Origin of the sequence: Veillonella sp. oral taxon 780 str. F0422, from assembly GCF_000221605.1 — a bacterium.
Taxonomy (GTDB): domain Bacteria; phylum Bacillota; class Negativicutes; order Veillonellales; family Veillonellaceae; genus F0422.
The window spans coordinates 1-115,343 of the sequence record NZ_AFUJ01000055.1; the positions used below are offsets into that span (position 1 = coordinate 1).

104 protein-coding genes, 6 tRNA genes and 4 pseudogenes (1 of these 114 running past the window's edge) are annotated in these 115,343 nt (G+C 39.4%); 9 read left to right on the forward strand and 105 right to left on the reverse strand.

Annotated features, from left to right (window positions below; genetic code table 11):
* Positions 1-207 precede the first annotated feature (207 nt).
* The 5 genes from nhaA to HMPREF9200_RS06400 form a co-directional block, all read right to left on the reverse strand.
* Entirely contained in the window at positions 208-1,392 is a 1,185-nt protein-coding gene (gene nhaA, locus HMPREF9200_RS06380; protein ID WP_009372174.1) for a Na+/H+ antiporter NhaA, read from the reverse strand.
* 67 nt (positions 1,393-1,459) lie between these two features.
* The gene (gene purD / locus HMPREF9200_RS06385) at positions 1,460-2,761 is read right to left on the reverse strand and encodes a phosphoribosylamine--glycine ligase (RefSeq protein ID WP_009372219.1); all 1,302 of its coding nucleotides are present in this window, start codon (positions 2,759-2,761) and stop codon (positions 1,460-1,462) included.
* A gap of 24 nt (positions 2,762-2,785) precedes the next feature.
* Positions 2,786-3,403 (reverse strand): phosphoribosylglycinamide formyltransferase, encoded by a 618-nt coding sequence (purN, locus tag HMPREF9200_RS06390; protein WP_009372146.1) that lies wholly within the window; start codon positions 3,401-3,403, stop codon positions 2,786-2,788.
* Complete coding sequence (gene purM / locus HMPREF9200_RS06395) at positions 3,396-4,457, reverse strand: phosphoribosylformylglycinamidine cyclo-ligase (RefSeq protein ID WP_009372182.1); 1,062 nt, start codon at positions 4,455-4,457, stop codon at positions 3,396-3,398. The genes purN and purM overlap by 8 nt, the downstream gene beginning before the upstream one ends.
* On the reverse strand, positions 4,447-6,003 hold the full coding sequence (locus HMPREF9200_RS06400) for an amidophosphoribosyltransferase (RefSeq protein WP_009372154.1): 1,557 nt from the start codon (positions 6,001-6,003) through the stop codon (positions 4,447-4,449). Before HMPREF9200_RS06400 ends, purM begins: the two co-directional genes overlap by 11 nt.
* A 234-nt stretch (positions 6,004-6,237) precedes the next feature.
* Here HMPREF9200_RS06400 and HMPREF9200_RS06405 point away from each other — a divergent pair, with 234 nt between their 5' ends.
* Positions 6,238-9,360, forward strand: coding sequence for a phosphoribosylformylglycinamidine synthase (locus tag HMPREF9200_RS06405; RefSeq protein WP_009372153.1), 3,123 nt, complete (start codon positions 6,238-6,240; stop codon positions 9,358-9,360).
* Positions 9,354-10,145: a phosphoribosylformylglycinamidine synthase subunit PurQ gene (locus HMPREF9200_RS08335; RefSeq protein WP_009372230.1), complete on the forward strand. Its 792-nt coding sequence runs from the start codon at positions 9,354-9,356 to the stop codon at positions 10,143-10,145. The genes HMPREF9200_RS06405 and HMPREF9200_RS08335 overlap by 7 nt, the downstream gene beginning before the upstream one ends.
* A 184-nt stretch (positions 10,146-10,329) precedes the next feature.
* On the opposite strand, the gene raiA is transcribed toward HMPREF9200_RS08335, so the two are convergent.
* The 5 genes from raiA to HMPREF9200_RS06430 all read right to left on the reverse strand — a co-directional run bounded on the left by raiA (position 10,330) and on the right by HMPREF9200_RS06430 (position 14,143).
* Positions 10,330-10,863: a ribosome hibernation-promoting factor, HPF/YfiA family gene (gene raiA / locus HMPREF9200_RS06410; RefSeq protein ID WP_009372200.1), complete on the reverse strand. Its 534-nt coding sequence runs from the start codon at positions 10,861-10,863 to the stop codon at positions 10,330-10,332.
* A 161-nt stretch (positions 10,864-11,024) separates the two neighbouring features.
* Positions 11,025-11,228 (reverse strand): cold shock domain-containing protein, encoded by a 204-nt coding sequence (locus tag HMPREF9200_RS06415; protein ID WP_303733730.1) that lies wholly within the window; start codon positions 11,226-11,228, stop codon positions 11,025-11,027.
* A gap of 635 nt (positions 11,229-11,863) precedes the next feature.
* On the reverse strand, positions 11,864-12,586 hold the full coding sequence (locus tag HMPREF9200_RS06420; RefSeq protein ID WP_009372145.1) for an amino acid ABC transporter ATP-binding protein: 723 nt from the start codon (positions 12,584-12,586) through the stop codon (positions 11,864-11,866).
* A complete protein-coding gene (locus tag HMPREF9200_RS06425; protein WP_009372151.1) occupies positions 12,583-13,266 on the reverse strand; it encodes an amino acid ABC transporter permease in 684 nt (227 codons plus the stop codon). The genes HMPREF9200_RS06420 and HMPREF9200_RS06425 overlap by 4 nt, the downstream gene beginning before the upstream one ends.
* 64 nt (positions 13,267-13,330) lie before the next feature.
* A complete protein-coding gene (locus HMPREF9200_RS06430) occupies positions 13,331-14,143 on the reverse strand; it encodes a basic amino acid ABC transporter substrate-binding protein (RefSeq protein ID WP_009372218.1) in 813 nt (270 codons plus the stop codon).
* Positions 14,144-14,885: 742 nt separating this feature from the next.
* On the opposite strand from HMPREF9200_RS06430, the gene HMPREF9200_RS06435 reads away from it, so the two are divergent.
* Positions 14,886-15,488, forward strand: coding sequence for an HD-GYP domain-containing protein (locus HMPREF9200_RS06435; RefSeq protein WP_009372171.1), 603 nt, complete (start codon positions 14,886-14,888; stop codon positions 15,486-15,488).
* A gap of 3 nt (positions 15,489-15,491) precedes the next feature.
* On the opposite strand, the gene HMPREF9200_RS06440 is transcribed toward HMPREF9200_RS06435, so the two are convergent.
* The 25 genes from HMPREF9200_RS06440 to HMPREF9200_RS06560 all read right to left on the reverse strand — a co-directional run bounded on the left by HMPREF9200_RS06440 (position 15,492) and on the right by HMPREF9200_RS06560 (position 39,591).
* The gene (locus HMPREF9200_RS06440) at positions 15,492-16,145 is read right to left on the reverse strand and encodes a ComF family protein (protein ID WP_009372181.1); all 654 of its coding nucleotides are present in this window, start codon (positions 16,143-16,145) and stop codon (positions 15,492-15,494) included.
* Entirely contained in the window at positions 16,145-18,292 is a 2,148-nt protein-coding gene (locus tag HMPREF9200_RS06445) for an ATP-dependent RecD-like DNA helicase (protein ID WP_009372250.1), read from the reverse strand. Before HMPREF9200_RS06445 ends, HMPREF9200_RS06440 begins: the two co-directional genes overlap by 1 nt.
* The gene (locus tag HMPREF9200_RS06450; protein ID WP_009372233.1) at positions 18,289-19,056 is read right to left on the reverse strand and encodes a shikimate kinase; all 768 of its coding nucleotides are present in this window, start codon (positions 19,054-19,056) and stop codon (positions 18,289-18,291) included. Before HMPREF9200_RS06450 ends, HMPREF9200_RS06445 begins: the two co-directional genes overlap by 4 nt.
* A gap of 11 nt (positions 19,057-19,067) precedes the next feature.
* The gene (locus HMPREF9200_RS06455) at positions 19,068-20,009 is read right to left on the reverse strand and encodes a bifunctional riboflavin kinase/FAD synthetase (RefSeq protein ID WP_009354001.1); all 942 of its coding nucleotides are present in this window, start codon (positions 20,007-20,009) and stop codon (positions 19,068-19,070) included.
* 210 nt (positions 20,010-20,219) lie between these two features.
* Complete coding sequence (gene truB / locus HMPREF9200_RS06460) at positions 20,220-21,158, reverse strand: tRNA pseudouridine(55) synthase TruB (protein ID WP_009372191.1); 939 nt, start codon at positions 21,156-21,158, stop codon at positions 20,220-20,222.
* Positions 21,158-22,099: a bifunctional oligoribonuclease/PAP phosphatase NrnA gene (locus HMPREF9200_RS06465; RefSeq protein WP_009372204.1), complete on the reverse strand. Its 942-nt coding sequence runs from the start codon at positions 22,097-22,099 to the stop codon at positions 21,158-21,160. Before HMPREF9200_RS06465 ends, truB begins: the two co-directional genes overlap by 1 nt.
* Positions 22,099-22,449 (reverse strand): 30S ribosome-binding factor RbfA, encoded by a 351-nt coding sequence (gene rbfA / locus HMPREF9200_RS06470; protein ID WP_009372220.1) that lies wholly within the window; start codon positions 22,447-22,449, stop codon positions 22,099-22,101. Before rbfA ends, HMPREF9200_RS06465 begins: the two co-directional genes overlap by 1 nt.
* 9 nt (positions 22,450-22,458) lie before the next feature.
* Complete coding sequence (gene infB / locus HMPREF9200_RS06475) at positions 22,459-25,125, reverse strand: translation initiation factor IF-2 (protein WP_009372157.1); 2,667 nt, start codon at positions 25,123-25,125, stop codon at positions 22,459-22,461.
* A gap of 13 nt (positions 25,126-25,138) precedes the next feature.
* Complete coding sequence (locus HMPREF9200_RS06480; protein WP_009372159.1) at positions 25,139-25,450, reverse strand: ribosomal L7Ae/L30e/S12e/Gadd45 family protein; 312 nt, start codon at positions 25,448-25,450, stop codon at positions 25,139-25,141.
* Positions 25,443-25,709: an RNase P modulator RnpM gene (gene rnpM / locus HMPREF9200_RS06485; RefSeq protein ID WP_038145077.1), complete on the reverse strand. Its 267-nt coding sequence runs from the start codon at positions 25,707-25,709 to the stop codon at positions 25,443-25,445. Before rnpM ends, HMPREF9200_RS06480 begins: the two co-directional genes overlap by 8 nt.
* A gap of 1 nt (position 25,710) precedes the next feature.
* The gene (nusA, locus tag HMPREF9200_RS06490; protein ID WP_009372179.1) at positions 25,711-26,808 is read right to left on the reverse strand and encodes a transcription termination factor NusA; all 1,098 of its coding nucleotides are present in this window, start codon (positions 26,806-26,808) and stop codon (positions 25,711-25,713) included.
* A 12-nt stretch (positions 26,809-26,820) separates the two neighbouring features.
* Positions 26,821-27,279: a ribosome maturation factor RimP gene (gene rimP / locus HMPREF9200_RS06495; RefSeq protein ID WP_009372209.1), complete on the reverse strand. Its 459-nt coding sequence runs from the start codon at positions 27,277-27,279 to the stop codon at positions 26,821-26,823.
* Between the two features lie 107 nt (positions 27,280-27,386).
* Entirely contained in the window at positions 27,387-27,755 is a 369-nt protein-coding gene (locus HMPREF9200_RS06500) for an arsenate reductase family protein (RefSeq protein WP_009372193.1), read from the reverse strand.
* Between the two features lie 19 nt (positions 27,756-27,774).
* On the reverse strand, positions 27,775-28,149 hold the full coding sequence (locus HMPREF9200_RS06505; RefSeq protein ID WP_009372166.1) for a hypothetical protein: 375 nt from the start codon (positions 28,147-28,149) through the stop codon (positions 27,775-27,777).
* Positions 28,150-28,153: 4 nt separating this feature from the next.
* On the reverse strand, positions 28,154-29,539 hold the full coding sequence (locus tag HMPREF9200_RS06510; protein ID WP_038145056.1) for an aminopeptidase: 1,386 nt from the start codon (positions 29,537-29,539) through the stop codon (positions 28,154-28,156).
* Positions 29,540-29,570: 31 nt separating this feature from the next.
* The gene (locus tag HMPREF9200_RS06515; protein ID WP_009372227.1) at positions 29,571-30,482 is read right to left on the reverse strand and encodes a 3'-5' exonuclease; all 912 of its coding nucleotides are present in this window, start codon (positions 30,480-30,482) and stop codon (positions 29,571-29,573) included.
* A gap of 2 nt (positions 30,483-30,484) precedes the next feature.
* Positions 30,485-31,528 (reverse strand): glycosyltransferase family 9 protein, encoded by a 1,044-nt coding sequence (locus HMPREF9200_RS06520; RefSeq protein WP_083818433.1) that lies wholly within the window; start codon positions 31,526-31,528, stop codon positions 30,485-30,487.
* The gene (gene waaF / locus HMPREF9200_RS06525; protein WP_009372232.1) at positions 31,528-32,547 is read right to left on the reverse strand and encodes a lipopolysaccharide heptosyltransferase II; all 1,020 of its coding nucleotides are present in this window, start codon (positions 32,545-32,547) and stop codon (positions 31,528-31,530) included. The genes HMPREF9200_RS06520 and waaF overlap by 1 nt, the downstream gene beginning before the upstream one ends.
* A gap of 210 nt (positions 32,548-32,757) precedes the next feature.
* On the reverse strand, positions 32,758-33,603 hold the full coding sequence (locus HMPREF9200_RS06530; protein WP_141558211.1) for a hypothetical protein: 846 nt from the start codon (positions 33,601-33,603) through the stop codon (positions 32,758-32,760).
* A 1-nt stretch (position 33,604) separates the two neighbouring features.
* Positions 33,605-34,000, reverse strand: a complete 396-nt coding sequence (locus tag HMPREF9200_RS06535; RefSeq protein WP_009372228.1) for a hypothetical protein — start codon at positions 33,998-34,000, stop codon at positions 33,605-33,607.
* Positions 34,001-34,123: 123 nt separating this feature from the next.
* On the reverse strand, positions 34,124-36,253 hold the full coding sequence (locus tag HMPREF9200_RS06540) for a heavy metal translocating P-type ATPase (RefSeq protein ID WP_009372170.1): 2,130 nt from the start codon (positions 36,251-36,253) through the stop codon (positions 34,124-34,126).
* A gap of 3 nt (positions 36,254-36,256) precedes the next feature.
* On the reverse strand, positions 36,257-36,517 hold the full coding sequence (locus HMPREF9200_RS06545) for a DUF6110 family protein (RefSeq protein ID WP_009372239.1): 261 nt from the start codon (positions 36,515-36,517) through the stop codon (positions 36,257-36,259).
* 126 nt (positions 36,518-36,643) lie between these two features.
* Positions 36,644-36,823, reverse strand: a complete 180-nt coding sequence (locus HMPREF9200_RS06550; protein ID WP_127061402.1) for a FeoB-associated Cys-rich membrane protein — start codon at positions 36,821-36,823, stop codon at positions 36,644-36,646.
* Between the two features lie 141 nt (positions 36,824-36,964).
* Positions 36,965-39,346, reverse strand: a complete 2,382-nt coding sequence (gene feoB, locus HMPREF9200_RS06555) for a ferrous iron transport protein B (RefSeq protein ID WP_009372253.1) — start codon at positions 39,344-39,346, stop codon at positions 36,965-36,967.
* Positions 39,347-39,360: 14 nt separating this feature from the next.
* Complete coding sequence (locus HMPREF9200_RS06560) at positions 39,361-39,591, reverse strand: FeoA family protein (RefSeq protein WP_009372241.1); 231 nt, start codon at positions 39,589-39,591, stop codon at positions 39,361-39,363.
* Positions 39,592-40,045: 454 nt separating this feature from the next.
* Here HMPREF9200_RS06560 and HMPREF9200_RS06565 point away from each other — a divergent pair, with 454 nt between their 5' ends.
* Positions 40,046-41,344, forward strand: a complete 1,299-nt coding sequence (locus HMPREF9200_RS06565; protein WP_009372221.1) for a DEAD/DEAH box helicase — start codon at positions 40,046-40,048, stop codon at positions 41,342-41,344.
* A 233-nt stretch (positions 41,345-41,577) separates the two neighbouring features.
* On the opposite strand, the gene HMPREF9200_RS06570 is transcribed toward HMPREF9200_RS06565, so the two are convergent.
* Positions 41,578-43,944, reverse strand: a complete 2,367-nt coding sequence (locus HMPREF9200_RS06570; RefSeq protein WP_009372245.1) for a DNA topoisomerase 3 — start codon at positions 43,942-43,944, stop codon at positions 41,578-41,580.
* A 357-nt stretch (positions 43,945-44,301) separates the two neighbouring features.
* Between HMPREF9200_RS06570 and HMPREF9200_RS06575 the strand changes: the two genes are divergently transcribed.
* The gene (locus HMPREF9200_RS06575) at positions 44,302-45,891 is read left to right on the forward strand and encodes a peptide chain release factor 3 (protein ID WP_009372208.1); all 1,590 of its coding nucleotides are present in this window, start codon (positions 44,302-44,304) and stop codon (positions 45,889-45,891) included.
* A 191-nt stretch (positions 45,892-46,082) separates the two neighbouring features.
* On the opposite strand, the gene HMPREF9200_RS06580 is transcribed toward HMPREF9200_RS06575, so the two are convergent.
* Positions 46,083-46,919 carry a polysaccharide deacetylase family protein gene (locus HMPREF9200_RS06580; RefSeq protein ID WP_009372212.1) on the reverse strand — a complete coding sequence of 279 codons (837 nt, stop codon included), beginning with the start codon at positions 46,917-46,919 and terminating at the stop codon, positions 46,083-46,085.
* 449 nt (positions 46,920-47,368) lie between these two features.
* Here HMPREF9200_RS06580 and HMPREF9200_RS06585 point away from each other — a divergent pair, with 449 nt between their 5' ends.
* Positions 47,369-48,613, forward strand: a complete 1,245-nt coding sequence (locus HMPREF9200_RS06585; protein WP_009372238.1) for a sodium/glutamate symporter — start codon at positions 47,369-47,371, stop codon at positions 48,611-48,613.
* A gap of 77 nt (positions 48,614-48,690) precedes the next feature.
* Here the strand turns inward: HMPREF9200_RS06585 and rsmA are convergent, their stop codons facing one another.
* The 28 genes and pseudogenes from rsmA to HMPREF9200_RS06715 all read right to left on the reverse strand — a co-directional run bounded on the left by rsmA (position 48,691) and on the right by HMPREF9200_RS06715 (position 77,716).
* On the reverse strand, positions 48,691-49,554 hold the full coding sequence (gene rsmA / locus HMPREF9200_RS06590; protein WP_009372210.1) for a 16S rRNA (adenine(1518)-N(6)/adenine(1519)-N(6))-dimethyltransferase RsmA: 864 nt from the start codon (positions 49,552-49,554) through the stop codon (positions 48,691-48,693).
* A gap of 8 nt (positions 49,555-49,562) precedes the next feature.
* Entirely contained in the window at positions 49,563-50,102 is a 540-nt protein-coding gene (gene rnmV, locus HMPREF9200_RS06595) for a ribonuclease M5 (protein WP_009372195.1), read from the reverse strand.
* Between the two features lie 579 nt (positions 50,103-50,681).
* Positions 50,682-51,332 (reverse strand): G5 and 3D domain-containing protein, encoded by a 651-nt coding sequence (locus HMPREF9200_RS06600; protein ID WP_009372246.1) that lies wholly within the window; start codon positions 51,330-51,332, stop codon positions 50,682-50,684.
* Positions 51,333-51,962: 630 nt separating this feature from the next.
* Positions 51,963-52,544 (reverse strand): hypothetical protein, encoded by a 582-nt coding sequence (locus tag HMPREF9200_RS09045; protein WP_369688083.1) that lies wholly within the window; start codon positions 52,542-52,544, stop codon positions 51,963-51,965.
* 114 nt (positions 52,545-52,658) lie between these two features.
* Positions 52,659-54,082, reverse strand: a pseudogene (ppk1, locus tag HMPREF9200_RS09050) (polyphosphate kinase 1); the annotation flags it as partial.
* Between the two features lie 10 nt (positions 54,083-54,092).
* Positions 54,093-55,655, reverse strand: a complete 1,563-nt coding sequence (locus HMPREF9200_RS06610; protein ID WP_009372160.1) for a Ppx/GppA phosphatase family protein — start codon at positions 55,653-55,655, stop codon at positions 54,093-54,095.
* A gap of 69 nt (positions 55,656-55,724) precedes the next feature.
* Positions 55,725-56,492 carry a TatD family hydrolase gene (locus HMPREF9200_RS06615; RefSeq protein ID WP_009372192.1) on the reverse strand — a complete coding sequence of 256 codons (768 nt, stop codon included), beginning with the start codon at positions 56,490-56,492 and terminating at the stop codon, positions 55,725-55,727.
* A complete protein-coding gene (metG, locus tag HMPREF9200_RS06620) occupies positions 56,492-58,441 on the reverse strand; it encodes a methionine--tRNA ligase (RefSeq protein ID WP_009372178.1) in 1,950 nt (649 codons plus the stop codon). Before metG ends, HMPREF9200_RS06615 begins: the two co-directional genes overlap by 1 nt.
* Positions 58,434-59,300 carry a 16S rRNA (cytidine(1402)-2'-O)-methyltransferase gene (rsmI, locus tag HMPREF9200_RS06625; RefSeq protein WP_009354007.1) on the reverse strand — a complete coding sequence of 289 codons (867 nt, stop codon included), beginning with the start codon at positions 59,298-59,300 and terminating at the stop codon, positions 58,434-58,436. The genes metG and rsmI overlap by 8 nt, the downstream gene beginning before the upstream one ends.
* The gene (locus tag HMPREF9200_RS06630; protein ID WP_009354000.1) at positions 59,293-60,012 is read right to left on the reverse strand and encodes a tRNA1(Val) (adenine(37)-N6)-methyltransferase; all 720 of its coding nucleotides are present in this window, start codon (positions 60,010-60,012) and stop codon (positions 59,293-59,295) included. The genes rsmI and HMPREF9200_RS06630 overlap by 8 nt, the downstream gene beginning before the upstream one ends.
* On the reverse strand, positions 60,002-60,847 hold the full coding sequence (locus HMPREF9200_RS06635; RefSeq protein ID WP_009372216.1) for a stage 0 sporulation family protein: 846 nt from the start codon (positions 60,845-60,847) through the stop codon (positions 60,002-60,004). The genes HMPREF9200_RS06630 and HMPREF9200_RS06635 overlap by 11 nt, the downstream gene beginning before the upstream one ends.
* Positions 60,847-61,890 carry a hypothetical protein gene (locus HMPREF9200_RS06640; protein WP_009354006.1) on the reverse strand — a complete coding sequence of 348 codons (1,044 nt, stop codon included), beginning with the start codon at positions 61,888-61,890 and terminating at the stop codon, positions 60,847-60,849. Before HMPREF9200_RS06640 ends, HMPREF9200_RS06635 begins: the two co-directional genes overlap by 1 nt.
* Positions 61,891-62,112: 222 nt before the next feature.
* Positions 62,113-62,793, reverse strand: a complete 681-nt coding sequence (locus HMPREF9200_RS06645) for a thymidylate kinase (protein WP_009372148.1) — start codon at positions 62,791-62,793, stop codon at positions 62,113-62,115.
* Between the two features lie 42 nt (positions 62,794-62,835).
* Positions 62,836-64,332 (reverse strand): aminotransferase class I/II-fold pyridoxal phosphate-dependent enzyme, encoded by a 1,497-nt coding sequence (locus HMPREF9200_RS06650; protein ID WP_009372158.1) that lies wholly within the window; start codon positions 64,330-64,332, stop codon positions 62,836-62,838.
* Between the two features lie 253 nt (positions 64,333-64,585).
* Positions 64,586-64,783 (reverse strand): hypothetical protein, encoded by a 198-nt coding sequence (locus tag HMPREF9200_RS06655; protein WP_009372177.1) that lies wholly within the window; start codon positions 64,781-64,783, stop codon positions 64,586-64,588.
* Between the two features lie 319 nt (positions 64,784-65,102).
* The gene (locus HMPREF9200_RS06660) at positions 65,103-65,291 is read right to left on the reverse strand and encodes a hypothetical protein (protein ID WP_009372189.1); all 189 of its coding nucleotides are present in this window, start codon (positions 65,289-65,291) and stop codon (positions 65,103-65,105) included.
* Positions 65,292-65,549: 258 nt separating this feature from the next.
* Positions 65,550-66,128: an aminoacyl-tRNA hydrolase gene (pth, locus tag HMPREF9200_RS06665; RefSeq protein WP_009372201.1), complete on the reverse strand. Its 579-nt coding sequence runs from the start codon at positions 66,126-66,128 to the stop codon at positions 65,550-65,552.
* Between the two features lies 1 nt (position 66,129).
* Complete coding sequence (locus tag HMPREF9200_RS06670) at positions 66,130-67,083, reverse strand: ribose-phosphate pyrophosphokinase (protein ID WP_009372162.1); 954 nt, start codon at positions 67,081-67,083, stop codon at positions 66,130-66,132.
* A gap of 114 nt (positions 67,084-67,197) precedes the next feature.
* The gene (gene glmU / locus HMPREF9200_RS06675) at positions 67,198-68,571 is read right to left on the reverse strand and encodes a bifunctional UDP-N-acetylglucosamine diphosphorylase/glucosamine-1-phosphate N-acetyltransferase GlmU (protein ID WP_009372196.1); all 1,374 of its coding nucleotides are present in this window, start codon (positions 68,569-68,571) and stop codon (positions 67,198-67,200) included.
* Between the two features lie 472 nt (positions 68,572-69,043).
* Positions 69,044-70,366: an MFS transporter gene (locus tag HMPREF9200_RS06680; protein ID WP_009372184.1), complete on the reverse strand. Its 1,323-nt coding sequence runs from the start codon at positions 70,364-70,366 to the stop codon at positions 69,044-69,046.
* A 221-nt stretch (positions 70,367-70,587) separates the two neighbouring features.
* Positions 70,588-71,304 carry an energy transducer TonB gene (locus HMPREF9200_RS08160; RefSeq protein ID WP_009372217.1) on the reverse strand — a complete coding sequence of 239 codons (717 nt, stop codon included), beginning with the start codon at positions 71,302-71,304 and terminating at the stop codon, positions 70,588-70,590.
* A 9-nt stretch (positions 71,305-71,313) separates the two neighbouring features.
* Positions 71,314-71,718, reverse strand: coding sequence for a biopolymer transporter ExbD (locus HMPREF9200_RS06690; RefSeq protein ID WP_009372226.1), 405 nt, complete (start codon positions 71,716-71,718; stop codon positions 71,314-71,316).
* Entirely contained in the window at positions 71,708-72,322 is a 615-nt protein-coding gene (locus tag HMPREF9200_RS06695) for a MotA/TolQ/ExbB proton channel family protein (protein WP_009372251.1), read from the reverse strand. Before HMPREF9200_RS06695 ends, HMPREF9200_RS06690 begins: the two co-directional genes overlap by 11 nt.
* 25 nt (positions 72,323-72,347) lie before the next feature.
* Positions 72,348-73,118, reverse strand: a complete 771-nt coding sequence (locus tag HMPREF9200_RS06700; protein ID WP_009372207.1) for an ABC transporter ATP-binding protein — start codon at positions 73,116-73,118, stop codon at positions 72,348-72,350.
* A complete protein-coding gene (locus HMPREF9200_RS06705) occupies positions 73,118-74,173 on the reverse strand; it encodes an iron ABC transporter permease (protein WP_009372180.1) in 1,056 nt (351 codons plus the stop codon). The genes HMPREF9200_RS06700 and HMPREF9200_RS06705 overlap by 1 nt, the downstream gene beginning before the upstream one ends.
* Positions 74,166-75,197, reverse strand: a complete 1,032-nt coding sequence (locus HMPREF9200_RS06710; RefSeq protein ID WP_009372244.1) for an ABC transporter substrate-binding protein — start codon at positions 75,195-75,197, stop codon at positions 74,166-74,168. Before HMPREF9200_RS06710 ends, HMPREF9200_RS06705 begins: the two co-directional genes overlap by 8 nt.
* A 51-nt stretch (positions 75,198-75,248) precedes the next feature.
* Positions 75,249-75,785 (reverse strand): TonB-dependent receptor, encoded by a 537-nt coding sequence (locus tag HMPREF9200_RS09055; RefSeq protein WP_009372149.1) that lies wholly within the window; start codon positions 75,783-75,785, stop codon positions 75,249-75,251.
* 23 nt (positions 75,786-75,808) lie between these two features.
* Positions 75,809-77,716: a TonB-dependent siderophore receptor gene (locus HMPREF9200_RS06715; RefSeq protein ID WP_009372231.1), complete on the reverse strand. Its 1,908-nt coding sequence runs from the start codon at positions 77,714-77,716 to the stop codon at positions 75,809-75,811.
* A 277-nt stretch (positions 77,717-77,993) separates the two neighbouring features.
* Between HMPREF9200_RS06715 and rarD the strand changes: the two genes are divergently transcribed.
* On the forward strand, positions 77,994-78,869 hold the full coding sequence (gene rarD / locus HMPREF9200_RS06720; protein WP_009372202.1) for an EamA family transporter RarD: 876 nt from the start codon (positions 77,994-77,996) through the stop codon (positions 78,867-78,869).
* A gap of 436 nt (positions 78,870-79,305) precedes the next feature.
* Positions 79,306-80,994 (forward strand): DUF438 domain-containing protein, encoded by a 1,689-nt coding sequence (locus HMPREF9200_RS06725; RefSeq protein ID WP_009372169.1) that lies wholly within the window; start codon positions 79,306-79,308, stop codon positions 80,992-80,994.
* Positions 80,995-81,145: 151 nt separating this feature from the next.
* Here the strand turns inward: HMPREF9200_RS06725 and HMPREF9200_RS06730 are convergent, their stop codons facing one another.
* Complete coding sequence (locus tag HMPREF9200_RS06730) at positions 81,146-82,357, reverse strand: pyridoxal phosphate-dependent aminotransferase (RefSeq protein WP_240629052.1); 1,212 nt, start codon at positions 82,355-82,357, stop codon at positions 81,146-81,148.
* Positions 82,326-82,835, reverse strand: a complete 510-nt coding sequence (locus tag HMPREF9200_RS06735) for an Lrp/AsnC family transcriptional regulator (protein ID WP_009372185.1) — start codon at positions 82,833-82,835, stop codon at positions 82,326-82,328. Before HMPREF9200_RS06735 ends, HMPREF9200_RS06730 begins: the two co-directional genes overlap by 32 nt.
* Before the next feature lie 481 nt (positions 82,836-83,316).
* Here HMPREF9200_RS06735 and HMPREF9200_RS06740 point away from each other — a divergent pair, with 481 nt between their 5' ends.
* On the forward strand, positions 83,317-84,543 hold the full coding sequence (locus tag HMPREF9200_RS06740) for an MFS transporter (RefSeq protein ID WP_009372240.1): 1,227 nt from the start codon (positions 83,317-83,319) through the stop codon (positions 84,541-84,543).
* A 75-nt stretch (positions 84,544-84,618) separates the two neighbouring features.
* Here HMPREF9200_RS06740 and HMPREF9200_RS06745 read toward each other — a convergent pair whose 3' ends face one another.
* The 38 genes and pseudogenes from HMPREF9200_RS06745 to HMPREF9200_RS06915 form a co-directional block, all read right to left on the reverse strand.
* The gene (locus HMPREF9200_RS06745) at positions 84,619-84,963 is read right to left on the reverse strand and encodes a hypothetical protein (RefSeq protein ID WP_009372234.1); all 345 of its coding nucleotides are present in this window, start codon (positions 84,961-84,963) and stop codon (positions 84,619-84,621) included.
* Between the two features lie 88 nt (positions 84,964-85,051).
* A tRNA-Leu gene (locus tag HMPREF9200_RS06750) sits at positions 85,052-85,140 on the reverse strand.
* A gap of 14 nt (positions 85,141-85,154) precedes the next feature.
* Positions 85,155-85,229, reverse strand: a tRNA-Cys gene (locus HMPREF9200_RS06755).
* Positions 85,230-85,236: 7 nt separating this feature from the next.
* Positions 85,237-85,311: transfer RNA gene (locus tag HMPREF9200_RS06760), tRNA-Gly, on the reverse strand.
* Positions 85,312-85,314: 3 nt separating this feature from the next.
* Positions 85,315-85,390 (reverse strand) — tRNA-Phe (locus HMPREF9200_RS06765).
* A gap of 6 nt (positions 85,391-85,396) precedes the next feature.
* Positions 85,397-85,472 (reverse strand) — tRNA-Asp (locus tag HMPREF9200_RS06770).
* A gap of 126 nt (positions 85,473-85,598) precedes the next feature.
* Entirely contained in the window at positions 85,599-86,189 is a 591-nt protein-coding gene (locus tag HMPREF9200_RS06775) for an MBL fold metallo-hydrolase (RefSeq protein ID WP_009372223.1), read from the reverse strand.
* Positions 86,155-87,669, reverse strand: coding sequence for a TrkH family potassium uptake protein (locus HMPREF9200_RS06780; RefSeq protein WP_009372168.1), 1,515 nt, complete (start codon positions 87,667-87,669; stop codon positions 86,155-86,157). The genes HMPREF9200_RS06775 and HMPREF9200_RS06780 overlap by 35 nt, the downstream gene beginning before the upstream one ends.
* Positions 87,670-87,698: 29 nt before the next feature.
* Positions 87,699-89,039 carry a Trk system potassium transporter TrkA gene (gene trkA, locus HMPREF9200_RS06785; RefSeq protein ID WP_009372249.1) on the reverse strand — a complete coding sequence of 447 codons (1,341 nt, stop codon included), beginning with the start codon at positions 89,037-89,039 and terminating at the stop codon, positions 87,699-87,701.
* A gap of 11 nt (positions 89,040-89,050) precedes the next feature.
* Positions 89,051-89,968: a S1 RNA-binding domain-containing protein gene (locus HMPREF9200_RS06790; protein ID WP_009372243.1), complete on the reverse strand. Its 918-nt coding sequence runs from the start codon at positions 89,966-89,968 to the stop codon at positions 89,051-89,053.
* Between the two features lies 1 nt (position 89,969).
* The gene (rsfS, locus tag HMPREF9200_RS06795) at positions 89,970-90,329 is read right to left on the reverse strand and encodes a ribosome silencing factor (RefSeq protein ID WP_009372156.1); all 360 of its coding nucleotides are present in this window, start codon (positions 90,327-90,329) and stop codon (positions 89,970-89,972) included.
* A 9-nt stretch (positions 90,330-90,338) separates the two neighbouring features.
* Positions 90,339-91,451, reverse strand: a complete 1,113-nt coding sequence (locus HMPREF9200_RS06800; RefSeq protein WP_009372225.1) for an LCP family protein — start codon at positions 91,449-91,451, stop codon at positions 90,339-90,341.
* Positions 91,452-91,610, reverse strand: a complete 159-nt coding sequence (locus HMPREF9200_RS09060; RefSeq protein WP_009354003.1) for a hypothetical protein — start codon at positions 91,608-91,610, stop codon at positions 91,452-91,454.
* Between the two features lie 35 nt (positions 91,611-91,645).
* Positions 91,646-92,035, reverse strand: a complete 390-nt coding sequence (gene yqeK, locus HMPREF9200_RS09065; RefSeq protein ID WP_009372229.1) for a bis(5'-nucleosyl)-tetraphosphatase (symmetrical) YqeK — start codon at positions 92,033-92,035, stop codon at positions 91,646-91,648.
* Between the two features lie 59 nt (positions 92,036-92,094).
* On the reverse strand, positions 92,095-92,706 hold the full coding sequence (gene nadD, locus HMPREF9200_RS06810; protein ID WP_009372176.1) for a nicotinate-nucleotide adenylyltransferase: 612 nt from the start codon (positions 92,704-92,706) through the stop codon (positions 92,095-92,097).
* Entirely contained in the window at positions 92,696-92,839 is a 144-nt protein-coding gene (locus tag HMPREF9200_RS08750) for a hypothetical protein (protein WP_009372194.1), read from the reverse strand. Before HMPREF9200_RS08750 ends, nadD begins: the two co-directional genes overlap by 11 nt.
* Positions 92,836-94,092, reverse strand: a complete 1,257-nt coding sequence (locus tag HMPREF9200_RS06815) for a glutamate-5-semialdehyde dehydrogenase (protein WP_009372183.1) — start codon at positions 94,090-94,092, stop codon at positions 92,836-92,838. Before HMPREF9200_RS06815 ends, HMPREF9200_RS08750 begins: the two co-directional genes overlap by 4 nt.
* A 3-nt stretch (positions 94,093-94,095) precedes the next feature.
* On the reverse strand, positions 94,096-95,223 hold the full coding sequence (proB, locus tag HMPREF9200_RS06820) for a glutamate 5-kinase (RefSeq protein ID WP_009372242.1): 1,128 nt from the start codon (positions 95,221-95,223) through the stop codon (positions 94,096-94,098).
* 22 nt (positions 95,224-95,245) lie between these two features.
* The gene (yhbY, locus tag HMPREF9200_RS06825; RefSeq protein ID WP_009372199.1) at positions 95,246-95,533 is read right to left on the reverse strand and encodes a ribosome assembly RNA-binding protein YhbY; all 288 of its coding nucleotides are present in this window, start codon (positions 95,531-95,533) and stop codon (positions 95,246-95,248) included.
* 8 nt (positions 95,534-95,541) lie between these two features.
* Positions 95,542-96,812, reverse strand: a pseudogene (obgE, locus tag HMPREF9200_RS06830) (GTPase ObgE).
* A gap of 46 nt (positions 96,813-96,858) precedes the next feature.
* Complete coding sequence (locus tag HMPREF9200_RS06835) at positions 96,859-98,037, reverse strand: S41 family peptidase (protein WP_009372237.1); 1,179 nt, start codon at positions 98,035-98,037, stop codon at positions 96,859-96,861.
* A gap of 94 nt (positions 98,038-98,131) precedes the next feature.
* Positions 98,132-99,313, reverse strand: a complete 1,182-nt coding sequence (locus tag HMPREF9200_RS06840; RefSeq protein ID WP_052847083.1) for a murein hydrolase activator EnvC — start codon at positions 99,311-99,313, stop codon at positions 98,132-98,134.
* A 5-nt stretch (positions 99,314-99,318) separates the two neighbouring features.
* The gene (gene ftsX, locus HMPREF9200_RS06845; protein WP_009372198.1) at positions 99,319-100,206 is read right to left on the reverse strand and encodes a permease-like cell division protein FtsX; all 888 of its coding nucleotides are present in this window, start codon (positions 100,204-100,206) and stop codon (positions 99,319-99,321) included.
* Positions 100,196-100,882 (reverse strand): cell division ATP-binding protein FtsE, encoded by a 687-nt coding sequence (gene ftsE / locus HMPREF9200_RS06850; protein WP_009372248.1) that lies wholly within the window; start codon positions 100,880-100,882, stop codon positions 100,196-100,198. Before ftsE ends, ftsX begins: the two co-directional genes overlap by 11 nt.
* A 15-nt stretch (positions 100,883-100,897) precedes the next feature.
* Positions 100,898-101,830, reverse strand: coding sequence for a transketolase family protein (locus HMPREF9200_RS06855; protein WP_009372224.1), 933 nt, complete (start codon positions 101,828-101,830; stop codon positions 100,898-100,900).
* A gap of 2 nt (positions 101,831-101,832) precedes the next feature.
* Positions 101,833-102,660, reverse strand: a complete 828-nt coding sequence (locus HMPREF9200_RS06860; protein WP_009372190.1) for a transketolase — start codon at positions 102,658-102,660, stop codon at positions 101,833-101,835.
* Positions 102,661-102,698: 38 nt separating this feature from the next.
* Complete coding sequence (csaB, locus tag HMPREF9200_RS06865; protein WP_009372213.1) at positions 102,699-103,790, reverse strand: polysaccharide pyruvyl transferase CsaB; 1,092 nt, start codon at positions 103,788-103,790, stop codon at positions 102,699-102,701.
* Positions 103,783-105,807, reverse strand: a complete 2,025-nt coding sequence (locus HMPREF9200_RS06870; protein WP_009372164.1) for a DUF5693 family protein — start codon at positions 105,805-105,807, stop codon at positions 103,783-103,785. The genes csaB and HMPREF9200_RS06870 overlap by 8 nt, the downstream gene beginning before the upstream one ends.
* 8 nt (positions 105,808-105,815) lie before the next feature.
* Positions 105,816-106,535: a DUF2993 domain-containing protein gene (locus HMPREF9200_RS06875; protein ID WP_009372211.1), complete on the reverse strand. Its 720-nt coding sequence runs from the start codon at positions 106,533-106,535 to the stop codon at positions 105,816-105,818.
* 10 nt (positions 106,536-106,545) lie between these two features.
* A protein-coding gene (prfB, locus tag HMPREF9200_RS06880) for a peptide chain release factor 2 (RefSeq protein ID WP_240629050.1) occupies positions 106,546-107,653 on the reverse strand; the annotation gives its coding sequence in 2 pieces (ribosomal slippage) (positions 106,546-107,595 and positions 107,597-107,653; 1,107 coding nt in all).
* A gap of 80 nt (positions 107,654-107,733) precedes the next feature.
* Positions 107,734-108,963 (reverse strand): Preprotein translocase subunit SecA, encoded by a 1,230-nt coding sequence (locus tag HMPREF9200_RS09245; RefSeq protein WP_369688084.1) that lies wholly within the window; start codon positions 108,961-108,963, stop codon positions 107,734-107,736.
* Between the two features lie 98 nt (positions 108,964-109,061).
* A pseudogene (locus HMPREF9200_RS09250) lies at positions 109,062-110,180 on the reverse strand (hypothetical protein); the annotation flags it as partial.
* 179 nt (positions 110,181-110,359) lie between these two features.
* On the reverse strand, positions 110,360-110,797 hold the full coding sequence (locus HMPREF9200_RS06890) for a hypothetical protein (protein WP_009372147.1): 438 nt from the start codon (positions 110,795-110,797) through the stop codon (positions 110,360-110,362).
* A 419-nt stretch (positions 110,798-111,216) separates the two neighbouring features.
* Positions 111,217-111,300: transfer RNA gene (locus HMPREF9200_RS06895), tRNA-Leu, on the reverse strand.
* Between the two features lie 112 nt (positions 111,301-111,412).
* A complete protein-coding gene (locus HMPREF9200_RS06900; protein ID WP_009372152.1) occupies positions 111,413-112,792 on the reverse strand; it encodes a cobyrinate a,c-diamide synthase in 1,380 nt (459 codons plus the stop codon).
* Between the two features lie 10 nt (positions 112,793-112,802).
* Positions 112,803-113,509, reverse strand: a pseudogene (gene cobI, locus HMPREF9200_RS06905) (precorrin-2 C(20)-methyltransferase).
* A gap of 161 nt (positions 113,510-113,670) precedes the next feature.
* Complete coding sequence (locus HMPREF9200_RS06910; RefSeq protein WP_009372214.1) at positions 113,671-114,495, reverse strand: sirohydrochlorin cobaltochelatase; 825 nt, start codon at positions 114,493-114,495, stop codon at positions 113,671-113,673.
* Between the two features lie 143 nt (positions 114,496-114,638).
* Positions 114,639-115,343, reverse strand: partial view of an ATP-dependent Clp protease ATP-binding subunit gene (locus HMPREF9200_RS06915; protein ID WP_009372252.1) — the 3' end only. Its footprint extends 1,722 nt past the window's final position; the window shows 705 of its 2,427 coding nt (coding positions 1,723-2,427); its start codon lies beyond the right edge, outside the window; the stop codon is at positions 114,639-114,641.

The following is a 115,343-nucleotide window of genomic DNA, read 5'->3' on the forward strand; positions in this document are numbered from 1 at the left end:
AGATGATATAAGAAGGGCTCTCCTTTGAAATAATGATTCGCTTTAGCAACTTTCATTATAATAGAGAGCCTTCTTATTTTTTTGTCACAAATGCATTATACCCTTACATTTTTTACATATTGAAACCTTTCATAATAAAAAAGCTGTAATGAAAGTTTCCTTTCACTACAGCTTATATAGAGCCTCTACTCTCTATGAATTATGCAATTAAATATACTGTCCTTTGATCATATCGTATTCAGATACATTTACTTGTTGTTTCCGCCCTGCAATCCGTAATACTATATATCCCAAAATACCAGATACGATAGAGCCTACGAAGATACCAACTTTTGCCATTTCTTGTGCTTCTCCTGGAGGGAATGCTAACAAAGATACGAACAAGCTCATGGTAAATCCGATACCACAACATAGAGCGATACCATACACATGAGTCCAATTGGTTTGAGCTGGCATTTCCACTAGTTTAGATTTTACTAGTAAGAACAATGTGCCAAATACTCCTACTTGTTTACCTAATACTAAACCTACTGCAACACCTAATACAACTGGATGGGCAAAGCTTTCTAAAGTAAATCCGTGGAAAGATACCCCTGCATTGGCAAAACCAAAGATTGGAATAATTAAGTAGGTAACCCAGTTACTTAAGGTGTGTTCCCATTCAGATAATGGAGATACATGACGACCATCACGTATGCCATGGTATGGAATAAACGCCGCTAAAATTACACCTGCTAAGGTAGCATGCAATCCTGACTTAAACACACAGAACCAAAGGCCAAATCCTAATGCTAAATACGGAATTGGTCTCGTATAGTTCATACGGTTTACGTATTGTAACATGAACACGATGATTGCTGCTACGAATAAGTAAAAGAAGTTTAACTCCGCTGTATAGAAAAAAGCAATGATAACAATAGCCATCAAGTCATCCATAACAGCCAAGGTAGTTAAAAATACTTTCATTGCAATGGGTACTCGATCACCTAAGAGTGAAACGATACCGATGGCAAAGGCAATGTCTGTAGCTGTTGGAATCCCCCAACCATGAATAAAGTCTGGATGATAACCGACAATGAAATAATAGATTAAAGCCGGCATTAAAAGGCCAAAAAATGCTGCAATACCAGGCAAAAATCGTTTTGCATTGGTATTCAATTCCCCTGCAATCATTTCCCGTTTTACTTCAAGGCCTACAAATAAAAAGAAGACCGCCATGGCCACGTCATTAATCCATAATTCAATGGACAATGGTCCTAATTTAGCATGAAGCAAAGAGTGGTACAAACTTTCTACTGGAGAGTTTGCCAATAGCACTCCTACCACAGCAGCTACAAAGAGTAGTACACCCCCTGCTGATGGTGATGTAAAAAAAGATACAATTCGATTCATACAATTACCCCTCTACTATGTAATATATATCATTAAATAACTAACATATTCTTTTGTTATTATATCACTAATTATATTCTTTATCTATCGAATTTTTTCTATATTGCGTATGTATACAAAATCCAATACTCGATTCACCGATGTCCTTACGATACTGTCGTCCCTCAAAGTCAATCATGGATACACGTTCATAAGCATGTTCTAAGGATTGTTCCAATGTATTCCCCAACCCTACAACACCTAATACACGACCACCTTGCGTTACATAGTGATCTGTTTCATATGTTGTACCAGAGTGAAATACCATCGATACAGTATCTATAGTATGAATATCTCCTGTGATTCTTTGACCTGTCACGGGCTGCTGTGGATATCCTTCGGATGCTAAGATAACACAGGAAGCGTATTGTTTCGACCACTCTAAGGACATCCCCTCTAACTGCCCCATAGCCGTGGCATGCATGATGACTCCTAGATCACTCTGTACTAATGGCAATAGCACTTGTGTCTCTGGATCTCCGAACCGAGCATTAAACTCTACTACTTTCGGTCCTTCCTCGGTAAGCATAAGACCTGTATACAAGCAACCCACATAAGGATGACCTTCTTCTGCCATGGCTTTCACGATAGGTTTTACTATGGTGTCTACTATGGTTTGTTCCAAAGTGCCATCCAGTTCTGGCACCGGTGCATAGGCGCCCATGCCTCCTGTATTAGGACCTTCATCATGGTCTAACAATCGTTTATGATCTCTTGCTCCTATCATAGGTAAGACGTGAGTACCGTCCACAAAGGACAACAAGGATACCTCCTGTCCTCGCATATATTCCTCAATCACAACGCTTTCTTCCGAACTACTCAGCATCTCTTTCAACACTCGCTCTGCGTCTGTGAAAGTCTCACAAATAGTGACACCTTTGCCGCCCCAGAGACCATCCCTCTTTAATACAATCGGTACGCCCCATTGATGAATAATGCCTTTTCCTGTTTCTACATCTTGGCAAACCTCATACTTAGCCGTAGGAATCACATATCGACGCATTATATCTTTCGCAAACGACTTAGACCCTTCTAATCGAGAAGCCTGCTGGGATGGTCCAAATACAGGAATCCCTACGGATCGGATTGCATCACTAAGTCCCTCTACCAGAGGCAATTCAGGTCCTATCACAACCAAATCAATCTTATAGTCCAATAACCAAGCTAGTAAGGTGTCTCGGTTCTTCCAATCTAGGTTGACTACAGTGGCTATCGAAGTCATTCCTGCATTGCCTGGCACTACATAAACATCTGTTACAGATGGGCTATGATGCAATTTCCAAGCTAATGCATGTTCACGACCACCATTGCCAATAATACATACTTTCATAGATACCTCTCAATATAAACTATTTTATAATAGCTTGTTTTTTATAACAACACGATATCCCAGTATATTCAAAGCATCCTCGCAAAATAAGCGCACCGCCTCTGGGTAGATGCGATGCTCTTCATGCAAGATTCGTGTTGATAAAGTATCCACCGTGTCATCTTCATAGACAGGTACCACCGCCTGCGCAATGATAGGACCTGTATCCATGCCTTCATCCACAAAATGAACGGTACATCCTGTGTATTTTACGCCTTTTAGTAAGGCTTGCTTCTGTGCCTGTAAGCCTGTAAAAGCTGGCAATAAGGAGGGATGTATATTCAAGATGTTTCCTCTGTACGCTTGCACAAATGTAGGTGGTAATATACGCGTATACCCAGCTAACAAGATGCCTTCCACTTCATATTCTTGTAACAAATCTAGCATAGCTTGTGTCCAGGCTGCTTCAGTACCATAGTTAGCAGGATCTACTATGTATACAGGAATGTGCCAAGCACATCCTTTCTCCACAATGCCCACATTGGATCTATCACTAATGATAAGAACTATTTCACCATTTATATGCCCCGCTTCTATGACCTTATAGATGGCTTCTCCATTAGACCCTCTGCCACTGCCAAATAGAGCCAATCGTTTACGCATGGAATGCCTCACCAAGAATCGTCACATCTCCCTGCCCTTCTGTAACAAGTCCAATGGAGTACACTACTTCTCCCTGTTCTTGTAACACTTCTACCACACGTTCTACTAATTCTGGTTTCACCACAAGTACCATGCCTATGCCCATATTGAAAGTATGATACATTTCTCTCGTTTCTACATGACCCCATTCTTGTAATAGCTTAAAAATAGGTGGTACTGGCCAGGCATCACTATGAATGGTGACAGACAACCCTTTGGGTAATATACGAGGAATATTGTCGTAGAAAGATCCTCCTGTTATATGAGCCATCCCTTTCACTAACTGTTCTTTCAGTAGTGGTAGAATGGGTTTTACATACAGTTTTGTTGGTGTCAACACTTCTTCTCCAATAGTACGACCCAACTCATCCACATAGGTGTCCAATGGCATTTGTTGTTTTTCTAAGATAATGTGGCGCACTAAGGAAAACCCATTGGAGTGTAAACCTGATGAAGGTAAACCTAGCACCAAATCTCCTGCCTCGATAGAGGCTCCCGTAATGCATCGGTCCTTATCTACAATCCCCACTGCAAAGCCAGCTAAATCATAATTGCCATCGCCGTAGAAACTAGACATTTCCGATGTTTCTCCACCGATTAAAGCACACCCACATTCTTCACAAGCCTCACCAATACCATCGATGATACTTTCAATATGATTATGTTCCAATTTACCGACTGCAATGTAGTCTAGGAAAAATAAAGGAGTCGCCCCCTGTGCTACCACATCGTTCACACTCATAGCCACACAATCTTGACCAATCTGGCGATGCTTATTCATGAGGACGGCAAAGCGAATTTTCGTACCCACCCCATCCGTACTCGATACAAGAATGGGTTCTTTCATGGTGTACTGTGCCAAAGAATAGAGCCCACTAAAACCACCTAGAGATCCTAGTACACCCGGTGTATAGGTGCGTTCCACACGGTGTTTAATCTTTTGAATGAGCTGGTTGCCCGCTTCTACATCCACGCCAGCATCTAAATAAGTAACAGGTGTATTATCAACAGACATAAGTACCTCCCTTGGTATACTCATCCCCTACAGGGCTTGGATACTCTCCAGTAAAACAAGCCACACACAAATGCGGTGCTTCTAGTTGTTTCATAGACTGCACCAATCCTTCATGAGACAAATAATATAAACGATCAACGCCAATGTATTGACGGATTTCTTCTATGGAATATCGATGAGCTAACAACACTTCTGCATCAGATGTATCGATACCAAAATAGCAAGGATACCGAATAGGTTCAGAAGTTAAACACAAATAGATTTCTTTCGCTCCCGCTTGTCGTAACATGGAAACGATATATCGACTTGTGGTGCCTCGTACAATAGAATCATCAATGAGAACAATACGCTTTCCTTGTACCATATCAGGAACAATACTAAACTTGTTACGCACCGCTTCCTCTCGACTAATTTGGTTGGGTTCTATGAAAGTCCGCAATACCTTCGGATTCCTCACTAACCCTTCCCTATAGGGTATACCAGATTCCTCTGCATATCCCTGAGCAGACAAAGTCCCTGAATTAGGTATGGGCATAACAATATCCGCTTCATATTGTGTTTCTTTTGCCAGCTGACATCCCATAGCTACCCTTGCTTCTGATACACCTTGCCCATCGATAACACTGGTAGGATGTGCAAAATAAATATATTCAAACACGCAAGTATGTTGTTCCACTACCTCCTGTTGTTCTACGCCTGCACTTCCTACATGTAATTGTTTTGTTTTTTCTTTATTTTCTAATCCCTCAACCCCACCTCGAGAAATAGTTCTACTCTGTATACCACCCTCAGTATTTTGGTAGTCCGAGACTTCATATCTTATACTGGAGTGATACGGTACACTGCGAAAATCTGTTCCATCAATAAGAATTATTTCACCAGGCCTTACATCACGAATGAAAGTCCCCTCTATAGCGTCTATAGCGCAACTTTCAGAGGCAAGTACATACCCATGGGCCGTACGACCTACGCAAAGAGGACGATACCCATGAGGATCTCGTACACCTATCAGCATCTCATTAGCAACAATCGTCAACGAAAAGGCACCTTCTAATCGCGCACAAGCTTGCTGAATAGCACCTAGGATGGTCAATTCATTGGAGCATTTAATCAAATGGACGATGACTTCTGAATCCATTGTGGTCGTAAATACACAGCCTTGGGTTTCCAACTCACGACGTAACACTTGGGCATTCGTCAAATTCCCATTATGAGCCACTGCAAATGTACCCCACGGTGATGTTTCTACAATAGGTTGTACATCACAAGGATTCTCTATACCTGTGGTGGAATACCGCACATGTCCAATTCCTATGTGACCTTCTAAACTAGAAATATCCTGTAAGACCTCTTTCACGAGCCCAGGTCCTTTCACCATATCTATCTGTGATTCATGAACCACAGCAATACCCGCTCCTTCTTGCCCTCGGTGCTGTAACGCCACAAGGCCTTCATATATAGTTGTCCCGATGGTAGAGGACTTGTCATAGACTCCAAAGACTCCGCATTCCTCATGCCATGTATCTAACACACCATCATATTTCATTATGCCCCCTAGAGTCATACTCTACTCATATTGTGCACACGGACAAATCATCAAATGTCAAACTATCTCTATTATAACTTGCTACACAGCTATCTTCAATACAAACTCAGGGAATCAACAAAAAACGTGGTATACTTAAGATATAAGAAGTCATGTATGGAACGCTAATAAACATACTATAGGATGTAGTGAGAACTCCACCACCATCCTATTAACATATAAAGGAGGCTATGTATGCACATATTCCGTCTATTTGTCACTCCTCGCACAACTACTTCACAGGAACCCGAACAATTACGTAGGACCTTTCAACAAGACTTACAGATTCCTCTCACCGACCTCAGGGTCTACGAACGATACGACATCTCTGGAATCACAGAATCAGAGTTTGAACGTGCTAAAACCCTCATTTTTTCTGAACCTCCCATAGAAACTACCTGTACTACATTAAACCTGTCCTCCCTAGACCATCCCATTGCTATTGCACCTATACTAGGTCAATATGACCAGCGTGCTGATGCTGCAGAGCTATGCCTCTCCATCCTCACTGGTCATGATCATAGTACTGTACGTACTGCACGAATCTATGTCTTAAGGGGCCCCCTAACGAAAACACATGTAGATACTGCTCGACAATACCTCTTGCAATCTATCGATACTTGTGAAAGTTCCATGGATCTTCCTACAACGCTAGACATAGTAACCCCGGTAGTTCCAGAAACTCCGCACATAGAGGAGTTCACCACCCTGACGAAAATAAAGCTAGAAGAACTCCTTCACTATATGCAATTGTCCATGACTCTAGAAGACCTACTATGTATTCAAAGGTATTTTCAAAAAAAGCATCGCAATCCAACAGTAACTGAAATTCGTGTATTAGACACCTATTGGTCAGATCATTGTCGCCACACTACATTCAATACCCAATTAACGGAGATTACCTTTGATGAGTCTGCCCTTACCAAGCCGATTCGAAAAACGTATCAAACCTATCTTGAAACAAAACAACAACTGAATCCATCGAGCAATGTAGTACCCACATTAATGGACATGGCCACAATGGCTATGCAAGAACTTCGTCATCAAGGCAAACTAAATCAATTAGATGTGTCGGACGAAATCAATGCGTGCACCATCATTGTTCCGGTGCAGGTGGATGGCAAAAAAGAAGAATGGCTATTATTGTTCAAAAACGAAACCCATAATCATCCTACTGAAATAGAACCTTTCGGTGGTGCTGCCACTTGTTTAGGTGGCTGTATTCGAGATCCTCTCAGTGGTCGTGCTTATGTATACCAAGCCATGCGTATCACTGGCTCTGGTAACCCTTTAGTCTCAAAAGAGCATACTTTGCTCGGTAAATTACCACAATCCTATATCACAACCACAGCTGCCAAAGGTTTTTCTTCCTACGGCAACCAAATTGGCGTTCCTACAGGGGAAGTACGAGAATATTATCATGATTCCTATCGAGCTAAACGTTTAGAAGTAGGTGCTGTCATCGGTGCTGTGCCGCGATCTCATGTACATCATGAAAACCCTGTCCCTGGTGATCTCATTATATTGCTAGGTGGTAAGACCGGCCGTGATGGCTGTGGCGGTGCTACGGGCTCTTCTAAAATACATACGAAAGACTCTCTCTCTATCTGTGGTGCAGAAGTGCAAAAAGGAAATCCTGTGACAGAACGAAAAATTCAACGCCTATTCCGCAATCCAGAGGTGACACAATCTATCAAGAGATGTAACGACTTTGGAGCAGGCGGTGTAGCCGTTGCTATTGGAGAACTCGCAGATAGCATTCATATATACCTAGATACGATACCTACAAAATACACTGGGCTCACTGGAACAGAGCTAGCCATCTCAGAATCCCAAGAAAGAATGGCTTGCATTATTGATCCTAGCCAATGGAAACGAATCCAATCCTATTGTGCAGAGGAAAATTTGGAGGCTACTATTGTAGGAGAAGTGACAAATACTGGACGCCTAGTGATGGACTTTCAAGGAGAAATTATCGTCAACCTACATCGTCAGTTCTTAGCTACAAATGGAGCTACACAAAGTACTACAGCTCATATCGTGTCTCCAAGAACAACTCCCTCTCCTTCGTTTTTTACGAATCTATCTTTTCTCTCTACAACAACCAAAGCTTCCATAGAAACACGCTTTCATCAAGCTTTGCAAGATTTGAACAGTACCTCCCAAGAAGGATTACGAGCTATGTTTGACTCTACCGTCGGTGCGAATACTGTGCTCTTTCCTTTCAGTGGAACCTATCTGAAAACTCCGGTCCAAGGGATGGTAGCAAAACTTCCTGTATTACAGGGAACTACCACGACTGCAAGCATCATGACTCATGGTTTTGATCCATATCTATCAGAATGGAGTCCCTACCATGGCGCTCAATATGCGGTACTCCTTAGCTTAGCAAAATTAGCCGCTTTAGGAGGAGATATCTCTAAAGCTTATCTAAGTTTTCAAGAATATTTTGAAAAACTCAACACTCCTATGTCCTGGGGTAAAGTGATATCTGCTCTGTTGGGCGCCTATGAGGCGCAACGCCAATTAGGTGTAGCCGCCATTGGTGGTAAAGATTCTATGAGCGGTACATTCCAAGATCTCCATGTGCCCCCTTCTCTCATTTCTTTTGCTGTCACCACCGAGGATATCCATCGCATACTCTCTCCTCACTTTCATGAGGCACACCATCACATCCTATTTCTGTATGTACCAGAGCTCTCTGATGGTACACCTAACTGGGCCGCCTTTAAAGCACATTGTAAAACCTTGCGTTCCTTCAATATCACGCAACAAGTGTATAGTGCGTATGTCGTAGAACAGGATGGCATCGGACCCGCTACGGTGAAAGCTTGTCTAGGCAATGCCATTGGCTGTGTCTACCATAAAGACGAACTGCAAAGACTAGTTATGGCTGTATCTTCTACGCATAAAAAACGAGAACTAGACCAAACAAGCATAACTCAATCCTGTGCCAATACATCAGAGAATGATAGTCTCCTTGCTTCTCTAACTCCTGAAGATATATTGTTCTATCCCTTCCGTGGTTCCTTCCTCATAGAGGTGGATACTGTGACAGCTCAGGCATTAAGGGACTTACCTCACATGTACCATATTGGCACTACACAAGAAGACCCTTCTATTGTGATGGGGGATACCTCTATCTCATTAGATGACTTAACCAATTCCTATGAAAGCTCCTTAGCATCTATCTTTCCTATCTACGCAAAAGAAAAAACTTCGGTGATACCAGTACCTCTGCTAACAGCAAACTACTACACACTACACAAAGCAAACCATGTAGTAAGTATACTTCTCTATCTCATCCTAAAGTGCTGATTCCTGTATTCCCTGGCACCAATTGTGAATATGAATCTGCACGGGCTTTCACAGAGCATGGTGCCAAGATAGAAACTCTTGTCATTCGCAATCGAAGCAGTCAAGAATTACAAGAATCTATTCAAGCCTTAAAACGCAGTATAAACAGTGCTCAAATTGTATGTTTCCCTGGTGGTTTTAGTAGCGGTGATGAACCAGCTGGATCAGGCAAATTTATAGCTACCCTGTTTCACAATCCATACTTGCAAGAATCTTTAGAGAATCTATTATACAAGCGTGATGGTTTAGTGCTTGGTATATGCAATGGATTTCAAGCACTAATTAAGCTTGGATTAGTCCCAACAGGCCATATCCAACCATTGGAGCAAACCAGTCCTACCTTAACGTACAATACAATAGGACGTCACATTTCTACGATAGTCCATACAAAGGTTGTATCCACAAATTCACCATGGCTCAGTGCTTGTCAAATAGGCGACATCTACACAGTCCCTATTTCTCATGGAGAAGGTCGTTTCCTTGCTACAACAGAACAAGTAGAAGAACTCTATGCTCAGGGGCAAGTTGCCACACAATATGTAGACCTTGTGGGTAATACTACCTATGATCCACGATGGAATCCTAACCAATCTATAGGTGCTGTAGAAGGATTATTAAGCCCTGATGGTAGAATATTAGGGAAAATGGCTCATATAGAACGCCTGGGCCATGGTATACATAAAAATATCAATGGTAACCTTGTAATGCCTATTTTTGCATCAGGCGTGCACTACTTTATAGATTAGTACTCTCGCTCGGTAACCTAAGCCCCAACTATAAAAAAGACTGAAAAACACAAATAGAGGAAGATGGAGTAAAAGCCTCCATCTTCCTCTATCGTTATATGGCTTTACAAAAAAGAGGCTATGACAACATGTAACACATGGTATCATAGCCCTTTATATATGATATATGATGTATGAATTATAATTAACCCACTTCTGGTTCTAACAAACCATATTTGCCATCATGACGACGATATACAACGTTCATGATTTCAGTATCTTCATTGAAGAACATAAAGAAGTCATGTTCCAATAGATTCATTTGTAAAATTGCTTCTTCCACGCTCATAGGACGTACGGTAAAGTTTTTGCGACGTACTACTTCTAATTCCTTTTCTTCTGGAATCGCTTCCACAGGTGTCACATCTACATGGAATCCAGTTTCTTTACGGAATCGTTTTGCTAACCGTGTTTTATGTTTATGGATTTGACGAACAATTTTATCCACCACTAAATCGATAGCAGCATACATATCTAAATGACTTTCTACACCACGCAATACTACGCTTTCTACAAAACATGTCACTTCTACTTTGCGCTCTTCTTTTTCTAGAGATAACACAACTTGAACCGTAACTGGTGTTTCAAAATAACGGGATAACTTTTCCAACCGTTTTTCAATATATTCACGCAAGGCAGCTGTCACTTCAAGATTTTTTCCTCTTACAGATACTTTCATAGTTGTCACCCTTTCTGTGTAACATATAGTGTTGCTATATGTATATAATTCTACATGAAGGTATGAAAACCCTTTTTTATTTTTCTATATTTTTTCTGCATTTAGTGAAAGTAAAAAAACTTAGGGACCCTATTTAGGAATCCCTAAGCTTTGTTCATAAATTATGCTTTATATACGTTAGCCGCTTGAAGACCACGGTTGCCATCTACGATTTCAAATTCTACTTGTTGTCCTTCGGATAAAGACTTAAAGCCATCTTCTTGGATTGCAGAAAAATGAACGAATACATCGCTGCCATCTTCTCTTTCAATAAAGCCATAACCTTTTTCTGCACTGAACCATTTTACTTTCCCAAGCATGATAATTCCTCCTACCTTTAATACTGCAAGCGATTTAGAGTATCTAAATCTTTCTTTCATGTTATCACTATATATGTATGATGTCAATCAAAATATCACTTTATTTTCAAGTATATAACATATCGATATAATTTAACGAAACTATTAATCAATTATTTCATTCTATACTAATAAGATAAACATTTAGGGTATATTTTACGCTTCATATATCCATTATATTTTTCAATTTATATTCACATTATACCTTATTTTTATAAATCTATGAATAATGTCAATTATCAAGATTGAATTTATGTATTTTATTCATATCGTTGTATTTATTCCATATGCGCATCATTTTAATAATTATTTTATTTTATAAACAATTATGAAACAATACCATAATTATTCTTTTTGCGTAAGTTATTCACTATATTTTATACTCATACAAATAAATATCACTACTATCTAAAACGGTGTACTCCTTACAACATATAATGGATATATGATTACATATATCTATTTATAGCAGTACATATAGGTCTAGGCATACCAATCAATTCATTAGTAAAATTTTAGATATCATACTTAATTTCACAACAAAAAACTACCCTACATAGAAAACTCCGTATATAGGGTAGTTACATTTCTCTGATATCGTCTTATCGAATAACTTTTGATAAGAAAGACTTTGTTCGTTCATGTTTTGGAGTATCAAATACTTCTGCTGGTGTTCCTTCTTCCAAAATTTCGCCACTATCTACAAATAATACACGTGTCGCTACTTCTTTGGCAAAGCTCATTTCATGAGTAACGATGACCATAGTCATCCCCTCTTTAGCCAAATCTTTCATAACGTCTAATACTTCACTAACCATCTCTGGATCTAACGCTGATGTAGGTTCGTCAAAAAGCATGACTTTTGGTTTCATCGCTAACGCTCTAGCAATGGCTACACGCTGTTGCTGACCCCCAGATAATTGTTCTGGGTACGCCTCTGCTTTATCGGATAAACCTACTTTTCCCAATAAATCACGAGCAATGCTTTCCGCTTCAGATTTTGAAAGTCCTCTAATTTTTTGTGGTGCTAAAGTAATATTATCTAGCACAGTCATATGAGGAAATAGATTAAACCGCTGGAATACCATGCCCACTTCAGCGCGTACGTTGTTGATGTTTTCTTTCACATTTAAGTTCTTGCCATCTACAATCACGTCACCTTCTGTTGGTTCTTCTAAATAGTTCATACAGCGCAATACAGTACTTTTACCAGAGCCAGATGGTCCAATAATAACCACTACTTCACCAGCATCGATTTCTGTAGAAACGCCTTTTAAGACATGCAATTGTCCAAAGTATTTATGTACATTCTGTAATTGAATCATTTGATATTATATTTCCTTTCTAAGTACGCTACGAGTCGGGAAATGGTTAATGTCATAATCAAGTAAATCACCGCTACAGCTGTCCAAATTTCAAAGGAACCATAGGTACGAGCGATAATTAATTGTCCTCGACGTGTCAATTCTTCAAAACCAATAACTGCTACCAAAGAAGTATCTTTCAACATAGCAATAAATTCATTGCCCAATGGTGGAATGATAGCTTTGAAAGCTTGTGGCATAATAACATAGCGCATCGTTTGGAACCAAGTTAATCCTAAAGAGCGACCTGCTTCCATTTGACCTTTATTAATAGATTGGATACCGGCACGGAAAATTTCAGAAACATAAGCACCAGAGTTTATAGAACAAGCCAAGACGGCTGCTAAATAGGGCCCAATTGGTTCTGGCGCACCATTGGCATTAACGATAGCCCCCAATAATTTAGGACCACCAAAGTAAATCATAAAGATTTGTACTAATAGTGGTGTGCCACGAAATAGTTCTACATAACATTTTGCGATCAAACGAATCACTTTAAATCGTGATAAGTTCATCAGCGCCACTACTAGTCCAATAAAGAAACCAAAGCCCACACTCATGAGGGTAATTTGAATTGTAATTCCAGCCCCTCCAATTAACAGGGGTAAAGAGTCGACAATTAACTGCCAATTAAAATCCATCGTTACCTATCCATCCTTTCATTCAACACAGATAAGGAGGCACAAAGCCTCCTTATATAGTACATTATTTTCCTTCGTATGTCACGGGAATATCCTTAGGCATGTCAGTTTTAAACCATGTTTGGTATATCTTATTTAAAGTACCATCTTGCTTCATCTCTGTCAATGCTTTATTTACACTATCTACTAGGTCTTTATTCTTTTTATTCATAGCTAAACCAAAGTATTCTTTCGTATTTGGATAAGCGATAATCGTTAAGTGTTGATCACTATGTTTGGCTACGTAATACTGAGCCACTGGCAAATCAATTAAGGCCCCTTCTACACCACCATTTTGTAATTCTAATAAAGCATCGCTAGTATGGTCAAAGTTTTTTACTATAGCTCCATTGATTTTGTTTGCTAAGTCTGCCCCTGTAGTACCCATTTGTACGGCAATCGTTTTTCCTGTCAAATCATCTAAACTTTTAATAACGCTACTTTCCTTGACAACCACAGCCATACCAGATTCATAATAAGGCATACTGAAACCAACTTTTTCCATCCGTGCTTTTGTAATGGTCATCCCCGATGCTGCTAAATCAATTTCGCCATTATCTAAAGCTGGTACTAGTGCATCAAAAGGAACATTTTTAAATTCAATAGTTTTCCCCGTCCGTTTCGCAATTTCTTTAGCTACATCGATGTCAAAACCTTGTAATTCTTCGGATCCTTCTTGCTTAAACTCAAACGGTACAAACGTTGCATTAGTGCCTATCTTCAAGACACTTCCTTTTTGTACTTGGTCTCCTCCTTGAGAGCCACATCCCCCTAGTAGTGCTACTACACCTAAAGCTAATAAGCCCGTACATATTAATTTTTTTACATTTGCTTTCATAATTGGTCTCCTTTATTAAATATCTTATGTATATCTTATGCACTAATTATACATCTATACGAATATTTAGTCAACATAAATTTACATATATTTTGTATTTTTATTAATTCTTGTTATATTTGTTAAATTGTATAAGCAATATATAGAAACTGATATACCAAAAAAGCATAAAAAAATACACAGCAGAACAATTTCTGCTGTGTTTCATACGGCTGACCTGGTCTTTGCCCCCACACTCGCCTGCTGGAAGGTTCGCTCTTAAGCCATGCTCCCCACTACTACCCCTCTCGACATATTTTGTCGGCAGGTCTTACATCTAAGCCGCACCATGCTCACAATTTCTCATTGCTTATGTGGATCGTTTCGCCTGCGACTGGCCTCGACTTTCAACCACAGACCCGTTATGTACTCTTATTATATCTATATTTTTCACTTTTGTCACTTAGGAACTATCATGATATTTTTCATTTTACTTATATCATTTTTATATAGTACATTTATAAAAAAGACTTGCTTTTTTTCATCAAATATACATCAGCTTTACTCCATCCCATGTTTATCACATTCTCACTTTTTATGTAAATGATGAGAACTTTTCAGTACATTTTTGTCCACTCTATAGGGTATATTCAAGGATAGAATTTTATTGTATAATGTGTGTACTTAAGTAAACGAAGAATATAAAAACGGTGGTTTTCCAAAAGAGAGTACACCGTTTCTGTTTGTTAGGAAGGGTTTGCACATGTTTATGTTATCATTAATTCAAGAATCAGGGGCTTACGAACAAGATAAAAGCACCTTAGAGTTAGTAACCTTACAACTCTTACAAATGATTCAGATGAAAAGCCAAACTTTATATGTGCATTCAGTACAGGTTGCCAATTATGCTGTAGCCATTGCTGCTAAAATGGGTTTGCCAAAAGGTGAAATCGAATTGATTCGCCACGCAGCGTGTTTACACGATTTAGGCTTAATTTGCTTACCTACCACTACCTTGATGAAGTTTCCCTACTTCAACCGTCAGGAATTATCCAAATACAAGCAACATCCTGTATTTGGGGCTAGCATGATTGAAAACTATCCATGTTGTCAACCTATCATCCCTTACGTTAAATACCATCATGAGCGTTGGGATGGCACAGGTTTTCCAAAACACTTACGAGGTGCCAATATTCCATTAGGGGCTCGCATCATTGGTATTGCTGATTACTACGTAACAGCCATCGACCCAGCTTCAGATACAAGCCTACAACCTCGTAGCGAGATCAAACAAGAACTATTTAGACACTCTGGCACACAATTTGATCCAGATGTGGTGAAAGCATTTATAGAAATTTTAGGATAATCATTAGGCTCCACTTGCTAAAGTGAGAGCCTTTATCTTTGCCCTAGGCAAAACAGCATGAATTGTCTCCGCTGCTTCTAGTAAAGTAGCCCCCGTAGTATAGATGTCATCTACTAGCAATATACTAAGGTCTTTATCAACATAAGTATCCACCATAGTAGGACAAACTAAGAAATGACCTTTCATATTTTTTCGTCGTTCTTCCTTTGTCAATGTCCACATCGGTTTAGATCCATCTAATTTTAACAATAAATCTACCCAATTCCAACCTTGTTGCATAACCCAATTTTTGAATAGCACTTCCACTTGATTATACCCCCGTTGTTTCCGTTTGCTTTCACTAATGGGAATAGGTACAACAATGGTTGGTACATACTTCATATCCAAACAAGTAACTGTAAAACGTTGTAAAAAAGGAGCGGCTCCTAGAGCTCGCTCCTTTTTTCCATTAAATTTTATATCATGTAGCATGGTTTTAATACCACCTATATAATCAGCTAGAATATATATACATTCTAAAGAAGAATGTTTCGGACCTAATATACAACGTTCATGCATAACTGCTTGCAAACATGTATCACACCACTCACCTTGAGTATATACATCTTTACCACAATGGATACAAGTAGGTGGACACAATAGGTCCCATAATCTCATTAGATCGCCCCCTCTAAGCGTTCTTTAAATAATGTATATCGATAATTTGTATCTACTCGATTCACCGCTGTATCTACAGCTGTTTCGCTACCGATGAGTAACACCTTATCCTTCGCACGTGTAATCGCTGTATAGAGTAGATTTCGCTGTAACATCACATTATAGGCAGAAATAAATGGTAGAATGATACGTTCATATTCACTGCCCTGTGCTTTATGAACCGTAATTGCATAAGCAAGTGCCATCGTCATCATATCTTCTTCGTCAAGAGTCATCGATTTATCTGGAAATTTTACATGTACCTGTTTGCCAAGTATATCTGTAATTACACCAATTTCTCCATTGTACACATCTTGATCATAATTATTTTCCATTTGAATAATCTTATCTCCAATGCGATACACTGTACCATCTACTTTTAATTCTTCTTCACCGCTTCTTCTCGGATTCAATTCTTCTTGCAAATATTTAGAAATAGCCGCACTACCTATGACGCCTTTACGCATAGGACAAACGATTTGAATATCTAGGTCAGACTCTACGTACTGTAATTCCTCTCGATAATGCTTAGTAACCGCTAATAGGACACTTTCCACATCATGAGCACTTTCAAATTGAAATTCATCACAACTCGATAGATCGGGCATCTCACCATGATTGATCGCGTAGGCATTATCGATGATTCGATTCCCCTCTTGTTGACGATATATCTGCGTTAACCCTTGATAAGGTATCACAGAACTAGTCAACATATCTCGCAAAATAAAGCCCGCACCGATAGGTGGCAATTGATCCACATCTCCCACAAGGACCACATAAGCACTAGGTGGAATCGCCTGTATCAGGGCATAGTATAGCTCTAAATTAAGCATAGATGATTCATCAACGATAACTACATCTACCTCTAATGGCTCATCTTGATTCCGGGCAAAGGTATAAATAGTATTATCAAGTTCTGGCTCTAGCAAGCGATGAATAGTATAAGCCTCCATACCTGTCGCTTCCGACAAACGCTTCGTAGCTCGTCCTGTAGGCGCACAGAGGACAATACGTTTTAGGTTTCCTTGCTGAAATCCTTCTACTAAGGCTTTGATAATAGTGGTCTTTCCTGTACCTGGACCTCCAGTAATAATAGAGAATCGATGGCTAAGGGCCATATGAATAGCTTGCTTTTGCTCCACCCCTAACTCCATGGAATGCTTAATTTCATAACTTTTGCAGAAATCATCACCATCCAATAAAGGTAGTATATCATTATCTAGGAAAGCTTCTGTGAAATCTACGCTGTCTACTTCTGCTCGATACACAGTAGGGTGGTAGATATACAGTACATCGTCGTGATCTACCTGTACATAGCGCTTTGTTTCAATTAAGGTTTCTAAACGGTCTACAATCACATCGATATACTCATCACCTAATAGATTCGACAACTGTACCATCAATTCCTCTATGGGCATACAAGAATGCCCTGAAGATCCGATCTGTTCCATAGTAAAGCGAATACCCGCATCGATGCGCTTTGGATTGTCAAAGGGAAAGCCTAATTCCTCTGCAAAATGATCCACTACAGAAAAAGGCAAGTTTATATCAACTGTCAATAGGTAATAAGGATTATCTTGCAGCATTTCAATGCTTTTAGCACCGTACACTTCGTAAAGTTGACGACTCCAACGATTACTCATATTGTATTTAGCAAAAAAATCATTAATTTCCTGCAAGACTCCTTCACCTAACAAAACCTTATACAGTTCTTGCTTTGTTCTAAGGGATATATTAGGAACTTCTAATAATTCTATAGGATTTTCGTTTTTCAGAATTTCTAGAATAGAAATTCCAAAATAGTTCAGCATCTTATCTAATGATTTAGGCCCTAACCCTTTCACACTAAGACTTTCTAAATACCGTCTAGCACCTGCTAAGGTATCTGGCATCACACGTTGTATGCTTTGGACAGCAATCTGTTTGCCATATCTTTTATGGATGACAAACTTACCTTTAATTTCCACCTCTTCCCCTACTTTGGGAGGGGCTATATTTCCCGTACAAGTATGAGTATCTTCCTGATAATCCCGCACGATAAATATACAGTAATCTTCTTGAGGGGACTTATATATGACACGGTATACCGTTCCTAATACCGTTATCATAGAGATGCATTGGGCAATGCAGAAATAACAGCTTGTACCACATCTGCTACATTGCTAATATTTTCAATTTTAATGTGACTCACACGTTCATAAATTGGTTGACGCTCTTCGTATAAGCGGAAAATATATTCAATACTTTCTTTCAATAATGGGCGAATTTCCATATCTAAATCATCAAGGATTTGTTTTACATCTCGTTGAATCAGTACCACATAACCAGATTCACGCATCAGTTCAGCTGTGGCATCACACAATACCGTACCACCACCTGTAGCAATGACACTGGCATTTTTTTTGCTCACCAAATCTTGAATTATATTAAGTTCTAATTGGTGGAATTCTTCTTCTCCATCATGAATAATAATATTTTGAATAGATTTTCCTGTACGCTCTTGGATTTCTGTATCCACATCAAAGAACTCTAAGCCTAATGCCTGTGCTAATGCTTTACCAATCGTTGTTTTACCTGCTCCAGGCATACCAATTAAGAAAATATGTTGATGAATATGGTTCTTTTCATACTCTTTAGAAATACGAATTACCTCATTCATAAACTCTTTTGCATAATCCGCTAATTCAGGGTTTTCCAATGCTTGAACAGCCGATGCAAGGATTTCTTGCTCTCTTTGTACATCATGAATTTTCATCTGATGCTCTTCTTTATATTTTGCAATATCTACCACAATACTCAAACGTTCTTCAAATAGGCGAATCATTTCTTTATTAATAGCATCAATTTTTTGACGATTTTCTTGTAATTTCATAGATATACTCCTTAGAATTTTTTATAGATAGTACTATGTAAATGCTTTAATGCAAAGGTCTTATCATCTTCCATTTGATCGATAAGGGCTTGCAGGGAATCAAACTTTACTTCTCCTCGGATAAAAGCAAGAAATTCTACCGTAGCCACTTCTCCGTATACATCATCAGAAAAATCAAATAAATGGGTTTCAAAACGATGATATTGATTCGTAAAAGTCGGATTATCGCCCATATTACCTACTGCACCATACCATTTGCCACCAATATATACTTGGTTTACATACACACCATCAGCTGGCGCTGCCATAGTATCTGGGAAATGAAAGTTTAACGTAGGAAACCCCAAAGTGCGCCCCCGTTGATCCCCTTTTACTACTGTGCCCGTAAATCGGTAAGGTCTACCTAGCATGGTATTAGCTAATTCAATATCACCACGTAAAATACTACTACGTATGGCAGTGCTCGATATAGGGGCATCAATCCAATCATAACGTACCAATTCTTGATCATGGACTTCAATAGACGGATATAACTGACGAATTAACTGAGAATTACCTAACCCTTTATATCCAAAATTAAAGTTTGCACCTACTACTATTTTCAGTACATCACGATGAGCACATAAACTATGAATAAAATCTTCCCCTGACTGCGCTACTAATTCTTGAGTCATAGGAAGCTCCAATATATAATCAACACCCATAGCCTGTAACATATCATATCGTTCTTCTCGTTGTAACAAACGAGGTGGAATTTGTTTCGGTTGTAATATAGTAAATGGATGGGCATCGAAGGTAACAATCACAGAAACTCCATGACATGCCTTAGCGCTGTCACAGACTTCCTTAATGATTGATTGATGACCTAAATGCAGTCCATCAAAGGTTCCCATTCCATATACAATGGGTTCCTGTATCGTATCTAACTCTGATATCGTATATAAAATATTCATATTGATCCTTATCTTTTGAAATATGAAATAGAACTTTTATTTCGTTTACTCTTTATTATAACACAACCGAAGACTATAGAAAGTGTATACATGTATTTCTCTAAAAGAAATACAATATCACCATATACAGTTTTATTTGTAATATCCTATTCAGTATAATACACGCTATATAAGATGCTTTTCTATCAAATAGTATACACAAGAAAATGGTCAGGTCCCCATGAGGGTCCTAACCATTTCTATACTTACATCATATGTATATATTTTTTCTACCTTTAAAGTATCATCCAGTCGTCGCAAGATACTCATAAATCCATTCGCATCATAGGCTCTCACTAATGTATCTACTGGGATTTCATCTAACGACACACAGAAAGTTCCATGCGGTTTGACTGTATGGATTGGAACTTGTTTCCCTTGCACTAAGCGTGTTCGATTAATATCATTGATATACACCGCTGGCAAGTGCATTAGCAAAGTATCTACTGGCTGTACAGCTTGTTCCACCAGCGTTTCTAGTTCTTCGATGGTCACAGACTGTTCAATATTACATTGTCCTACCACGGTACGGCATAGTTGTGTCATCATACCACACATTCCAAGTTGCTGGCATATATCTCGTAACAAAGCGCGCACATAGGTGCCCGCAGAACACCGTACACGAATGGTAAAGAATGGAAATGCATAGGCTAGTAACTCGATGTCATAGATTTGAATCAACCGAGATGGCAATTCAAATTCCATCCCTGCACGGGCTAAATCATAAGCACGTTGCCCATTGATTTTGATAGCAGAATACTTAGATGGTCGTTGCTCAATCGAACCTTGGAAGGACCGCACCACTTGTTCTAGTTCGTCCCAACTAGGAGGCTCAGAGATATCCATAGTCCGCAGCACATTCCCTGTGCTATCTTCTGTATCTGTTTCAACGCCAAATTTGCATTCCGCCACATAGGTTTTACCGATGGACTCTGTGTATTCGATGGCACGAGTGGCTTTTCCGACAAAGATAGGTAGCACTCCATACGCCAATGGATCCAATGTCCCACTATGACCGATACGGCGCTCTTTCAAAATTCGTCGACAAATACCGATTGCATCATGGCTCGTGATGCCTGGTGGCTTGATTAAAGAAATAACACCATCCATTAATCAATCACCGCTAAGATTTGTTCCAATGCTTTGTGGATAGGACTTTCGATAGAGCAGCCAGCTGCTCGAATATGCCCACCACCGCCAAAGTGACTAGCAATTTGATTTGCATCTCGCACTTTGGAGCGAATGCTAGCACGAGTTACCGTCTCTGTTTTCGCTTTTAAAACGATAGCTACATCCACACCTTTGATGTTTCGAATCATGTCCACAAATCCATCGGTATCATCCTCAATGCGCTCCATCAGCGGTAATGTCAAGCACATGGATACCACTTGCCCTTCATGATGAAAGGACACATTATCTAAGATCTGTTTCATCACCTCGATACGACCTGGTTCTACCATTTCTATGGCTTCAGAAATCACATGTGGCTGTGCACCTGCTTGTAAACATAGACCTGCCATCTCCATCGTATGTGCTGTTGTATTAGAGAATTTAAAGAACCCTGTATCTGTAGCCATAGCCATGTACAAAGCTTGTCCCATCGATTGAGTGATTTCCCAATTCCATATCTTACATAGGTACGCCACCGTTTCTCCAGTAGAAGAAAAATCAGGACGTAAATATAAGCCGTCTGCAAATTCTGTATTAGAAATATGATGGTCTATATTAAAAGTAGGTGCACTCACTCGTACACCTACTTCTCCAATTCGTTCAAATGTGCTAGCGTCCAAAATAAGTAGCATATCCGATGTATAACCGGTTTCTAAACTTTCAATAGGCTCAATCTTAGAGCATAGTGGAAGAAAAGAAAACTTTTCAGGAATCACATCATCTACTACCATGCGAACTGTTTTCCCTTGGGCTACCAAGGCTTCATACATAGCGAGCATGGAACCAATAGCATCTCCATCAGGACTAACATGAACGGTAAGAAGAATGGAATGGGCTGTATCAATCGATGTTTTTAGTTGATCAATACTAATTTTTGCCATTATTGTTCCTCTTGTTTAATAGAATTTAATAATCCTTCGATGTGCATACTGTAATCTAAGGATGTATCTGCATCAAAGGCAATACTAGGAATATGGCGCAATTGAAGCACCTTTCCTAGTTCAGAGCGGAAGTAGCCAGCGCTTCTACGCAAAGTCTCTAAAGACTGTTGTTTCTCCGCCTCACTACCGAATAAGCTTACATAAATCGTAGCTTCTCGCAAATCGCCAGTAACACGTACATCGGTAACAGTAACAAATCCAATACGAGGGTCTTTCAACCCACGCAGTAAGATTTGACTTGCTTCTTGTTTAATAAACTCTTGTAATTTTCGTACACGAACTTCGCTCATGGATACCTCCTATAATTCTGGGGCAATTTCTTCCATTTTGTACGCTTCGATAACGTCGCCTTCTTTCACATCACGGTAACGTTCTAGGGAAATACCACACTCAAAGCTGGTAGCTACTTCTTTCACTTCATCTTTGAAACGGCGTAAGGAATCGATATGCCCTTCATGGATAACGATACCATCACGGATTAAGCGAATTTCAGAGTTATTCGTGATTTTACCTTCTGTTACATAGGAACCCGCAACGATAGCTTTCGGCGTAGAAATTACTTGACGAACTTCTGCACGGCCTAAGATAACTTCTTTAAATTCAGGAGTTAACATACCACGCATAGCGGCTTCGATTTCATTGATCGCATCGTAGATGACACGGTATGTACGAAGGTCAACACTTTCTTTTTCTGCTTCTTTACGTACATTTGCATCTGGACGCACGTTAAAGCCGATAATAATCGCACCCGATGCAGAGGCTAACATCACATCAGATTCGTTGATGGCACCTACTGCACTGTGGATAATGTTGATGCGTACTTCTGGGTTTTTAATGCCCTCTAAGGATTGACGTAACGCTTCTACAGAACCTTGTACGTCACCTTTGATAATAATATTTAAGTCTTTCAATTCCCCTTGTTGCATTTGGTTGAACAAATCATCAAGAGTGACTTTTGTTTTCGCATTCATTTCAGTAATGCGTTGTTTTTCAATACGTTTTTCTGCAATAGAACGAGCTTCGTTGTCATCTACAGCGAATATCACTTCACCAGCTTGTGGTACATCAGATAAACCTAAGATTTCCACAGGCATAGATGGGCGAGCCACTTTTACTTTTTCTCCACGTTCATTCGTCATAGCACGTACTTTACCGTAGGCTACGCCGGCAAGGATCGTTTCCCCTACACGTAAGGAACCTTTTTGTACCAATACTGTACATACAGGACCACGGCCTTTATCCAATTGGGCTTCGATAACGATACCTTGTGCCTTACGGTTAGGGTTCGCTTTCAATTCTTGTACTTCTGCTACCAACAAGATAGTTTCCAATAGATCTTCAATACCTTGACGTTGTTTTGCAGATACAGGAACCATGATAGTATCACCGCCCCATTCTTCTGGTAACAAACCATGTTCAGACAATTGTTGTTTTACATGGTCAGGATTAGCTCCTGGTTTATCCATTTTATTGATGGCTACGATAATTGGCACCTCTGCAGATTTAGCATGGTTGATAGCCTCAATAGTTTGTGGCATAACACCATCATCAGCAGCTACGACAAGGACTGCGATATCCGTGGACTGAGCACCACGCAAACGCATCGCTGTGAAAGCTTCATGGCCTGGTGTATCAAGGAATGTAATTTTATTACCTTCATAGCGAACTTGGTAGGCACCGATATGCTGCGTAATACCACCTGCTTCAGAAGCTGTTACATTGGTAGAACGAATCACGTCCAACAAAGATGTTTTACCATGGTCAACGTGACCCATGATGGTAACAACTGGTGGACGAGCTTGTAAGCTTTCTGGGCTATCCTCGATTTCGATGATTTCTGTAGGATCTTGTTCAGGTTCTACTTCTACCACTTCCACGCCGAAATCTTCTGCTAATACCATAGCAGTTTCCACATCAATTTCTTGGTTGATGGTAGCCATAACACCTAACATCATCAATTTTTTGATGATTTCAGATACTTCACGACCCATTTTTTCAGCCAATTCTTTAACAGTTAATGGCCCAGACAGTTCGATAGACGTAGCAATCGCTGCTTCAGCCTTACGACGTTCTTCTTCTTTTTGTTTGATGTGTTGCTCATTACGTTGCTTAACCTTATTTTTATTTTTTTGCAACGCAGAAGATACTAAGGATTGAGTACGTTCGCCTTTTTTGCCTTTTTTATCTTTTTTATTGCGACGCTCGCTACGATTTTCATTGCGATGTTCAGATTCAAAACGACGATTTTCTTTTTGACGATCTACTTCACGACTCGCTTGACGATCACGACCTTCTGTTTTCACAGTAAGAGCTGGATCCACTTGTGGAATCTCTAAGCGGCGTTCACGACGTTGTCCATCATTGCGACGATCATTATTACGATCATTATTACGGTCGTTACTACGATTGTTGTTGCGATCATGATTGCGGTCATTATTGCGGTCGAATCTGCCACCGTTGTTAGGACGATTACCACCATTGCGATTGTCTTGACGTTGATCATTGCGACCTTCTGGACGACGACCATCACGGCTTTGACCATTTCGTTGGTTAGAACGATTGTCTCCACGGTCATTTCTATCATTGCGATGATCTCGTTGACCATTATTTTTACCATCACGATTGAATGGGCGGTCACGCTTTTCACCACGGTCATTACGGTCTCCACGATCGTTACGATCATTGCGATTATTTCTATCTTGTTTAGGTCCACGTCTTTCGCCATCTTCATTGCGACGGTATTCGTGTACTTTCTTTTGCGGTGCTTGTTGAGTTGCTTTTGGTGCTTCACTTTGTGCTTGTTTAGCGCCACCAGCTAACGATTGTTTAATCATAGATACTTGTGAATCCTCCACTGTACTCATATGGCTTTTCACTTCTACATTGTGCTTTTTTAAAGCATCAATCACTACTTTATTTTCTACACCTAGGTCTTTTGCTACTTCATATACTCTTTTTTTGGACATCAACATTCCCCCTCTACTGATTCTTATCTATTTCAGCTAGCAAGGATTTAGCAAATCCAGCATCATTTACTAATATAACTGCTCGCATTTCTTTTCCCAATGCTCTACCTAGTTCCTCTTTGGTCCCTACTAAACGAAGGGGCACCTGATGAGACTCGGCTAAGTGCATATATTTTTTAGCATTATTCTGCGCACAATCTTCTGCCATAATCAACAGTGGATAGGCTTGCCGCTTCATGGACCGTTCCACTACAAAATCGCCTGATAATAAGCGACCTGCTCGCTGTGCTAATCCTAATATATTCAACACTTTTTCTTTATTCATGGGATATTTGTTCCTTTAAAGATTCATAAATTTCTTGTGAAACTTTATGTTTTAGCGAACGCTCTAATCGTTTGGCTTTATACGCCATGTCTAGGCATTCTACTTTCATTTCCATATATGCTCCCCGTCCAGGGGCTTTACCTGTGGGGTCAATAGAAATCTCTCCCGTTGGACTCAACACAACACGTGTTAACTCTTTCTTGGGAAGAAGTTCTCCACATCCCACACATACTCGCATAGGCTGAGACTTCTGTTTCATATTAGTCTTCATCTCCAAAAGCATCCAAGGAAATCATATCATCAGATTCCACATATTCACCGGCTTCAGCGGCTTGTGTTTCACTTTTAATATCAATTTTCCAGTTTGTTAATTTCGCCGCTAAACGGGCATTTTGACCTGCTTTACCGATCGCTAATGAAAGTTGGTAATCTGGCACCACAACAGAAGATGTTTTTTCTTCATCACGAGCTACTACGCTTACCACTTTCGCTGGACTTAAGGCATTGGCAATATACACCGCTGGATCTTCATCCCATTTCACAATATCAATTTTTTCGCCATTTAGCTCATCCACGATATTTTGTACACGTTGTCCTTTAGGACCAACACACGCACCTACTGCATCCACTTCTTCCTCGCGAGATACAACAGCAATTTTAGAACGCATACCTGGTTCACGAGCTACCGATTTTAATTCCACTGTACCTTCTGCAATTTCTGGCACTTCTAGTTCAAACAAGCGTTTTAATAAACCAGGATGTGTACGGGAAATCATAATTTGAGGACCTTTTGTGGTCTTTTTCACTTCCACAATGTAGCATTTAATACGATCTCCCACAGCATAGCTTTCACTAGGAATTTGCTCAGATACAGGTAAAATCGCCTCAGTTTTTCCTAGATTAATGAATACATTTCGACCCTCAATACGTTCCACCAAACCAGTCAAAATATCACCTTCACGGCTGGAATATTCATCATAGACAATGTTGCGTTCTGCTTCTTTCAAGCGTTGAATCAACAATTGTTTTGCCGTATGGGCTGCACTACGACCGAAGTTTTTTGGCGTCACATCCACTTCGATAATATCGCCGATTTCCATACGTTTATCCAATTGACGAGCATCTACTAACGCAATTTCTACTTCTTCATTTTCAGGTGTATCCACTACTGTTTTCTTAGCCAACACTTTATAATCACCTGTTTCACGATTGAAATAAATATATGCCTCTTGATTTGCTCCCACCTCTTTACGATAGGCTTGTAATAATGCCACTTCAAGAGAATCAAAAATAATCTCTGGTGCCACCCCTTTTTGTTTAGTAACTGCTAATACCGCTTGTACTAATTCTTGACTCACTGGTTTCCTCCCTTAAAAATCTAAATGTAAACGAATTTGTGCAATAGCTGCACGTTCTAGATCAATACGTTCTTCTTGCACCTGAATCGTGATGACTTCATCAGAATAGCCTTGCAAAGATCCTGTGTATTGCTTTTTACCATCAATAGGTTTAAACAATTGAATATCCACATCACGTCCATGGTAGCGAATGAAATCTTTTTCTTTTTTCAACACTCGATCCAATCCCGGAGAAGATACTTCTAACAAGTAATTTTCTTTGATTGGGTCTTTTGCATCCAATACTTCGCTTAATTTTTCACTCACCATTTGGCAGTCATCTAAGTCGATGCCCCCCTCTTTGTCTAAAAATACACGCAAGTACCATTCCCGCTCATGCACGTACTCCACATCTACAAGCTCTAACTCCGTAGACTCTATAATCGTTTCTACTACTTCGGACACAAATTCCTCTACGGCGTCACGTTTCATCTTATCCCCTCCCTGCATTAGTATAAGAGAAAGAGTGAGCCGCAGCTCACTCTTTTAATAGATTCTATAAAAGTTACTTCTAGTATACCACAACTGACTAAAAATAGCTACAGTAAACCATTACGTTTTAAGGCATCTTCCCACTCTTGTTCTTTGAATCCTACAAGCACTGTATCTTCTAAGACCAAAATAGGACGTTTCACCAACATACCATTCGTTGCTAATAAGGCTAACTTCTCATCCTCTGTCATAGTTGGTAATTTATCTTTAATACCTTCTCCACGATAAATTTGACCAGATGTATTAAAGAAGGCTTTAATATCTGCTTTCTTGCTTTTTGGATACCATACACCTAATTCTTCTGCTGTTGGGTTTTCTTCTTTAATATCACGATGGGTATAGTGAATACCATGATCATCTAAATATTTTTTTGCTCGTTTGCAAGTCGTACATTTTGGATATTCAATATATAACATTTCTCTGTTCCTCCAATTACTATATTTCACCATTAGAAAATTTTTCTTTTAATACCTGTAATAAAACTTCTGTCATTTCGCTAGCCGCAAAGACATACTCTTTTAATTTACCTCGTTCTTCTGCCACTTTCATAGCAGCTACTTCAAAGGGATCTAACACCACAGATAAGACTGGAGTTTGTGCTTGTTCTAGATCTTCCGTCAAGTACCCCGAAATACTTTCACCTTCCGCAGGATCAAATCGCTCTACTTTTACGATAGGGCAATATTCATACATCAATTTACGCAAAGTCATCATAAAGTATGCCTTATCCTCAATGAATTGCGCTGCTTCATCTTTAGTCATGCTAAAAATATCTACTTTCACACGTTCCATTTCACCATGTGTTGTCATAGGATTATTCCCCTTTCGCCGCTAAGAACGCTAAATAACAACGTTTTGCTTCGTAAATATCGGCTTTGCTCGTCACCTCCCAAGGAGAGTGCATGCTGAGCACAGCCACGCCGCAGTCGATCACATCCATACCATACAGAGCCATAATATAGGCAATCGTACCGCCACCGCCAAGATCTACACGGCCTAATTCAGCTGTTTGGTAGGAAATATTATCTTGATCCATCAAATGGCGAATACGAGCCATGTATTCTGCATTAGCATCATTGGAGCCACTTTTACCACGAGAACCGGTAAATTTATTAAATACCACGCCACGACCTAAGAAAGCAGCATTTTTCTTTTCAAAGGCACTCGCATAGAGTGGATCAAAACCAGCACTTACATCAGAAGATAACATATGGCTATTGGATAAAGTTCGTCGTACTGCTAATGGTGAGGTATGACCCATGGCTTCCAATACTTCTGCCATGAAGTTCTCAAAGAAACGAGATTGCATACCTGTTGCACCAACAGAACCAATCTCTTCTTTATCTACCAATAAAGTACAGGTAGTTCGGCTCACATTCTCAGTTTCTAACATCGCTACTAAGGATGTATAAGCACATACACGGTCATCTTGTCCATAACCGATGATCATAGAACGGTCGAACCCTAACTCTCTCGCTGCACCAGCTGGTACAATTTCAAGTTCTGCGGATAAGAAATCTTCTTCTTCAAAGTCATATTGTTCTTGTAGTACTTGCAATACATAGGCTTTTACACCATCTTTTAATTCCCCTTTCACAGGGCGGCTACCAATAAGAAGATCTAATTGTTCTCCTTCTACCACTTTGGCAGCCTTTTTCTCCATTTGTTCCTGTCCCAAATGTGGCAATAAGTCTGTTACGCAAAATACTGGGTCTGTTGGGTTTTCACCGATGGCAAGATTGATGACAGTACCATCGCGTTTTACCACTACCCCATGGATAGCTAGCGGCATTGTTACCCATTGGTATTTTTTGATACCCCCATAATAATGTGTATCTAATAAAGCTAAATCACTATCCACATAAAATGGGTTTTGCTTCACATCTAACCGAGGAGAATCAATATGAGCACCTAAGATATTCATCCCCTGTTCAATCGGCTCTGTACCTATGTTCACCATAGCTACCGCTTTTTTCATGTGCACATAATAGACCTTATCTCCTGCTTTCAGCGTAGCACCTTCTTTGATAACACTGTCCATATTGCGATATCCCGCTGCTTCTGCAGCCTCCACAATTTGGTCTACACATTCACGCTCTGTTTTACCATGATCTAGAAAATGGCGATACTTCGTTGCTAAAGTATCAATCTCTTGTAATTGTTCTTCTGTATATTCATGCCAAGCATTTCTACGTTCCATACTTAGCTCCTTTCTTTTCAAATTATACTATTTATTTTTTACGCGCATATAATTCACGTAATCCTTTAGGTGCATTGGTGACCATTTTGGAAACATAATAGCGTTTTCCTAAATGCTTGCTAATAGATTTTCCTACATACCAGTGGACCCCAAAGGTGCCATGTTCCTTGCAAGATCCCATCGATAAAAAGCGATGTTTTACAACTCCCACGATAGGGTCTAACTGCAAAGGCTCCTTACAAACAGGGCATGCAGTTTTCGCCCGATTGCTTTGCCGGAATATACGTGGCATGGTCACAATGGACTCAAATATTTTATGTTCATGCCGTGAAAGCCCATAAAAACACCGTTGTTTTCCTTGTTTTTCTCTCTTCTTTTGTAACGCTTCTAAAAATGGAAATCGTTGGCATACCATGGCTGTACAAATAGCATCATGCAGGCCATTATGAGCTTGTAAATTCGGCGCTTGCACTTGCATCTCATCCATCGCTTTTTGCAATGCATATTGTTGACTACAATCGTGCATCGTTTTTGCATATAAAGATTGCGCATCAAACCAAGGTACTTCTTGATGTACATGAACCTTATGACAAAATGCATTGTCCATCAGCATGTTGATATCATCGGGTCCCCAAGACACCAATATACCATCGGAGCCAACAAAACGTAAAAACTTTTCGCACCCACGTCGGAAAGATACCCCTTCTTTACGCAATTTATCCATAGTAATATGGGTCAACTTCTCCACCGAATGATGCATAATAGGTAGAAATTTAGGAGTAATAAATACTTCAAATTGGTCTACAATTTGCAGACTTTCATCTAGTTTTACAGCACCTATTTGTATAATTTCACCAATGAATGGAAATCCTGAGCGCCGTATCATATTTGGTTCTAATGTATAGGGCTGGTTCCATTCCAAGTCAAATACAATATAGTGCATCCTTACTTCATACCCTTTCTCTCTAACATCGTCCGTATGCCTGCTAATACAGATTCCTCAGAAATAACAGACAAACCTTTGTAGTTGCCCTCTTTTAAAACCTGTTTCATATTTTTATTCACATCGTAATGTTCCATAGATTCTAAGACTACAGCCTTCTCTGTGAAAGGCCCATACAAGGCTGGATTCGATGGTCCATAGAGCGCTACAATCGGCACCCCTTGACTAACCCCTACATGCATAGGACCTGAGTCATTTGTAACCAAACAATCACATCGTTTCATGGCTGAGGCCAATTCTCCAATACTAAACTGCCCCGTTCCCTTAATGGCAGGTTCCGTCATCGTATCTAGTACATCCTGTACCATCTCTTCATCCATAGGTCCACCAAAGAATACTATTTTATATCCTTCTTTTGCTAAGGTATCTGCAATATGAGCAAATCGTTCCTTGGGCCAACGTTTTTCTGGTACAGCACTACCAATATTGAACCCTATGAGGCAATCCGTTTCCATCACTCCGTGAGAGGCATAAAATGCTTGCACCTTTTCATCCCACTCAGGACTAGTAAAGATTTCTAGCCCTTCATGTTCTATCACATATCCTAACTGCTCTAGCACATTCATATACATCTGGGCAGCATGCACCGTTTTACGGTTCAATCGCGTTACCTTCGTCATAAACGGACGGAACAAAAAGTGACTCATCCCAGTGGTTACCTTAGCTTTCAATTTCCAAGCTAAATAGGACGTCCGTTCATTAGGATGCAAGTTGATCACAACATCCACAGACCCTTGACTGCGAATCTCTTTGGCAATTTGATTCAATCCACCAATACTATTATGGACGCCCTTTTTATCCACTTCTACTAGAGCATCAATATAAGGATTATGACGATATACATCTGCCAACTTTTTATCAATCACATAGGTAATATGGCTGTGAGGCGCCAACTTTCTAAGAGCATGGATAAACGGTGTGGTCAGCACCACATCGCCTAAATGCATCAAAAAGGTTACCACTATCCGCTTTCCATCTAACTCTATCATAAATTCCTCATTTCTTTCACTGTATCAAATACAGTGTCCACCGTAATCTGTGCCATACATTCCAAATCTTCCACCAATGGTCTCTCTAAGGTCGCCCGTGATGTAGGTGAAACAATAATATGAATATGATCGCCCCCATAAGGACCTGTCCGTTCTGGGCAAGTAGTCCCAAACAAAGCAATCAATGGTACTTTTAAAGCATTAGCAATATGCAAAGGCCCCGTATCGGCACTGATGTACAAAGTACTGTGACGAATAACCTCAATGAGTTCTTTCAAATTCGTGTCACCAATGAGATTCACCACATTGTCACTGCCGACGCCGTCCACAATGGCACGACCTTTGTCCGCATCCTCTTGGGCACCAATGAGCACTACTGTCTCACCTGCTGCCACCAATCGCTTGCCAAGGTCTACAAAATGAGAAATAGGCCATTCCTTCACTGCCCAACGCGCCCCTGGAGCCATGACAATATAGGGATTTTCAATGAAAGCCCCTCTAGCATTTAACTTCTGTGTCACCGCAGTTTCTGCCTCTGTGAAAGTCGGCAATGGGAACACGATATCATCTACATCACAACCCAAGGCACGAGCCGTATCTAAATAGCGCTCGATAACGTGATCCATTTTGTGATCACCTACTATCGCTGTATTCACAAGCCAACTTCCCTCACGAAGTTCCCAATAAGCATAACGTTTCTTCGCACCACTAAGACCAGCCACAATGGCACTTTTCGCAATGGATTGTAGATCTAAGGAAATATCAAAGTTTTTTTCATGTAGTAACTTCCATAATTGTTTCCAATAGGAAAGCCGCTTTAATTGTCTCTTATCTATGATGATGATTTCATCCACCCAAGGTTTGGGAGGGATAACATCCTTAAACTGTTCATGAACAGCCCATGCAATATGCGCCTTCGGATATTGTTGACGCAACGCATACAGCGTTGGTAAGGCATGAATAATATCGCCTAGAGAACTCATTTTAATGATTAAAATTCGTACATCTTCTTTCATACTCCAGCCCTTTCACTTACCACTATCTATACTATATTAGTATACCATAAGATATGCTGAAAAAGGAAAAAATGACGCTCTTCCCTAGGTTTTTCAGAAAATTATTTTTATTCACAAAAAACAGGATAAGTTTATAACCTATCCTGTTGCTCACTCTGTATCTAAATCTTCTTATATACTATTTTCTAAGTTTTGTGCCCTTCACGCACTCTAAGCTTTCTTGCTTAGCCATAATTTTTCTATTCCTAATCCAATTGCCACACTTAAAGCAATAGCGCAGATTTCAAAGATGGACGGTGTAATATATACTAATGGGCTACCTGTAAACGCTGGCAATGCTTTTCCTGCCCAGACTTTCACAATGTCTGGAATGTATCCACCAAATAGGATATGTGCATTGGTTGCCACCCACCACACTGCCATGACTACGATGGCAGTCACACGAGGCCACAATGCTGTGCGACGTGGATATAAGTATAGGACCATACTACCAATAGTAGTAAGTATCATGAGCACGACCCCGATATATAGGCTAGCAATGAGTCCTGCAAAGCCCTGTGCATCTAACGATGCTTGAATAATGGGATCTTCTAGGTTTAGATACATAACGTCGCCTAAAAATAGCATTGGCAATGGCAACGCATAGGTAGAAATGTTCAACACTGTATCGATAAAGTAATGACGTTCTTTTCGTGCCATCCAGCAATCTAATAGTTTTGCTGTACCGATCATAAGTGCTACCACAACTAACATAGTCAATACCCAAACTAGCATCACATACATAGGTTCTTTTGGCAAGGTAAAAGGCAACACACCATTACCAAAGAAAAAGAATAGATTCCACCAAAGCCAAGAATACGTATAATGGCCTTTCCCTAAATGAAAGTCAAATTGTCCCGCCAGTCTTGGCACCGCTTTCAGACCCAAAGGGATCCCCAAAGAGGCAATGACGAACATAATAATGCTAGATGTGTCGAACTGCCCTAAGCTAAATACCAAGCTGAGCGGAATAATCCAGAGCATGGACCAACTATAAAATTTTATATAACTTCTCATATTACACCTCTGTATTCTTTCCACCTGCTAATGCCAATACTAAGGACAAGGTCACTTGGCAATACATGATGATGGCAAACACCACATCACGACCGATAGTCGATAAGTTCCACAACCAAGATAAGTCTAAATTGTTGAACACCAAGAATGTACCACCTTGCACTAATGCCCAAGCTAATACGTATACACAAATCGGTATTCTGCGAGCCTTAGGACCAAATCCACTTTCACTAGAACACAAGTAAAAGATAGGAATGAACAGGGATAATACTCCATAGCTCACCCCTGCCACCATGGCGCTCATCCCCGTATGAATCGTATAGGCTCCTAGAGGAATTAATATAAAAAATATACTCATATACATCGTGCGTTGCACTACATCTTGTATGGTTGACATATAATTTCCTTTCTACAACAAATTATCTCTTCCTATAGTATAACAAACATCGGCCATCTTATAAATACATAGGCATTTCAATTTTACAAACAAAAAAGCACCCTTACGGATGCTTTTTGTATGTTATGCTACAACTGCTTCTACTTCGATGCAGTCATCGTTTGTTGTTTTAGGTTTTTCCAATAATGGAGTCATGCTATACATACCCACACCTAGTGTGAACAAGTTGTGAATCCATGCAGTGGAGCTAGGAGGCATTACACCTAACACGCCCAATCCTACAAGACCACCATTCACTCCTACGATGGAGTTATAGTTAATTTTAATACGATCCATTAATTTCATGGAAATACGACGTAAGTCAACAATAGCAGTCAAGTTATCACTGGACACTGTGACATTGGCAATTTTTTGTGCAATTGGTGCACCTTCATTCATACCAATCCCTACATGTGCTTCAGATAACGCCAAGGAATCGTTGATACCGTCCCCTACCATCATCACTGTGTAGCCTTCTTCTTTTGCTTTACGCACGTAATCAGCTTTGTCAGTTGGCATAACTTCTGCGTGAACTTCGTCAATACCAATTTCCGCTGCAACGCGTTCTGCATTTTTACGGCTATCGCCAGTCATCATAACGATTTTCTTCACACCTAACTCATGAAGTTCGCGGATAACAGTTTTCGCTTCTTCACGCACTGGGTCTTTAATACAAATAACCGCAGATAGGACGTTAGAAATCGCTAAGTATAGATAGGAACAACCTTCTGGAAGATTTTCAAATTTAGCTTCTTCTCCAGCTGGAATTGTTGTTTTTTCATCTTCAAAAATGAAGTGATGGCTACCGATACGCACTTTGCGGTTACCCACTTTGGATGCAATGCCATGTGCCACAACATATTCTACTTTGGAATGCATTTCTTTATGTGGTAAATGATGATCTTGCGCCGCTGTCACTACTGCTTTCGCCATGGAATGAGGGAAATGCTCTTCCAAGCAAGCTGCTAATGTCAACATATCATCTGCATCATTACCATTAAAAGGAATGATTTCTTGGAATACAGGTTCTGCTTTTGTTAAGGTACCTGTTTTATCGAAAACGATCATATCTGCTTCTGCAATGCGTTCCAAGAATTTACCACCTTTAACAGTGATACCACGGTTACTTGCTTCTTGCATAGCGGATAACACTGCCAATGGAATGGACAATTTCAATGCGCAGGAGAAATCTACCATAACGAAAGATAAGGCTTTCATCAAATTGCGAGTTAAAGCAAAAGTAGCAAAAGCACCTAAGAAACTCACCGGTACCAATTTATCTGCCATACGGTATGCTTTTTGTTCCATACCAGATTTCATTTGTTCAGATTCTTCAATCAAGTTTACGATTTGTTCGAAACGAGTGTGTTTACATGTAGTGCGTACTTCAAAGGAACATTGACCTTCTTCTACAACAGTACCTGCATACACAGAAGTACCTGCATCACGACGAACTGGTTCAGGTTCCCCAGTCATGGAGCTTTCGTTCACAAGAACAACACCGTCTACAACTTGGCCGTCCAATGGCACTACTTCACCTTGACGAACTACTACGATATCGCCTACTTGTACGTCACCAATTGGTTTGCTCACTTCTACGCCATCTACTAGAACCCAAACTTTGTCTACGTTCAAAGACATGCTTTCCGCAAGGTTAAGCACGGATTTACGTAATGTCCATTCTTCCAAGATTTCGCCGATGCCTAATAAGTACATCACAGCGCCCGCTGTGGAGTAATCTTTTTGCAATAATGCGGCACCGATAGCTACGCCATCTAATACTTCTACGGTCAATTTGCGTTTCCACAATGTTTTGATAGCTGTACCGATGAACTTGATACCATCGAACCAAGACCATGCTGCTGCAATAGGTGCTGGTAACACGATTTTTTTACCGATATAAAGCAATGTTTTATCGATCATTTCTTCTTTGTAACGCTTGTTGACAAGGCGAGGTGAAAGTTCATGCAATGCTGGTGCATTGGCTAAATCCAAATCGTTAAGTCCGAATAAAGCAGCTTTCACCGCACTTTCATCACCAGTATGCTTGATGATGATGTCCCCAGAACGAGTGTAGAAGTTCGCTTTGGTAATGGCTTCACAGGCCATCAATGTATCTTCGATAAATTGAGCCTGTGCGTCATTAAACTTACGTCCCTCAATGCGTACATGAAGACGACGGGACAAGCGTTGCAACATTTTAAATTGCATCATGGATTATTTTCCTTCTGTTAATACTTCTTCATCACGAGTATCGTTGATTTCTTGTGCTTCAGCTAAAATGCTGTCTGTGGAAGCTTGTAATTTTTCAGTAGTTTTTAAGATGCTGTCTTTTGCACGAAGACCTGCTGCTACTACATTAGCGTATACTTTGCGAGCATCTTTGGAAGTTAATACTTTTACACCTACTGTGCCTAAAGCCAAACCAGCTGCGAATACATTAGCATCTCTTAAAGTTTCTTTTTTTACGTTGAACATTGTTAGTTCCTTTCTGTGAACTCTGTCACATTAATACATGATAATATAATAAAATTAATAATTATAAAGATAAGAGGGGCCCGTGTTATCGGAGTCCCTCTTACCAAACTTATGGTATCGAATCAGTTACTTTTCTACCTGTTCTTCGTGGCCACCACCGCAACCACAACCGCCACAACCAGCTCCAGAGTCTTTAGAGCCACCACAGCCGCATCCGCCGCCGTCATGTGTTGCGCTTTTATATACTCGGTATGCAACATAGAGAACAGCTAGTAAACCAATTGCATATACAATAACACTATCCATAGTATACACCATCTCTTTCTCATTTTCAAGTACTTTTTGAAAATTATTTTGCAAATACAACAAACCTCATAATATCAATGAATTTTTGAAATAAAACTTTTCTCAATCTCAATTATATTGTTTGTTTACTATCAATATTGATTAGCCCAAACCTAAAGCACGTCCTAAGTGAACTGCAATGTACGCACCCACCCAAGCTAGGATACTAGTGTAAGCAAATACGGCACCGAACCATTTCCAGGAGTCAGTTTCACGTTTTAATACAGCCATAGTCGCCAAGCATGGTAAGTATAACAAGGCAAATACCATCAAAGCTAAACCGATGGCTGGGTTGAAGTCTGGATCATTAGCCAAGAATTCTTCTAAGGATGTGGAGTCATCTTCACTTGCTTCGATCGCGTAAATAGTACCTAATGTACTTACCATTACTTCTTTCGCTGCTACTGCGGCTATTACGGCAATGTTTATACGCCAGTTAAATCCAAGTGGTTCCATTATAGGTTGAATAAAACGTCCTAATTCGGCTGCATAGGATTGTTCAATTTTTTCTTTACCTTGTTGAAGATCTAATTCTTTGATTTCATCTTCTTCTGCTTTATGGTTTGCATATAAAGCCCAAGCCACTGGATATAACTCTTCAGCTTTTAATTCTTCAAAGTATGCAGGTTCTTCTACAGCTTCTTCTTGAGTTGCTTCTTCTGCTGCTGTAGCTTCTTCCTCTTCAGCTGGCGGGTCATCTTTATGCTCTTCGTCTAAGGCAAGCATTTGACCTAAGATATCATTCGCCTCTGCTTGTTGTTCTTCTGTTACCAACATAGCATTCACTAAAATCTCATCTGCCATCTGAGCATGTGTCATTGTCACTTGTTCACGAGCTGCATCATAGTCTTGAGAGTATTCTACATCTTGTGGGAAGGATGTTAAGAACCAAATAAGGATGGATGATGCCAAGATGAATGTACCTGCTTTTTTAAGGTACATCACGGAACGTTCCCACATATGAATGCCTACAGAACGAAGTGTTGGCATATGGTATGGAGGCATTTCCATTACGAATGGTTCTGCTTCACCTTTAAATACATACGTACGAAGTACTTTTGCAGTTACAACAGCTACGACGATACCCAATGTATAGATACCTAACAAGATCGTTGGTGCATCTTCTGGTGGGAAGAATGCTGATGCTAATAATGTATATACTGGTAAACGAGCACTACAACTCATAAATGGAGATACTAAGATCGTAATCATACGGTCTCTTGGGTTGTCAAGGATACGAGCACCCATGATGGATGGCACGTTACAACCAAAGCCCAATAACATAGGGATGAAAGATTTACCATGTAAACCTACACCACGCATCACACGGTCGATAACGAATGCCGCACGAGCCATGTAACCAGTATCTTCTAAGAAGGAAATAGATACGAATAATAGAACGATGTGTGGGATAAAGCTAATAACAGCCCCTACACCACCGATGATACCATCGTTAAGCAGGGATTTTAACAAGCCGTCATCCATGTTAGCTCCGATAAAGTCTGTTAACAATTTGAATGCGTCTTCCAACCATCCTTTAGGATATTCCGCTATGTTGATAACTAAGTAGAACATAACCCACATGATGCATAAGAAGATAGGAATCCCTAACCAACGATTCGTTAAGATTTTATCGATGTTGTCGGATTTGGTATCTTTATGCTCAGGTACTACTTCTAGTACGCCGTTGAATACGTCTACTGCAAAACGGTGACGGTATTCTTGGAACACGATATCCATGTCTACAGATTTATTCAATTCTGTACGCAATGCTTCTGCTTTGCTCAACACGGCACCAGATTTGTCTAATTCTTGTACTTTTTCTAAGATATCTGTATCTTGTTCTAACAATTTGATAGCTACCCAACGATGTGGATAACGACCAGTGTCAAGTTTTGCTACTTCTGCTTCTAATTCTGCGATAGCTGGCTCTAATACTTCGCCATAGTTAACGCGAACATTAGGGATTTTGCGTTCTTTAGATACTTTCACGATGCCACGTAGCGCATCTTCTGTACCTTTATTAACACGGCCGATAGTTTCTACTACTGTGGAACCTGTTAATTCTTCTAATTTTTTATTATTGAACTTTAAACCCATTTCTTTTGCCACGTCTACCATGTTCAAAACAAGTAGCAATGGTTGTTCTAGTTCAATTAATTGTGCTGTTAAGTATAGGTTACGTTCTAGATTGGACGCATCTACTACATTGGCAATCAATTCTGGATTTTCATTGATGATAACGTTACGTGCTGCCAATTCATCGAGAGAACGTGCTGTTAAGGAGTATGTACCTGGTAAGTCGATGATTTCAATGTCATGACCATCAATTTTCGTCTCCCCAACTTTTTTCTCTACTGTAACACCTGCGTAGTTACCTACGTGTTGACGGGATCCCGTCATATTGTTAAAAATACTTGTTTTACCACAGTTAGGGTTACCCGCTAAAGCAACCTGAATCTTGGTATGTGTGTTGTCTGCCATCTTAGCAATTCTCCTTATTGGACTTCAATTTCGATCATTTGTGCTTCACTTACGCGTAGTGATAATTCGAAGTTTTTCACTTTGATTTCCACTGGGTCTGCTAATGGCGCATACTTCATAACGCGCACAGCCGTTCCTGGTACAACACCCATGTCCACCAAGCGATTCTTAATGTTGCCAAATCCATTGATAGCTACAACAGTACCAACTTCACCGGGCTTCATCTCGGATAATTTCTTAACCATAGTACACCTCCTACATACAAAACATAACAACCAAACCTATCATATATAATTATATGAGTAATACTTATATTATAGCACATTATAAAATATTATCAATAATGAATCTCGTTTTATTTTTATCGTTTTGTGAAATTATAAATCTATTTTTATCAAGTGCATTTTGTGCAAACAATCTATTTATCAAGAGTATATTAATCATGCCTTTTTATTATTCTCAATTTTTCTTTTTAATTAATAATGATATGTAAGGTATATATTTCTCATTATCTATAACTAAAAATGATTCTATAAATACTTATAAAGAATACCTATTTGGAGCTAATACCCTTTCCTTCACAACTAAACCATCTATTCCATGGCATTACATCACTATGTGAAAGAACTTTCACAGGTCCACCTAGCTAGAAATATGATATAATAATACTATTAAGTCATTTAGAAACGGAGATACATTATGAAATCATTTCAATCCTTAGGCATCGTGCCTGAACTGATACAAGCATTACAAAAGGTGGGCGTGAAAGAACCAACGCCGATCCAAGAAAAATCGATTCCCCTCATCTTCAAAGGACAAGATGTAATCGCCAAAGCCCAAACAGGGACAGGCAAAACGCTGGCATTCTTGTTACCACTATTGCAACGCATCCACGTAGATGTGCAACAGGAGCAAGCCCTTATCATCGCCCCTACACGTGAGTTAATCCAACAAATTGCAGAGGAAGCACGTCACTTAGGCGCTATCTTAGGAGTAGACGTATTACCCCTGATTGGAGGCAGAACGATCGAAGGCCAATTGCAAAAGCTAGGTCGCCGTCCTCATGTCATCATCGGTACACCTGGCCGTTTGCTGGATCACGTCAATCGTGGTACGTTACACTTGAACTCCATCCGCCGTGTTGTGTTGGACGAAGCGGACCAAATGCTTCATATGGGATTCTTACCAGATATAGAAAAGCTTATTAGTGGCACTAACGGTAAACGTCAACTATTAATGTTCTCTGCCACCATCCCTGACAAGATTCGTAATTTGGCAAAAGCCTATATGCAAAAACCGACGTCCGTCACTATCCAAGGGGAAAATATTACCCTCGATACGATTGAACAAAAAGTATACATGATGGAAGAACAGGACAAAGTGAATCGCCTTGTGGCGATGCTAGAAGCAGATAATCCATATCTAGCTATCGTATTCTGTAACACCAAAGAGGGAGCTATCAAACTCGCCTACGATTTAGCTCGCAAAGGTGTAGAGCTTGGTGAAATTCATGGAGATATGACACAGGGCCGTCGTACGCAAGTCTTGAAAGAATTTGCTAAAGGCAATCCCCCTATTTTAGTAGCTACCGACATTGCCGCTCGTGGTATCGATATTGAAGGTGTTAGCCACGTATACAACTTTGATGTACCGCACGACATGGATTACTACATCCATCGCATCGGCCGTACTGGTCGTGCTGGCTCCACTGGTGTTGCCGTAACCTTTGCTACGCCAGCTGAAGAAATTTGGGTACGCCGCATCGAACGATCCATCCAAGCTACTTTGACAAAATACACCAAGGATGGACAAGTGAAAACAAAAGGATCTGGCTTAGCTCCTAAGAAGGAAACTGCTAGCAAGAAACCTAAAATTAAAAGTACCTATCAAGCAACAAAAGCAAAAGCTCACAAAGCTCGTGGTCATAAAGGTGCCAACACACGGGTACGCCGTGCAAAATCTAGTGGCTCTAGCAATCGTGGTCGAGGTAAACGATAAGTTTCTGGTATCGATAGGCAGCTCTTCTAAGAGGGGTGTCCGTTGCTTAACAGTATATTACAAAAAAGGCTATAGCTAAACAGCCCCAATACAAGGGAGGGTAACAAAATAGCCTACATAAAAAATAGAGGAAAGTTGAACCAAAAGTATCTAACTTTCCTCTATTTTTTATATTCTAATCAGCAAAATGGCTCCCCTTTTATTGCTATCCCCACTATGCCGAGCACCTGTACTTACTTCCGATTTGCATAAATAGCAGGTTTCCCCTCTACGTCGGCACAAGTAGTTCTACAAGCTTGACCTTCGCTACATTTCCAAACTGGTTCAAGTTGTGATTCATACTGTATAAGGTATCCCTTTTTACATCGTGGGCATGTGTATTCCTTATGAGTATCATCCAATACTTTTCCATCCGACAATGGTATGGGAGGTATTATCTCTTCCCTAGGTCTTTGCGGCATCGACACTTTAGCCGTTGATGATGTGTTTCCCTCGGTAACTCTTGATTCCCTAGCTCCTGATACATTTTCCTTTGGTGATGATACATTTTCCGTGTATTTGCATGTTGGGAACCCAGAACATCCATAAAACTCTCCAAACTTTCCTTTCCGTAGGAGCAACTCCCCTGTTTTACACTTAGGACAAGATCGTCCTGTTTGTTGCGCTATGGAAGGGTTACGGTTCGGTCCCGTTCTTTTGCCACCTGTCTCCGACTTAGGCATTGCTATCTTAGCTGTATTTCCTACCCGTCGTTTTACATCCTCAATCAGTTGTACAACAAATTTTGTTTGGTCTTCTAAAAACACATCAATCCGTTCAGTTCCTTCGCTCATTTTTGCTAAGCGCTCTTCCCACTGGGCCGTCGCATCAGGGTACAGTAAGGAATCTGGCAATGCATCTACCAAGGTATAGGCAGACTCTGTAGGAATTAAAATTTTCTTTTTTCCTTCTTCTTTAAGGAAAGGGTTTTTCTTATTGTGGATTAAATCATCAATAATCGTGGCCCGTGTCGCCTCTGTGCCGATACCGGATACATCTTTTAATTGTTTTTTTAACTCTTCATCTTTTACATATTTGTGAATTTCCTTCATTGCCTGCACCAAGGTTGCTGAAGTAAAGCGGCTTGGTGGCTTTGTTTTCCGTTGGTCCACCTTGCTATCCTTCGCTGTTACAGCATCCCCTTTACGTACAGGGGGCAATGACTTTTCTTCATCCTCTTGATTTTCTTCTGATTCTTCCGTGGATTTTACCTTTTTATATAATGCTTTCCATCCCAAATCGATAACGACACGTCCCGTTGTGGTAAACAGTTCCTCTTGGTGCGTCACTTCGATACGAGTATGCTCATATACATACTCTGGGTAAAATTGTGCAATATAAGCTTGCGCAATGAGGAAGTAAATATTTTGCTCCCCTTTGGATAAGGTATGCAGTGGGCAACGTACAGTGGTCGGAATAATGGCATGATGGGCCGTAACCTTATTATCATTCCAGGCCCGGCTTTTAATAGTAGGATTACTATCCTTTGCCCATGCAGCTAATTCCTTATGACCCATATTGACCAAATTTGACAGGATTGCTTTTCCATCTGAAAGTTGATTCACTGGCAAATATTCACAGTCTGAACGGGGATAGGATGTATATTTCTTCTCATATAGTTTCTGTGCGATGTCCAATACTTCCTGTGGCGTATAGTTATATAGCTTACCCGCCACAATTTGTAGTGATGATAAGGAAAAAGGCAACCGTTGTCCTTCCTTTTTCTTTTTCTTTTCCACTAAAGAAACTATACCTTCTGGTGATTGCATCAAACGGTCACGCAAGTCATTAAGAATAGTCTGATCTAGCATATGACCATCAGGGTCCAATCCTTGTTGTGTATCTTTCGGTTTCCAAGTGGCCCAAAAGACTCCCTTTTCATGACCATATTGTACTTGCAACACGTAATATTCTACAGGCACAAAGTTTTGTAACTCACGTTCTCTCCGTACCACCAATGCCAAGGTTGGCGTTTTCACTCGACCAATCGGAAAGGTCACTTTATTTCCCAAATGCTGTTGCTCTAACGTATAGGCCCGAGATAAATTCATCCCCATCAACCAATCCGCACGGGATCGTGCTAATGCAGAATCTTTTAAAGGTTGGTATTTCTTATTATCCTGCATATGCTCTAAAGCGTAACGCATAGATTTTTCATCTAACGCATTCAGTAGAATACGCTCTACTGGTTTGGTGTTCCCCAAATAATCGAGCATTTCGTCTATCAACAATTGCCCTTCCCTATCCGGGTCACCTGCATTCACAATGGTCGTCGCTTTTTTGATTAAACCACTAATAACCTTAAACTGCTTAGCACTAGATGATTTAACTTTTAATTTCCAAGAGGTGGGCAAAATTGGCAAAGATTCAAATCTCCAAAATTTATATTTCTCATCATAATCACCTGGCTCTACTTGTTCTAGCATATGACCAAAGGCCCAAGTAATCACATCGTCACCTTGGACGATATACCCATCATGACGTTTAGCACTCTGTGGGTTCGGTAACACTTGGCTCAATTCACGCCCTACACTAGGCTTTTCCGCAATAAATAAACGCATATGCTCCCTTTTCCTATCCATTACTATTTACTATTTATGTATTACATTATTCTATAATAAATCTCCTCTACATTAACTTTCATTATACTACGAATGAGCTAAATAATTAAACAGTCCTCTATTTTCTTAACTTCCTTTTAGAATCATTTCTCTAGCTATCTTTCATACTCCTCTAAAATTTCCTATCAGTGCTACTTTTGCACGGAATTTTACAAACCTATGACTTATCTTATTCATAACCATATCTGCCGTTTTTCAACTTTCAGTATCATATCCTATACAGGGAGGGTTCAAATAGTATATAATTTTAAAGATATGAAAGTATATAACATACACATGTATTAATAGAGGTGAATTATGACATTTTTAGAAGAAGTAACTCGGCGCCGTACGTTCGCCATCATTTCTCACCCAGATGCGGGTAAAACAACATTGACGGAAAAGCTTTTGCTATACGGTGGTGCTATCCACTTGGCAGGGTCTGTTAAATCTAGAAAAACACAAAAATATGCCGTATCTGACTGGATGGAAATTGAAAAGCAACGTGGTATCTCTGTGACGAGTTCTGTATTGCAATTCGATTACGATGGTCATCGTGTGAACATCCTAGATACGCCTGGTCACCAAGACTTCTCTGAAGATACCTACCGCACCTTAATGGCAGCAGATAGCGCTGTCATGTTGATCGACGTGGCAAAAGGTGTGGAAGCGCAGACGAAAAAACTATTCGCCGTTTGTAAAGAACGTGGCATTCCTATTTTTACCTTCGTCAACAAGATTGACCATTTCGGACGCAATCCATTTGACTTGATGGAAGAAATTGAAAACTCTCTTGGCATTCGTGCGGTTCCTATGAACTGGCCTGTGGGCATCAACGGCGAGTATCAAGGGGTATATGACCGGGAAACGAATACTGTAGAATTATTTGAAAAAGACGAATCCCATGGTCAAAAAAAGCTAGCTTCCACCAAAGGCGATGTGCACGACCCAGCATTCCGTGAGCTATTAGGGGAAGAGGTGCATCAATCCTTAATCGATGACATTGAACTTCTCGACGTGGCTGGTGATGCTTTTGATTTAGACAAAGTAAAAGCTGGTGAATTAACACCTATGTTCTTCGGTTCTGCGATGACAAACTTTGGGGTTAAACCATTCCTTGAAAAATTCTTGGAGTTAGCTCCTATGCCAGCCCCACGTGTAGCCCGTGAGGAAACGGTAGAACCTACGTCTGAAGATTTCTCTGCCTTCGTTTTTAAGATCCAAGCCAACATGAATCCGAACCATCATGACCGCATTGTATTCATGCGCATTTGTTCTGGTAAGTTTGAAAAAGGCATGAATGTACTTCACCAACAATCTGGTAAAACCTTACGCTTATCTCAACCACAGCAATTCTTAGCCACAGAGCGCACTATCGTTGATGAAGCCTATCCAGGAGACATCATTGGTGTCTTCGATGCAGGTACTATGGGAGTAGGTGATAGCTTATGTGCATCCAATCACAAAGTGACATTCAGTGACTTCCCTGTGTTCCCTCCAGAATTTTTTGCTCGTGTGACACCAAAAGATTCTATGAAACGGAAACAATTCTTAAAAGGTATGACTCAATTAGCGCAAGAAGGGGCTGTACAAATCTTTGAACCCCTCTACTCCATGGATTCTTTCGTAGTAGGTGCTGTAGGTATGCTTCAATTTGAAGTATTACAATATCGCTTGAAACACGAATACGGCGTTGATCTTGTGAACAACTCCTTACCATATGGCGTAGCCCGTTGGATCGATGGTGAAGTAGATGTAAACAGCTTAAAAGGTATGGACAATGCCATGATCGTAAAAGATAATCGTGGTCGTCTCGTCGTTCTTATTTCCAATGAATGGCAAATGGGTTGGGTTGTAGAGCGTAATCCAGATGTTACCTTCTTACATACCCCTAAAATAGAAGCATAAGTGCGAATACAACTAAAATCGTATTCCTATCGATGTGGTTGTTCTTATTGGTTCACCCCATGTATAGTAAACGTAAAAACCGCCTAGGCGATACTATCTCGTATCATCTAGGCGGTTTTAATATGCTCTAGTATATGTTTATTTTTATTTCTTATTGCAAGTTTGCTGATATTTTTGTATCAGAAAAGTTCCTAAAATAACGGCTCCATATCTGCTAACCCTTTTAGATTCCACTCTAGTAATTTATCATGGATGCGCCACATAAAGGCATTTTCCCATGGATAATGTAATCGAACCCAAAAGTTTTGAAATGGTGTGTCATTGAAGAATACAGCTTGTCGTGGCAAATTAAATAGATTCTGTCCTGGCTCTACATTCCCTGCTTGTACTGTAAAAGCCATACGATACCCACTTTCTTCTGCTATCCTATCTATATCTTTATTGGAAAACCCACCTGGATACGCAATGTAACGAACAGGATGCTTCATACGATCTTCTAACACCGCTTTTGAGCCAATCAATTCATCACGTGCTTGGTCTAGGGACATACTTCGCAAGTCTTTATGATTCACCGTATGGCTTTGGATATCGATTCCATTAGCTTGCATTTCTTTCAACTGTTCTACATTGACAAAGCGACTTTCACCAAATGCACTAGTAATCATAAACAAGGTAGCTTTCATATTGTATTCTTTTAAAATAGGGAATGCGTACTTATAGTTATCAATATAGCCATCATCAAATGTAATGAGAACTGGTTTATCAGGTAATTCCGTTCCCTTTGTCATGTAATCATATAACTCATCCATAGTAATTGTATGATATCCCTCATCATGGAGATATTGCATTTGTTTCTTAAACTCTTCTGGGGGAACCACCAAAGAATGACGTATACCTGTATCGATTCGATGATAATTTAAAACTGGTACACCTACAGCTTTGTAATCCCAAGATCGCTGATACTGTATTCCTAAATATATACCGATGACCACAATTAGCCCTAGTATACCTAAAATAATTCGTTTCACATTAACCTCACGTGTCAGTAACTTTACTTAATACATAAAAATTAAAATAGCGATGTAAATCTATCCTTATTATAGTACCACACTTCGCTAAACTTATCAGTTATTTTTCATAAGTTTGACATATAGTAATAGAATTATTCATCATATTTCCTTTTATTATTATACTTTTTTTGCATTAATTTTATGATTTTTTTCATTATAATATTGGTATGTATACATCATGCATTATTATCTATATGCCACTATCTACTCATTTCTCTACATTCTATAGAATTTATAGCATCATTGTTTACAATTAATCTATTTTTTATTACATTTAGAATCTATGAAAAGAGCGCATACAAAGCACTATAGTGCCAAAAATCACTATGACGAAGCCCCCTATTTCATGCTATGATAAAGGCATAAGTTTTATCTAATGTGCTTCTTATTCCAAAGGGGGTTGTACTATGAAAGGTCTTATCGACTTGAGTCTAGTCAATGGAATCTGGACATTAAAACTGTCCATGATTCAAACGGTGGCATTAGCTATTGTCACATTGTATTTAGGGGAATTTATCAAAAAACATTCTCCATTCTTACAGCGTGTGAGCATGCCTGCACCAGCCGTAGGTGGTTTACCATTTGCATTCTTATGTGCATTCTTATCCTATTATAAAATCGTAAACATTACCTTCGATGGTGCTTTACAATCATTCTTAATGCTAGCTTTCTTTACCACTATCGGTCTTATGGCAAGTCTAAACGTACTTAAAAAAGGTGGCGTCGCTATTATCTTCTTCTGGATTGTGTGTACTATCTGGATTGTCTTCCAAAATGGCGCTGGCATCTTAATTGCGAAAGCTATGGGTATTGAACCAATCTTTGGTATTATGGCTGGTTCCGTTTCTATGATGGGTGGTCTTGGTACAGCTGGTGCCTTCGGTCCTCACTTTGAAGAATTAACAGGTATCCCTGGCGTGGCTTCCGCTGCTATCGCAGCCGCTACCTTCGGTATGGTGGCTGGTACATTATTAGGTGCTCCTGTAGGTGACCGTATCATCAAAATGCACAATGTCCCTACTCCAGTAGATCATCCTGAATTATTAGAAGCTGACGGTATTGATATTAATGAATCCGATAGTGAAAGTAAATTATTCGATTTACATTCCTTGATGCATGTCATTGCTTTCGTAGGTATTTCTCTTGGTCTCGGTACACTTGTGAGTGCCCTTCTATCTTCCGTATTTGGTCCATTACCAGCTTACATCGGGGCAATGATCGTCGGTGCATGTATCCGAAATTATGCTGACTTCACTGGTCATATTACAATCAACAGTGCTGCACTAGATGCTGTTTCTAATGTTTCCTTAAGTATCTTCGTTACAATGGCAATCAACAGCTTGAAATTAGCACAATTAGTAGATTTAGCATTACCATTAATGGCAATCCTAGCTGCACAAATGGTGTTGATTACTATCTTCGCATACTTAATCTACTGGTTGTTCAAACGCAACTACGATTCCGTTATGTTAGGTGCTGGTGCTATTGGTTTCGGCTTAGGTGCTACACCAAATGCTTTAGTAAACATGTTGTCCTTGGCTTCTAAATACGGTCCATCTCCAAAAGCATGGTTAGTCGTATCCTTAGTAGGTGCCTTCCTCATCGACTTTACTAACGCATTCTTAATCACATTTATGGCAAAATTGATTTAATCAATTCTCCCATATACTACCCTAAACGAAAAAGGATTCTACAACCTCTGTTGTGGAATCCTTTTTTAATATTGTACTTATGTATTCTTTTGCTCCAATTCATACCAAGCATTGCCGATGAGAGCAAATTCATCTAATGTAAATGTCTCTCCACGACGTGATCCATCAATATTAGCTTTTGCCAAAATAGCTTCGATGGCTTCTTTGTTCAGTCCAGTGGTCTTCATTGTGTTGCTGAACGTCTTACGCCGTTGTGCAAAGCCTGCTTTCACAGCACGGAAGAAATACGCTTCACTATGGACTTTCACAGGTGGTTCACTGCGCAATGGACAACAAATCACGGCACTAGTCACCTCAGGCGCCGGCAAAAACGCTTTAGGTGGCACATCCATGACAATATATGGGTCTGTATAATACTGCACCGCCACCGATAAAGCGCCATACATTTTTGTACCTGGCTTAGCAATCATACGCTCTGCCACTTCTTTTTGCACCATTACCACTAATCGTTCAATAGGTAATTTAGATTCCAGTAAAGACATAATAATTGGTGTCGTAATATAGTATGGTAAATTCGCTACTACCTTGAACGGTTTATGATCCATTAATTCTGGGATATTGACTTTTAAAACATCCCCATGAATGATGCGTACATTATCGTATGCCTCTAAGGTCGTGTCTAAGACCTCTAACAAACGTCTATCTAGCTCTACAGAGGTAACATTAGCCCCACTTTGTGCCAAACCTTGTGTTAAGGTACCAATCCCAGGACCTACCTCTAACACTGCATCGCCTACTTCTAATTCCGCAGCCTGCACAATCTTATCCACCACAGTGCGCTTAATCAAAAAGTTTTGCCCTAATTTTTTACTCATTTGAATGCCAAAACGTTTACATATATAATGTACAACCTCTGGACTTGCAATGACTGATTCTATCATGTATTCTCCTACTGTATTTCTTCTTCTGAAAGTGCCTTCAAAAAGGCTTCACGGCTAATACCGTAATGATTTAATCGATACAAAAACTGCTTCCCATTCCCATAGCCTATACCCAGCTTAGCACCTATACGAGCCCTCATAGCAGCACTGCTAGGGCCTCCACTCAAATCATGTTGTACTAAATCTTGCATCGTAAACAACTCTGAAGATTCCATAGATTCTATGTGAAGCACTTCTAAGGCCTTACGGATGGATTCAGGGCTTGCCTGCTCAATCCCAATATCATCATTGGCATAGGCTTCTTCACGTGGTACAAAGGCATGCTGAGCCAAAGGGAATCGCTTCGTCAAAAAACGACGAATCCGTTCACCTGCATAATCTGGGTCCGTCAGAATAATGATCCCTCTCTTTTCATAGGCATCCTTAATCCGACTGAGCACAGGCTTACGCAAATTAAACCCTTCCGTAGCAATACACTCCACCTCTAAGGCTTGTTGCACCCGTTGAATATCTGATTTTCCCTCAACCACCAAGACCTGTTTTAACATAAGCTCCTCCACAATATAATATTCTATTATTATACCATACATCGAAACCTATGGCATGCTCTAACAAATCACACTACAGCTAACAACAAACCACACATAGCCCAAAATTGCCAAATAACGCTGCTCCGAGACGAACGCAATTAGACGTAGTAGTCTATGGCGTTTTACTTTTAAATGTTAAACATACAGAAGAGCACGGCATGCTATACTACAAATAAAAACTTGCAATATAGCCATTAACTATCCTCCTGAGGAACGCAGTTACGAGTAGAACGTCTTGTGGTACTTTATCCTCATACATGCACATGCAAAAGACCGCAATATACCTCCGAAGAAACATTATGAAATACCGTTTCTGAGGGGGTGTATTGCGGTCTACTCTTTATCCATTTATCCACAAACTGCCACAAGACAGAATATCATTGCAAGTGACAATTCATTATGAAATACCGTTTGCGAAGGAATGTGCCGTGTTCTTTTATTGCACTATACAGAAATATCTGAACATGACATGATGAATAAAATATATTGCGGTCTACCCTTATAGACTTTTACAATAGAACGCCATAGATACATAGACTAAGAAGAAAGGATATACACATCTACTGTGCGTCGTCCAAATTGCATAGCAGATCCATAGTCTTCTAACACTACATCAATACGATTTCCAACAATGTCTCCACCTGTATCGGCAGCAATGGCCTCACCATATCCAGGTATATATACTCGTGTTCCTAAAGGAATCACATTAGGATCTACAGCTACTACTCCATGACGAGCACGAATACCTGTGGCAGTAATACCATCTCCACCACCATCTGTTGGCAAGTATGCTGTAGCCTCCATTGTAATGACTTCTCTCACACGATCATAAGAACGTGAGACTTCTACTTCTCGAGTACCAACTTGAACCACTTTTGGTTGCATTGGAGTAATCGTTTTACGTTGTAATTCTTTTGTGTCTATCACATCGCCTTGCTTATAGTGAATTTCTTCTTCCACTTCATCAAGTCCTACTGTACCCTCTTGTAAAACTTTTTCTTCACCTTTTGGTAAAGTATCTACTCGTTCATATTGTACCACTACTGGCACTTCTACTGTTCGTGTTTCTATCTTCGTAGTTTGGAATCCATGATTCCACATAAAGCCTGAGACTGTAACAAAGACTACTAGTAACAGTGTGAGCATAAGCACTGCTTTTTGCTTTTTCTGTATTAATTGATTTGTCATCTATTACCTCCATGGTTGGCATTCTACCATAGATGGATAGATAAAGTCAAACATACGCTCCAAAAACGCCTATTAAAGCCATTTTTTAGTATATTATTTATTTAAAAATGAATTCTCTCTTCATTTTTAGTCCACTGTATAAGGACATTTTATTTTGATTAATTCAGCTATTAATCATGCTCAAATATTCTCATTTTGATAATTACTGAATTATCTATAGTTTTAACATATAATAGGCTCTTAACTGACACCCATCAGAAAGTATGTGTATAACTATATCCATAAGCATCATATAGCATACAATCTATGATTAGGTTGTATATATTGTATTTTTAAAATAGCCCTGTTCTATTGATAATGCAAAATTGATATGATACGCATTTTACTAATACCCCATTCCTAAAAATCATAATTTGTCCATAGTACATTTAAAAAATTAGCCATAAATTTCACGAATCGTGTTATTTACAGCTAATTTCATCAATTATATCTTATTTTACTGCTATCATGGACTATTTATTCACTACATTTTCACGCATATAGACATCCTTTGAGTACCTTTCATAATCTTTTAAAACATGGTATATACTTATATCTAATATGCTGCAAAGTATTTCCAGTCCTATGCCTTTACTTAGCATGATCAGTACTGTCAAATTCTAAAATTGGCTCCCACACGCCTAATGCGGCTATACCTTCTGTTGTCTCCATATCCTTAGGATTCAGAAATGAAAGTTGGGCACATACCTTATCTTCTTTAGCAATGACCTTACGATAAGAACCATCAGCTCGCATGACATGGGCTTTTTGATTATCCGCTAAGTAAACTTCTAAAATGTGTTGTAATTCTTTCTGTAAAGCCATATCTTCTACAGGAACCATTAATTCCACTCGATCATTTAAATTCCGTGGCATCCAATCAGCACTAGAAATATAATAGGGACTCTCGCTATGATTCTTAAAGTATAAAATACGATGATGTTCTAAGAATCGCCCCACAATGGATCGCACAGTAATATTGTCACTAACCCCCTCAATCCCCGGTCTAAGGGTACATATACCACGAACGATGAGATCAATCTTGACCCCCTTACAAGAAGCTTCGTATAACTTAGCAATGATTTCTTTATCTAGTAAAGAGTTCATCTTTGCAATGATATGCCCGCCCTTACCTTGTTCTACAGCACGAATTTCTCCCTCAATCAAATCCATTAAAGACGATCGCAAAGTCAATGGAGCTACAATAAGATGCTGCCACTGCTGTGATTCTGCATATCCAGAGATGGTATTAAAGAATAGGGAACTATCATCTGCATAGGACTCACGACAGGTCAATAAGCCACAGTCTGTATAATATTTAGCAGTCTTCCCATTATAATTGCCTGTAGCAAAATGCATATATCGGCGTAGTACATCGCCTTCTTTACGGACCACCATAGTAATTTTGGAATGCGTCTTAAGCCCTCTTAAGCCATAAATAACATGACAGCCAGCTTTTTCTAAACGCCGTGCCATAATAATATTATTTCTTCATCAAAGCGAGCTTTAACTTCCATCAACACGGTAACTTGTTTGCCTAGCTCTGCTGCTTTCACCAACGCTGCTACGATGGGAGAATCCCCACTGACACGATACAAGGTTTGCTTGATAGCCAGTACATCAGGGTCTACAGCTGCTCTAGCCACAAACTCTTCCACCACGGAAAAAGAATCAAATGGATGGTGCAAGAGTCTATCTTTTTCGCGGATATAATCAAAGATAGCTGAAGTCCCTCGCTCCGTTACGCAAGGAAGTTCTCGTCGTGTAAAAGCAGGATATCGCAAATGGTCGTAGCCAGGTAAATTACAAAACTCACCAAAGGAGGCTACGTCTAAGATTCCTTCTGCTATATAAACGGCTTCTTTTTTTGCCTGCAATCCTTGCAAAACAAATTCCAATAACTGTGGATCGTAATGTTCACATACTTCCACACGTACCACTTCACCACGACGACGCCGTCGAAGAGATTTTTCAATCTCCCGCAGTAAATCCGTTGCTTCTTCTTCGATGTCTAAATCCGCATCACGTGTGACACGGAAGGTGGTAAAGGAATCGATATGATGACCCACAAAGAAATCTTCACAATAATAGTTGATGACATCTTCTAACATAACGAAGTGACGATGCACATCATTCGGTACTTCAATAATTCGATTCAATACAGAGGGAATTGGCAAAATAGCCATCTTCTCTTGATCTTTATCATGGATAGGGTGAATCTTCACCACCGAGTTTAATGTTTTATTCACCAAGAATGGAAAGGGATGGCTCGCATCCACAGCTAGTGGCGTAACGACGGGAAAGATATGAGTGCGAAAATATTGGTATAACCAATGTAATTCACTTTCTTTCAAATCTTTAACTTTGACAAAGTGTAAACCTTCTTTTTGTAATCGTTTTAGAATATCGTAAAAGTACATATATTGCAAAGATACTAATTTTTTTGTAGCCTCACTGATGGCTTTTAATTGTGCTTTGGCATCCATATGGGCGGCATCGTATTTAATGATGCCACTCTGCTCTTGATGACGGAGTCCAGATACGCGAATCATAAAAAATTCATCTAGGTTAGAGCTGCCAATAGTCAGAAATCGTAGTTTTTCCATGAGTGGATTACTTCTGTCGATAGATTCTTGCAAGACTCGTTGGTTGAACTTCAGCCAAGACAATTCACGATTAAAATAATACTTTGGATTATCAAAGTCTTTCATAGTATCACTCCTAACGAACTTTCCAATGTATCACTAATTCACGTTTAAATTCTTTCTTACACTGCTTTTTTAATTTTTCGATAGCCATCTCCATCATAGGAATATGGCTTAATTCTTTCACCTCAACATGCATATCTATTTGTTTATCTGTAATATACGTTTGAAAGGAACGTATGGTACGTTCATGACTTTCTTCAAAAGCTTCTGCTAAGGCTAAGGGAAAGGACAATTTTTGTATCATCTCTCGATCCCCTTCTTTTAGTACGGAGAGATACGGAGACTGCTTAATAAATTTACTGTTTGCTCCATGAGAATAGGATGCAATAAAAGCACTGAGTAATTGTTCTCGATGAGATAATCCATAGAGGTTACTATTAATAATCATATATGCACTATGTCTTGCATGGCTGTAATAGTTAATTTGTTTTCCTAAATCATGGAGCAAAGAGGCCACTTTCAAGATTAATTTCAAGCGATCTCCCTCAGGCATTAGTTCTTTCCATTGTTTATAAATCTGTTTTGCCAATTTCGCAATGTATAGAGAATGGTCCACATCGTGAGGTGTGAAAGAACGCAGCACATTCAAAGTAGAGTGGGTCACAATATCATCTACAACGCCATTTTTTTGAAGACATGGTAGTCCATATTTCTCTTCTGAATAGTTGGCTCCATAATACTGAAAGAATAGCCCTTCCCGCAAGCCACAACCGCTGACAATCATAGACGATGCCCTTGTATACTCCATCAATTCCATAATAATGGCCATACCTGCTACGATGATATCAGCCCGTTCTGCAGATAACCCAGAAATCTTTTTCCGTTCCTCCCACGGTGTTTCTTTCACCCGATGAAACAAAGCCTCCATACCTGCTTTTTTTACCTTGTAATTGTGCAATTTAGGGATAGGATAATTTTTCTCCCGTTGGTCCATTTTGGCAATATTTCGGGCTGTCCCCCCAATTCCAATAAGAGGTAATTTGGTATGTTTCAACCAACTTTCACCATGCAATACCTCTTGGATATAACGCACCATAGCTTCGTATTCGGCACTTGTAAACTCATGACCCGATTTAAATTGTCCTGTCATCACAAGAGCCCCCATAGGAAGGCTAACAGATTTTTTTAATTGTCGATTTTCAATTAAGCTAATTTCTATACTAGCTCCACCAAGGTCAAATACAATAAAATCATCTAATCCTATGGTATTGACAACGCCTAAAAATCCTAAATATGCCTCTTCCTCTCCACTAATGGCACGTAAAGGAATCCCTGTTTCTGCATATACACGACGAATAAAGCTATTACCATTTGTGGCCAATCGCACAGCCGCTGTAGCAATACCTTGAATCTCTGTAACTCCCATAGCCTTTGCCATATGCGACAAGGCTTTCAATGTTTTAATGGCCCGTTCCATAGCAGGTTTTGTCAACATTTGATGAGTCCACATACCCTCACTGAGGCGAATGGACTCCTTCTGTTGATATACCAAGCGATAACTGCCTGAATCTGTAATTTCTGAAATGACAAACCGTACTGAGTTTGATCCTAAATCTATTAATGCTACTCGTTTCATAGGCCTCCTATGTACACAGAAAGGCACTTTCCGTATATGCTACTATGAAAGTGCCTTTCTCATTCTATATTACTCAATACCAAAACAACGCTTACCATTCTCTAAGGCAATAGCAGCTAGTTCTTCTACATCCATACCACGCAATTGAGCAATTTCTTGAGCCACAAATTGTGTTTTAGATGGATCATTGCGACGCCCTCTAAATGGAGGTGGCGTCAAATAGGGGGAATCTGTTTCGATGAGCAAACGGTCCAATGGAATGTGCTTCGCTACTTCTTTTAGATTCGTAGATTTAGGGAATACTACAGGTCCTGCAAAGGAAATATAATAGCCCATTTTAATAAATTCTTTTGCCATTTCTAAACTGGTAGAAAAACAATGGAAGACCCCATAATTGCCTTTCCCATGTTCTACTAGCATATCTCGAATAGCCCCGTGCGCATCACGATCATGGATAATAATCGGTAAATCCACTTCTCTCGCAATGGCTAATTGGCGTTTGAAAGACTCTGCTTGCACATCTCTATCAGAAAAATCATAGTAATAGTCTAAACCGATTTCGCCAATGGCTTTTACTTTAGGATGGGACGCCATTTGTTTAAACCATGCATAGTCTTCTTCTGTGGCATCTTTAGATTCATGTGGATGCACACCTACCGCTGCATAGACACGGTCATACTGTTCAGCCAAAGCAATGGCAGACTCTGCTGTTTGACGATCCACAGCAGGGCACATAATATACTCTACGCCTTGGTCAAAACAGTCTTGAATCATCTGGTCCCGATCATTATCAAATCGTTCATCATTGATATGCGCATGTGTATCAAACAATCGCATTATCTCACCACACTTCCTGGAGTTAAGGATTCAATATTGGTTACTTCTAATTGATCCTCTTCATTAGAAGCGGATAAAATCATACCTTCTGACATATGGCCCATGATTTTTTTCGGCGCTAAGTTTGCCAAATAAATCACTTTTTTACCAATTAAGTCTTCTGGTTTGTAGAATTGAGAGATACCGCTCACTACGGTACGTGTTTCAATGCCTAAATCTAAGGTAAACAACAACAATTTTTTAGATTTTTTTACAGCTTCGCAAGTCAATACTTTCGCTACCCGTAAATCTAATTTTGCAAAATCATCGTATTCGATGGCCTCTTTAATCGGTGGAATATTGCTAGTATCTACCGCTTCCTCAGTGGATTCTTCTGCAGCTTCTGGCGCCACTTCTACCATTTCAGGAATTTCAAAACGTGGGTAGATTGGATCTCCTTTTACTACTTTTGTACCAGTCGGAAGAGCCCCAAATGTGCGTACATCATCTAGCATAGCTTGTGCAAACCCTTGTAAACCAAGTTGTTCCCAAATTTTAGGAGCCCCTGTTGGAATCACAGGATCCACTAAGACAGCGATAATACGCAAGGATTCTGCCAAATGATACATGACAGCTTCTAAGCGTTCTACATCGCCTTCATTAGCCCCTTTTGCCAGTACCCAAGGCATCGTTTCATCGATGTATTTATTCGTACGACCGATAAAAGCCCACACCGCTTTGAAGGCTTTGTTGTACTGCATATCTTCCATCAATTGTTCGTAGTCTTTTACGGTTTGCTCAGCTAGAGCAATTAAATCCTTGTCAACATCTTCTGTTGGCGCATGTTTTGTAATGATACCACCATGATATTTTTCAATCATTGCTACGGTACGATTCAACAAGTTACCTAGGTCATTGGACAAGTCTGCATTGATTTTCGTAATAAAGTTAGGCAAGCTAAAATTACCGTCATTGCCCAAATGCACTTCATTCACCAAGAAATAGCGCAACGCATCAGAACCGTAAGTATCAATCAATGGAATTGGGTCGATCACATTGCCTAAGGATTTACTCATTTTTGTGCCATCCACTACAAGCCAGCCGTGACCATATACTTTTTTCGGCAATGGCAAGCCAAGACTCATGAGCATAATCGGCCAAATGATCGTATGGAAACGAACGATTTCTTTCCCTACTAAATGCAAGTCTGCAGGCCAGTACGTTTCAAATAAATCACTGTTTTCATCCAATGGGTTTAGTGCAGAAATATAGTTAATCAACGCATCAAACCATACGTACATAACATGTTTTTCATCAAATGGTACTGGAATGCCCCAGTTAAAGCTAGTACGCGATACTGCCAAATCTTCTAGGCCTTGTTTCACGAATTGAATCATCTCATTACGACGAGATTCTGGTTGAATAAAATAAGGATTTTCTTCAATAAATTTAAACCATTGATCAGCGTATTTATTCATGCGGAAGAAATAACTCTCTTCTTGTACTACTTCTAATGGACGACCGCAATCAGGACATGTTTTTTCTGGACCTAATTTAGATTCTGGCCAGAATGTTTCGCATGGTACGCAGTATAAACCTTCGTATGAAGATTTGTAAATATCTCCATTATCGAATGCTTTTTGGAATAAATGTTGGCAATATTTGATATGTCTTTCATCGGTAGTTCTAATAAAATCATCATGAGAAATATTCAATTTTTCCCACAAATGTTTAAATCCATCAACAATTTGCGTCGTGTACTCTAAAGGAGTAATGCCCATCGATTCCGCCATACGTTGGATTTTTTGTCCATGCTCATCAGACCCCGTTAAGAAACGCACATCATAGCCAGCTCTGCGTTTGAAACGAGCAATTGTATCAGCAATGGACGTACAGTATGTATGCCCAATATGTAATTTCGCACTTGGATAATAAATTGGTGTCGTAATATAATACGGCTTCTTAGTCATCTGTTCTCTCCTTACTATACCATTCAATTTCATTATATATATCGCGCCGTGAAAGGCCACGTTCTTTTGCAATTTGACGGGCTGCCTCTTTTTTGGGCACCCCTTCTTCGATTAAGGCTAAGGCTGCCTCTAGTGGTGAAAGCACGACTTCCTCCACCTTCGTTTCATCTGTCACAGTCTCCTTGCCACCCACCAAGAGGACAAATTCCCCTTTTTCTACGATTTGACTGAAATCATTTCGTAACACTAGCAAGGTAGTTCGTGAAAAAGTTTCAAACTTTTTCGTCAGTTCACGACCTACTGTGATAGGGCGATTCCCCAGTCCTTCGTATAAGTTTTGGATAGTTTCTTCTATACGATGGGGAGCTTCATAGAAAATCAGCGTTCCTTCGTAGGTAGCAATCCGTGATAACACCTCTTTTACATTCTGCTTTCGTTTCGGCAGAAAACCTATGAAGTGAAATTCCTTTGTGTTTTGCCCCGATGCGATAAGCGCCGTTAAACCTGCATTCGCACCTGGTAAAGGAACAATGGGTATTCCCACCTCGATAGCCTCTTTCACCAAATCTTCACCGGGATCAGAAATAGCAGGCATCCCCGCATCACTCACAAGCCCTACTGATTGACCTTCTAATAGGCGTCCAATCAATTCTATACCTTTGTCCACCTTATTATGCTCGTGATAGGATATCATAGGCTTTACAATATTAAAATGTTGTAATAATACCCCTGTATGACGCGTATCTTCCGCTGCTACCACATCTACTCCTTGTAATGTACGCACAGCCCGATAGGTCATATCTTCTAAGTTCCCAATGGGTGTGGGAATTAAAAATAATGTCCCTTTATGACTACTCATAATATGCTTGTACCTCATCTGAATAGGAACCATCCACTGCGTAAATATATAAAGGTGGTTCAACCATCATGCCTAGTTTTCCACCATATTTTAATTCTAATAATACTAACTTGCTCACTTTATCTTGGTTACCATGAACAAAGCGCATTCGTTTTACCCTAAATTGAGTCTGTTCTATAGCACTCAATAAGGATTCTAACCGTGGGGTTGTATAAATCATCCACAGTGTGCCGCCAAATTTTAAATACCGTTGAGCTTGTAACAATCTATCTTTCATAGAGTGTTGTTGTTCATGTAAGGCTAATGCTATACTTTCTTCTTGTGATAGAAGTCCACTATTCGATTCAAAATAGGGCGGATTCATGTAGATACCATCAAACTGACCATAATACGGTTTGCCAGCATCGGTCATGTAATCTAGCTCCACCATAGATACAGCATCTGCAATATCATTATGAATCACACTTTTCTGAGCTAACTCAATCACAGAGGAATTACAATCTACCCCCATTACATGACGAGCTCCACGATGATACAATACATGAGGAATCACTCCTGTGCCTGTACCTAATTCTAAATAGTTCTTATTGGGTTTTGCCTCTCCAAAATGAGCGAGCAAAATAGCATCAATAGAAAACTTAAACTCTTTTTCGTCTTGAAACAACTGAAACCCACTTAGTAATAATTCTGTGATTGTAATATTACTCTTCATCCGGCAATGCCACTTCCGACCAATGTAAGTCGATAGTTCGTCCCGCTTCTAATTGTACTTTTACTGTCTTTTTCATAGTATTGATTTTTAAGACTTTTCCTAACCCTTCATCGGTAACTACTTCTTTACCAATACCAGGTGGCTCTGCTACAGGAGCTGGTTGTTTTACTTTTTGCGAATACAAGTCTCCTCCTTTTAGGTAGGAGTCATTTTCATAGTTCAAACAACACATCAAGCGACCACAAATGCCAGAAATTTTTGTTGGATTTAAGCTCAAATTTTGATCTTTCGCCATACGAATAGATACAGACGCAAAATCGCCTAAGAAATTAGCACAACATAATGGACGTCCACAAGCACCAATTCCATTTAATACTTTTGCTTCATCGCGCACACCAACCTGTCGCAATTCAATGCGCGTACGGAATACATTGGCCAAATCTTTTACTAATTCTCGGAAGTCAATTCGACCTTCTGCAGTAAAGAAAAATACAATTTTATTCATATCAAATGTGTATTCCACATTGATTAATTTCATAGGCAATCCACGATAAGCGATTTTTTCTAGTCCAATCTCAAAAGCTTTTTCTTCTCGCTCTCTATTTTTCTCCACTTGTTTAAAATCTTTTGGCGTGGCTTTACGCGTCACTTCTTTCAGCGGTTGCACCACGCTATCTTTCGATACTTTCCGTGGCCCAATTACGACTTCCCCAAATTCCAAACCACGAGAGGTTTCTACTATGACACCATCTCCTGTCGTAAGGGTTACAAACCCTGGGCTAAAGTAGTAGATTTTGCCAGCTTTTTTAAAGCGTACTCCTACTATAGTAACCACTATATATCCTCCTTCACAGCCTCCCTTAAGGCTAATATAACTCCATCTATAACAAGGCCTAAGCGCACATTAAGGCGCAACGCCTGTTCTGCTTCTAATGTAATGGGCACAATTCGTTGCAAAGATTTTGATGACCATCGTGGTAAAATCATTTGCATTCGGAATTGATATTCACTTAATATCATCTTTTCACTCTCTGTACCATACCGCAAGGCTAACATATCTCTTGCTAACACACGTAACCAGCTCAATATATCGAGTACCACTTCTTTTGAAAGTCCCTCAAAGGATAGAGCTAAGGTAGTAAAGAAATGACTTCTTTCTACTACGCATTCTAGTACTTCCATAGCCTTTTCTAAACTTTCAATACCACCAGCCTGCGCCCACTGACGAGCTAATGTTGGATTTCCACGAGCACTTCGCACAGCACGTCGAATATCTCCTGTATACCCTTCTTTAGTTAAGGATTGCACCAATTCCTCTTCTGGCACTGGTTGCATACCAATGAGCATACATCTTGACACGATGGTGGGTAGTACATTGTCAATATTGGTAGTGATAATGATAAAATGCATATTCCGTGGTGGTTCTTCAATCGTTTTTAGCATCGCATTCGCTAAGACAGTATTGGCTGTCTGAAAACCTTCTACGATAACCACCCGCGGTGTATCACTAGATACATTGATATACTTCTCTAATAAGGTATACCATTGTTCCACACTGAGCTGTGTTTTCATAGGGCGAATCCAAAAGGCTTGACCTTGATCAATATAGATTGGCAATCCTTTATCTTTGACTGCGCTCTCACTTTCACCAGACTCAATGCGTTGTTGCTCTATAGTGGATAAAAAAGTTCGTCCTTCATCAGGAGAAAAAATCTGACGTCCCACTAATAGGGACCCAATGGCGATGGCCATGGATGTCGACTCTAAACCTGTTTCTCCGTAGAGCAGTAAGCTATGGGGCAAAGCAGAATCTCGGATTAATGTAGTAATTTGTTCTTTCACTTGGTGTTGACCAAGTACAGTTTCAAAAAATGACATACATCCTCCTTTACCTCATAAGACTACCCTTTATTATAGCATGTTATGGCAATAAATACACGAATAAAAGAAGAAACACCTCATGGTTTCAGCAAAATATTTGCACTCCATGTGGTGTTTCTATCATATCCTTTTTTGAACGTGTGTCGTACCATAACAGACTATCCATGATTATACTATTCACACTAGTGAATAGGTACGACACATTTTATTAGCTAGGGACTAGCCTTTACATATATATTGTTTTGCAATACTATACACTTCCTCATGAATGTCATCAATAGTGCGCAACTGATTGCTTTCATTCTTGCAGTGCACACGGTGCCAATCATAGGCATTCACCAACATATCATAAGCATCATGAACCGCCGTCAAATGAGAGGCGTCCTGTTCATGTATATCACCCGTATTGCCACCGGTTTTGCCTGTGCGTTCTGCTAACAACGCTTTGGACAACGATAGTGGCATATCTAATAGAATCACTGCATCAGGTCTTGGTAACCCATATAAATCGTACTCTAATTGATCAAGCCATTGTAAAAACGTATTTCGTTCTTTTTTATCAGTGTACTTTATCATTTGATGCACCATATTCGATGTAGTATACCGATCGGCAATAATGATGCCACCTTCTTCGTAAAAGCGTTGCCAATCTTGGCGATACGATGCAAATCGGTCTATGGCATAGAGCGTACTAGCCACATAGGCATTCACTGAGTTCGCCTCTTTTCCAAAGTCTCCTCGCAAGTACATTTTAATTGGTTCTGCTGCTGGACTATCGTAATTAGGAAAACTTACAGACCGTACTGGGTATCCTTCTGCTTTTAGTCGTTCCAATAATTTTGCTGTCTGCGTGGCCTTACCACTGCCGTCGCCGCCTTCAATAATAATTAATTGTCCCATATGAATCTCCTTATGACATCACAATTCTTCTCGTATACTCTGTCAATCCCGTACCTCTATCTCTCTATCTTTACACACGAGGATTGTCTGCAACTGGCGATCCCTAGCACCATTCGGTACATACCCATCACATTGTTTCTGTTTCATATATGCCAATACTTCTTCCGTTATAGTCTCACCTACACCTAGACAAGGAATTCCCGGTGGATAATAGGTAATCGTTTCCCCACTAATTCGCCCTAGGGCTTGTGGTAAAGGGATTTCTTCCATCTCTGTATAAAATGCTTGCCGTGGTGAAAGTGCCACGATTGGTGTGGGTAATGTTTCTACTGTACTTGCATAAAAATCAATAGAGTTAGTAATACTTTCAATCCTGTGTCTATATAGATCCGAAATATCCTGCACTGCATCTATGACCTGTTGTATAGATGTATCCGTATCACCTATGGTAATCAATAACAAGACATGGTAGGCTTTCATGAGTTCCACTTCAATATGACGGGCTCGCAACTCTCGTTCTAACTCTTGTGCAGTCAGTCCAAGGTTCTTTGCATCAATAATAATCTTAGTCTCATCCAAACTGAAAGCACCTTCTATGTCCTCAACACTAGGGCAAGCAATGCCAGGAATCTCATTCAGAGCCCTTCGCAAAGTACGAGCTAAGTTCAATGTATCTTTCATGAGAGATTGTCCCTCTGTAACCCATTGATGGCGTGCCATATCCAAAGATGCTAAGAAAATATAATTCGGACTAGTGCTCATCAAGATTTGTTGTAATCGTTGAATACGGTCTACATCAATACGAGACCCCTGTCCATGGAGCATCGAGGTCTGTGTTAAAGACCCTAATAACTTATGTGTACTTTGAGCGACTAAGTCTGCTCCACTCGCTAAAGCTGGCTCTGGCATTCCTAAAGATGATACAAGATGTGGTCCATGAGCCTCATCCACTAACACTAGCATATGTCTTTCATGAGCTACCTCTGCAATTCGTTTTGCATCTATGCCCACGCCATAATAATTAGGATGTACTAGCAATATAGCCTTTGCCTCTGGGTGTGCATCCATCGTAGCGATGGCCTCCTCCGCTGTAACCCCTACTGGTATGCCCCAGCGCGGATGAAAGCGCCCTTTCATATAGATAGGTTTAGCTCCACTCAATACTAAGCTATTATGAACAGAACAGTGAGCCTCTCTAGGAACGATGATGGATTCTCCTTCTTTCACTGCACTCATAATCATCATTTGAATCGCACCAGATGTTCCATTAATAGAAAACCATGTATGATCGGCTCCAAAGGCCTGTGCTGCCAGTTGTTGTGCTTCCAGCAATTCACGCTCTGGCTCATGATAATCATCGATAGCATACATTAAGCCTAAATCATAGGGTAAGGCCTTTCCCATCCACTCTGTGAGTAATGCAGGAGCTCCCTTACCAATCTTGTGACCAGGCGTATGAAAAGGCACCATATGTTGTTTTTTATATTGTTCTAAAGACTCCACAAAAGGAAGTCGATTTTGATTTAACCTTTGTTTCATATATTTACTGTTGATTCTTTTACAATATTATTAAATTTATAGATCTACATACTCTATTTAGTATTCTACCTTACTCTGTACATCGATTCAAGGTATTCTATCACCATCTAATTGTAGATTTCCACCATATTACATAAGGATATTATACACTGCATGATTATAAAGTTTATATGTAATATACTATCTTCTAGCTTTTTAAGAAACAAAAAACTGTTACAATTTGTAATTTCTTACAAACTGTAACAGTTTTTGATTATTTACTATATTCCGCAACGTATTGGGAACCTGCTTGCACATAGTGTTCCATTGTATTTGCCACTTGGTGTAAATCTTGACTAGTCAAAGCATTGATGTCTTGACCGCCCGTTGCACTATTGATAATTTGTGAAATTTCGTAACCACTATATCCTAGCACAGACAAGCGGTTGGATAAACTTTTAATTAAGCTCATTGCTAACCTCCATTTGTGTAGTAATTATTTGAATTCATTTCCAAAATTGGATCCTTCCGTGGTCGGGTTTAACCACCATAGCTAATAGTCCGTCATAAGAATGTTTACAATAAGCATCCATTTGTATACATATCTTAACTAGCATCAGACTATATTGCTATGTTAATTAATATTATAACGATTTTTTTCGATATTGTCAAGCTTATTCTATAGAATAAAATATATTAAAAAATCGACCCCCAAAAGGGGCCGATTTTCCATACTAACTTGTAATCAAAAGCGTTTACGCTAATTAAAACCGATAGTATTGAACATACAATTATTTTCTACTTTTAGATGCTAATGTAGCCAACATTGCTTCTTCAGTACGACGTCGTACTGCGTCCACTAATGGTTTAACTTCTAAAAATTCAGCATCAGTCAAACGAAATGTACGTCCTTTACGTTCAAATAAGGATTTTTTGCGACCTGCACCAGCCCGCTTGCCGCCCCAATTATTACCTTTCATGATAATGCCTCCCTCACAATAAGTAAAAATAAAGACGATTCACATTAAATACTAATTATACTGCTCTAGATTTAGTATATACTTTTATTTTCATAATTTCAAGATGAAAACACATATATAGTGAATTTATTTGATTGAATTCCTTCATCAATTCAAAAGTCATGCAAGGATTAATCAAAATCACTTTCATATACACGATATATGCAAAAGAAAAGCCAAAATAGAGCAAATGCTCTATTTTGGTTGTTTCTGATTTTTTTAACGAGGCCGTCCTTTTTTAGGATTATATAGATTCATTCCTTTATCGATACCTACTTCTACACAACCAAGAACAGCTTTCATCATAGCCTTAACGCCCTTCTTTACTGTATCCTGTTGTTCTTCTGGAAATCGTGATAATACATGATCTACAACGGTCCACTCAGGCAAAGGTCGACCAATGCCAAAACGAAAATGTGGAAAACCGTCCGTTCCTAAATGACTAATCATAGACTTGATCCCATTGTGTCCACCTGCACTTCCATTTGGTCGAATTCTAATCTTCCCAACTGGTAAGTCCATATCATCATATATAACATAAACATCCTCAGGTGTAAGCTTATAATATCGCATTAAAGGACCTACAGACTCACCACTAAGGTTCATAAATGTTTGCGGTTTTACCAACAATACTTTTTCGCCCGCTATCGTGCATGAACAGAGTTCCGCTTTATAATCTTCTCTCCATGGTGTATGACTCACTCCATCAGCAATAGCATCCACTACCATGAATCCGATATTATGACGAGTTCCCTCATAGTCCCTACCTGGATTTCCAAGTCCAACTATTAACTTCATCTTATTTATCAAACAAAGAGCTTACAGACTCTTCTCGGAAAATACGTAAAATCGCATCTCCCAATAAAGGAGCTACGGACAGTACTGTAATATTAGGTAATCGACGTTCTTCTGGAATATCAATTGTATTTGTTACAATTAACTCTTTAATGTTGGAGTTAGCAATACGTTCGCAAGCTGGATCTGTTAATACTGCATGTGTCACACAAGCGGTTACAGATTTAGCGCCAAACTCTTGTAATGCTTTCGCCCCTTCTACAAGAGATCCTGCTGTATCTACAATATCGTCAATAATGATACAGTTTTTACCTTGTACATCACCAATTAAGTTCATTACTTTCGCAACACCTGGTTGTGGACGTTTTTTCTCGATAATTGCAATTGGTGCACCAATACGGTCCGCTAAATCGCGGGCACGCGTTACACCTCCAAGGTCTGGAGATACAACGATGACATCTTCCATTTTCTTTTCATTAATATAGTTTGCAATAATGGAAGCCCCCATTAAATGGTCTACTGGCACATCAAAGAACCCTTGAATTTGACCTGCATGAAGATCTACAGTTACAAGGCGAGTCACACCAGCAGTTTGTAATAAGTCTGCCATTAATTTTGCTGTAATTGGTTCTCTACCACGAGTTTTTCTATCTTGGCGAGCATATCCATAATATGGTACAACGGCTGTGATATGACGAGCTGATGCACGTTTCAAAGCATCTGCCATGATGAACAACTCAACTACATTATCATTCACTGGATAGCTAGTTGGTTGTACGATAAATACGTCTTTACCACGTACACTTTCATCAATCATGACTTGTACTTCACCATTATTGAAGCGACCTACAAAGGCTTCTCCTATTGGAAGGTCCAAATAATCACAAATTTCTTTGGCTAATGCTGGATTTGCATTACCTGTAAAAATTTTGAGTCGTTTACCATCTTCTAATGTCATGTCATTACTCCTCTAAAACAATTGACTTACAATTTGATGCACAAAGGCTCTATGTATATTGTACTTCATTTTCTCAATTTTGTGTAAACTATTTTATCATTTTTTTACACATTGTTATTTCTTGAAAGTATCATCTGTTACCCAGTTCTCTTTGACCACTTGGCGAGCCCGTCCGAATGCTAATCCACGGTTTGGCACATTCTTCGTTATAGTGGAACCTGCAGCCACATAACTTTCACTACCAATCGTTACAGGCGCTACTAAATTAGAGTTACAACCCACAAATACGCCATCCTCAATGATAGTTCGATGTTTCTTTTTACCATCGTAGTTCACCGTGATAGTTCCGCAACCAATATTCACCTTCGATCCTACATCACTATCACCGATGTAAGATAAGTGAGGAAGTTTGGTACCTACCCCTACCACGCTATTTTTCACTTCTACAAAGTTACCAATTTTCACTTTGTCAGACAACACTGTATCTGGACGCAAATGAACAAATGGACCAATCACCGTATCGTTCTTGATTTCGCAATCATGTGCATAGGAATCATGGATATGGTTATTATCTCCTACTGTTACGTTGGACAAGCGTGTATTTGGCCCCAATATATTATTCGTTCCTACCACCGTATTGCCTTCTAGCGTTGTATTCGGATAAATAATGGTATCTGGTCCAACCACCACTTCTGGAGCAATATATGTACTATGAGGGTCCACTAGAGTCACGCCAGCTTCCATGAGCGCTAAGTTGGTGCGATTGCGCAAAATTAACTCTGCTTGTGCCAACTGCAAACGGCTGTTTACCCCTAAGGACTCATCACTATCCATAGTCATATATGCACTTACCGTTTTGCCAGCTCGTACAAGGATGCTCACCACGTCTGTAATGTATAGCTCACCTTGTGCATTGTCATCTGAAAGTTGCTCTAAACAAGGCCATAATTCTTTAGAGTCAAAAATGTACATGCCTGTGTTTACTTCGTGCACTTTTAATTCATCTAGTTTGCCATCTTTTTCTTCTACGATGCGTTCTACAGACTTAGCATCATTACGAATGATACGGCCATACCCATATGGGTTGTCCATGTAGGCTGTTAATACTGTGGCTGCCGCCCCTGTTTCTTTGTGGTGCGCCAACAATTGTTCCAATGTTTCTTGCGTTACTAATGGTGTATCACCGCACAACAACAAGATGAGACCATCATGGTTGCCCAATACAGATTCTGCTTGTTGTACAGCATGACCTGTGCCTTTTTGCTCTAATTGTGTGACGTATTCCGCACGGTCACCTAAGTAGGCTTTCACATCATCGCCACCAAAACCGACGATAACCACATTGCGCTTCGCCCCTATAGATTGAGCCGCTTCTAATACACGTTCCACCATAGCTTTACCAGCTACTTTGTGCAATACTTTCGGAAGTTTAGATTTCATGCGCGTCCCTTTACCGGCCGCTAAAATCAAACCAACTAATTCACTCATATGCATCCACCTTTATTGTTATTGAATAATAATCATATATAAATTAGCATACCATATTGTGGGAGATTTTTCGACACTAAATATAACTTTATTTTCAGTACACTCCATAAGTTCCTGTCATAGTTTTATGGATTCTATACCAAATTTTCTTCAATTTTGTTTATTTTATGTCATGAAGTACATATTTTTCATAACAATAATAGTTTTATGTCATGGACTCCAAATTCTTAATCAAAATAATGATTTTATGTCATGGGATGCAAACTTTTACTACCGTTTCTACCACAGCATGTTTTTTTATTCTCCTATCATCGATGATATAAATCTGTATACTTTCATACTGTGCACACTCAAATTTCAATACAACTACCATACATGCAATAAAGGAAAGCCTACTTTTAGGCTTTCCTTCGTAACTTTCACTAGCATATTCTACTAATGTCTATTCTTTTATTAGCATTGAAATATCTGTTTATGCTTTATCAGCAGCCGCATAGATTTTTTGTACTCCTCTATTAGATAAGTAGCAAGAGAACATACAAAGGACTACACCCACTAGCAATGTGTAGAAACCCATGTCCCAGCCCCAATGGTCTACAACGAAACCAAAGAGTGTTGTTCCTAAGGAACTACCCACAAGGTAACTCATAAAACCACGCAAGCCCACGGCAGATCCTAAGGCAAAGGTTGGAATGACTTCCATTGCCTGTACTGGAATCATAGATTGTGGAATGTAAATCAAGCAGCCTGTAATACAAGCAAATACAGTGGCCCACAAAATACTATCAGAGTTCATATACCCAATCACACAAGCAAAGATTACCACTAAGCAATAGATTGGTAATTGCATAATGCGACCTTTGAAGTATTTATCTACTAAGTAGCCTGCCAAGATAGTAGATGGAATAGCAGCCCATTCAAACAACATGTACGCTACACTCATCTCTGTTTTCGTAAAACCTTTTACTTTCAGTAAGTATAAAGGAATCCAAGTAATCATGCCAAAGCGTACCATGTATACGAATACGTCGATTAATACCAAATACCAAGAGTTTGGATTTTTAAATACAAAGTTGTAGAATACTTGGAATGCATTCATATTCTCTGGTTTGTCCGCTGCCATTTTAGCAGATTTTTGTCCTGCCGCTTCCTCTTGGAATACTTCCTCTACAGTTGGCAATCCTTCTTCGGTTGGTCGCTTACGAACAAAATACAAGACTAATAAGACACAAATAGCGGCCAAGATAGCTGGTACTGCAAATGTACCGATTCGCCAATGCTCTGTTCCTAAATAGCCAATCGCTACACCCACGATAGGTGCTACAATGCCTCCGCCTAAATTGTGGGACATATTCCAAATCGTACTAGCACGACCCCGCTGAGATCTAGGAAACCAATAGCCTACCGTAATAATTGAAGGTCCAACACCCATCCCTTGGAATAAACCTAATAAAATAACGAGTCCGATAAATAAGGAATAATGTGTGGTGAATCCCATCAATACATTTAAGATGACGCATAAAGTCAAACCGATAGCCATAAAATACTTCGGATTTGCTTTATCTGCCAACACAGACATGAATCCTTTGCTAAGTCCATATGTAATCAATAGACAGCTAGATAATAAGCCTAATTGCGTTTTACTTAAATCTAGCTCACCAGATAAATACGGCAACGCTAAATTGAAATTACTACGCACTAAGTAATAGGCTGCATATCCAATCCATACACCAATCAAAGAATTCATTTGCAAGCGTAAAAAACGACTTTTTACCTCTTGACTAACAACTTCCATACTAACGCCTCCTTTACATTGTATATCATGGCATAGTATATACCTTTTTCAATTGATAGGCTAGTAGTTTATTTCTAAAAGAGCCTCACCTTTTCTTACGAAAACCTATATACCTTTCTGTTAGGAACACAAAACGCCATACAATTCTAACTACACGTAGTCAGAAGCATATGGCGCTATGTACCGCATCTATGCCAATGCATGAATGCATCTATTTAATTTTATAATGCAAAGCGATAGGTTCTCGTTGCATAGGCTCGAACTGGTCGTCCGTTTCTAGTGGCTGGTACGAAAGTCCACTGATATGCTACTTGCATAACGGCTCTTTCAAATTCAGGTTGTCCGCTGCCGCCGATAATATCTACGGAGCTAACCGATCCATCTTTTTCTACCACTAATTGAACAACTACAGTGCCTGTTTTACCTTGGCGGAGCATTTTAGGAGGGTACGGTGCTTCTACATCACTGACTAGAGATAAACTACCAGCATCGACAATCACTCCATCATCGTTGCCGCCTCCCCCGTTACCATCTCCAGCGCCTTGGCCGTCGCCATCTCCGTTACTATCACCATTTCCATTGCTAGGTCCCGTACCTTCTCCACCGCCTCCAGGATTTTCTGGAAGTGCTGATGGCGGTGCTACAATCGCTACATTTTTAGGGGCTTCCACTTTCACTTGTTCTAAAATTGCTTCTGCGTCAGCTAGATTCGTAATCGGTGGTGGAATTTCACGTTTTTCAGTATGGGGTGCTGTAATCGCTGGTCCTGCACTCGGTTGCCCTGCACTACCTTTGTCCTCATGAACCAACTGCACCTCTACAATTTCATCCGATTCTGGTATCGGTGTTTGGATATGACCCAATACGCCTAGAAGTACTACAAGACCTATATTTGTCAGTCCGGATATCACTGCGGGTATACGCCATCGTCTATCCATAGTACCTCCTTATTTACTATCTGTCGCAATGGATACTTTAACAATACCCATTTGTTTCAATGTGTCTAAGACAGTAACAAATGTGCCATATTCAGCTTTCGCATCACCACGCAAGATAACGACCATGTCATCGCCCTTCGCTTTTTCAGCTTGCAAGTAACGAATCATTTGGTCAAGCGTCACCGGTTGCGCTTCCACATAGATTTGTCCGTTACTTGTTACAGTAATTGGAATTTTACGTTGCAAGTCCACTTTCGATGCCACCGCTTGTGGTAATTGAATTGGCACAGATTTTTGTACGACCATTGTCAACATACTCATCATGAAAAATACCAATAAAAAGAAGATGATATCAATCATTGGAATAATCATGAGTTTCGGTTTAGACGTAGTCCGTAAGGATCTAAGCCGCATGGTTGTCACCTGCCAATTCCGCCATATACATAGCACTTGCATCTTCAATTTGGCTAATCAAAATATCTTGTTGTTGCACTAAGTATGTATGTAAAATTAAAGCAATAATTGCCACGATCAAGCCTGTGGCTGTAGCAATCAAGGCTTCCCCTACGCCGCCAGTGATGGCAAATGGTTGTCCTTCAGAAATGGATAATACACTGAAAGACCCAATCATACCTGTTACTGTACCCAACAAACCCAACAAAGGAGCCATGGTAACGATAGATTCAATGTAGTTCAAATATTGGCGTAATTTTGCAGATTCACTAATCGTTGCTGCTTCCAATAATTTTTCTTGTTGCTCTTTGTTGTTGCCACCACGAGCTGCTTCTGCAATGACATGCGTAGCCATACCTTTGCTTGTTTCTTTTAAAGCTTGTAAGCCTTTCCAGTTGCTTTGTTGTACTAGTGGGATAATCTTTTCACGCAATGCATTTACATCATCTAACATAGAGCGATAAAAGCGCAAGCGCTCAACGAAAACAATCACAGCAATGAAAGAACAAAGTAACAATGGATACATAACATACCCACCCTTAATAAATAATTCAAATAATTCCATGTGATATCTCCTTATAGATAAATACTTATTTCACTGTTTCCGTAAAAATAATATGAATAGAATCTTCTGTCGGACCTTCTACGATGCGACTATGTACACCATATAGGTTTTGAATAAACTCTGGTGTCAGCAACTCTTTTGGCGTCCCTGTGCCAACCACTCGTCCTTTTTCTAGGGCAACTAGACGATGACAGAATTGGGATGCCAAGTTTAAATCATGAACAGCCATCAATACAGTTACACCCGCATCACGAACGATTTCCAACATTTCCAATTGGTACTTGATATCCAAATGATTCGTTGGTTCATCCAAAATCAGACATGGGCTTTCTTGTGTTAAAGCTCTGGCCAAAATCACACGTTGTTGCTCGCCCCCTGAAAGGCTCAAGAAACTACGTGTTTCCATATGATCCATACCTACCTGTGCTAAAGCCCGTCTAGCTATAGTATAGTCCCCCGGCGTATCTCCTTCAAGTAATTTTTTATGAGGCATACGCCCCATAAGTACAATATCCATCACTGAAAAGTCAAATTGGTATTGATTATGTTGTGCCACTACCGCCATTTGCAAAGCACTTTCACGAAATGAAAGTTCATCTAAGGCGCGGCCATTCAACATAATTTGTCCTGCATTAGGATGCAATGTACGATAGATACATTTTAACAACGTACTTTTACCACTACCATTAGGACCAATTAGACCTACAATTTCACGGTCTTGCACTTTTAAATCTATACCTTGTAAGATTTGCGTTTGTCCAATGCCAAAGGCAACTTGTTCTACTTGTAAATTCATTAATTACCTCCGAACGCATAGGTTTGCTTAATCATTAAGTATACAAAAGCTGGCGCACCGATAACAGAAATTAAAATACCAATCGGTAATTCCGTATGAGGAATAATCGTTCTACTGAGTGTATCTGCCACCACAAGTAATAAAGCGCCTCCCAAGGCAGAGATAGGAATTAAACCTTTATGATTTGTGCCTAAGGCTTGACGTACAATATGAGGAATCAGCAACCCAACGAATCCAATAATACCTGCTGCATATACGGCAAAGCCTATCATAATTGAACTCATTACAAGGTATAATTGACGATATCTGTGTAAGTCTACCCCTAATGTGATAGCTACTTCATCACCTAGTAACATCAAGTTCAAAATGCGAGTTTGGAACCAGAAGAATACAATTGGCAATAGAATAACAAATAGCATAATGCCAATCAAATCCCAATTAGCCCCTGCTAGACTACCCATCATCCAGAAAGCTACGTTTTGAATCCCTTCTTTATCCTTCGCGAAATATACGATAACACTCGTAAAAGCACTGCAAACGGCGCTCAATGCCATCCCGGCTAACAACAATTTAATCGCATTAGCTCGGCCACCCATATTGGCAATAATAAGCACACCAAAGGATATAACCATAGCCCCTATGAAAGCCATGATGCCCACATATTCTTCACCAAAGGCAATGCCTACACCCATTAAAATAGCTACTGTGGCCCCTGTGGATGCACCTGATGAAATACCTAAAATATATGGATCTGCCAGTGGATTTTTAACAATGGCTTGCATAATGACACCACTGACAGCAAGTCCTGCACCGACTAAAGCCGCCAAGATAACCCGTGGCATACGCAACATCCATACAATATCGTTCAAAGCCCCTTGCCGTGGATCCTCAATCGTAATGGTATTGACAAATTTTGATGCCACTACTTGCCACAATGTATGTGCTGGAATATGGACTGTCCCTAAAAATAGAGACCATGCCATACCCGCAATCAATAGGGCTATGAGTATAATTCCTACACCCACCACTGTGAATGTATGTGTTCGATTACTCATGAATACCTCCTGTAAAATTAGGATACAATCCGTGAATCATAAGATTCAATCCATCATGGATTCGTGTACCTGCGCTATACACCATAAATAGGGGAACCCCATGTACTCGATGATTACGTATGGCATCCACATGTTGTAATGTAGGATTCTTATATAGATTGTCTATGAGTTCATCTTGCCGTTCATAATCTTCTTCTACTAGCACCAAAAAGATAACTGATGGATTTAAATGAATCAACTCTTCTGCATTGATTGTCTGTCCTGCCTCAGAAATAAGATGTCCCCCTATTTCTTCTAGCATATTTCCTGCTAATGTTTCCTTATCATACACACGATACTGGCGACCCGAATTTTCGAGTATTAGAACCGTATCTTTCGTATGCTGTGCTTCTCCATAGGACCTTGCCTCTGCCACTGCACGTTTCGTTCGATTCACTAGCGCCTGTGCCCGTTCTTCTCTATTGACAATGGCTCCTAGATCAAGAATATATTGATATTCTCCTTCTACTGTTCTCTTAGATTGTTTATAGGATGCTCTTGAAATATAGCTATGAATCCCACGTTGTGCCCAGAAATCTGTACTCTTCCAATTATTCTTTTGAAAGGTAGAATACCATCCTACAAGCAAGTCTGGTTCCCATAATAAGGTAGTTTCTACATCAGGAATTTCCATACTTTTATAAGGAATTTTTTCATAGGCTTCACGATATTCTTCGGCAATATATTTACTGTCAGGCACCCCTATAGCGGCAATCATACGATCACCTACACCAAGGGCAAGCAATGTTTCTACTGAACTTTGCCAAACACCCATGATGCGCCGTGGTTCCCCTTCATAGGTGACATCTTGATCAGTTCCTTTACTCGTTAACTGATTCACTGTGCGCGGTCCTACTTCATGAACAATCGCCGTACTTTCCACATACTCAGGCATGGGAATAAATTCTTCCATACCATGTAGATGCGCGCTGTATAATCCTAATATGATAGCTAACATACATCCAGTTATATATAACTTTCTCATTTATTCACCTAAACGAAAGAGCTACCAAGGTAGCTCTTTCATGAATCATTATTAGAATTTGTATTTAGCACCAATCATAGCTTGACGAGCTGGCATTGCGGAACTACCTGGGCCATATACGGCATAGCTAGTAGTTTCGTATGCTTCATTTGTTAAGTTTGTCACTGCCACGTATGTTGTTAAATCTTTGTTAACATCATAGTTTAAATTCCAATCCACTACTACAAAGCGTTTCGATGTAAACGCTTCAATATTAGAGCCTGTGTAATAATTCACTAACAACCCAGAAGATACCTTACCTGCATCATAGTTCACATTGAAAGTATAGTGATTCGCAGGGCGTAATTTATTAATACCTGTATTAATATCGCCAGAATTATTGTAGTTCCATGCTGGATTTACTACATAACCTGGTTTCGCAAACCATTTATCTTTTAAATGACTGTACGCCACACCAACCGTCCAATTTTTATTAAGCTTATGATCTACTGTAAGGTTAAAAGATGTTTTCTTTTGATTTGCATTCACAGGAACACTTTCAAAACCATTCGGAGTTCTTACTTCAAAGCTAGCAATAGCATTTGTCATGTCAGTAAGACTATAGTTTGCACCTACAGTAGTTTTTTATTAAATACTTTTTGATAGCCTACAGTATATACATTTCCTTTTTCATCTTTTAAGTTTGTTTTTGTCCCATCATAGGCAGAAACATAATCACCACTACGCAATGGACGAAGAACTTTTGTCCATCCTGTATATACTGTACTACCATCATGCAGTTGATATTGTAAGTTTAAAGATGGCGTCACTACATGAGTAGAACCACCTAATGATTTTTTAGAATTATCTACATAATCACTATATCGAACAAAACGAATTGCTGGTGTGATATCAAATTGATCATTCACATGAATTTTATCTTGCACATAACCATATAAAGAATTACGTTTTACAAATGTTTTTACTGTTCCTTTAGATGTTTGATACACATGATCGTTTTGATCTTTATCGTAGGAAATATTTCCGATGATATCATGTTTACCTATAGAACGTGCTACTTGTAATTGAACTCCACGTTTTCTTTCATCATAATAATGTCTTGGATCTTGTGCTTTACCACCCGTTTTGGCTACCCATTCTTCCAAGGCAGCTTTACTATCACCAGGGAATGGCGCCAAATTCTTTGCAATCCATGCATCTAATAAAGCTCCATCTTTAGCACCATCTGGGAAATCCTTTGTAAATTGATCCCCAACTTTGTTAAATGCTAGGTTACTTATTCCATCATCATGTAATACCCAAGCATATTTATCGCTACTTAAATATTGATGACTTTGGCGATAAAACCGTACAAAGCTTTCCATATCAGATTGACGATCAAAAGTGTATTTTACATCCACATCATTATTTTTATACTTACTATAGGAATTGTAACCAAATCCATCTAGAGCAAATAAATTATGATATGCAGGGTTTCCTTTTTCATTTTGTACAACTTTATATTTATTTTCGTTCTCATAGTCCCCTGAATAGTCTTCATTTAGGATTAACTTACCATCTTCATCACGTTCACCAACAGCAGCTTTAAATATAATTTGGTTCCAATCTTTTTTATTCCAATATTTTAGGTTTGGTGTAGAAATCGGATATCCATCTTTACCTTGTTGATGATTAATAGATACAGTTAAACGTTGTGTATCACTAAAATCTTTATCAACTCGCACATTAGCGCCTCGCTCATCAAAACGAGAGCCACCCAATATTCCAATGTCTCCGGTATGTCCATCACGATATTTTGTATCACCAGACATCACTCTATGTAAGCCTATATAATAGTGTAGAGAGTTGTCATTACCTACACTGCCGGAATAAGATAGATCATAATTATGCTTACCCCATGTTCCTGTAGAAATATCCACAGTTCCTTGATTAATTGCACTGCCCTTTCTTGTGATGATATTGATAACACCCCCAGTAGCATCAGAACCATATACAGAGGCTCCTGGACCTTTAATTACTTCGATTTTATCTACTGCATTAATATTGATAACTTGGTCAAGGTTTACTCCTGTAGACTTACTACCTGACTCACTGCTACCCGCAATACGAGTACTTGTAGAGTTATCTACACGGCGACCATCCACCATAATAATGACACGAGTATCTCCATTAATGGAAATACCGTTATTGAAAAACTGGAATCCATATTCCCCACCACGGTATCCTGGGTTATGGAATGTAATACCAGGGATACGTTTGATGGCTTCTGTTAAATCAGCGTAATGACGTTTTTCAATTTCATCACGAGTGATAACTTTTACGTCACCGCCTGTACGATAATAAGATTGTTCTGTTACTGTGTTACCAAATTGATCTTTAGAACGATCCCCTTTCACTACCTTTGTATCTAATTGGTAGTGGTCTAAATGCTCATCGAATGCCGCTTGTACGCCGCTGAATGTAGTCAATGCTACACAGGCTAACAGAGCTGCAGAAATGCGCTTATTTGTTACTTTCATGAATATACCTCCAAAATTTCGTACGCCCAATACGATTTAATATATATGCATTGCTTTTAATACATAAAAACATACTGATTGTAATTATACTTCATCGCATCTTCATTTTACAATATTTTTTCAAATATAACTATATTTCATATTTAAGTCATTCTATATTATCTAAATTTATTATTTTTATGCTACCTTTAGCTTTTCATTATACATAATATTTTCCTATAGAATATGTATGCAATCTATGGTACTATGATAATTAAATACACTAAAGGAGGTATCTATGCAACAAACTAATAAAAAAGGCCTCATCACCGCTTTAGGTTGCTACCTTATTTGGGGGCTTTTACCCATTTATTGGGGACTCCTTCATCATATATCAGCCTATAGCGTATTAGCGCACCGTATCATATGGTCTGCTTTTTTCATGTCTTTTGTTGCTATCCTTTTCAACTTTCAACAATTTAAAAAGGATTGCATTCATTTAAAAACCAATGTATCTCAACTTTTGTTATTATTCACGGCATCCCTTTTGGTATCTAGTAATTGGGGCTTATACATTTGGGCCATATCTAACAATCGTGTGATGGATACTAGTTTCGGCTATTATATTAATCCACTGCTCAACGTTGTGTTAGGAGTCTTTATTTTCAAAGAAAAGCTAACGTTCGCCCAGTGGTTTAGTGTGGGCTTAGCCACGATAGGTATCATCTTTATTTCTTTACAAATGGGGAGTACGCCTGACTTGGCACTAGCCATTGCCTTAACATTTGGCCTCTATGGACTGGTAAAGAAAAAATTGCTGATCCATCCATTTACAAGTATCGCCTTTGAAGCTTGGCTCGTAGTACCATTAGCTATAATCTACACCACCTACATCGATACAAATTCTTGGACGGCTTTTCAACATGATTCATTCACAGCCGCTTTATTTGTAGGGTCTGGTCTCACAACATCAGTCCCCCTCGTTCTTTTCAGTTATGGCGCTCGCCTATTACCATTAAACTTATTAGGGTTCCTGCAATACCTATCGCCCACCATCGCTTTACTTATTGCCATCTTCTATTTCGGTGAAAGCTTCGATACCAATAAAATGATTGCCTTTTCTTTCATTTGGGTAGCCCTTGGAATCTATACAGCATCCAATTACACTAAATAAATATAAAACAGCCTGTGCATCATTTGCGCAGGCTGTTTTCATAGCATGACCTCTGTATTGTAAGAAATATAAATACTCCTCAATATCCTCATAGGGAAATGCAGATAACCCTGTCGCTACTGTTTTCAATATATTATATAGCACTAATATTTTTAACGTATTTTTATGATACCCTAAACCTAAAACATCTTACAAAATCATTTTCTTTCTTGCAAAACTTTTATAATTCTGTATCCCTAGCAACTGAAAATTATTTTTATTTACTGTATACTAAACACATAAAAGGAATCGGCTCTCCTGAGAGTACGCTCCCCATACTTTATCACGCTAGACCTATGGTATCCATGTGTGCAGCAATGTCTGCATTCTTTCAGCCAACACAAGACGATACCATAGCAATGATTATACTAGTATTAGATACAGAAAGGACTCGCACATGGACACAATGAAACAAGCTCTTGGGCTTACAGGCAATGACAGAATGGAAGTTATGATCGATATTAAAGACCGCTTTCTCGGTGGCACCTTAGATTTAGAAACAGCTCGTACGTTATTGAAAGAAAAAATCGGCACGTGCACCCCTGATGAATTTGCCTATGGTGAACAACAATTAAAAGGTTCTTATACTGACGAAGAAATCACCCATCGTATGGATGACTTATTAGAATTATTTGATGGTATTTTAATTCGTGCGAACAATGAATATCCTGAACATCATCCATTAACAGTGTATCTAAATGAAATCAACGCCATGGAACAACAGTTAACAGAAATGGAAGCTCTGTTACAAGCACCTCACTTCATTCTCAACCCTTGGCTTGGTGTATATGATGCCCTCACTACTTGGCGCATCCATTTGGCTCGCAAACAAAATCAATTATATCCAGTCCTAGAGCGTTACGGTTTCGATCGTCCGACAAAAATCATGTGGACCTTCGACGATGCTGTTCGTGATGCTATCTCTGAAAGTAAACAACTCCTAGAATCTGGGAAGGAATCTGAATTTTTAGCTAAACAAGCGGACGTCATCGATATTATCCGTGACCTCAATAACAAAGAAAAAGAAGTACTAATCCCAACAGCATGGAAATTATTACAAGACAGTGACTTCATTACTATGAGCCAAGGTGATCATGAAATTGGGTTTGCTTTCATCGCCCCTCCTCCATTTTATAAAGGCCGTCCTGATGCGGAACCTAAGAACCTGGGAGAAACTTCTTTGAATGCTGTACAGGTAACAACACAATATAAAAGTGCTGGATATGACGGAAACTCCCAATTAGGTGGTACTGGTAACCCTACTGCATTGTTACAAGAGTTAGCCCAATTAGTTGGTAAATATGCCATTAATGGAAGCCCTGAACAAACGCATGACCTAGCTGTGGGCTCCTTGACAATTGAACAAATTAAATTAATCTTCAAATTCTTACCTGTAGATATTACTTTTGTAGACGAAAATGACTTAGTTCGTTTCTATAATGATACAAAGCACCGCATCTTCCCTCGCAGCTCTAATATCATCGGTCGCATCGTACAAAACTGCCATCCAAAGAAAAGTCTACCTTTAGTACAAGAAATTATCGATTCTTTCAAAGCTGGTAGACAAGATTACGCTGAAATGTGGATTAACAAGCCGGACCTATTCATTCATATCGAATACATCGCCGTGCGCAATGAAGAAGGTCAATTTAAAGGTATTTTAGAAATGGTTCAAGATTGCACGCATATTCGTAGCTTAAGCGGTTCTCGGAAAGAACTTATTTGGGAAGGTTCTAATTCTGCGTACCATGCCGTAGACCACATCGATTACAAACATGTACGCCAAGAGGATAGTACAACTAACTCAACTGAACAAGGTACGGTGCCAGAAAGCACACCACAATCTACGGTCTATGAAAATGATCTAGGTTTAACAGGAGATACCAAACTATTCCCTCTATTTGATATAATCCCTGGTCTAAAAGATCACATGATTCATATCAATCCAAACTTTAAAATGCTAAATTCTCCACTTGCTAAATTAATGAAACATAAAGCTACTTTATCCATGGTGGCAGAACGTGGTGAGATGACATTAGATGCATTAATCCAAGCTATTTTAGCTTTCAAATATAAGAATCAATAATATATTGGAGGACTATCCATGATAGTCCTCTTCTATTCTTATTTCTAGTCCTTTTATATGTTACTAAACAGTTCGCTGAAGGACCTATGTATTGTATAAACGTTAAAAAGACAGACACAGTTTTACTGCAAAACTATGTCTGTCTTTTTGATTACTCAATCTCTTTATTTTTAATTTTTTCCAAGAATATTTCGATCCGTTTTACCGCTTCTTTGATATTCTGCAAGGAATTAGAATAGGCTACACGAACAAATCCTTCACCACAGTCACCAAAGGCATTACCTGGTACAATAGCGATGCGTTGATCATAGAGTAGTTTTTCACAAAACTCTTCCGATGTCATGCCTGTGCTCTTAATGGACGGGAATACATAGAATGCCCCTTCTGGCTCGAATGTATGAAGTCCCATACGATTAAAAGCGCTCACCAACAAGCGACGACGCATATCGTATTCTTCACGCATGTATTGGATATCTTTATCCCCATTTTTTAACGCTTCGATAGCTGCGTATTGGGACATAGACGGAGCACTCATAATACCATATTGATGCATCTTCGTCATTTGTGCAATAATCGGTGCTGGACCTGTGGCAAATCCAAGGCGCCAACCAGTCATCGCATAGGCTTTGGAAAATCCATTAATTAAGATTGTCCGCTCTTGCATACCTGGTATAGATGCAATAGATACATGTGGTTCATCACCATAGGTAAGTTCACTGTATAACTCATCGGACAAAATAAATAAGTCATGCTTGATAACCACTTCTGCAATAGCTTCCAAGTGCTCACGGCGTAATACCGCCCCTGTTGGATTATTAGGGAATGGTAATACTAACAGCTTTGTCTTCTCTGTTACAGCCGCTTCAATCGCCTCTGGAGTCAGGCGGAACTCATCTTCTTCTTTCGTGATAATCTGTACTGGTTTGGCACTACACAATTCAGCTAATGGCGTATAGCACACAAAGCTTGGCACGGGAATCAACACTTCATCCCCTGGGTTTAATAAGGTACGACAAGTTAAGTCAATGGCCTCTGAGCCACCTACCGTTACAATCACTTCTGTTGCTGGGTCATAGGACACGTGATATTTCCGTTCTAACCATTTAGCAATTTCTTCCCGTAGTTCCATAAAACCACGGTTAGGAGAATACCAAGTTTTTCCCTTTTCTAATGTATTAATACCTTCTTCACGAATATGGTAGGGCGTAGCGAAATCTGGTTCACCAATACTAAGGGAAATGACATTATCTAATTCATTAGCAATTTCAAAAAACCGTCGAATCCCCGATGGTTTAACTGCTTTAATTTCAGCATTTAAATAGTTGTCATAATTAATCATCGAATACATTTCTCCGATCTTCACGAACTCCACCCGTGTGGAACACAATATTATTATCTTTATAACGTGTTAAGATAAAGTTTGTCGTGGTGGAAAGCACTGAATCTAATGTAGATAGACGGCGAGATACAAACAAAGCAATATCACGCATGCTAGCCCCTTCTACGATAACCGTTAAATCATAGCTACCAGACATAAGGTATACACCTTGTACTTCTGGAAATTCCATAATTCGTTCTGCCACTTTATCAAAACCTTGATCTGGAGCAGGAGTCACGCCTAATTGGATAAGAGCAGTAGATTTGTTTTGGTCTACTTGTTCCCAATCAATGACTGCTTGGTACCGTTTAATAATACCAGACTCCTCAAAGGCTTGAATACGACTTGCCACATGTTCCTCTTCACTGTTAAGCATAATGGCAAGGTCGGCGGCCGACATAGAGGCGTCCTCATCTAATAAACGTAATAAACGATGATCCAATGTGTCTAATTGTACTGTCATAAGGGAGACTCCTTTCTTATGATTCACATCTATATCTTGTAAACTATAGCATTGTTATATAATTCTCAATGCTTATCTTTTTATTATAGTCAGTTTCTCTGAAAGTAGCAATACATTATATTACACCTACACAATTTAATCGCAAGATAGTCTGCTCGAAGCAAGTCTATACTGATGATCGGACTAGAGATACAACGCATCCCCTCATGTTAGTATTTCTCTCATACCAGTTTCTAACTTCGTGGATAGTCACACTCTAAAAAAATTTTATATCTGCGCTTCCCCTTCCCAATCGCCGGGAACACACTAAATTGATTTATATAATACGCTCACATCACTATTCTTACCTACTCTTTTCTCCTATGTATCCACCCATATATTGTTAACTTAGTTAAGTTCTATAGAAAATATTTATATAACCTTTACAAGATTCGAAATTAGGTATATTCTATAGAACGTATTACAAAAGGAGGAGTTATCCATGAATGCCCAATCGATACAAAATCAAGAAGAAACACTATTTAATTCTGGATTCATCAGTATTACTATCATTAATTTTATTGTCTTTTTAGTGTACTACTGCTTTGTAGTCATTACCGCTAGTTATGCTACCAAGGAACTGCACTCTACTGTCGCTGAAGCAGGATTTGCTACTGGTATTTATATTATTGGCACCTTATTCGCTCGCCTTATTATGGGACAACGCTTAGAACTTATCGGCCGTAAAGAGGTACTTCGGTATGGAGCTATTTTTTATTTCCTCACTACCCTTGCGTATCTCATTGCCAAAGATATTCTAATCTTGGATGCAGTCCGTTTCCTAAACGGTTTTGCTTACGGTACTGTATCCACCGCAGCCAATGCTGTAGTTACTGCTTACATTCCGAAATCGAAAGATGGAGAAGGCATCAATTATTATGGTCTTAGCACTAGTTTAGCAGCGGCTATTGGCCCTTTCATTGGCATGATTTTATTACCTGCCGTTGGTTTTACTTGGATTATTTATTTAGCCGTCCTATTATCCATCGGTGTTGCCATCGCTTGTTTACGATTCCCTGTACAAAATTTAGTACTATCCTCTACGGAAGCAGCCTCCATGACATCTTGGTCTATGAAGAATTTCATTGAACCACGTGTATCCTTCATCGCCTTTCTTGGATTCCTAATGGGCTTAGCCTATTCTAGCGTACTCGGTTTCCTTTCTATCTTTACCCATGAAATCGGTCTCATTACAGCAGGAGCCTTCTTCTTTGTGGTTTATGCCCTTGTGATTACCGTGACCCGTCCTATTGCAGGTCGTATCTTCGATGAACGTGGCGAAAATGCTGTCATGTATCCTAGCTATATATGTTTAACAATTGGTCTTTTACTCATCGCTTATAGCTCCAATGCAGCATTACTACTTATCGCCGGAGCCTTTGTAGGCTTAGGTTATGGTACCTTTATGTCTAACGGACAAGCTATTTGCTTGAAAGCTGTAGAACCTGCCAAAATTGGGGTAGCTCTTTCCACCTATTTTATCGGATTAGATCTCGGATTAGGCGTCGGACCTTATACATTAGGAATCTTACATGGCTTACTATCCTACAGCGGAATCTATATGGTATCTGCCATCATTCCAATTATCGTATTGATACTTTATGCCATCTACTATAAACCTGTAAAAGAAGAAGCGATTTACGAAGAGGAGATTCCTCAACATCAATAAACCTATAGATAAAAAAAGTGTCCTATACCTTATGCTATGACATACATATGCATATCGGTATAGGGCACTTTTATATTATCCTTTTGTTACAAATATACGAATTTTATTCGTTCTATCAATTAAATTAGTATCATTAAACCAAAATTTAAGAGTATCATAGCCAATATATCTTTTTATGAAAACCGTTTTCTCATTACTATAGATTATAGTTCCTAACTCATCATAACAGTTTACAATAAAATCTAAATTACAATTAAATTTACCATCCATAATTTCAAGAAGAATATAAAACGATTGTGTACTCCCTTTATCAACTTCTTGTATTCCATAGGACTGTACATTAATTTGAAAAAACTGAAATGTTTTTTCATTGATTTCAATAGCATTATATAATCGTTCTTCATCAGTAACTGTATTCATAGTCCCTCCCTAAGCACACTCATTGTATGATACTTACATTAAAGTCCATTTAGACATAAAAAAATAGACCAACCGAAGTTGGTCTAAATGGTGCCGAGGACCGGAATCGAACCGGTACGGTTATCTCTAACCGACGGATTTTAAGTCCGTTGCGTCTGCCTGTTCCGCCACCCCGGCATGGGTGGAATTTGTGGAGGCGGCACCCAGAATCGAACTGGGGAATAAAGGTTTTGCAGACCTCTGCCTTACCGCTTGGCTATGCCGCCAAAAAAGTGGAGCGGAAAACGAGATTCGAACTCGCGACCCCCGCCTTGGCAAGGCGGTGCTCTACCGCTGAGCTATTTCCGCAAATGGTGCCTCAGGGCAGAATCGAACTGCCGACACACGGATTTTCAGTCCGTTGCTCTACCGACTGAGCTACCGAGGCAAGTAGTGGCGACCCCGATCGGATTTGAACCGACGATCTTCGCCGTGACAGGGCGACATGTTAACCGCTACACCACGGGGCCATTTGACTACTTTGTTAGTATACCCTATTTCATATTTCTCGTCAATACTTTTTTATATTTTTTTATAAACATTTTTTATTTCTCTGAAATCAGCTGTACAAGCCATTTCATGCATTATGGGAGTACCTACAGATATGGATTAGTCCCTAATTCATATCTCAATGTAGTACTCGAACCATGTCCAGGATATATCACATAAGATGGGTCTAAAGTCATAATTTTTTGCAATGTCTTTTCCATAGCCTTTGAATCACCATTATAAGTATTCACTTTTCCTATAGTCCCCTTAAATAAGGTATCTCCTGTAAATAAAATATGCTTATACCCAATACATACACTACCCGCACTATGCCCTGGCACCTCCCATACATGCAAAGAAAAAGGTTCTATCTGTAAAGGCCCCTCTTCTAACGCAACATATGGAGAAGTAAATCGTTCTTTATATCCCGATGGCATACGCCGTTTGACTAATAATAGTTCCTCATCTTTAGCATGCATATACACAGGGATATGGTAGGATTCTACCAACGTATCTACGGCACAAATATGATCTGCATGACCATGGGTCAGCACAATACCTACGGGTGTCACATCCTGTAATTCTTTCATGATACGCTGTCCATGAAAGCCTGGGTCAATAATAAGAGCGTATCCATTTTCTTTCAGAATATAACAATTTGTTTTATACAAGCCTTGAGGCGTTCTTACTACGTCCATCGAATCGACCATATCCTTTCCCTGTTTTTGCAAAATATCCTCGCCAAAAACCTGGATGCAGTAATACAAGCAATGTAAACAGTTCTAACCGCCCTAACAGCATATTGATGATACAAACAACTTTAGCCAATGGAGACAGAATGGTTAATGTTTCCGTAGGTCCTAAGCTACCAAATGCAAGACCTACATTTCCTAATGTGCCAGTCACAAGCCCTAATACATCTCCAATCGGTAGCCCTGTAGTAGATATCAACACAGAGGAAATACCAAAGATTAAGAGATAGAAAAAGAAAAACTGTTGCGTCATATGTAACCACTTAGTAGGTAATACATGTCCATTTAATCGCACCATTTGTACCATATCTGGATGAATGGCTTTACGCAAATGTAGGATACTACTTTTTGCTAAGATAATAATTCGAATAATCTTTATACCACCTGTTGTGGATCCACTACACCCCCCAAAGAATGTCCCCATGAATAGTACCATCTGTGCTAAGCTAGGCCATTGATTATAATCCACAATGGCAAACCCCGTACCTGTTTGCATAGATACTAATGTAAATAAGGAATTTTGAATATGAGATATATCCAAGCCCCCCGCTTCCCAGCTGAGCGCTACCAATACTAATACTGATCCAATACAGAGGGTCATCAAATACATACGATATTCAAAATCCCGCCAAATTTCTTGTATCCCCTTTTGCCAAACAGATTGATACACCGCAAAGTTTCCTCCTGCTAGCACCATAAATACCAATAATATGATACATACAATAGGTGCATCTGCATAAGCAAAGGTCCCTCCCGTCATAGGGGCCAATCCCCCAGTGGCAACGGTAGCAAATGTTAGGTTAATTGCTTTAAAATAATCTACCCCTGCCAACCACAGCAATGATGAACAAACTATAGTAAATACCATATAGGTGCGCAACAAATTTCCCGCAATAGAACGAATTCTAGGTAATACAATGCCAGGTCTTGGTACAGAGGCTTCCGCTTCAAAAAAATGAGCTGCATCAGCCCCCAAATTACGAAGGAACGCTAAGACTAAGACAATCATTCCCATGCCACCAATCCAATTCGTAAGGCCACGCCATAAAATGAAAGTTCTCGGCAATGAACTGACATCATCAATCATAGTTGCTCCCGTTGTCGTAATCCCTGATACAGCTTCAAAAAGTGCATCTACAAAGCTTGTAAAGACACCACTAAAGTAAAAAGGCAAGGCTGAAAATATAGCTGCAAATAACCAGCTTGAACTGACCACCAAGAAACCATCTCGCAAGCTATAGGAGTCTGTATCTGTTCCATAATAATACAATACGCCCCCTAATACACCAGACAGCGCGCTTGCTACAAGGAATGAATAGTATCCTATACCTTCATCTAAGATACCAAAGAAAAAAGGAACTAATATGAAGAGGGCTAGTGTAATCAATACTTGCCCCACTACTCGCATAATATTTTGAATGCGCATAAAATCCTCCTTTCTTTCATCATACTTCCTTATCCGCCTACATAGGTAAGGAGTTTATTAACATATTCTGGCAATGTAAAAATAACAATATGATCGCCTTCTAATAATTGGGTATCTCCTTTTGGCACAATTGTACGATTATCTCGCACCACAGCACCCACTAAAGATTTACCAGGGAATTTTAAATCTTTTAAGTATTGATTCATTAAATTTGAACGATTGGTGATGCTAATCTCGATAGCTTCTGCTTTGGAACCTTCAAAGGTGGAAATATTAATTAAATTTTCTCCTTCTCGGATGAGTCTCAAAATTTGACCTGATGTTAATAACCGTGGGGAGAATACCACATCGATACCTACTTGTTCCATTAAAGTAATATATTCTAAGCGACCGACACGGACAAATGTTTTAGGAACCCCTAAATGTTTCGCTAACAGTGCTACCAATAGATTCAGCTTGTCATCATCTGTTAAGCAAATGATCACATCGTTGTCACTAATCTCTTCTGCCTGTAATAAGTCAACATCTGTACCATCTCCATGAATCACAATGGATCGACTCACTAGGGCAGCTAGTTGTTCACAACGATCTAAATCCTTTTCAATAACCTTCACATCATATCCATCAGCTTCTAATAGTAAGGTAAGATGCCGCCCTATAAGACCTGCACCAATGATAACGACCCGTTGAGTAGGACGACTTACTTCATTCAACCATACTTCCACCTTATCGATGCTTTCCTTCGCCCCTAGAAAGAATACATTATCTAGGTATTCCAAGGTACTTTTACCATGAGGAATAATCATATCGCTACCACGCATAATCCCAACTATAAGCACATTAGGGGGTAATTCCAATTTTCGCAAGGGTATTCCCGTCACATGTAAATTGTTGCGAATCTTAAACTCCACTAACCGTACAGCACCACTAGCAAAGTCTTCTACATCTAAAGCGGCTGGTGTTTTTAAAACTTTGTAAATTTCTTGAGCTGTTACCATTTCAGGATTGATAAAGAGATCAATGCCCAAACGGTCACGAATCACTGCATTGGTACCATTTTCATACTCTGTATCACGAACTCGTGCAATCGTCTTAGGAATACCAGCCGCTTTACCAAGCATACAAGCCAGCATATTAACTTCATCCGAATCCGTTACAGCAATAAGCATACCAATATCTTCGATTCCTATTTCTTGCAATAAGGCGATGCTACTACCATTCCCTTGCACTAAATTCACATCTAAATTATTTTCTAAATTTTTAATGCGATCTCCATTTTTTTCAATGACATACACATCATGTTGGTCTTGTGCCAATCGCTGAGCCAAGGAGTAGCCTACTTTACCAGCACCTACTACCACAATTTTCATGACATATCCCCCTATTTTGTTTCCTCTACGGTAGCAGATTGTTCATCCGCCTCTAGTAAAGTGGCTTGACCTTTCTCTGTTAATAGGGTCCACCCATCTTCTTGCACAATGAGCTCTGCTTTCATCAGATGCCCTAAGGCACGTTTAAAAGCAGCCTTACTGATGTTAAATTTATCTTTAATGATAGGTGCTGATGTACCATCACCATAAGGCATACGCCCATGTCGGTTGCCTAAATAGGTCATAATTTTTGCACCATCTGAAGCGAGTGCCTCTTCTTTAACAGGACGCATAGAAATATTGATCCGTCCATCATCACGTTTAAAGGTAATACGGCCTTCAATGAGTTCCCCTACTTTTAAAGATCGTGTCATTTCACTGCGATGCATAAACGCAATCCATCGTTCAGGAGTAATTAAGAATGCCCCTTCGCTGGTCATATTATAAATGCCACCTTTCACCATGCCCCCTATTTTAGCATCTGTAGCAGGTTTTGAAGCACGCCGCATAGCATCATCCACATCCATGGATACAGCTAAACGACCTGACTTATCACTATAGAGCCGAACCCAAACTTTTTCACCATTTTGCGGGCGTCCACGCATTTCTGCATGAGGCATAAAAATCCCCCGTTCTGTTCCTACTTCTACAAAACAGCCAAAGTTTGTTGTATTGATGACCTCAACATAACCAATTTGACCTTCCTTCATAGCTGGTAAACGCATACTTGCTGTCAAGCGGCCTTTGGGATCTTTGTATAGAAATACTGTCACTTCATCACCAATCGCAACAGAACTAGTTTGTTGGTCTTTATGCAACAAAATATCGTCATTCGTATTGCCTGTTTGACCATCTAAAAAAGACCCTTGATCACTTTGACGCAATACCTTTAGCGTAGCAATAGTATTTTCTGATAAAGTACTAGCCATATTAGACTCCTTCAAAGGATTCTCTCGGTGCATCCTTCCACAATTCTTCTAAGCCATAGAAATGGCGGTATTCACCTGTAAATACGTGGGCAATGACATCACCAAAATCAAGTAAAATCCAATCTCCTTCACGATATCCTTCGCGATGTAATACGGTCATACCTTGTTCTGCACCGGCATCTTCAATGGCATCAGCTACACTTTGTGCATGTTTCACATTGTTTGCTGTAACCACTAAGAAATAATCTCCTAACATGGTAAGACCTTCCATATCCATAATGGAAATGTCTTCTCCCTTTTTATCATATCCAGCTTGCGCTAAGATTTTTACTGTTCCTAAAATATCTTGTTTCTGTTTCATTCTAACTCCTTATCTTGTTGTGGGACTCCCTGGTTCTGATTTTTCTGTATCCATAGACTTATCTTCTTTCGTAGCTTTAGTCTGTTTTTCAGCATCTTTTAAAGAATCATCAGCACTATCTTTTCCAATACCTTTTGGAGTATCTCCAATCACTGGAATCACTTCAGCATCACTTGGAATATCTCCCACAGTAATTCCTACCAATTGTTGTAATTCTATAGGCTCTACATTCCAATAGTCTACATGATCAATTGTTTCTGGTGACCCTGGTAAAATATACCACCGCACTTTATCTTTAGGAAAGTCAATCACTTTTGTGATAAACCGAACACCATCCCATGTACTAATATTAGTACTAATATGACTCCATTGTCGCCACACTCGAAAAGCGGTTCCCAAGCTAACGTGATTTCGTTCTCTCTCCCACATAGTCTTTAATAATCGTTCTTGATGCATAGTCCTTGCTAATGTATCACCTTCTTGATTGACGTATCTCATATATCCAAAGGCGGTATCATTAGTCATATCTTGGTACCCTTGATGAATGTTGATATCCACTTCACCAGAAGCTGCATCTCGATGTACCATAGATTGCTCCACATATAGGCTTAGAGTTCCAAAAATGTTCATCATAGACTGGAAACTCTCTTGATCTACCACTGCATAATAGGGGATAACTATATGAAACATATCTTCCACTACGGCTTTCGTTAATTCTATTCCACCTTGTGCATACATATCATTAATTCGTTGCGGTGTATCACTGTGACGGTTAATTATTTTACTATTACTCGGTATACCAATAATCTGCAAAGTTTTTGCATCCATATTGAAAGCTATCACATACAAAGCATCTGCTTGCTGTGGTTGACTTTTATCAACGCCAACAAGCAACATATAGGATGTTTTAATGGAGCTCATATCCATAGGTATTGTATTAGTCACAACCGGCAATGGATGCGACTCTTGACTAGTAGTACTCGGTTGAGATACAGCACTCACTGCACTACGTATTCCCCATACTAGAAGGCCTACAAAAACTACTAGTAAAATTAGGGCCCCTATAATGCGTCCCCATCGCAGTCCATGTCGGCGCGGCTTTCGTCGTATATTTCGCTCCATTTATGTATCCGACCTTTCTAACAATACACTATTTCTACCTCGAATCGTATCTACATGTATACTTAACCCTTGATCAAGCAAATGACGTATCGTTCCATCATAGGCGCGAATCACAGCAGCGTTCAAATCTTTAAATGCTAACGCACGTAGTTCTTCCACACCAGGAAAATCACGATTTGGTTCAATATAATCAGCTAAAAAATAATCTTATCTAATAAGCTCATATGGGTACTTCCTAATGTATGAACTCGAATAGCCTCGCAAATCGATTCATCTTGAATCTGCAACTCTAACTTAGCATAGGCTGCTGCCGCAGGTCCATGTAGTAATGCCCCGTTGTTAAGCATTTCTGAATCCACCGCTATCTGTGCATCCATCACCATTGTTTGCATTTCTTGTAAAGGTCTTTCTTTCATAGCATCATGCAATACAGCTGCCACTTCTGCTTTCTCTATAGAAACACCATAATGATTGGCTAATCGTCTTGCCATATCTAGCACACCTAATGTATGAGCAAATCGTTTTGGTGAAAGCCGGACTTTCACAACATTTTGTAAATTTTCTATTGTTGTTATATCTTTCACAAGCCTATACCTTTCTAGGGTTATCCATAAAACAAGCATCAACCTAACAACAAATACCCTTATGTATTATATATTTTATGTTCCTTAATGTATTGATACACCAATTTAGGTAACATGTATCGTGTAGATAATCCATACCGCAGTCGGCGACGCAATTCCGTAGCAGATAACTTCATTTCTGGCACCTCTAATATGTGAATACGACCGCCTCGTTGAGCAAGCCATTCGATACTTTCACCAATATCAGCAGTGGCACCAGGGCGGATAGCCCCAATAAACTCACACATATCTAAGAGCTGTTCAATATATTTCCAGGTTGGTAAATTCTGAATCGTATCCGTGCCGGCAATAAAGAAAAATTCCGTATCTGATCCATACAAATCATGAAAATATCGCAATGTATCAATGGTATAAGATTTCCCATCCCGCAGCATCTCTACATCAGAAACTACAAAATTAGGATTATCCAATACTGCTACACGTACCATTTCTAATCGATATTTCGCCTCAATCACATCCGATTCCTTATGAGGAGGTTCCTTAGCAGGCACAAAAATTACCCGATTCAAATCAAATGCTTCTGATGCCATTTCTGCAATCATAAGATGGCCCAAATGAATCGGATTAAAAGTGCCACCCAAAACACCAACTCTCTTTTTCTTATCTACCATGTAACCACGCCCCTATACACACTAGAGATACAATACCTAGTATGACTAATACGATTCCGTAGGACTTCCATTCATAAGCTCCTTTAGGAGACTTCATATAATGAAAGTAAGCTTTTACATCTGCTAATTTCATCGCACCTGTCCATGGCCAAAGACAAAATATTTATAGCTTGTCAACGCATCTAGTCCCATAGGTCCTCGAGCATGGAGTTTTTGTGTACTAATGCCAATCTCAGCCCCTAAGCCAAATTCAAAACCATCTGTAAATCGTGTAGATGCATTCACATAAACTGTGGAAGCATCCACTAAGTTCATAAATCGTTCTGCCTCGGTTGGGTCTTCTGTAATAATCATTTCAGAATGTTTTGTACCAAATGTATTGATATGAGTAATAGCATCATCAATGGAAGATACCACTTTGAAATTCACAATATAGTCATTATATTCTGTAGCCCAATTATCCTCTGTACTAGGTTTCACCTGAGAAGACAAGCTTTGAATTTGTGTATCCCCATAGATGGCAACACCTTTTTCTTCTAACATAGATACAATCTTAGGCCCTAAATCTTGCAGTCTTGCTTCATGTAACAGAATTGTTTCCATCGCATTACATACAGATGGTCGTGACAGTTTTGCATTTTCCAATACCTGTAATGCCATCGTTTCATCAGCAGATACATCCACATAGCCATGAACAACACCACTCCCTGTTTCTATAACAGGAATTTTACTGTTGTTCACGACAAATTGAATCAATCCTGCTCCACCACGTGGAATCATCACATCAATCCATTTGCGTTGTGCTAACAATTCACCTACAGCTTCTCTCTCAAGAATAGACACTAATTGAACTAGCTCTTTCGGAGCTCCACACCGCTCTAAAGAAGCTTGCATAATCTGTACCATCGCCTCACTCGTATGGTATGCCTCTTTTCCTCCACGAAGAATAATCGCATTACCGGTCTTAATGGCTAAGGCAGCTGCGTCTACTGTCACATTAGGGCGAGCTTCATAAATCATGCCAATAACTCCGATAGGGATTTGCCGTTTTTCAATACGCAAGCCATTGTCTAAGGTTCTACTTTCTAAGACAGTACCAATGGGGTCATGCAAATGAGCCACTTGACGAACACCTTCACAAATACCTTCGATGCGCTCCTTCGTCAAACGAAGGCGATCCATCATCACAGATAGAACTCCATTCTCTTTAGCTTGGGAACAATCGATAGTATTCGCTTCTAAAATCATTGGTATAGCATTTTCCAAATCATAAGCAATCTGTTCCAAGATACGATTCTTATCGTCTGTACTTAGCACTTGTCCTACCATAGAAGCTGACCGTGCTGCTTTGCCTAAATTTTCAAAATATGCAGTATATGGATTCATAATTTACTCCTGTCGTAAGACAACTAAGTTATCTCGATGCACCACTACATGATACGTATCACGAACACCTAGTATAGTAGGAATATCCTGTGATTTACGTCCTTTAATCTTTAACAAGTCGGATAGATTAAAGTTCACAATACCGCGGGCAATTTCTTCTCCATCGTGAACAATAGATATGGTATCCCCTTCTTCAAATTGCCCTTCACCAGATAGAATACCTACTGGTAAAACACTAGATCCATTGGTGAGTAATGCATCACGGCATCCTTTATCTACATGAATGGTACCTTGTAAACGTGTGCCAAATGCCATCCAGCGCTTTTTAATTTGCGGTACATCTCGATGAGGCCAAAAATGCGTGCCTCGTTCTTCTCCATTCATAATAGCTTTAATACTATCTGGATGGTCACCAGAGGCGATAATCATATGAACTCCAGAGTTCGTTGCAATATGAGCAGCTTGAATCTTCGTATACATACCACCAGTGCCCAAAGAAGACCCTGCACCACCAGAAATTTCATAAATGTACGGAGTAAGAGCCTCTACTTCATGGATTAATGTAGCATTTGGGTCTGTAGACGGATTCGCTGTATATAGGCCTTCAATATCCGATAAAATAATCAATACATCTGCATCAATAATGCTAGCAATATTAGCAGATAATGTATCATTATCACCAATTTTAAACTCATCGATAGCCACTACATCATTTTCATTGATAATAGGAATAACTCCTAATCCAATGAGGGCCGTCAATGTATTCCGTAAATTAAGATAATGACTACGTTTCACCGTATCTTCACGGGTTACAAGAATTTGTCCTACCGTATGTCCATATTCAGCGAATAGTTTTTCATACATATGTAACAAGATGCCTTGTCCCACAGAGGCTGCGGCTTGTTTTAAAGCAATGTCATCGGGTCTTGATGTAAATCCCAATGAGGGAAGACCAGCAGCAGTAGCCCCAGAAGAAACTAAAATCATTTCTTTCCCTGCATTAGCTAAATTACAAATTTGACGGACTAACACTTCCATTTTATCAATGTTAATGCGTCCATTTGCATGCGTTAATGAACTTGTACCTACTTTAACAATTACCCGTTTCGCCTGTCGTAACTCTTCTCTCATCGCTTCACCTCATGTGGATTGATTATCTTGGCAACTCAATTTTTGGATCTTTTGCTTTTTTATACAACACACCGTTATGTCCGATGATTTGTACTAACTCTGCTCCTAACATATCCGCTAAGTGAGGCAAAATTTCTTTTGGATCTTCCAAGCAGTTATTTAGAACTTTTACTTTAATTAATTCACGTTTTGTAATGGCAGCTCGTGCACTGTCGATAACAGGATTTTCCAATCCTCCTTTACCAATCATAACAACCGCTGGCATAGTACTTGCTAAGGCACGTAAATATCGCTTTTGTTTACCTGTCATTCTATCTCCTAATCATGGAATGTAAATCGTTGATCACCGATGACTACTTCATCGCCATCTTGGATACCACGTTTTTTCAATTCCGCATCTAAATCCATGTAACGCCAAATCTTTTGGAATCTTCGCAATGCTTGTTCATCATCAAGATTTGTCATAGCCACCAATTTCTCAATACGAGAACCACTGATAATATAGGATGCATCATCGCCGCGAGTAATGACGAAGTCAGTATCAGGTTTTGCTTCATAGTATACAGTGTCATCCACCACTTCTGGCTCTGGCACGTAATTTTCCACATAATACCATGCACGTTCTACTAATGATGGCAACCCTTCTCCAGTCAATGCATTCACCGCAAATACTTCATAGTCTTGATCAGCAAAGTATTTTGTCACTCTTGGCAATGTTTCTTCATCTTGTAACAAGTCTGTTTTATTCAATACGATTAATTGTTTTTCTTGCTCAATTTTTCGCTATATTTAGCTAACTCTTCATTGATTTTATGAAAGTCTTCAATAGGGTCACGACCTTCTAATCCAGATACATCCAATACATGGAGCAAAATATTACTACGTTCTACGTGACGCAAGAAGGAATGTCCTAAGCCAATGCCTTCACTAGCCCCTTCAATCAAACCTGGAATATCTGCCATAACGAAACTTTTACCTGGTGCTACAGAGACTACCCCTAATACTGGAGTTAATGTAGTAAAATGGTACGCAGCTACTTCTGGTTTTGCAGAAGATACTTTGCGGATGATAGAGGATTTACCCACGCTTGGATATCCTAGTAATCCCACGTCAGCCAACACTTTAAGCTCTAAATTTAACCAACGCTCTTCCCCAGGCTCTCCTTTTTCAGCAAAGGTTGGTACACGGTTAGCACTATTTTGAAAGCGTGCATTACCACGACCACCGCGACCACCTTTGGCCACCATGTAAGTTTGTCCATCTTCGACTAAATCAGCCATTAATTTACCAGACTCTTCATCTGTTACCGTTGTTCCTAATGGAACAGAAACAATTAAATTTTCAGCGCCACGACCATGCTTGTTAGCACTTTGTCCAGCACCACCGGTATCGCCTTTGAATTGACGTTTATATCTAAAATCAACAAGTGTATTGATATTTCTATCAGCTTTTAAAATGATGTCGGCACCTTTACCGCCATCGCCACCATTCGGTCCCCCTTGTGGCACATATTTTTCTCGACGGAAACTACTCATACCGTTACCGCCATCTCCCGCTTTTACTAATATACGGGCACGATCTATAAACATATTTTTTTCCTCTAGCCCTATAGATAGAGCGGCCGAAGCCGCTATATCATAGAGTTTTTACAATTTCAATAGCCCGTTCCAACTGTACATCCTCTTCAGGATTTGCTTTGGACGGCTCCACAATTTCATCTGGTATAATACCAATACCATCGATGACCCTATCATTAGGTGTATGATAGCGAGCAATAGTAATTTTTAAGCCTTCTTCATCAAGACCTTGTACTACACTTTGCACAGTACCTTTACCATAGCTTTTTGTACCCACAATAATGCCAGATTTCGTATCTTGCACCGCACCAGCAATAATTTCTGAAGCGCTTGCAGAGTTACCATTAATCAACACAACTAATGGAATTAGACTATGGTCACCTCTAGACATATAGGCGCTATTTCGGCCTTTTCTAGTTTGTACCGTTACAATCGGCCCTTTAGGTATCAAATATTGCCCTATACCATGGGCAGTAGTGATTAAACCACCTGGATTATCACGCAAGTCTAATACTAAGCGTTTCATCCCCTTAGCTTGAAGGTCCTCATAGATTTTCGTAAACTCATCTACTGTTTTTTCAGCAAACTGCGTTAACCGAATATAACCGACACTATCGTCTAGCATCTTACCTCTTACAGTAGGCATGACAATAGTTTTTCGTTCAATGGAAATCTCTTGCTCTTCTCCGCTACGAAGGATGCGAAGCACTACAAATGTACCTGCTTCGCCACGAATATGATTAGCTACTTCTTCTTTTTCTATATCAGATATAGGTGTCCCATCAATCGCAAGTATTTGGTCTCCTTTTTGAAGTCCTGCTGCTTCTGCTGGTTGCCCTTCCATAGTAGCACCTACTTTGAGAACTTTACCATCGGAAAAATCCAATAATAAACCAATACCGCTATAGGTAGAAGATGTATGCATCTCAAGTGCTTTCATATCTTCTTTATCCAAATAAACAGTATGTTTATCATGGGTACCTTTAGCTAATCCCTTTAACATATTCACAAAAAGTTCTTCTTTAGATGGTGGGTCCATAGCCCATTGTGTAGTGATGTAATAGGTGTAACCAAATTTAGCAAGGCCTAAGGGGGATCCAGAAATATACCAAAAGAAACCAGTAAGCATAATAAGGAATACAATTAATAACTTTATCAGCTTACCTATTAACTTATAGATTCTATCTTTAAAACTTAGCTGCTCTATGTTAGAATCAACCTCTTTTAACATCTCCATAGTAGTATAAGCTTCATCGTGTTTTTCAGAGATAAACAAATACTCTTTTATTCGTATCCAATTAGATTTTTTTTGTTATCTTCCATAGTCTCCTCTATAAGTATCCCATTGGATCTGTTGGTTCCCCGTTAATACGCACCTCAAAATGAAGGTGTGGACCTGTAGAACCACCTGTGTTACCTGAGTAGGAAACTACTTGACCTTTTGATACAGTTTGACCAGGGCTTACCGATACATCACTATTATGAGCATATAAAGTAGACATACCATTACCATGATCAATAATAACTGTATATCCATAGCCACTAATCCAGCCAGCTTCCACAACAACGCCACCATCTGCTGCATGTACTGGTGTTCCTTCATCAACACCAAAGTCAGTACCTGCATGGAGACGACTTGTACCATAAATTGGATGGATACGCCATCCAAAATCAGATGTAATCGGTGCATTAACAGGGGCGGCTAACTGTCCAGTTCCCTGTACCCATGTAGTAGTAGCACCACCACTGCTACCACCTTGGCTAGCTGCTGCGGCTGCTGCCGCACGTTCTGCTGCTCGTTGTTGTAACATAGCTGTAATGCTTGCAGATGATGCCATTAACTCATTATAGGCCCGCTCTGCTGTATCACGGTCATTCATCGCTCGTTCTAATACTGCTTGACGTTCTGCTTTTTTCTGATTGATAATCGTTTGTTTTTCCTGTGCTACTTTTTCAAGTTCTAATACTTTAGCCCGGTCTGCCTCCAACTTAGCTTTTTTACTAGCAATCTCTTCACGCTCAGTTTTTATGGTATTAATCAATTCCATATCGGCTTGAAGAATCCGTTTCAACATTTCCATACGATTTGCAAAATCACTAAAATCTTTAGAACCAACCACTACATCTAAGTAACTTAAACGTCCGTTAATATAAATATCTCGTACCCGTTTGTAGAACACTTTTTCTCGTGATTGTAAACGTTCCTGTGCTGCTTTTAATTCTGCCTCTGTTTTCGTAATATCTTGATCTAAACGAATACGATCTGCTTGCACTTGTTTTAAGTCTGCAGTGGCTGTATCTAATTCAATCTGTATAGCATGTAACTGTTCATATACGGTACCAATCGTTTTTTCTGCTTCCGACTTTTTATTGGCCTCATTTGTTAATTGTTGTTGAATATTTGACAACTGATTCGTTAAGTCTTCATCTTGTGCTTGATACCAGTACGGTGTAGCCATCATGATAGAACCGCATAGTAAACTAGCTACTAGTGTTACTGTTTTTTTCTTCATCATTCCTACACTTTCATATATTGTTTTAACGAAATGGTACTACCAATAGCACCCACAATCACACCTATCCCAACTAATCCTGCAGATAGTTGATAGATAAACGGCATCATTGGTACCAATGGCATAAACGCAAAGTTTGCAATCACTTCCACTGTGATATAGCGATAGAATTGCCAAGTAGCAATGCCTGCAATCGCACCACCAATAGCGCCTAAAAACATACCTTCTAATACAAAAGGCCAGCGGATAAACCAGTTTGTGGCACCTACATATTTCATAATTCCAATTTCTTTACGACGGGCAAATACCGTCAAACGAATCGTATTGGAAATGATAAATAAGGTAGCCCCTGCTAGGAAGCCGATGAGCACAATACCACCGATACGAATAATTTTTGTGACTTCAAAAATTTGTTCAATCACGTCTTGTCCATAGTGGGCACTTTCTACTTCTGGATATTTAGAGACAATTTCCGCTGTAGATTTCACTTGGTCTGGTGTATTGAATGTTAACACATAAGACGTTGGCAATGGATTATGTCCATCTAGGGAATCGACTAATTGCTGTTGCTCCCCTAAGCGCTCTTTAAAGCGTTTCATAGCTTCATCTTTTGTGACAAACTCAATGTCCTTTAGCTCTGGCAAGGCTTTTAACTTTTTACCTAATTCCATCACTTGTGGTGTTGTTAAGTTATCCTTCAAGTAGATACTAATTTGTACTTGGCTCTCTAAATGGGATGCCAAATTGTTAAGGTTTACCACTCCACAAGCAAATACACCCAAGATAAACAAGGATAATGTGACAGTGGAAATAGATGCCAAGGACATCAATCCATTACGGCGCATGGATTGAACGGCTTCTTTTATATAATACTTAAACGTTCTAATTTTCATGGAATGCGGCCCCTCTCATTTGATCACTTACTACACGACCACCTTCTAAGGCGATCACTCGTTTGTTTAGATAAGACACCATATCCATATCATGTGTTACCATCACTACGGTTGTACCAGAGTTATTGATGGCTTTAAAAAGATCAGAAATATCGCGGCTTGTTTGAGGGTCCAAGTTACCTGTTGGTTCATCTGCAATCAGCACCAATGGTTTATTTACAATGGCTCTAGCGATAGCTACCCTTTGTTGCTCCCCACCACTAAGATCTTGTGGCAAATCATTAGCTTTATCGCTGAGTCCGACCAACTCTAATACATTTAAAACTTTCTCTTTAATTACTTTCGGTTTTTCCTCGATAACTTCTAGTGCGAACGCAATATTTTCAAACACTGTTTTTGATGGTAATAATCGGAAATCTTGGAATACAATACCTAACTTTCTACGCAAGTACGGTACTTTACTAGATTTGATACGTGTTACATCAACATCATTCACAATAACCGTTCCAGAATCTGGTGTGACTTCATGTGAAAGTAACTTAATAAATGTTGATTTACCTGCTCCAGAATGCCCACAGACTAATACGAATTCTCCTTTTTCAATATGAATCGATACATCCTCTAAAGCAATAGAACCATTGTCGTATACTTTATGGACATTTCTAAATTCTATCATTCTATCATTCCCTTCCTATTTTCGCGCTATACCTCGTTTGGTAGCTGCTATAATATCAGCTGCTGTTAATCCATATTTTGCCATCAATTCTTTTGGTGTACCAGATTCACCAAAGGTATCTTTCACACTGACAAATTCCATTGGTACTGGATACTCTTTTACCACTACTTCCGCTACCGCACTACCTAAGCCACCAATCACATTATGTTCTTCAGCAGTAATCAATACTCCCGTTTCTTTTGCGGCCTTCACAATTGCTTCTCCATCAATTGGTTTAATAGATGCCATGTTGATAACACGTACAAAAATGCCTTCTGCTTCTAATGTAGCTGCTGCTTCTACTGCTGGTCCTACTAAGGCACCACAGGCAATAATCGTAGCATCCTTACCGTCACGTAATTGTTGAGATTTACCCGGTATAAATGTGTATCCTTCTGATGTCACATCTTCTACACCAGCACGTCCTAAACGTACATACACAGGGCCATGATACTCTGCTGCCCAAGCAATCACAGCTTCTGTTTCTGCTGCATCTGCTGGTACCACAACTGTCATATTAGGTAATGTACGCATACAAGAAATATCTTCCAAACTTTGGTGTGTCGCACCGTCTTCACCGACAGTAATCCCTGCATGAGTAGCACATATTTTTACATTTAATTTTGGATAGCATACGGCGTTCCGCACTTGTTCAAAGGCACGACCGGTAGCAAACATAGCAAAGGAAGATACAAATGGCACTTTTCCTGCTGCTGCTAAGCCAGCACCTACAGAAATTAAGTTTTGCTCTGCAATCCCTACATTAAAGAATCGTTCAGGATATACTTTTTTAAATTCATCAGTTTTTGTAGATTTTGATAAATCTGCATCTAATACAACAACATCTTTATGAGTAGCCCCCACTTTTACTAAGGCTGTACCATATGCTTCACGAGTCGCTTTTCCCATGATTACACCTCCAACAATTCCGCTACAAATTTGTCACATTCCTCTTGTGATGGCGCTTTACCATGCCAGCCTGCTTGGCCTTCCATAGCTTGTACACCTTTCCCTTTAACAGTATTCATAATCACCATAGTCGGTTTATCTGTAGTTGCTTTTGCTTCTGTAACTGCTTCATGTAAAGCATCTAAATCATGACCATCCACCACGATCACATGCCAACCGAAAGCTTTGAACTTTTCATCAATTGGTAATGGACTCATAACTTTTGTGATATCACCGTCGATTTGTAATCCATTAAAATCTACAAAAGCTGTTAAGTTAGACAATTTATAATGTGCTGCAAACATCGCTGCTTCCCATACTTGCCCTTCTTCTAGTTCGCCATCACCTAGTACGGAGTACACACGGTAGGAGGCTCCATCAATCTTACCTGCCAATGCCATACCACATGCTGCAGAAATACCTTGTCCCAAGGAACCAGTAGACATATCTACACCTGGAATGTATTTCATATCTGGATGACCTTGCAAGATATGGTCGATTTTACGCAAGTTTAGTAATTCTTCTGTTGGAAAAAACCCTTTTTCTGCTAATGTAGCATACAGAGCTGGTGCAGCATGTCCTTTGGATAAGACAAAACGATCGCGGTTTGGATCTTTTGGCTCATTTGGATTTACATTCATTTCTTGAAAGTACAACAAGCTCATCACATCAGCAATGGACAAAGATCCTCCTGGATGACCAGATTTTGCTGCTGTCACAGATTTCACGATGTTTACACGAATCGCTTTTGCTTTTTCTTGTATCAATTGTTTTTGTTCAAGTGTTAACATACTATACCCTCCCGTGTTATACACAATTCTAAGGTAAATTATTTATCATGCAGCATGCCGATGGCAATGCGGGCATTCTTTAATGCATTTCTTCGTAGTTCATGGATATTTTCTAGCACGGTATCTGTGAAAGTGCTTCGTTCCAAAGCTTCTACTGCACGTGCCACAATAGGTTCAACTTCTAATGTATGTAAATCACCTACTGGCACTTCCCCAATCATATGAAGAAAGTTTAAAATTTTAGGGTCATAAGAGATCCCTAAACAAGGTGTTTCCATTAACGCACTAAATACTAATGCATGGAGCCGTACACCTATCATGACATCCACACAACTACTCAACGACAGTAGCTCTGTTGTGCTATAGGCATCAGCCAAAACCGTCGATCTAACTGTCATCCGTTTGGCAATGGCTTCTGCCTCCATCGTATCTTCCCTATGTTGCATAGGAATAAACACGATATGAGCCTCTGTTTCTCGATGAATCTGATCTAGAGCCTCTGCCAATGTAGTTTGATACTCTGTACAATCTTTCCAAGCACGTACGGAAACACCCACAATTGGTTGGTCTAGAGGCACCCCATACGATGCCAATATATCACGACCTGCTGTGGCCTCCACTGGGTGCATCCCTAACACAGCATCAGCAGTTACTGTAATTGGTACATGATGAATACCTAGTGAACGTAGTTCCTCTTTTGAGGCATGATCTCGTACAGTAATCATGGATACTTGATTCAAGACACGCCCCACCGTAGTACGAGCCAAGGATTTACGCAAAGGTCCAATGCCTTGGGCATAAATCATCACTCGTTTTCCCAATGTATTCGCTAAAGCTATAATGCTTAAGTAATAATACAAACTACGAGCACTTGTTACGTCTTGCAACAAACTACCACCGCCACTGATGAGCATATCACAAGAATACACAGCTTGGTATATCTTCCAAATATCAAAACGACCAATGGCTTTCACCTTATGAGTGCTCATAGTTTCACTAGGATTTCCAGAAATCACCGTAATCTCGGCCTTCGGTTCTAATTCCAGCAATGCTTGCAAAATAGAACTCAATAGCGCTTCATCTCCGGCATTACCAAATCCATAATAACCGGAAATGAGTATCTTACACATGACTTTCACCTCGTCCTTGGAACCAACGAATGCCATAGCCGATGAAACGTACCGCTATAATCGCTACTAAACCGATGACGATACCTAATAATAATCCATCATAACCACGAGCAATGGACATATACACTGGCGTACGTAAATGACAGAATGTTTCCACCATAGAAGCAATACCTATGACTGCCGCTATGGATAAAGCAAAATGCATGACCATTGGAATACGGCATCCCACAGCATAGGCTGCCAGCATAAACGCTGGATGACCGATTAAAAACTCTTTTTCACGAGGGCGAGCATACATCGTGTTTTCTAAAAACCTACGTAAAGCTAGTTCCCAAGACGGTACTGGTACGCCAGCTGTATGACCACTACGCCCTACAAAGACATAGGCCACTACCGCTAAAGCCCCAGCAATTAATAAACTATAGACTTTAATATCAATTTGAACAAATTCTGTAATAAAAGATTTCACATCACTTACAGAAGATATAGTTCGTCCTTTCCAAATAGGAAAGCGTTGCAAATATGCTATGGCTGTCAATAGTACTGGTGCCACAAAGGTTAATTTTACACCTCGGAATAAAGCAAACTCCATGAAGAACTGCGTACTACCTAACATGGCTGCAATGCTAATTCCTCCAATAGCAGCTATTAGAGCTGCTACGACTAGATATACCACAGATTCTATGGTACTTCTCCAAGGGGATATACCCGTGTGGTTCCGTTTTGACCAACAATCAAAGATCATCGTCATTGCCAACACTGGAGCAGAAATAGCAGCTACTAGTGCCCAAGCCGACATAATTTTTGTCCCTGTGGTCAATATATAAATGCCAATAGAAACGATACTGCCCAGTGCGAATAGACCTAGTAAATATGATTTACGTATATGTACGAACTGACCTAATGTAAGTGTAGCCAAGCTTATGACACCTGTCATCGTTAACAATCGCAACAGGGTATTCGGGAAGTACACTGGATATACAGAGGCTTCTCCAGTAGTAAAACCACGAGCTTGTAGTTTATCTGTCACTTGTTTCGCCACAAACAATGTAGTTTCTAAAGCAGTTTTATTATCTACACCTTGTTCATAAATTGGAAACAAGTTATACCGTATATTTCGTTCAATATCACTAATATAGAACCATTGAATTAACTCAGCTGGGGTTAACTTACGCACTTCTTCCTTAGATACTGTGTACAATCTTCCCACTTTATAATGATTGGCATTGGCCATCTCCAAGAACCCTGCTTGTGGAAAATATTGCAATTGATTCACCGCTTCAATTCCTACTAGCGGAATTTGACGTTTCTCTAATTGCTCCAATGTGCGATCCACATGTAATGGATATCCTAATGCTTCTTTTCCAACGAAAATCATACCTGTTACACCAGATACACCATCAATACGTTGGAATACATGATCTACGTCTTCTACTGTGGCACCTTTATAATTTGTTGGTCGAACAATCACATGAAAGCCAAGTTTAGCTACTTCCTCAGCTTGTAATTTAGAAATACCTAAATTCATATCTTTTAAAGAATCACTTGGTAAAGCTAATCCTAACATAGGGCCTAGATCTGTTTGCAATATATGTACTTTATTTTGACCTAAACGGCGCAATAAATCATCCTGTACTTCTTGAAAGTAAGCTTCTTTACCTGGAATCATTCCGATATAGGTAGTACCTGGTTGCACTCCGTTGATTTGCAATTGTTCTAAATCATTAGAAGTATACATGCGAATATGACCAGCATCGGTTTCTTTTTGTAAGGTTCTATCATAAATAGCTAATGCTGTAATCCCAGACTCCTTGGCAGATGCAATTGCCTCCCCTAGAGACCTTTTTTCATAGGCATTAGCACGAAGTAAACCATCATAATCTATAATATTTTCAATTTGTTCTTGCTGAGCCTCAATGTAATGACGCTCTTTTACTAATAGTAATCCACTTACAATACCAGCAACAAGAAAAGCTAATAAAATCCATGTATAGAAAGATATGTTTTTTAACTTCATAGTTCCTCCTACTGTGTTACTGGATGAACAAATACGTGAATCTCTTCACGCCCCGTTTCTACACGATCCAAATGAACAGGAATTGGGAAGTTTTCAAAATTATAAAGAGGTATCGCTTTCACAGCTCCGCTAGACAAGCGATTCAAACTAGCACCACCAATGGATAACTTTTCAGTAGAAAATTGTAGTGTATTACCTTCAATCTCCAAATGACCTTGTATAGTTACCTTGCCGGATAGAAATCCACCTACATCAATCTGACCACTCATAACAACACCTCGGTCAGATATATCTACTGTTTCAATGGTCAAACCTTTTGTACCTTTTTCAGATAACTGCTGTTCAATATATTGTTTCAAATCATCTTGATGTATGATTCCCTCAATATGACCTTGCCCAAAACTAGTGAAGTGCAATCGTTCCTCTAAAAACAGCTCTACTGGCTCCACTTTAATTTGTCGTAAATCAAAAGCTAGTCGTTGGACTTTCAATTTACCTAGCATAACACCATCCAAATAGCCGCGAAATGAATCAATGTCTCCTAAGGTTAACTTAATTCCTGGCGATGATTCAATACGCATAGATTGCGCTTCTGGATGTAAAGCCCCTTGCAGTCTAGATTCCACCTGACTACTTACGAAAGATGGTAATACTAAGGAAGAAAGCCCTAGGATAATACCGACTACTACTAAGATAAACACTATTGTTTTTAAAAAGAAATTTCTCACGGTCACTCCATTATATTGATAAATTCGCTTCTTTCTTCAAGAAACCTTCCATAAATTGATCTAGGTTACCATCCATAACTGCCTGTACATTACCAGTTTCCACACTGGTACGATGATCTTTTACCATATTATAAGGATGGAACACATACGAACGAATTTGACTTCCCCATTCAATAGCTTGATACGTGCCGCCTAATTGTTCTTTTAATTCAGCTTGTTTTTCTAACTCTAATTCAAATAATTTAGCTCGCAATAATTTTAAACATTGCTCTCTATTTTGAATTTGTGAGCGTTCACTTTGACACTGTACGACAATCCCTGTCGGAATATGTGTCATACGTACTGCAGAGTCTGTTTTGTTGATGTGCTGTCCACCTGCACCGCTAGCACGGTATGTATCTACCTGTACATCTTTCATATCCAAATTAATTTCAACAGTTTCATCAATTTCCGGCATCACGTCGACAGCACAGAATGATGTGTGACGACGTGCGGCAGAATCAAAAGGAGAAATACGAACTAAACGATGGACCCCTTTTTCAGATTTCATATACCCAAAAGCATTTTCCCCTTTGATGAGGAATGTGGCACTTTTAATGCCCGCTTCATCTCCTACTTGTTCATCCATAAGAGAAATACTATACCCTTGTTTTTCTGCCCACCGCAAGTACATACGAATCAACATAGAACACCAATCTTGTGCCTCCGTACCACCGGCACCAGCATGGAATGTAAGGATGGCATTGTTCTTATCGTATTCACCACTTAATAAAAGCAATACTTCACGATGTTCTACTTCATGGGTCAACTGCTCTACCATAGTAGTCAGCTCACCTTCCATAGATACATCTTCTTCATCGATGGCCATTTCTAACATGAGCTTTGCTTCTTCAATGTCTGTAACAAGTTTTTTATACCCTTCTACGGCATCTTTTAATTGCGTAGCTTCTTGGGAGATATCACGAGCCGAATCTGGATCATTCCAAAAATCAGGATCGCTCATTTTTATATCTAATGTTAATATGCGTTCTTCTTTTTGAGCGATGTTAAAGTGAATCCCTCATTCCAAAAATACGCTCCTCTAAATTGTCAATAGGACCTTTTAAGTCTTCTAACAATTTATTCACCTCTTTCTTTCATTCTATAAAACAAATGGCCGCACAGGAGATGTGTCACCTCGCTGCGTGGCCATGAAAGTCTAGTCTACGTTTTGTGGTTCCAACACGTCTTCATGGTGGGTCTTAGCATCAGCTAGATGATCAACCGGTTCTTCTTCTGCTATTGTGTCCACATTAATTTGGATACGGTATAAATACATAATTGTTTCATCCGTAATAGCTTGTTTCATATTTTCGAACATGTCATAAGCCTCAAATTTATATTCTACTAATGGATTTTTTTGTCCATAAGCGCGTAGGCCAATCCCTTCTTTTAACATATCCATAGCATCCAAATGTTCCATCCATTTGCTATCCACAACTTTTAGCATGATTGCTTTCTCAAGCTCACGCATATTTGCTTCTCCAAATAAGAATTCACGTTTTTCATATTCTTTGTGGGCAATGTCAATTAAGTGGTCCTGTAATTCTGCACGACCATACTCTTCCATTTGTTCCACTGTCAACATACCTGGTTCCAAGAAATAGATCTCTAAATGCTTTAATAAACCTTCATAGTTCCATTCTTCTGGATACAATTTTTCATCTGCATATTGATTCATAGAGTTGATAATTAAGTTATCTACCATATGTAAAATCGTTTCACGCAAGGATTGGTTATTTAAGATCAAACGACGTTGTCCGTATAATACTTCCCGTTGTTGATTCATAACATCATCATATTCCAAGATATACTTACGAATATTAAAGTTATGATTTTCTACTTTTTTCTGTGCTCGTTCGATGGATTTGGTAATCAAAGAATGCTCAATTGGCTCATCTTCTTCCATACCTAATTTATCCATCATACCAGCAATATTATCTGCGCCAAAAATACGCATTAAATCATCTTCCAAAGATAAGAAGAATTGAGAGGAACCATTGTCCCCTTGACGGCCAGAACGACCGCGCAACTGATTGTCGATACGACGACTTTCATGTCGCTCAGTGCCCAAAATATGTAAGCCACCTAGTTCAGCTACTCCTTCTCCTAAGGAAATATCTGTACCACGACCCGCCATATTGGTAGCAATTGTTACCATACCATACTGACCTGCATTAGCAACAATTTCCGCTTCTTTTTCATGATGTTTCGCATTCAATACATTATGTGGTACGCCAGCTTTCGTCAACATATCACTAAGCATTTCAGATTGCGTAATGGAAGTAGTACCCACCAAGATTGGTTGACCTGTTTTATGACGTTCCACTACATCACGAACTACAGCACGATATTTAGCCTCTTTTGTTTTAAAGATTAAATCAGGCATATCAATACGCGCCAACACTTTATTCGGCGGAATTTCGTAAACTTCCAAACCGTAAATGTTATTAAATTCTTGTTCTTCTGTTTTCGCTGTACCAGTCATACCAGACAATTTTTCATACATACGGAAATAGTTCTGGAAAGTAATAGAGGCTAATGTTTGACTTTCACGTTCTACACGTAAGCCTTCTTTTGCCTCAATGGCTTGGTGTAAGCCATCGGAATAGCGACGACCGAACATCAAACGACCAGTAAATTCATCAACAATAACAACCTCGCCATCTTTCACGACATAATCTTTATCTCGCTCCATCATAGCATAGGCACGAAGAGAAGCACTTAACAAATGATTCAATTCTAAGTTAGAGGAATCATATAAGTTTTCGATGTGTAACATTTTTTCAACTTTTGCAATCCCTTCATCTGTAGGGGCAATCGTTTTTGTTTTTCATCAATAGTGTAATCTTCATCTTTCACCAAGTGTGGCACTATTTTCGCTAATTCATAATAGCGTTCTGTAGAGCGTTCCCCTGGACCAGAAATAATGAGTGGCGTACGAGCTTCATCAATTAAGATAGAGTCCACTTCATCGACAATAGCATAGTTCAATGGGCGTTGTACCATTTGATCTGCATGGATAACCATGTTGTCACGTAAATAGTCAAAACCAAACTCATTGTTTGTACCATACGTGATATCTGCTCCATAGGATTGTTTCCGTTGATCGTAATCTAAACCAGCTACGATTAAGCCAGTAGATAAACCTAGGAAATTATATAAACGTCCCATCCACTCACTGTCACGCTTAGCCAAATAATCATTAACGGTTACTACGTGAACACCTTTACCAGATAGAGCGTTTAAATATACTGGTAAGGTAGCTACCAAAGTTTTACCTTCACCTGTACGCATTTCTGCAATATTACCACGATGTAATACAATACCACCAATCATTTGCACATCGAAGTGACGCATGCCCAATACACGTTTAGATGCTTCACGAACTACAGCAAATGCTTCTGGCAAAATATCATCTAATGTTTCACCTTTAGCCAACCTTTCTTTGAATTCTTCTGTTTTAGCTCGCAAAGAAGTATCGCTTAAGGATAACAAAGACGGTTCCAGTCCATTAATTTCTTCAACAATGGACCGAATCCGTTTAATTTCTTTTGCATTTTTATTGCCCAATAGCTTTTGTATAAAACCTAACAAATATCTCAACTCCTTAAATATGGAAAGTATTTCAATTAAATACTATGTATCTAGATTATTATAGCCTACTAGCACTTAATAGTCAAAAAGAACTGCGCTTTTTAAAACATCTTCATGGAATACTCACAAAACAAATACTAGGAAGTCTCCCGCAACGAAGACTTCCTAGCATTCTATACTTATTATGACTAATGCAGCAAAGTTTTATACGTACTTTGCATCCTTTGTTTCATATTCCAATACCGATAGGATCGTTGTAGCTCCCGTAGTTGTTCTGTCAAGGCTACTCCTTCTAATAAAGAACGAACTAAATCAGCAGACTTCATATATAACTCGTCGATCTTTACAGCCTGCACATAATTAATACTTCCTTCATTGCGAATAATTACATCCACCAAACTGACATACTCTTCTACAATTCCATCATTAAACTTAGCACTCTCCAATTGATTTTGATTGATGGCCATATTCATACAGGTACAAAGCATGCACATATACTCCACCGCACCTGCTAACTTTTTCGGTGTTAAAGCCGTTTGCAGTTGTTCTTTGGCTACTGTCAACGACGTACTAAAAAGGATCTTATAAAAACCTGTTTTGTCTAATGTATAATCGTATTCATTCATAGGTATCCCCCTTACTGGTGTTTCTATTAATTCTATACGTTCTTATAGACCATCTTTCATATTCGCCCGGCCTAGGGCTCCTCCTTTCTCTTACTATTTCATTTCGCAAAAATATGGGCGTTCTTTACAAAGTATAACAAAAGTTGATATTTTGCTATTGATTATCATCCTGATTTGTATTTATAATATATATTTTTTCACTATTCGTCAATTATTTCCCACTATAAAAGTCATATAAAATACTCATAATGCTTTATATATCAGCACTTTTAATCATATATAGTAACATTATGTACTGACGCTATATATTTACATTAAAAACTACTGTCCAATATACAGCTAGAAATATCTCCAACTTTCTAGTAATATATATCAAAAATAAAAAAGCAGATACTGTTTACACAGTATCTGCTAATCCTTGGTGCCGGAGGTGGGACTTGAACCCACACGGTGTTACCCGCTTGATTTTGAGTCAAGTGCGTCTGCCATTCCGCCACTCCGGCTCGTCAATGATATTAGTATACACAGGAGCAGAAAAATTGTCAATCTTTTTCTACCCCTCTATTATACTTAAAACGCAAATTATTCTTGCATTTATATTTCTTATAGTATCCCTCAAGATTTACCTTGTCCATAAGTCTCACAAGAATCTACAAAAGCTCTAGCCGCTGCCTCACTACCTGAAAAATTTATATGCAAATAAGAGGCTAAAATATTTTTATAGGAGTATCCCCCTTGATAGGCCTTAGGCTTACGCCCTCCTACTAACTCAAAGGCCCAAGGAAATGGACTTTGTGTAGGTGTCATAGTAGAAAAATGAAACTCATGTCCCTGTAAAGTATCTTTCACAGACCCTAAAATACTTGGCTCCAACATAGTAGCACTTACATAACCTACACGTTGTAAGCTTTGCTGCATTTCACAGGTAGCTGGTACAATCCCCACCATAGGATACGTATTTCCTTCGAAATCAGTCACTGCTTCTGTCATATACATGAGACCGCCGCATTCCGCATAGATTGGCATACCTTTTTCACTGGCCTTACGTATACTATCTTTCATAGATTCATTATTCCCTAATTGAGATAAAAACATCTCTGGAAAACCACCACCAAAAAAGATCCCATCTACATCTGGCAAGGATTCATCTTGTAAAGGACTAAAATAATGCAACTCCGCCCCTTCTGCTTCTAACGCTGCTAGGCTAGCTGGATAGTAGAAGGAGAATGCTTCATCCAAGGCGATGCCAATGCGCGCGCGTTTTTCTATAGCCTCTACTACCTCCTCAGTTTCCACAGACAAGTCCGCCGCACTTTGAGCTAACTCTACTAAGGCTTCTAAATTCACCATGACTTTCACAGCTTCACGAATGGTAGCAATAGCCTCTGTAGGATCAACTTCTGTCACTGGTGTCAATCCTAAATGACGTTCTGGTGATTGCATGCGCTCATCACGACGAATGGCACCTAGTACAGGAACCCCTAATTTCTTCATCGCCGTCCGTATCATATGTTCATGATTATCCGATCCTAATCGGTTTAAGATAACCCCACCAAATTGTACCTCTGGGTCATAATCACGAAAGCCTTTAGCAATGGCTGCCGCACTTTCTCCCATAGCCTTACAATCGATAACTAACACCACCGGAGCTTTTAAATCCTTGGCAACTTGCGCAGTGGAACTAACGCCTTCACGTCCCCCATCATAAAGACCCATCACACCTTCTATAATAGAAATATCAGCAGTCTCCGCTTGCCCCACAAAAAAGGGAATCAACTTATGTGGTGGCACAAGCCAAGTATCTAAATTATAGCATTCTCGTTGACTAGCAATTTTATGAAAACCCGGATCAATATAATCTGGGCCTACTTTAAATGCCTGTACCGCTTTGCCCTGTTCTGTCAAAGCCGCCAATAGCCCTGCTACAATGGTTGTTTTTCCAACACCAGAGTTGGTGCCTGCTATAACAATTCTTGGTCGTTGTACAGTGTTCATAAAATACCTCTTAGCGATCTTTACGTTTCGCCAAAATTGTAGATAAATAGTTTAATTTTGTATCAGATGGCAAAGCATCTACATTACGATACACTTCTTCCTCTGGTAGTCCCACGCGAGAAATCATCACAGCCTCTTCTGCCATATCATGTTTGCGAAGTGTTTCTTGCACTTCAGAGAAATTTCGATACACTTTCATAATGACTGCATCATCAGCTACGGCAAGTACAGCATCAATTTTTTCTTTTGGTGCTGTAGCTGGAATAATCGCTAATACTTCTTCTTTTTCTACAATTGGGTACCCCAAGTGGGATCCGATTGCACAAAATGCAGTAACACCTGGAATAGTTTCAATATCAAAACCAGCAGATTCTACTAAACGATATACATACATATATGTACTGTAGAACATTGGATCTCCCAATGTTAAGAATACAACTTTTTTACCTTCTTCTAGTAATCCAGTAATGATTCTACGTGCTTCTTCCCAACCTTTAGATTGTTCATTATCATCCAATACCATTGGGAATACAACAGGTACGATTTCTGTATGTTCTTGAATATATGGTTCTGCAATATGTAAGGCTACAGAGCCATCTTTTTTTCTGTTTTCGGTGTAATAATGACATCTGCTTCTCCAACAATGCGAGCAGCTTTTACAGTCATCAACTCAGAGTCCCCAGGACCTACACCAATACCATATAATTTACCTTTCATCAGGACACCTCTTTTATATATCAACATTGAACTAGTAAGAATCACTAACTCCAAACTACTATAATTAATTAGTATATCATGACTTGCTATGAATGTACACGACACCACCAAGTATTTCTCTTATTAAGTCGCACAACCACCGACATGCATGATTTATAATTTTATAATCGTCTTTGGTATAAACCTCGCATAGCATCTGCTAAGTGTTCTACATAGATGTCTTGAATTTCCGCATATTCACCAAGACCTTTTTCGTATTGTACCACTTCATAGCCTGCTTTTGTTAATTCAGAAAGTAAACTATCTTCTTCCTCTCCGAATAAATCATTCAATGCATGGTCACCACAGACTAATAATAAGGGATGTAAATGTACTTTCTTGGGTTCGTGACCTTCACGTTCCCATCGTTCTAAAATATCTTCAGGTGTTGGGAAATTTTCCAATGTAGCAATGGATGTATTACGTAAACCTTCATATTGTAATTTCAATTGTAGCGCTGCGTATGATGCATTCCCTACATTAAATCCACCATGACCTACTAAGAGTAAATCTTCTGTTACAGGAACCTGTAAGGCCTTAATAAAGCGATCAATCAAGATTTGGTAATCGTCTGGTACTTCCTCCTCTTGTCCCATGAAATACAAAAGAGGTCTGCCAAATACGATTTCTTGTACAGAGCCTTGTCCTTTGAAAGCCATAATATTTTTACGAAGCTTATCGAACTCTGCACCACCTACTAAATGTGTAGGCTGCACAATAATGCGCTCATAGCCTTCTTCTACAATCGCTTCCATAGCCTCAATTTCATTTTGGAATATAATATTTCTATCTTTCAAACGCTTAATAACAATACGTGATGTAAAGGCTAACCGTACTTCATGACTCGGATTTGCTTTACGAATGGCATCTACGACTGGGAAAATTTGATTTTCTCTTGCGCTGTCTACAGTAGAGCCAAAAGATGTAACTAATATAATCTCTTTCATATCTATACCTCATACTTAAATTAAGAACATACCTATCCTATAGTGTATAAGAAAAACAGAGTTCTGTAAAATAAATATAAGTCATTATAAAAGAGCTATACCCAGTTGCCTTCATAACAACTAAGTATAGCTCGTTTCTTATTTTACTTTACAGTAATCGCAATATCATCATTTTCTACTACTACATGAATTGTTTTACCTTCTCCTGCTTTACCTTCTAAGATAGCATCAGAAATTGGATCTTCTACTAACCGTTGGATAGCTCGTTTCAAAGGTCTTGCCCCCATAGCAAAGTCAGTTCCTTCTGCTACGATTTTATTCATAGCTTCATCAGATACTTCTAGTTCCATACCTTGTTCATGTAATCGTGTTGTCACAGATTGCAATAAAATACGTACAATACTTTGCAATTGTTCTGTTTCTAGAGCATGGAAGACAATCATTTCATCAATACGATTTAAAAACTCTGGACGGAAATGAGATTTCACAGCTTGGAGCACATCTTTTTTCATGGACGCTTTATCTTTTCCACTTTCTTCTTCTCCCTTAGCTGCTAAGAATCCCATAGCTGCCGTATCTTCTTTAAGATACTTCGCTCCTAAGTTACTTGTCATAATAATCACTGTATTTCTGAAATCGACTGTACGACCTTGATTATCTGTCAAACGTCCATCATCCAAGACTTGTAATAAGATATTAAAGAAGTCTGGATGCGCTTTTTCCACTTCATCAAAGAGAACCACACTATATGGGCGACGACGAACAGCCTCAGTTAATTGACCTCCTTCATCATATCCTACATAGCCTGGAGGCGCTCCCACTAAACGGCTCACCGCATGTTTTTCCAT

What these genes read in the sequence shown, in the direction of transcription:
- nhaA (WP_009372174.1), bottom strand. Translation starts at nt 1,392, where the DNA reads ATGAATCGAATTGTATCTTTTTTTACATCACCATCAGCAGGGGGTGTA.
- purD (WP_009372219.1), bottom strand. Translation starts at nt 2,761, where the DNA reads ATGAAAGTATGTATTATTGGCAATGGTGGTCGTGAACATGCATTAGCT.
- purN (WP_009372146.1), bottom strand. Translation starts at nt 3,403, where the DNA reads ATGCGTAAACGATTGGCTCTATTTGGCAGTGGCAGAGGGTCTAATGGA.
- purM (WP_009372182.1), bottom strand. Translation starts at nt 4,457, where the DNA reads ATGTCTGTTGATAATACACCTGTTACTTATTTAGATGCTGGCGTGGAT.
- HMPREF9200_RS06400 (WP_009372154.1), bottom strand. Translation starts at nt 6,003, where the DNA reads ATGAAATATGATGGTGTGTTAGATACATGGCATGAGGAATGCGGAGTC.
- HMPREF9200_RS06405 (WP_009372153.1), top strand. Translation starts at nt 6,238, where the DNA reads ATGCACATATTCCGTCTATTTGTCACTCCTCGCACAACTACTTCACAG.
- raiA (WP_009372200.1), bottom strand. Translation starts at nt 10,863, where the DNA reads ATGAAAGTATCTGTAAGAGGAAAAAATCTTGAAGTGACAGCTGCCTTG.
- HMPREF9200_RS06420 (WP_009372145.1), bottom strand. Translation starts at nt 12,586, where the DNA reads ATGATTCAATTACAGAATGTACATAAATACTTTGGACAATTGCATGTC.
- HMPREF9200_RS06425 (WP_009372151.1), bottom strand. Translation starts at nt 13,266, where the DNA reads ATGGATTTTAATTGGCAGTTAATTGTCGACTCTTTACCCCTGTTAATT.
- HMPREF9200_RS06430 (WP_009372218.1), bottom strand. Translation starts at nt 14,143, where the DNA reads ATGAAAGCAAATGTAAAAAAATTAATATGTACGGGCTTATTAGCTTTA.
- HMPREF9200_RS06435 (WP_009372171.1), top strand. Translation starts at nt 14,886, where the DNA reads ATGTTTATGTTATCATTAATTCAAGAATCAGGGGCTTACGAACAAGAT.
- HMPREF9200_RS06440 (WP_009372181.1), bottom strand. Translation starts at nt 16,145, where the DNA reads ATGAGATTATGGGACCTATTGTGTCCACCTACTTGTATCCATTGTGGT.
- HMPREF9200_RS06445 (WP_009372250.1), bottom strand. Translation starts at nt 18,292, where the DNA reads ATGATAACGGTATTAGGAACGGTATACCGTGTCATATATAAGTCCCCT.
- HMPREF9200_RS06450 (WP_009372233.1), bottom strand. Translation starts at nt 19,056, where the DNA reads ATGAAATTACAAGAAAATCGTCAAAAAATTGATGCTATTAATAAAGAA.
- HMPREF9200_RS06455 (WP_009354001.1), bottom strand. Translation starts at nt 20,009, where the DNA reads ATGAATATTTTATATACGATATCAGAGTTAGATACGATACAGGAACCC.
- truB (WP_009372191.1), bottom strand. Translation starts at nt 21,158, where the DNA reads ATGGATGGTGTTATTTCTTTAATCAAGCCACCAGGCATCACGAGCCAT.
- HMPREF9200_RS06465 (WP_009372204.1), bottom strand. Translation starts at nt 22,099, where the DNA reads ATGGCAAAAATTAGTATTGATCAACTAAAAACATCGATTGATACAGCC.
- rbfA (WP_009372220.1), bottom strand. Translation starts at nt 22,449, where the DNA reads ATGAGCGAAGTTCGTGTACGAAAATTACAAGAGTTTATTAAACAAGAA.
- infB (WP_009372157.1), bottom strand. Translation starts at nt 25,125, where the DNA reads ATGTCCAAAAAAAGAGTATATGAAGTAGCAAAAGACCTAGGTGTAGAA.
- HMPREF9200_RS06480 (WP_009372159.1), bottom strand. Translation starts at nt 25,450, where the DNA reads ATGAATAAAGAAAAAGTGTTGAATATATTAGGATTAGCACAGCGAGCA.
- rnpM (WP_038145077.1), bottom strand. Translation starts at nt 25,709, where the DNA reads ATGAAACAGAAGTCTCAGCCTATGCGAGTATGTGTGGGATGTGGAGAA.
- rimP (WP_009372209.1), bottom strand. Translation starts at nt 27,279, where the DNA reads ATGAAACGTGACGCCGTAGAGGAATTTGTGTCCGAAGTAGTAGAAACG.
- HMPREF9200_RS06500 (WP_009372193.1), bottom strand. Translation starts at nt 27,755, where the DNA reads ATGTTATATATTGAATATCCAAAATGTACGACTTGCAAACGAGCAAAA.
- HMPREF9200_RS06505 (WP_009372166.1), bottom strand. Translation starts at nt 28,149, where the DNA reads ATGACAACACATGGTGAAATGGAACGTGTGAAAGTAGATATTTTTAGC.
- HMPREF9200_RS06510 (WP_038145056.1), bottom strand. Translation starts at nt 29,539, where the DNA reads ATGGAACGTAGAAATGCTTGGCATGAATATACAGAAGAACAATTACAA.
- HMPREF9200_RS06515 (WP_009372227.1), bottom strand. Translation starts at nt 30,482, where the DNA reads ATGCACTATATTGTATTTGACTTGGAATGGAACCAGCCCTATACATTA.
- waaF (WP_009372232.1), bottom strand. Translation starts at nt 32,547, where the DNA reads ATGAAAGAAGATGTACGAATTTTAATCATTAAAATGAGTTCTCTAGGC.
- HMPREF9200_RS06530 (WP_141558211.1), bottom strand. Translation starts at nt 33,603, where the DNA reads ATGAGAAGTTATATAAAATTTTATAGTTGGTCCATGCTCTGGATTATT.
- HMPREF9200_RS06535 (WP_009372228.1), bottom strand. Translation starts at nt 34,000, where the DNA reads ATGTCAACCATACAAGATGTAGTGCAACGCACGATGTATATGAGTATA.
- HMPREF9200_RS06540 (WP_009372170.1), bottom strand. Translation starts at nt 36,253, where the DNA reads ATGATGCAATTTAAAATGTTGCAACGCTTGTCCCGTCGTCTTCATGTA.
- HMPREF9200_RS06545 (WP_009372239.1), bottom strand. Translation starts at nt 36,517, where the DNA reads ATGTTCAACGTAAAAAAAGAAACTTTAAGAGATGCTAATGTATTCGCA.
- HMPREF9200_RS06550 (WP_127061402.1), bottom strand. Translation starts at nt 36,823, where the DNA reads ATGGATAGTGTTATTGTATATGCAATTGGTTTACTAGCTGTTCTCTAT.
- feoB (WP_009372253.1), bottom strand. Translation starts at nt 39,346, where the DNA reads ATGGCAGACAACACACATACCAAGATTCAGGTTGCTTTAGCGGGTAAC.
- HMPREF9200_RS06560 (WP_009372241.1), bottom strand. Translation starts at nt 39,591, where the DNA reads ATGGTTAAGAAATTATCCGAGATGAAGCCCGGTGAAGTTGGTACTGTT.
- HMPREF9200_RS06565 (WP_009372221.1), top strand. Translation starts at nt 40,046, where the DNA reads ATGAAATCATTTCAATCCTTAGGCATCGTGCCTGAACTGATACAAGCA.
- HMPREF9200_RS06570 (WP_009372245.1), bottom strand. Translation starts at nt 43,944, where the DNA reads ATGCGTTTATTTATTGCGGAAAAGCCTAGTGTAGGGCGTGAATTGAGC.
- HMPREF9200_RS06575 (WP_009372208.1), top strand. Translation starts at nt 44,302, where the DNA reads ATGACATTTTTAGAAGAAGTAACTCGGCGCCGTACGTTCGCCATCATT.
- HMPREF9200_RS06585 (WP_009372238.1), top strand. Translation starts at nt 47,369, where the DNA reads ATGAAAGGTCTTATCGACTTGAGTCTAGTCAATGGAATCTGGACATTA.
- rsmA (WP_009372210.1), bottom strand. Translation starts at nt 49,554, where the DNA reads ATGATAGAATCAGTCATTGCAAGTCCAGAGGTTGTACATTATATATGT.
- rnmV (WP_009372195.1), bottom strand. Translation starts at nt 50,102, where the DNA reads ATGTTAAAACAGGTCTTGGTGGTTGAGGGAAAATCAGATATTCAACGG.
- HMPREF9200_RS06600 (WP_009372246.1), bottom strand. Translation starts at nt 51,332, where the DNA reads ATGACAAATCAATTAATACAGAAAAAGCAAAAAGCAGTGCTTATGCTC.
- HMPREF9200_RS09045 (WP_369688083.1), bottom strand. Translation starts at nt 52,544, where the DNA reads ATGGATTTGATTGAGGGAGAAATTCGTGCTGTAGAACAAGGTAAGGGC.
- HMPREF9200_RS06610 (WP_009372160.1), bottom strand. Translation starts at nt 55,655, where the DNA reads ATGAAACGAGTAGCATTAATAGATTTAGGATCAAACTCAGTACGGTTT.
- HMPREF9200_RS06615 (WP_009372192.1), bottom strand. Translation starts at nt 56,492, where the DNA reads ATGCGATTGTTTGATACACATGCGCATATCAATGATGAACGATTTGAT.
- metG (WP_009372178.1), bottom strand. Translation starts at nt 58,441, where the DNA reads ATGACTAAGAAGCCGTATTATATTACGACACCAATTTATTATCCAAGT.
- rsmI (WP_009354007.1), bottom strand. Translation starts at nt 59,300, where the DNA reads ATGAGTAGTCATAAAGGGACATTATTTTTAATTCCCACACCCATTGGG.
- HMPREF9200_RS06630 (WP_009354000.1), bottom strand. Translation starts at nt 60,012, where the DNA reads ATGAAGAGTAATATTACAATCACAGAATTATTACTAAGTGGGTTTCAG.
- HMPREF9200_RS06640 (WP_009354006.1), bottom strand. Translation starts at nt 61,890, where the DNA reads ATGTCATTTTTTGAAACTGTACTTGGTCAACACCAAGTGAAAGAACAA.
- HMPREF9200_RS06645 (WP_009372148.1), bottom strand. Translation starts at nt 62,793, where the DNA reads ATGGGACAATTAATTATTATTGAAGGCGGCGACGGCAGTGGTAAGGCC.
- HMPREF9200_RS06650 (WP_009372158.1), bottom strand. Translation starts at nt 64,332, where the DNA reads ATGAAACAAAGGTTAAATCAAAATCGACTTCCTTTTGTGGAGTCTTTA.
- HMPREF9200_RS06655 (WP_009372177.1), bottom strand. Translation starts at nt 64,783, where the DNA reads ATGAGCTTAATTAAAAGTTTATCCAACCGCTTGTCTGTGCTAGGATAT.
- HMPREF9200_RS06660 (WP_009372189.1), bottom strand. Translation starts at nt 65,291, where the DNA reads ATGAAAGGTAATAATTGGGGCGGCAAGCGGGCTGGTGCAGGTCGCAAA.
- pth (WP_009372201.1), bottom strand. Translation starts at nt 66,128, where the DNA reads ATGAAGTTAATAGTTGGACTTGGAAATCCAGGTAGGGACTATGAGGGA.
- HMPREF9200_RS06670 (WP_009372162.1), bottom strand. Translation starts at nt 67,083, where the DNA reads ATGACATTAGAAGATGGTAAACGACTCAAAATTTTTACAGGTAATGCA.
- glmU (WP_009372196.1), bottom strand. Translation starts at nt 68,571, where the DNA reads ATGAGTGAATTAGTTGGTTTGATTTTAGCGGCCGGTAAAGGGACGCGC.
- HMPREF9200_RS06680 (WP_009372184.1), bottom strand. Translation starts at nt 70,366, where the DNA reads ATGGAAGTTGTTAGTCAAGAGGTAAAAAGTCGTTTTTTACGCTTGCAA.
- HMPREF9200_RS08160 (WP_009372217.1), bottom strand. Translation starts at nt 71,304, where the DNA reads ATGGATAGACGATGGCGTATACCCGCAGTGATATCCGGACTGACAAAT.
- HMPREF9200_RS06690 (WP_009372226.1), bottom strand. Translation starts at nt 71,718, where the DNA reads ATGCGGCTTAGATCCTTACGGACTACGTCTAAACCGAAACTCATGATT.
- HMPREF9200_RS06695 (WP_009372251.1), bottom strand. Translation starts at nt 72,322, where the DNA reads ATGGAATTATTTGAATTATTTATTAAGGGTGGGTATGTTATGTATCCA.
- HMPREF9200_RS06700 (WP_009372207.1), bottom strand. Translation starts at nt 73,118, where the DNA reads ATGAATTTACAAGTAGAACAAGTTGCCTTTGGCATTGGACAAACGCAA.
- HMPREF9200_RS06705 (WP_009372180.1), bottom strand. Translation starts at nt 74,173, where the DNA reads ATGAGTAATCGAACACATACATTCACAGTGGTGGGTGTAGGAATTATA.
- HMPREF9200_RS06710 (WP_009372244.1), bottom strand. Translation starts at nt 75,197, where the DNA reads ATGAGAAAGTTATATATAACTGGATGTATGTTAGCTATCATATTAGGA.
- HMPREF9200_RS09055 (WP_009372149.1), bottom strand. Translation starts at nt 75,785, where the DNA reads ATGACAAATGCTATTGCTAGCTTTGAAGTAAGAACTCCGAATGGTTTT.
- HMPREF9200_RS06715 (WP_009372231.1), bottom strand. Translation starts at nt 77,716, where the DNA reads ATGAAAGTAACAAATAAGCGCATTTCTGCAGCTCTGTTAGCCTGTGTA.
- rarD (WP_009372202.1), top strand. Translation starts at nt 77,994, where the DNA reads ATGCAACAAACTAATAAAAAAGGCCTCATCACCGCTTTAGGTTGCTAC.
- HMPREF9200_RS06725 (WP_009372169.1), top strand. Translation starts at nt 79,306, where the DNA reads ATGGACACAATGAAACAAGCTCTTGGGCTTACAGGCAATGACAGAATG.
- HMPREF9200_RS06735 (WP_009372185.1), bottom strand. Translation starts at nt 82,835, where the DNA reads ATGACAGTACAATTAGACACATTGGATCATCGTTTATTACGTTTATTA.
- HMPREF9200_RS06740 (WP_009372240.1), top strand. Translation starts at nt 83,317, where the DNA reads ATGAATGCCCAATCGATACAAAATCAAGAAGAAACACTATTTAATTCT.
- HMPREF9200_RS06745 (WP_009372234.1), bottom strand. Translation starts at nt 84,963, where the DNA reads ATGAATACAGTTACTGATGAAGAACGATTATATAATGCTATTGAAATC.
- HMPREF9200_RS06775 (WP_009372223.1), bottom strand. Translation starts at nt 86,189, where the DNA reads ATGGACGTAGTAAGAACGCCTCAAGGCTTGTATAAAACAAATTGTTAT.
- HMPREF9200_RS06780 (WP_009372168.1), bottom strand. Translation starts at nt 87,669, where the DNA reads ATGCGCATTCAAAATATTATGCGAGTAGTGGGGCAAGTATTGATTACA.
- trkA (WP_009372249.1), bottom strand. Translation starts at nt 89,039, where the DNA reads ATGAAAATTGTGGTAGTAGGTGCTGGTAAAGTAGGCTACTCCTTGGCT.
- HMPREF9200_RS06790 (WP_009372243.1), bottom strand. Translation starts at nt 89,968, where the DNA reads ATGGCTAGTACTTTATCAGAAAATACTATTGCTACGCTAAAGGTATTG.
- rsfS (WP_009372156.1), bottom strand. Translation starts at nt 90,329, where the DNA reads ATGAAACAGAAACAAGATATTTTAGGAACAGTAAAAATCTTAGCGCAA.
- HMPREF9200_RS06800 (WP_009372225.1), bottom strand. Translation starts at nt 91,451, where the DNA reads ATGGAGCGAAATATACGACGAAAGCCGCGCCGACATGGACTGCGATGG.
- nadD (WP_009372176.1), bottom strand. Translation starts at nt 92,706, where the DNA reads ATGGTAGATAAGAAAAAGAGAGTTGGTGTTTTGGGTGGCACTTTTAAT.
- HMPREF9200_RS08750 (WP_009372194.1), bottom strand. Translation starts at nt 92,839, where the DNA reads ATGAAATTAGCAGATGTAAAAGCTTACTTTCATTATATGAAGTCTCCT.
- HMPREF9200_RS06815 (WP_009372183.1), bottom strand. Translation starts at nt 94,092, where the DNA reads ATGAATCCATATACTGCATATTTTGAAAATTTAGGCAAAGCAGCACGG.
- proB (WP_009372242.1), bottom strand. Translation starts at nt 95,223, where the DNA reads ATGAGAGAAGAGTTACGACAGGCGAAACGGGTAATTGTTAAAGTAGGT.
- yhbY (WP_009372199.1), bottom strand. Translation starts at nt 95,533, where the DNA reads ATGACAGGTAAACAAAAGCGATATTTACGTGCCTTAGCAAGTACTATG.
- HMPREF9200_RS06835 (WP_009372237.1), bottom strand. Translation starts at nt 98,037, where the DNA reads ATGGAGATGTTAAAAGAGGTTGATTCTAACATAGAGCAGCTAAGTTTT.
- HMPREF9200_RS06840 (WP_052847083.1), bottom strand. Translation starts at nt 99,313, where the DNA reads ATGAAGAAAAAAACAGTAACACTAGTAGCTAGTTTACTATGCGGTTCT.
- ftsX (WP_009372198.1), bottom strand. Translation starts at nt 100,206, where the DNA reads ATGAAAATTAGAACGTTTAAGTATTATATAAAAGAAGCCGTTCAATCC.
- ftsE (WP_009372248.1), bottom strand. Translation starts at nt 100,882, where the DNA reads ATGATAGAATTTAGAAATGTCCATAAAGTATACGACAATGGTTCTATT.
- HMPREF9200_RS06855 (WP_009372224.1), bottom strand. Translation starts at nt 101,830, where the DNA reads ATGGGAAAAGCGACTCGTGAAGCATATGGTACAGCCTTAGTAAAAGTG.
- HMPREF9200_RS06860 (WP_009372190.1), bottom strand. Translation starts at nt 102,660, where the DNA reads ATGTTAACACTTGAACAAAAACAATTGATACAAGAAAAAGCAAAAGCG.
- csaB (WP_009372213.1), bottom strand. Translation starts at nt 103,790, where the DNA reads ATGTGTAAGATACTCATTTCCGGTTATTATGGATTTGGTAATGCCGGA.
- HMPREF9200_RS06870 (WP_009372164.1), bottom strand. Translation starts at nt 105,807, where the DNA reads ATGAAGTTAAAAAACATATCTTTCTATACATGGATTTTATTAGCTTTT.
- HMPREF9200_RS09245 (WP_369688084.1), bottom strand. Translation starts at nt 108,963, where the DNA reads ATGCCTGATTTAATCTTTAAAACAAAAGAGGCTAAATATCGTGCTGTA.
- HMPREF9200_RS06890 (WP_009372147.1), bottom strand. Translation starts at nt 110,797, where the DNA reads ATGAATGAATACGATTATACATTAGACAAAACAGGTTTTTATAAGATC.
- HMPREF9200_RS06900 (WP_009372152.1), bottom strand. Translation starts at nt 112,792, where the DNA reads ATGAACACTGTACAACGACCAAGAATTGTTATAGCAGGCACCAACTCT.
- HMPREF9200_RS06910 (WP_009372214.1), bottom strand. Translation starts at nt 114,495, where the DNA reads ATGAAAGAGATTATATTAGTTACATCTTTTGGCTCTACTGTAGACAGC.